Source organism: Chryseobacterium sp. UNC8MFCol, from assembly GCF_000482305.1.
GTDB lineage: Bacteria > Bacteroidota > Bacteroidia > Flavobacteriales > Weeksellaceae > Chryseobacterium > Chryseobacterium indologenes.
In genome coordinates this window covers 1-115,343 of sequence record NZ_AXUZ01000017.1, presented here as the reverse complement: position 1 = coordinate 115,343, position 115,343 = coordinate 1, and the positions used below count along the sequence as shown (strand labels likewise).

The window sequence follows — 115,343 nt, the reverse complement described above, 5'->3', positions numbered from 1 at the left end:
GGATCATCAGACTTATAGATGCCTCTTCCCACAATGATAAAGTCTGTATGCAGAGTCTTGAACACGTGTTCAGGAGTATTATATTGCTGCCCTTTACCGTCTCCCGAATCAGCAAGATTGACTCCCGGAGTAAATAATAAAAGGTCTTCGGGAATCTTGTTCTGAGATACTCCACCGATAACATTCGGGTGTGATATTGCTACTTTTAAGGCTTCCTCACGATAGTTTGCAGTAGTTAATGTGCCTTTTGAAGACATGCCCACAATAGCTACAACCCCTACATTTTTGAAACAATCCAGAGATTCAAAACCTCCGATCACCTGGGAAGTTACAAAATCTGCCCAATCTGTAATCTTAAAGACTCCGCTGGTAAACTGTAATTCCTGAGTATTTCCGATATCAGCAAACTTTCTGTCTTCCATTAATAAAAACTGATGTTTAGCAGCAATTTCTTTTAAAGGAACTATTGTTTTTTCATATTCAAAATCTGAAATAATATCGATATGAGTTTTTAAAGCAACAATATGCGGACCTACTTTCTCTGCCAAAGCCAATAGTTCTTGCGTCGTGGTAACGTCAGCGGAAGCAATCAGGTTAGATTTTTTAGCTAATGCCGCTTCCAGTAATTTTTTGGAAACTGAATGTTGGGCATTTTCAAGTTTTTGTTCATAAGAAGGTCTGATCTCTTCTTCAAACTGAATGTGATTGCCTTGTAAGAAATCCTGAATTCTTTTTACTTCCTCATCAGATAATTCTCCTGTTTCCTGAAGAATATCGCATACCTCCGAAATGTTGAAAAGGGTATATACTCTGTAGCCTTTGTTTTCCAATAGCTGTTTTCCTCCCTGTTCTCTGTCTAAAACGACTACGATATCAGAAACTTTTAGATCTTCCTGCTCAATTTCCGGAATGGTCTCTAATAAAGATTTCCCTGAAGTGATGACATCTTCTACCAAAAGACAGTTTTGTCCTTTCTGGTAAATTCCTTCAATCAGTTTCTTGGTTCCGTAGCTTTTTGCTTCTTTTCTTTTTATAATTAATGGAATGTAACTTTCCAGAGACATTGCTGTAGCCATAGGAAGGGCAGCATAAGGAACACCGCAGATCAGGTCAAAATTATCCAACGGAAGCATTTCCAGTAAATAATTCGCCAGTTTTTTTAAAATTTTCGGATCCGAGGCCAAAGGTCTTAAGTCTACATAAAAAGGACTTTCGATACCGCTTTTCAAAGTAAACCTTCCGAATTTGATGATGCCCAGTTTATAACACTCTAAGAAGAATTCTTTTTTACTTTCCATTATTTTTTATTAGATATTGCAAATTTAAGGATTTGAAACAAGGCTCAAAAATTTATCGTGTATTTGTAAATAAAAAACCACCCCGAATTTCCGGGATGGTTTGTATTTGATAATTATTATTTTATTATTTCAGCATCAATAACCTGGGTACCGCTATATTTTCGCTCAGCTTCCCAAAGTAAAAATTTGTCAACCTCTTTGATGAGTTTAGGAATCGTCAGCGATAAAACGGCTAAGTCGTCCATGACCCCAAGAACCGGAATGGCAAATTCGGGAAGAAGGTCAATAGGAGAGATGACATATAAAATTCCGAGTAACGGAAGAATAATGTCGATGGATCTCATAGGATAAATACCTTTTCTCCACATTTTAACCATTCGGAAAATATCAGGGATCTTTTTTATAAAGCCCTTGTGATTGATAGCTTCTTTTGCAAGATTTAATTTTGAATATTTCATTTTGTGTTCAGATTTAAATAAACTTTTCAACACTATAAATTTCACAAATCCTGTACCAACTAATTATAAATTTAGTTAAAAAAATTACTTGATGATATTGTCAATGAACTGATGCACAGTCTCTGAATCCCAATCTTTTGTAGCGTCCTCCTTGATAAGGATCCTTCCGGTCTTATCCAAAAGGAAAGTTGTAGGAAATACTTTCGGAAGAATTTTTTCAGAAATAGGACTTTGAGCAATATAAACCGGAACAGTATAATTGTTTTCTTTTAAAAACTTTCTCACATCCTCTTCTTTGTCATTCATCGCAATAAGCACAAAATCTACATTGCCTTTTCTGGAATCGTACAATTTTTGAATAGACGGCCATTCTTTTCTGCATGGCGGGCACCAGGTTCCCCAGAAATTCAGGAAAACAGGCTTGTCTTTAAAGGTTTTAAGATTGGTACTGGGAGCATTAATCCCTTTCAGATCAATGTCGTAATCTTCCTCACTTATATGTACGGCATTTTCAATTGTTGCAATCGGGAAGAACTGGTCTTTAAGAAAATTTCTTATTCCCGGTACCAATACAACGATGGCAATGACCGCAATTAATACAACATAAATGATATTCTTTTTCATATTCTGTTTTTTATAGAAGATCTAAAATTTCCTGAACAGCATCTTTTCCTCTGTTTTTGGCATAATATATCTGCAGATCATTATAGAACATATCTTTTGGATAGGCTTCGGGATCTGCCTTGTATTTCATAAGAAGTTCATAACCATATTTAGGGCGAGGACCCCAAGAATTTTTCACATTAAAATCTTTATCAAGGATAAGGACCTTGGGGATAGATTCTGTCCCATTGGTTAAAAACTGATTGATAAGACTTTTATCACTGTCACGAAGAAAAACTTTTACGTCGTTGTGTCCTTCAAAAAATTTGAAAAGGGCAGGTACGGTTGCACTGGCGTCTCCACACCATGCTTCGGAAATAATTAAAATTTTTCCGTCAAAGTTTTTTGCCTCTAATTCTTTTACCTGCTCTTCATCCGGGACATACTTTTTTATAGTTCTGTCCATCCTTTGAAGTCCGAGCTCATAATATTGTTTATAATCAGCTTCCTGCTGGTTGGCCGGATTTTCTAATCTTTTTTTTGCAATCTGAAGGTATTCTTCGAAAGAAATTCCTTTATCCCAGTAATTTTTCATTACGAAAAATATTTATGTTAAAAATTATTGATATTTCTTGTTTTATTAATTAAAAACAGGTCTGCTAAAACAAATGCAGCAAGACTTTCCACTACAGGAACCGCTCTTGGAACTACACAAGGATCATGACGTCCTTTTCCTTCCACTACTACAGGATTTCCTTCTTTGTCAATACTGTCCTGAGGTCTTAAAATCGTCGCTACAGGTTTGAAAGCTACGCGGAAATAAATATCCATTCCGTTAGAAATTCCTCCCTGGATACCTCCTGAAAGATTTGATTTTGTTGTGAAGTCTGTATTGAAAGCATCATTGTGTTCTTTCCCGGTCATTTTTGCACCGCAGAAACCACTGCCATATTCAAAGCCCTTACAAGCATTGATATTGAGCATTGCCTTTGCCAGCTCAGCCTGAAGCTTTGAAAATATAGGTTCACCGATTCCCACCGGAACATTTTTGATGACACAAGTAATTGTGCCGCCAATGGTATTACCTTCTTTTTTAATCTCTTTGATTCTGGAGATCATTTTTTCAGCTGTTTCTGTATCCGGACATCGGACATCATTGCTTTCCGTTTTGGAGAAATCAAGATCCTGATAAGGTTTTTCACAGAAAATATCGCCTACAGAAGAAACGTAAGCGTTAATTTCAATGTTGGGTAACAATTGCTTGGCAAGAGCTCCTGCCACAACCCAGTTCATGGTTTCTCTGGCTGAAGATTTTCCGCCCCCACGATAATCCCTCAGACCAAATTTCTGGTCATAGGTAAAATCAGCATGACTGGGACGATACGCCTGGGCAATATGGTCATAATCTTTTGATTTCTGATTCTCGTTTTCAATAATAAAACCAATAGGGGTACCTGTAGTTTTTCCGTCAAAGATTCCTGAAAGAAACTTTACTGTGTCGCTTTCTTTTCTTTGTGTAACTATAGCAGACTGCCCGGGTTTTCTTCGGTTCAGTTCATATTGAACTTTATTGAGATCTACCGTTAAACCTGCCGGAAAATTATTGATGATACCGCCATAAGCCACTCCGTGACTTTCTCCAAATGTTGTAAGACTAAGAAGATTACCTAATGTGTTGAACATATTACAAAATTACCTTTTTTTCTCCACATAATAAAGTTTCGGGATTTGTTCTATTTATCAGTGCTTTTGATATTATTAATGACCTTCTCAGCTTCCTTTTTTTCTTGCGGACTCAGTTTTCTGGAGATAAATCCTTTTTTAACATCAGTTTTGTCTATAAGTTGAGGGAAAATTCCCGCTTTAATATCTTCAGAAACGTAACTTTCAGATATTGCAGGAAGAGGAGTATCAAAGTTATACGGATAATTTTTTGAAACGTTAAACTTTAAGTTCCCGATTTGATATTCTTTATAATCGTGATATTGATAAGTTGAAGGTTTGTAAAGTTGATCTTTTTCGAATCCTGCCATATAATTTCCCAGTCTGAAACTTGGAATGTACTGCTGAATAAGAGCAGGGAAGGTGAGTACGGAAATAAGAATAGTACTTAACACCGAAAAAATAATAACAGACCTCTTTCTGTCAAAATATTCGTAGAACAGAATGAAAAAAATAACAAAAAAAACATCAATAAAAAAACGGTATTGAGCTGAAAAAGCCAGTATCATTATGGTTTTTATGCATAATGAAACCCAGATCAAAGTGATCAGCTTCTGTTTTTTTATCCAGGTGTATATTGTGAAAATAATAAGGCTTAAAAGGAGGAGAATATTGATTTTTGATTTGATTCCTTTCAGAAAAAGCCAGTTTCTAATAGATTCCCAGCCTGAAAATTTTTGAATTTCTTCGTAGGAATACTGCATGTCATATGTTTTTCTAATGGCGTATTGTGAAGAGGTTTTTAAAATGTCAATATCGGTTTTCCAGGATACTCCAAGGTCGCCTGCTGACACAGGAAATATCGGGTATCCAAAGGTCCATATATTTTTAATCACGAACAGAAAAAGGATTGCAATTCCCGGGATTAATTTTTTGAAACCTGACTGAGAAATAAAAATGTTATAAAGGAAAGCCAGGATGGGCAACCATATCATCGTTGGCTTTATGGTAAAAACAAATACCGAAAAAGCAAAAAGAAGTTTTGTGTTTTTACGTTTCTGAATTATTTCGTGTAGGATAATCAAAGAAAAAATAATAGCCGGGAGATCAGGGCTTGGAGACTGTGAGAACAGTAGTAAAACCGGAATAAAACACAACGATATCCAGCTCTTTTTCTCAATACTATATACAGTGTAAATGATCAGGAGTATAGCATTGATCCGCAGGTAGGGATCAGAGAAATTTGAAAATCCAGCCTGAAAAATATGCCATACCGACATTTGTCCCAAAGTTAAGTCCAGATTGGAAATCCCTTTGACTAATCCATATTCCTTAATCCATTGAATAGAAGGGATGTAATATCCGAAATGATCAAGGATGTAAGGATAGTAAGATCCTGCCATTACAATGATTGATGAAATAAAGGCTAGCAGGTAATAATCCTTCCTAGGAAACTGATACAAAGAAAGATAGAGGCGATCTTTAAAAAACAACAACAATCCGCCCAGGATAGTAAGTATTTCTATATATATATTGAGGGGATAGAAGAAGGAAATAAGAGTCCAGGCTAAGCTTATACCTAAAATTCCGGATAAGATATTTCCTGAAAACCCGGACCATACATTACCCCATAGATTTTCAAAAATTTTTCCCCAACCTGTTAAGACGGGAATAATAAAAATTGCAGAAAGGAGAAGTAATATCATAAAAAAAGATTGCTTAAAAATAAGCAATCTTTACATGTTATCTTGAAAATATTTATCTGCGAGGTTGTACTCTTCCGTCTTTTCTGTCCTGTGATCTACCGATAGTATATCCAGTAGCACCACCTACGACACCACCAATCACTGCACCAAGACCTCTGTTTTTCTTAGCGACAATGGCTCCGACTGCAGCACCACCGACGGTACCGATAATGGTTCCTTTAGCGGCTTTACTCATTCCTCTTTTTTGAGTAGTTCCTTGTGATGTACCACTTCCGTTATCTGCATAGCCTCCATTACTGCTTCCTCCTGAATTGGAGTTTGACCTTCTGTCTCTATATACAGTTCTCGTCTCTCTGATGATCTGTGGTTTTGAATTATTGGCAGCAGCAGCTTTCGCTTTTTTGCTTTCTGAAATACTGTCTACTTTTTTCTGTGCTTCATAGACCAGTTTTTCTTTTTCAATAGCCAGCTTTTGTTTTTCTATTTCAAGTTGTCTGGCCTGAAATTCGAGCTTTTGCTCTTCAAGTGACTTCTCAGCCACCCTGTCATCTTTCTTACAGGCAGTTATCAAAAAAACAGATAAAAAACCTGCTAACACTATCTTTTTCATAATTCAAATTTTATAAGCTTAAGCCAAAACGACTTTAGTTTTGTTTTTATTTTCAATTATGAAGCCAAATTTTAGTTAAAGAGTGTTAAAGTTGTCAGTGAAGAATAAAACAGAATCAAAACGCCTGTGTATAATTCTGATTTTCAGTGATTTGTATGTCGATCTGAACGTATGGAGTCAATAGTCTTTTACACTTAGAAATCAACTTTTCAGGTAAAATAAATCATAGGTTTCCTGTTTTTCCAAAGAAATTTTTACTTATTAATATTTGTAAATTTAAATTAATCCATAATTTTCATTGAATTCATATAAGTTCCGTATTTTTGAGATACCAAATTACTTTAATTATGAAAAAATCAATTTTTACAGTATCGGCTATTATTGGGCTATTGACTATTGCAACTTCATTTTCATCTACAGATATAATGAAAACCCAGTCTAAAGAACGATCAGAAGTATCTGATAAAGAGAAAAAAGAGCAGACGTATAAGATTCGTTATGGCCTTTTGGCACAGGACGGAACTAAGATTCTTTCTGGTAATTATGATGTGGGGAGCTTTATTGCTGAAAGTGCAAGCACCGGGGATATCTATGAAACTTATTACGGAGGTGGTTTTCAGACGGTTCCGCAATATTATGACGGGCTTCCTGAGGGTACCTATACCTTTTCAGCCATGCAGGGCCAGGGAGGTTGGGTAGGCTACGGATCGGTAGTGGCCACTGTTTCCGATGTTACTGTAGATGCTGATGGATATGTTACTGTGTATATTCCGATCATCTGGGAAGAATAACTTTGTGAAAGACAAAATATTTAACTACATTTACAAATCCTCGCTATGAGGATTTTTTAATCAATATATAGTTGGTACTAGTTTTTTCACATTATGTTTAATGATTTGTGTTAAATTTTAATTATAAAAAACTAAAAAAAACTGTATGATAATGGAAATTATTGATGATTCATTAATTTTGGAGTTGATTATTTTATTTGTACTATCAATGCTTATTGTTTCCGGATGCTATTGCGTTCTCAGGAAAATAAATGATAAATCCGGATTTTGGTGTTATACTTATGATTTTCCTTACTGGAAAAAGTATAACAGAAAAAAATACTGATAAGCGATTAACAATATTCTGTTTGGATTTTTCTAAATAGATTTTTTTCATCATTTGTGTTTTTTAGGCCTCTGAATGGAGGCCTTTTATTTTTTTGTGTGCGTTTCCCATTCCCGTTATGATTCTGATCATAAAATAGAAACCGGGGTACTCGTAGATTTGATTTGAAATGTTCCTAAAGTCAGAGCATTTTATTCCATATACTCGATGATTAAAAAACTCCTCTATTTTGAGGAGTTTTTATTTATAAATGCAAGCTGATTTTTATTTTGTTGATCAGGCGATGTACTTTATTGGTCTGATAGTCCAGAAGCTGGTAGATTTCCTGTGAATTGGTATAAGTTTCCGGAACTTCCTGATTATTAATTTTTTTGATACCTCTTCTTTTCATTGTATCATAAATTACTCTGGCAAAGGATTCTTTTGCGCTTTTTTTTGCGCTTTGCTGTGAGATACCGCGGGAATGGAGGCGGTACAGGTACAGGGGTTCTTTGAGGTACTGTACATCTCCAAATTCCAATATCTTTAGGTAGAGATCCTGATCTACAGCACTCTTCAGCTTTGGGTTGATCCCCGAAGTTTTTGAGTAGATTTCTTTTTTAAACGTAAAGAAATGGGCAAACTGAATAGGGCAGTTAAAGAAATACCGACTGTTGTAAATCTGTTTGGTGCTTGCAAAAATTTTATCAGGTATGAGGGTATCATTGCAGAGCATCATTTGGGAGTATACAGCTACAATGGCATCATTATCGACAAATTCTCCAACTGTTTTTTCAAGTGCTTCAGGATAAAGGGCATCATCCGGATCCAGATAGGCGCATATTTCTCCCACAGCATATTTCATACATTCCCGTTTGGTGAAACCGCAACCTCTATTGACTGAATTGTAGTACAACCGGAATCTGGGATCATCTTTAATCATTGATTGTATGACCTCAACAGAATCGTCTGTGGAGGCGTCATCTACAATAATAACTTCCCAGTTTTCATAACTTTGACTGATCAATGACTGATAACAGTCTTTAAAGTACTTTCCATTATTATAGTGGGCTATAAGTATAGAAAATTTTATCACAATTTTTTGAATTAAGCTTTTTGTAAAGCTATCAAATTATAAAAATTCAAAATATAACCTGGATCATGGTTTTTTAAGTGTTTTTTTATTATATTATAGGGTTATTGGTAGAAAACATATTGTAAATATTTTTTATGGATGTGAAATCTGTAAAATTAAATATTCATTTTATGTAACCCAATGCTTTATAGGTATATAGAATGTAGGATAAGACTGTATTTCAGTGAAAAGAATAGGATGGGCTTAAAAAAATAATATTTTAAGATAAAATTTTATGAGTGGAATCATAAAATAAAAAGAAAAGACAATGTAGTTTTGAAATAGGATTAAACGATTAATTTTTATTTCTGATATAAAATTTTTTTTCATCATTTGTGTTTTTTGAGGCCTCCGGTATTGGAGGCTTTTATTTTATATTGCAGAATGATACAGCTTAAGTATCAAAAATTATCCTCCCATCGAATGGATGATCCCAAACGATAAAAATAAAATCCTCAAATCTTCGTATGGGAGCCTGAATTATTTCATACTCTCCATTTTCATTTAATTTTTCCGTAATAATATTGGATCCTTCACCAATTTCTTCAGTTTTGAACTGAATCTGATATTCACCTTCTTTATTTTTGATAAAATCTTCCTTCTTAAAAAAAATATTTTTCATGATAGTTGAATTTATAGATTTCTTTAAAGTAAAGAATAAATTATGCCATTTATTGATTATTGTATTTTAATTGTTTAAATATGTTTTGTATAATCGTTTTTTTTATGAAAAAAAGATTATAGCTTTGTAGTTTTATTTGAATTGTTGAATATTCATTCATATTATTCATGTATTATTTTTATTTATAATCATTTTAATTAATAATGATAAATTTATAATATTGATAAAAAATAGGATTTAAATCGATAAAATCGCCAATTTGATGTATCAAAATATATTTTAAAATATATTTTTCAAAATTTCAATTTTGGCACGATTTTTCAATATACAAATGCAACTCATGTTTAATTTGAGTTTTCATGGTTATTAGTTTTTATCCTCGGAATTTCCGAGGATTTTTTTTTGTTCTGATGTGGGACCATATAGCTAGTGTTTTTTTGGGGCTGGAACTTCGATTTTTTAGTATATAAATGTTTATTCTTTAATGGTATTATTTGGTGAAGTCTCCTGCAGGTAAGAAAGCTGATTTTTGTGAGAAATTGTAGTAACGATAGAATAACAGTTTCTGTAGAAAAATAGAATACGAAATTTTTATAATAAGTATAAAAATAAAAAACCTCTAATAAAATTAGAGGTTTTGAAGAGGTACCTAGCGGATTCGAACCGCTGTAGATGGTGTTGCAGACCACTGCCTAGCCGCTCGGCCAAAGTACCATTTTTACCATTTTTGAGGTGTGCAAATATAGTAAAAATTCTTTATGAACAAAAGTTTTTAAGCAATTTCTTTCTTCCCAAGATCGTCGATTTCGCTTTTTGCCTGTCTTTCAGTATTATAATTTTTGATGTTGATTACCCTTGTTTCACTCCAGCTATCATGCCAGCCGTTTTCTCCGAGAAACGAAAGTACATCCAGCGGTACGAACCTGCAAATATTACGGATAAAATAATCCTTAAATGTTGGCTCGCTACCATCAATACAGATGACTTTGCTTCCTGTAATATATTTCCCGATAGATCTTCCTTTCGTAAGGTATTCGATAAGGAATATATAGATGAAATAAATTGAAGACGTTATCAGGATATCCGTAACCCTGTTTACTGAGGCCATTTTTTGTACAATATCCAGAAAAAAGTCTGAACCTGTTACTTGAAACAGAAGGGAAGACATTAATCCAAAGAGAATTAAAATAAGGTATATCATCATTCTGTCTATGATAAGATGCGTAAGTCTGATTAGTTTTGTAGACTTGTGCCTGTCTACAATTACTAAATATTTTCTCATGTCGGTTATTAGTTTGTTTATTGATTATGTATTGTTAAAATCCGTTGACAATTAATTTGAGTGCAGCGTTGGTATCAATGACCGCCGTAATTCCGGTATCGCTCAACAGAATTTTGCTGGGTTTGAGATTAAAAACTTTTCCACTCATCTTTAATCCTTTATAATATTCTTTATTAAAGGCCTCTTCAATACTTTTCTTTGATGTTTCTTCGAGTTCCTGTGTTGGAATTCCATATTCTTCTTCAATCATTTTCACAATTTTGCCTTGAAATAAGACGGAGGCTGTTTTTTGAAGAATATTGGTTGTTTTCAATTTGAATTTGCTGTCCGAAAGGACAATTTTTCTTTTTATTTCGTCATAAACCGGAATTCCTGAAATAATCGAAGTTCCTTTAATATAGCCATCTGTTTGTGCTTCGATCACAATTCTGTTATCAACACCATACACCCGGATATCTGTTACTTTTACCTTAGAATCCCGGATGTCAAATTCCTTATGTAAGAATGTTTTTCTGGCCATATTGCTTGCCTCAGTAAAAGGAATGTTGGCCGTAGTTTGTAAGATGAATTTATCTGCAACAGTAGGAGAGAAGTTGAAGTTGGAAACTGCAGTTACCGGCAATGATGCCGCCGGTTTATTTCCGGTAAAAGTTTCTGAAAAAATGTCAATTCCAAGAGTGGTGTTGATCTGATTACCATAAAACTTTAAGGGAGTAATATTGACCGCTGCAGGACTTACCTTCAGCCATGTATTGTATTCTTCCGAAATATTAAAGGGTTGCAGAAATGTATTCCAGGCCATTAAGGCATATTGCTGGAAGTTTAGCTGCGTAGCCATTTGCTGGTCAATTGTTTTACAGAATTTCAGTTGTTGCTCTCTCAGGTTTTTCTCCACAATAGGAGTGATAGGAATCTGAATTTTTCCATAATCAAGCACCGGTTTTGTAACCCATCTGAACCCATTGGGCTGGGTATTGGTAATGATCGTCCAGTTATTCTTAAATGTCACCGTTGTGTTAAAGGACATGATCGTCTCAAAGGTTGTATTCTGATAAGTGTACAGCCCTAAGGTACCTATTCCTTTTTCAGCCCATATTTTCAAAGGAACTTCGATCAGAAGATTCTGACTGGTTCCTCCTACAAGCCGGATGGGTCTGGTCTTCCAGACTTTTACTTTAAACTGGTCATTGTTGTTGTCCGTATATGAGTCGTCCTGATAAATTAATTCTTTTACAGATGCATTAATCATATTGCTAAGCTCTGAAAGCGGAATCGTGACCGGCATTGTAATACTGGACTTTATTTTTGGGAAATTATAAGTGGCTAACTGATTATCGACACCATTCTGCCCAAATGCATTGATGAATGCTACTAAAAATAATATTTTAACGAATTTCAATTGATATGTTTTTGATAAAACGAAAGTAAGGATTTAATTTTCAGGTTTAAAGCTTTTTTCCAGTTCAATGCTGGCACCTTTCATTTCGCCCTGCATTGGTGGTGCGGTTTTGGTTATTTTAAGCTTAATATAATCGATTTGGGAGAAGCGTTCGTGAATTTTTGAAATAATTCTTCCTGCGACATGCTCCAGCAATTTTGATTTTATTTTCATTTCCTGATGAATGATATCATTGATGTCTGCATAGCTTATGGTATCATTCAAATCATCGGATTCTGAGGCTTTCCAAAGGTCGGTATGAAGTTCTGCATTTAAAATATAATACGTTCCGATACTATTTTCTTCGGGCAGAACTCCATGGTAAGCATATATTTTTACGTCTTCAAGATATATTTTGCTCATTTCTTCTATTTTTTATGAAGCAAAAATCGTCTTAATTCTTCAAAATCTGAATTTATTTCTACAGTTTTTTTCTCCTTTTTCATCAAATCTTCCAGTACTTCCGGGATATCAATTTCCGTTTGTATCGCATTTTCTACTGCATCAGGGAATTTCACCGGGTGTGCTGTACCCAGAATAAACCCTTTCCGACCGGGATTTTCTTTTAAGTATTGTTCCATGGAGGCAAAAGCAACTGCAGCGTGCGGATCAAGGATATATTTATATTTTTCATAAACTTCCCTAATGGTATTCATCGTTTTCTGATCATCAATAGAATACCCTGATATTTTATGTTGTAAAGCATTGAATTGATGCCCGAAAAGCTCCAGAATTCTTACAAAATTACTTGGATCTCCTACATCCATCGCATTGGAAAGGGTTGCAATGGCTTTTTGTGGTATGAGATTATTTGTTTTAAGGTATTCAGGAACAATATCATTGGCATTGCAGGCCGCAATAAAGTGCCCGGCTGGCAAACCTCTGAAATGAGCCAGGAGCCCGGCACAAATATTCCCGAAATTCCCGCTGGGTACACAGATTACGGGAGCTTCACGTTCGTATACCTGCCATTGCTTCAATGCCAGTAGGTAATATATCTGCTGAGGAAGCCATCTTGCAATATTGATCGAATTGGCTGAAGTCAGAAATAATCGGTTGTTAATTTCCTCGTCAGAGAATGCCTGTTTTACAAGGCTTTGGCAATCATCAAAAGTTCCGTTAAGTTCTAAGGCATAAATATTTTTACCTAATGCCGTAAGCTGTTTCTCCTGAACAGGGCTTACTCTGTTTTTAGGATAAAGGATCACTACATCAATTCCTGGGAGGTCATAAAACCCGTGAGCAACGGCACCGCCGGTATCACCAGAAGTAGCTACCAATACGGTTACTTTTTTACCATTATCTTTTAAAAAATAAGACAGGCACCTGCTCATAAATCTTGCTCCGATATCTTTAAACGCAAGGGTGGGACCGTGGAAAAGTTCTACGACGGAAATTGAATCACTGATTTTTTTTAACGGAATATCAAAACTGACAGTTTCTGATACAATGTCATGTAGAACTTCAGCCGGGATTTCGTCTCCTACAAAATCTCTCATGCACCGATAGGCAATCTCCTGATCCGAATATTGCTGAAGGTTGCTGATAAAGTCTTTTTCAAACTGAGGAATATTTTCCGGGAAAAAGAGACCTTTATCTTTACCCTGGCCTTTAATCGTAGCCGTTTTAAAATCAACTTTTTCCTGATTGTCTTTTAAATTATAGTATTTCATTATCTTTTTTTTGGAGTTATTTTTTATGCTTCCGGAATGATTTCAATTCCTGCCGGATTAATTTTAGAAACATAGGTATAGCTTTCAATCTCAATTTCATCATATACCGTTTTCATAAGGTCTGCTATTTTTTCCGCCGTTTCTTTTTTTTCTGCAAGCATAAAAATAGAGGGACCTGAACCTGAAATACCTCCTCCCAGCGCTCCCAGCTGAAGGCTTTTCATTTTAATTTCATCAAATTTTGGAATTAAAATACTTCGGACAGGTTCAATAATGACATCTTTAAGACTTCTTCCAATGAGGGGGAGATCATTTTTTTGTATCCCGGCAACAAGTCCGGCAATGTTTCCCCACTGTTCTACTGCGCTTTTTAGTGTAATGCTTTTCTTTAGAATCTGTCTTGAATCTGATGTTTTTACTTCTACCTGCGGATGAACTGCGGCTACAAATAAATCCGGAGCATTGAGGGGAATAATATCAATAGGATCTGTAGTTTTTACCAGCGTTATTCCTCCATAAATACAGGGAGCAATATTGTCTGCATGGCGTACTCCGGATGCCAGTTCTTCTCCAAACATAGCAAAATGAATCAATTCTTCTTTGCATAAAATATCTCCTAATAAAGCGTTAGCTCCGAAGGCGGCTCCTGCGGCACTTGCCGCACTGGAGCCGAGCCCGCTGCCCGGTTTTATATGTTTGCGGATTATTACTTCAAATCCTTGAGAGAGTTTCAGGTGTTCCTGAATTTTTTGAAGAACCACTCCGGCCACATTTTTTGAAGGCTGTTCGGGCAGGCCGAAGGAATCTTCGTGTTTTATAATAATGTCAGGGCTGTCTAATAATTTGAGTTCCATTTCATCGTAAGGATCATGGATAGCCATTCCCAGAATATCAAATCCGCACACCAGATTGGCAACGGTGGCCGGAACTCTTAATTTTACTTTTTTCATATTTTTCTGTTTTTAAATGGAACGTATAATGTCTGCAAAAATACCGCTGGCAGTCACTTCAGCGCCGGCACCGGCACCCTTTACGACCAATGGTTGTTCTGAATATCTCAATGTTTTAAAAATGACAATATTATCTTTTCCGTACAGGTGGAAAAGATCGCTTTCCGGAGAAACATGCTGCAGACCGACCTTAGCTTTTCCTTCCTTGAATTCAGCAACATATTTTAGTATTTTCCCTTCCTTTTGTGCATCGGACCATAAATTTTTAAAATGATCTTCGTATTCTGTAAGTTTTTCATAGAAATTTTCTACACTTCCCTCCATACATGCTTCAGGAAGAAAGCCTATGTTTTCAATTTCTTCAAATTGAAGAGGATATCCTGATTCTCTGGCAAGGATTAAAATTTTACGGGCTACATCGGTACCAGATAAATCTAATCTGGGATCCGGTTCTGTATATCCTTCTTTTTGTGCCTGGGCTACAACCTCTGAAAATGTTCTGCTTCCATCATAATTGTTAAATACAAAATTTAAAGTTCCGCTGAGTACCGCTTCGATAGAAGTTATTTTGTCTCCGCTTTTGATCAGATCATTGATGGTACCTATGACAGGAAGTCCTGCCCCTACATTGGTTTCAAAATAAAACTTACAGTTGTGGGTTCTTGCCGTATCCTTCAAGTTTTTATATTCTTCAAAATCTGATGAGGCCGCGATTTTATTACAGGCTACGATATTGATACTTCTTTTTAACAGACTTTCATAAACTTTCGGAATTTCGGAACTTGCAGTAATATCGATGAAGACGGAATTTCTTAAGTTTCGAGAAATAATTTCTTCTGCAAAATCCTTTGCTGAGGCATCCTGTCCCTGTTCAATCCATCCTGCATATTCTTCTTCCTGTATTCCCTTGTCTGAAAAGAGCATCTTACGGCTGTTGGAAAGTCCGGCAATTCTTAAATTGATCAAGAGGTTCTCCTGCAGGTAACGGTTTTGATTATAGATCTGTTGGATCAGTTTGGATCCCACATTCCCGGTTCCACAGATATAAAGGTGTACCTGCTTAATTTCGGATTCAAAAAACTCCTCATGAAGTATATTGACGGCCTTCCGGGTATCTTTGTCAGAGATTACAACGCTGATATTTCTCTCTGAAGAACCTTGTGCAATAGTTCTGATATTGATTCCGTTATTTCCTAAACATCCGAACATTTTTGCACTTACCCCGCTTCTGCTTTTCATATTTTCGCCCACCAACGCCACTATAGATAAGCCCGTTTCAATTTTTACAGGAGAAATCCTTTTTAAATTGATATCGTCTGCAAAGGAAGTATTGATCGCATTTTCAGCTGAATATATATCTTTTTCATGAATGGCAACAGTAATGGAATGCTCTGAAGAACCTTGTGTAATGAGGATGACATTTATATTTCCATGATTTAATCCCTGGAACAGCTTTGCTGATATACCCGGAACGCCAACCATTCCGCTGCCTTCAATGGTAAGAAGGGCAATATGACTCATATTGGAAATCCCTACCGCAAGTTGCTTATTCTCATATTCTGAATTGTTAAGAGAATGGGAAACTAAGGTTCCAAGGGCATCAGGAACGAATGTATTTTTGATTTTCAGATTAATATTTTTGGTCATAACCGGCTGGATGGAAGGAGGGTAAAGAACTTTTGCCCCGAAATGGGAAAGTTCCATCGCTTCGTGATAGAATATTTCTGAAATAGGTTTAGCATTCGATGCCAGACGTGGGTCTGCAGTCATCATTCCGCTTACATCTGTCCATATCTGAAGCTCTTCTGCGTGAATTGCAGCAGCAATGATGGACGCTGTGTAATCTGACCCTCCTCTTCCTAAAGTGGTCATATTGTTATTTTCATCCTGAGCGATAAAACCAGGTCCGACGATAATCTGATTCTGGTGCTCATTCATGTATCTTTGAATGTTCTTTTCTGTAACTTCAGTATTTACTTTTGCATTGGTAAAATTGCTGTCAGTTCTGATCAATTCTGCAGAATTCATCCACAAGCAATCTGAGCCCTGGTAGTGAAGCCTTGCTGCGATGATATTTGAGGATAAAAATTCTCCGTATGAAGCAATTTTATCCTTGATTCTGTCTGTTAATTCACCTAAAACAAGGATTCCGTTGTAAATATCTTCAAGGTCATTAAAATGTTTTTTTACAAAGCTTAGCCATGAACTCTGCTCCAGAACGGGAATAAGTTCTCTCACCAGCTGCAGGTGCTTTTCTTCAAGATTTTTAATAGTTTGAGCATAAGAATCATCTTTAACAGTGGCTTGTTCGGCAGCTTTGATCAGATTGTCTGTAACACCATGCAGTGCCGATACAACTACAACAATTTTGTTTTGTGAAGATTCTTTTTTTATTATGTTTTCTACCAGAAGGATATTCTGTGCATTGGCGACAGATGTACCGCCGAATTTTAAAATTTTCATCAATTATTTATTTGAGGTTGAGTAAAAAGAAATGGTTACTCTTTAAAAAAAAGAGTACAGGTGCCCGAAATAATATGTGAAAATTTACCCCGTTATGGGGTAGTTGTTGTAGTTGTGAATGTAGAAACAGAAGATATGCCTGAAATAAGTGATTTCAGGGCAGAAATATCAGATATGTTTCTTAGAAAATTCATTGTTCGAGAACAAATGTACAAATTATTTTGAAATAGCAAAGTGTACAGAAGAAAAATTAATAACTCATTTTTTAGAGATATATTTATTGAAACCTTTGGCTTAATTATTTGAAATTCTTATATTTAAATTATTTTATTGATGGTTATTGTAGCGTTAAATTTTAAATAAATAAAAAGAAAATTAAGTAAAATCCATAACAGAGGAACATTTTAGCAGGTGTTCTTTATTTCTAATATTAAAAATTAAAACATTATGAAAACAATTAAAAAGTTATCAAGACAAGAGCAGAAATGTATCAGTGGAGGTATTACGCAAGACCAGATAGATGCCTGCGGTGGTGAGCAATTTGTATGTATGATGGGCGGTGGAAAATGGGGATGCTGGCTGAGACACGGAGGGAAATGCTACACACCAATGCTGTAGTAAATTATAGTTTTTTAACCGGAAAACAAGACTTCCGTACGGGTGAATAGGGATGCTGAAGCAAGCCGGCAGCCTGCTATGCACCTATGATTTAATAATAAAAAAAGGCTGTCTCCTGCATTTGACTTTGCCAATAAAGGAGACAGCTACTTTTATTTTATACTTTTTGAAAGATCAAGCATCGCCTCAATGGGTTTTAATGCTCTCAATCTTAATTCTTCGTCGATAAGAATTTCAGGAAGCTCATATTTCATGCATAAGTACAATTTTTCCATTGTATTACGTTTCATGTAGAAACATTCTGAACAGTTACAGCTTTCATCAAAAACAAGAGCAGGAATCAGTTCCTTGTGAGGAGCCCGTTTTCTCATCTCGTGAAGAATTCCTTCTTCAGTAGCGATGATGAATTTCTGACAATCGTCTTTTTCTACATAATTCAGGAGAGCAGAGGTAGAACCAATGAAATGGGCAAGCTTTAATACAGCTTCCTCACTTTCCGGGTGCGCGATTAATTTGGCATCCGGATTATCTGCCAGCTGTTTGGCAATTCTTTCCATAGAGAATGCTTCGTGTACAACACAGCTTCCGTCCCATAGAATCATATCACGGCCGGTTTTCTTAGATAAATATCTTCCCAGGTTCTTATCCGGAGCAAAAATGATAGGTCTGTCTTTTGGAAGAGCTTCAATAACTGTTTCAGCATTTGAACTCGTAACGATGATATCACTTTCCGCCTTAGTTTCTGCATTACAGTTGATGTATGTTGCTATTAAAGCATTCGGATGCTGCTCACGCATTTTTCTCAATCCTTCTCCTGAACATCCGTCTGCCAGAGAGCATCCGGCCATTGTATCGGGAAGAACTACTTTTTTAGTTGGGTTAAGAATTTTAGCAGCTTCTGCCATGAAATGTACTCCACAAAATACAATCATGTCGGCATTTGTTTCTTTAGCCTGTCTTGCCAGCTGTAAAGAATCTCCCAGGAAGTCAGCAATATCCTGGATTTCTCCCGGCTGGTAATAATGGGCAAGAATTACGGCATTTTTTTCCTCTTTAAGTTTAAGAATGGCTTTTACCAAATCTTCACCCTGAGGAATTGCGATATCCTTTATATCCAGAAAACCTTTTACAGGAATTGCAGATTTAGCTTTTTCTAATGTTTCGGTACTCATATCAACCTCAATTTTTTATTATCAGAAGTAGAGGTTAGAAATTAGAAGTCAGATCTGAGTATTGTGATTACCTACATCATTCTGCTTCTATCTTCCAGCTTTTAGTTACTGATAAAACTTTTTATTAAACTTTCTATTTCTTTTTTAGCTACATCCAGATCGGTATTGATCACGATCTTGTCAAACTCGCCGGCGTAAGACATTTCTTCTTCTGCCTTTTCTACACGGGTTTTAATGGTTTCCGCATCATCGGTATTTCTTGAAACCAATCTTCGTTCCAATTCTTCAATGGAAGGTGGTTCTATAAAAATTGATAAAGCTTTTTCACCAAAATATTTTTTTAGAGAAATACCTCCTTTCACATCTACATCAAAAATAACAACTTTTCCCTGATTCCAGATTTTTTCTACCTCAGATTTTAAAGTTCCGTAATATTTGTCAGTATACACTTCTTCATATTCTACAAAAGCACCTTCTGATATTTTTTGTCTGAATTCATCAGGTGATAAAAAATGATAATCCACGGCATGAACTTCACTTCCTCTTGGCTGTCTCGTAGTACATGAAATTGAAAATTTCAGTTCAGGAAATGTTTCCAAAGAATGTTTTACTAATGTAGTTTTTCCGCTCCCTGATGGTGCTGAAAATATAATTACTTTATCCATATTTTTTAGTTTCGGGCTTCGGGTTTCGAGCTTTGGTCCTCACTTTTAGAAATGAATGCCCTATGCATCTCGTACCTCGTAACTACAACACGTTTAAGGTTTGTTCTTTAATTTTTTCCAAGTCATCTTTCATCATCACTACCAGTTTCTGGATTTCTGCATGATTGGCTTTGGAACCTAATGTATTGATTTCTCTTCCGATTTCCTGAGAAATAAAACCGAGTTTTTTCCCATTGAAATCTTCATTATCCATCACTTCTTTATAATATTTAAGATGTTGGGTAAGTCTTACTTTTTCTTCTGAAATGTCAAGCTTTTCAGTGAAATAAGCCATTTCCTGATAGAAACGGGTTTCATCAACGTTTTCAAATTCTTTAAGGGTTTTCTGATAACGCTCTCTCACACTGACGATTCTTTCTTCTTCAAATGGAATCACCTCACCCAGATATTTATTGATATTCTGAATATTTCTGTTTAATTCCTCATGGAGAATGCTACCTTCAGTTGTTCTGAATTCTTCAAAACGGTCTACAGCAGCGTTGACAATTTTTGCCAGTGCTTCCCATTCACCTTCTGTCAGTTCATCAGGCCTGGAAGTGATAGCATCTGGAAGCCTCACTGCCATTTTAAGATATTCGAAGTCAGGTCCGTCGGAGGCAATATTTTTAAGTTCGTTGATATAGGAATCAATTAAACTCTTATTAATTTTTACATCATTAGATTCTTCAAGATTCTCTAGGTTGACGTAGCAATCTACTTTTCCACGGATAATTCTATCGTTAAGAATTTTTCTGATTTCAAATTCTTTTTCTTTATAACGTAAAGGAATTTTAATATTTAAATCAAAGCTTTTGCTATTCAACGATTTAATATCTATTGTTATTTTTTTTCCTTCAAAAACACCTTCGGCTCTACCGAAGCCGGTCATTGATAAAATCATAGTTTTTTATTGTTGTACAAAGATAAACATTTAAATTAGCAATGTGAAAAATTTGATTTCTGTAGTAGGACCCACCGGAATTGGTAAAACGAGATTGGCAATTGATTTGGCTCAGCATTTCAAAACAGAGATTGTTTCCTGTGATTCCAGACAGTTTTTTAAGGAAATGAAAATAGGAACAGCATCACCTTCCGAAGAAGAATTGGCAGCAGCACCTCATCATTTTATAGGCAATCTATCCGTTGAAGACTATTATTCTATAGGGCAATATGAAGAAGACGCCTTACAAAAACTCAATGAACTTTTCAAAAATCATGATACGGTCATTCTTGTTGGCGGAAGTATGATGTATGAAAAAGCCGTAATTGAAGGTTTGAATGATTTACCGGAAGCAAACCCTGAAAATCAGGAAAAACTTCAGATAATCATGGAGGAGGAAGGGGTTGAAAAGCTTCAGCAAATTTTACAGGAACTGGATCCGGAATATTTTGCAGTGGTAGATATTCATAATCATCGCCGACTTTTACGGGCAATTGATGTGATCTGGCAAACCAATAAAAAATACTCAGAACAAATTGCTGTTTCCCAGGACTCCAGAGATTTCAATGTGATCAGAATCGGGATAGAAGCTCCGCGGGAAGAGCTGTACGACAGAATCAACCGTCGTGTTGATATCATGATGGAAAACGGACTGCTTGATGAGGTAAAAAGTCTGGAAAAATTCAAAGGGCTCACTGCTTTAAATACGGTTGGCTATTCTGAATTATTCAAATATCTTGATGGAGAGTGGGACCTTGATTTTGCGGTTTCTGAAATTAAAAAAAACAGCCGCAGATATGCTAAACGTCAATTGACATGGTACAGGAAGGCTGCTGATATTCATTATTTGCAGTTGGGATATTCTCCGCAGGATTATAAGGAGCTGCTTCACTGGATTTCTGAACAGTTTCAATACTAATTTTACCACGAAAGCCCCAATACCTTTAAATAACGCAGAAAATCTATGTGCCTATGTGGTTGAAATCGCAATGTCGTAAAAAAGATCTATTATGATACGTTATAAGAGAATCTGTCAAAAAAAATGCGGCTCCTCAGAACCGCATTAAAACAATATAATTTATTACTACTTCCAACCGCCGCCCAGCGCTCTGTATAAATCTACAATGCTGCTTAATCTCTGTCTCTTAATGGAAGCAAGATTGAGCTCTGCCTGAAGAGAATTACCCTGTGCAGTAATTACTTCCAGATAATTAGCTGAACCTCCTCTGTAAAGAAGCTGTGCACTTTTAATTCCGTCTTTTAAAGTTGTAGTTTGCTCTGTTGCTTTTTGTTCCTGAACCTTTAAGCTTTCATTAGAAACCAAAGCATCAGAAACTTCTCCTACAGCATTCAATACAGACTGACGGAATGCCAGTACATTTTTCTCTCTCTGTATTTTAGCTACTTCCAGGTCTGTTTTCAATTGTTTCTTCTGGAAAATAGGTTGTGTGATTCCTCCCAATACCGAACCGAATAATGATGCCGGAATCTGAAACCAGTTATCAAATTTAAAAGAGTTAACTCCTCCGTTTGCAGTGATTTTCAATGCAGGATACATATTTGCCTGTGCTATTCCCACTAAGGCATTAGATTCCAGTAAAACAAGTTCCTGCTGACGAACATCCGGTCTGCGGCTTACCATAGCTGCAGGAAGTCCTGCCGTAATGTTCTGGGGAAGCGAAGTGTCAGACATTTCAATCGTTCGGTTTACTTTATTGGGTATTTCTCCTACCAGAATACTTAATGCATTTTCCTGAATAGCGATATTCTGTTCTAATTGAGTGATCAGAAGTTCTGTTGCCTGTTTCTGGGCATTTGCCTGTTGTACCCCTAAAGAAGTTGTGTCGCCACTTTCCCACATTTTCTGAGTAATCAGTAACGTATTATTGGTCAGTTCCAGATTAGATTTGGCAATATTCAATTGCTTATCAAGCATCAAAAGATTATAATAACCCTGGGCAATAGCGGCTACCACCTGGGTTTGAACTGCTTTTGAACCTTCATAAGTCTGAAGGTACTGCATCTTTGAAACTTCCTGCTGATTTTTGATTTTTCCCCAAATATCCGCTTCCCAGGAAAGGTTAAAAGCTGCATTGTAATCTTCTACATGATTTTGCCCTAAAAACACATTTAAACTTTGTCCGTTCATGCTGTTTTTAGAGGGTTTTGAAATCTGTCCGCTTACTCCAAATCCAACATCGGGATATTGCATGTATTTGGCTTGCTTCAGTTTTTCCTGTGAAGCTGCAACTTGTTTTAAAGCAATTTGTAAGTCATAATTATTTTTAATTCCTTTTTCAATCAATCCCTGCAAGATAGGATCATTGAAAAACTCTTTCCATTCCAGATTGGCAACGCTTGCGGTATCAGCTGTAGCTGTCAACCGGAATTTTTCAGGAAGCGGAAGATCCGGTTCTGCGAATGCCAGTTTTGACACACACGAAACTGAGCCTAATGCTATTGCGAATGTGAGAATGATATTTTTTAATCTTTTCATAGTTTTTGTTTAATAAACTTTAATGAAGTACAAAACCCTGAGGAATATTTTTATTTTCAAGATCACTTAAGTGGTGTTATAAAACCTTTGTGACTTTTGTAGATGTCATATTCCTCAAGAGTTTTCAAGTGATTTTATATTATTGAGGGCTTGATAAAAGCTCTGCTTCCAGTTGTTGTTTCTGCAGTCTTTTCTTTTTTCTGCTTGGCATTTTTTCGTGCAGATATTGGAAAACCACATACATTACCGGGATAATAAATATTCCGAATATTACTCCTGTAAGCATTCCTCCTACGGTACTGTATCCGATGGAATGGTTACCTTTTGCAGAAGCTCCCTGCGTCCATACCAACGGAAGCATTCCGACAATAAATGCGAAAGATGTCATCAGGATCGGTCTTAAACGTAATCTTGAAGCCTGGAGGGCCGATTCTATTAATGATTTTCCTGCTTTTCTTCTCTGTACGGCAAACTCTACAATCAGGATGGCATTTTTGGCCAGTAATCCTACAAGCATGATTAATCCTACCTGTACATAAATATTATTATCAATTCCGGCCATTCCGGTGAAAGCAAATACTCCGAATACTCCTGTCGGAATAGTAAGAATAATGGCAAACGGAAGAATATAACTTTCATATTGTGCAGCCAGCAGGAAGTAAACAAACAGAATACTTAAAAGGAAAATAAATACAGTCTGTCCTCCTGTTTTAATCTCTTCACGGGTAATCCCTGTCCACTCGTAGCCGTAGCCTCTTGGTAGTGATTGTTGTGCTACTTCTTCCACGGCTTTAATGGCATCGCCGGTACTGTATCCTGGTTTGGGAGTTCCGTTAATGGTTACTGCATTGAACAGGTTGTTTCTGGTTACAGTTTCAGGACCGAAAGTTCTCTTTAAAGTAACTAATGTTTTTGCCGGCACCATTTCGCCCATTTTATTTTTTACATAAATCCCTTCCAGAGAGTTGGCATCTGTACGGTACGGAATATCGGCCTGAGCCATCACACGGTAGTATTTTCCGAATCTGTTGAAATCTGATACGAAACTACTTCCGAAATAAATCTGCATGGTCTGCATCAATTCTGTCACAGAAACTCCCAGTTGATTTGCTTTATCAGTATCTACATCAATCGTGTACTGAGGGTTTCCTGCTGCATAAGTGGTAAAGGCAAACGCGATTTCAGGACGTTTCATCAATTCACCGATAAATTTCTGAGTGGTTGTCCCCAATTGTTCAAAAGAACTGTTTGTTTTATCCTGAAGCATAAATTCAAAACCGGAAACGTTACCAAAACCTTGTACAGTAGGGAAGTTAAAGAAAAATGCGTTGGCATCTTTCACCTGGCTTACCTTTCCTGTCAGCATTGCAGCGATCTGGTCCGGATCATTCATCTCTCCACGTTTGTCATAGTCTTTTAACTTTATAAAACCGGCAGAATAGGGAGAAGCATTGGCATTACTGATAAAGTTCATCCCATCGGCTACCCAAAGGTGGTTGGTTGCTTTTTCAGCATTGATGATTTTGTCAATCTGTTCAGTGGCTCTGTGGGTTCTTTCCAGTGAGCTTCCCGGAGGAGTGTTTACAGCATACAAGACAAATCCCTGGTCCTCTGTAGGGATAAATCCTGACGGAGCTTTTTTAATCAAAAACACACTTACTGCAGTAATAAGAACCAAACCTCCAATGGCAACCCATTTATTTTTGATTAAAAATTTAAGGCTGTAAATATACTTTCTGGTCATGCTGTTGAAGCTCGCATTGAAAGCATTGAAGAATCTCGCTCCAAAACCTGTTTTATGGCCATGTTCACCGTGTTCTCCCTGAGGGTCATTTAAGAACATAGCACACAATGCCGGACTTAACGTTAATGCATTGACTGCAGAAATAAGAATAGCAATCGCTAGTGTAAAGGCAAACTGTCTGTAAAAAACTCCTGCCGGTCCCTGCATGAAACCTACCGGAATAAACACCGCACACATCACGAGGGTAATAGAGATAATTGCTCCTGAAATTTCACTCATGGAATTCATTGTTGCCTGTTCTACAGGCATTCCTGTCTGCTCCATTTTGGAATGGACAGCTTCCACCACCACAATCGCATCATCCACCACAATACCGATGGCCAGAACCAGCGCAAACAAGGTAAGCATATTGATACTGAACCCAAACAACTGAAGGAAGAAGAAAGTACCAATGATGGCAACGGGAACCGCAATCGCAGGGATTAACGTAGATCTGAAATCCTGAAGGAAAATATAAACGACAATAAATACAAGGATGAATGCAATTACAAGCGTTTCTACCACCTGATGAATGGAAGCATCCAAAAAGTCCTTGGAATTATACATGATGATAGGTTTCACCCCTTTTGGTAAAGTGGTTTCCATTACTTTCACCTGCTTTTCGATTTCGGTAAGGATCTCATTTGCGTTGGAACCCGCAGTCTGAAGAATGGCAAATCCTGCCACAGGCTTACCGTCAACCCTGTTGGTGGCTGTATAAGTATAAGAACCGAATTCCACTCTTGCCACATCTTTTAAACGTAAGAAAGAACCGTCGCTATTGGCTTTGATGGCAATGCTTTCGTAATCTTCATTCTTATTCAGTTTTCCTTTATATTTAAGGATATACTCATACGTTTCCTTACTTCCCTGTCCAAGACGGCCGGGAGCTGCTTCAAGATTGTGATCTTTGATGGCTCCGAGAACTTCTTGCGGAGAAAGGTTATTAGCTGCCAGACGATCAGGTTTCAACCAGATTCTCATCGAATAATCTCTTGTTCCGAATACCTGCGCCTGAGCTACTCCCGGAATACGCTGTATCTGAGGAATGACATTGATCTTCAGGTAATTTTGAAGGAAAAGCTCATCGTATTGTTTGGCATCTTCACTGGTAAGACCCATAAACATGATCATACTGTTCTGAACCTTTTGTGTTGAGATCCCTGCTTGTACCACTTCCTGTGGAAGCTGGCTCATCGCTTTCGATACACGGTTTTGTACGTTTACGGCAGCATTATCAGGATCAGATCCCTGTTTGAAAAAAACGCTCAGGGTCATGGTACCGTCATTACTTGAGTTTGACGTCATATAGGTCATATTCTCAACTCCGTTTACCGCTTCTTCAATTGGAGTAGCGACAGAACGCGCTACAACCTCAGCATTCGCTCCCGGATAAAATGCCGTTACCTGAACGCTAGGTGGAGCGATATCCGGAAAGAGGGCAATGGGTAAATTAAAGAGAGATAAAGCTCCCAATAATAAGAGTATGATGGAGATGACCGTTGAAAGTACCGGTCTTTCTATAAATTGTTTTAACATAAGAAGTTTATTTTTTTAAGTCTTCTGTATCTGAAACTGACTATAAAGGTTTTGCTCTCAGCAAGCTGTCGGAAGAAATATTTTTCGGTCTGATAGATGCTCCGTCCTTTAAGTTTCCAATGCCGGTGTAAACGATTTTCTCACCCGGAGAAAGGCCTTCAGAAATAAAGTAATAGCTGTCTGTTTTTCCGGATATTTTGATAGGCTTTCCGGTTACTTTCTGATCTTTGCCCAATACATATACGTAGGTTTTGTCCTGAATTTCGAAAGTAGATTCCTGAGGGATAACGACTGCATTGGAGAGAAGTTGCGGCATACGTACTCTTCCGGTATTTCCTGTTCTCAAAGTTCCGCTGGCGTTAGGAAAAACGGCACGAACGCTGATGGCTCCGGTTGTTTTATCAAACTGTCCGTCTACAATGCTTAGTCTTCCTTTTTCGGGATAGGTACTGTTATCAGCAATTACCAATTCCACCATAGGCATATTCTTTAGTTTCTCTTCTAATGTTCCTCCCGGGTATTTATTCTGAAAAGCAATGAAGTCAAGCTCACTTAAAGAAAAGTAAGCATAAATCTCACTGATGTCTGATAATAAAGTCAATGGATTCGGGTCTGTTCTTGAGATCAGGCTTCCTTTTTTGTAAGGAATTCTTCCGATATATCCACTTACGGGAGCCGTAATCGTGGTGAATCCTACATTGATTCTTGCACTTCCTACAGATGCTTTGGCTTGTGAAGCGGCTGCTACGGCTGCTGCATAATTGGCTTTTGCGGTCTTCAGCTGAACGTCAGAAACTACTTTTGCGGCAACCAAGGGCTGAAGTCTGTCAACTTCTACTCTTGCTTTTTCGATATTGGCGTTAGCAGCCTGTAAATTGGCCTGAGCCATATTCATCTGTTCGCCGTAGCTTCTTGAATCTATTTTAAATAATGGTTGTCCGGCTCTTACATAAGCGCCTTCTTCTACATAAATTCTATCCAGATATCCATCTACCTGAGATCTGATCTCTACATTGTTTTTCCCTTCCAAAGCGGTAGGAAATTCCTGGTAGGTTGTGGCAGGAGACGATATAACGGTATAAACCGGAAGTTCAGGAGCTGGCGGCGCAGTGTTCGATCCCTCTGCAGCCTTCGTACAGCTTTGTAAAAGAATTATACTTGAAATAAGTACAATAAAGCTTGTTTTTCCAGGTATTTTCATTTTGGTTTAATTTTTTTAATGAAGTGTTGATTTAAGTAATGTTTTTGCTAATAAATGCTGTATTTTTTCCTAACGGTGTTAATATTTTGTTCAAAAAAAATGACAGATTATTTAATGCCCGATCAAGTCGATAATGTCCATAATTGAAAAATTGTTTAATGTTGATTGATATATAAAAAGATGAGGTGTATCTGTGTTATTTTTACTAACAGTGTTAATTATTAAGGTAAATGATTACCTTTGATTTTTGAATTGGTAAAAGTTTACATTGTACTTTCTGCTTTTAATTAATTTTAAATGAAATAGTTAACTTAATATGGTGTTAAATTTCCTAACGGTGTTAATTTTTAGTTCAAAAAAATTTTACAAAGACTTAATAAAAGATGAAACAGTTTCATCCAGAGCCGATTTGTTCATTGTAGAAGGAATGTCTGCATTACGCATCATCATAATAGAGATCATACCATGAACTGCCGAAAATAATGCATGTGACATATGGCAGGCATTATCCGGATTTGATCCGTTCTTTTTGATAATCTCATACGTACATTCATAAATCATTTCCTGAAATGATGAAAATTCTTTTTTCATCTGTCCTTTTCCACAACATTGCATGCCCAGCCCAAACATGAGCTGATAATATTCTTTATTTTTAAAAGCAAAGTTCCAGTAAGCATCAACGATAGCAACGAGCTGCTCTTCCGGAGTGTCATGTTTTTTCTGTGCTTTTAATAATTCAATGTGTAAATTATGGAAACCGTCCAGAGAGATTTCAAATAAAATAGCTTCCTTGTTTTCAAAATAATCGTAAACTACAGGTGCACTGTATTCAATAGCATCTGCAATTTTACGCATTGAAAGAGAAGCCCAGCCTTCATTTTTAGCCAAAGTGAAAGCCGCCTGCAAAATATTTGCACGGATGGATTCTTTTTCTCTTTGACGACGTTCATGTAGGCCCATGATATTTCTTTTCTAACAGTGTTAGCAAAACTACAAACTTTTTAAGATATCTTCCAAACCCTATTTTGATTTAATGATAAAAAGCAGGGAATATCATATGGTTTGAACTTAAAGAAATTAGTAACAGAAGCCGATACAAGACTATAATCTTCAGGTTATTGTAAAAATTAATACAGTAAATAGCCTAGGTCAATAAATATAATTGGGCATAAAACTTTTTTGCAGATTCTATGACTTTAACCTTTCATGTTGATCTTCCTTATCGTATAATCAAAGAAATCTTTATCTTTGTGAACTAAAGAAAAAGGATATGAATACTCCCTCAAATATGTTGGCATTAGGAACAAAAGCACCTTTTTTTGAGCTTCCGAACCCCTCAGAAACGAATGAAATTCAGTCTCTGGAAGAGCTGAAAGGAGAAAAAGGAACACTGGTTATCTTTATGTGTAACCATTGTCCGTTTGTGCTTCATGTGATCGATAAGATCAATGAACTCTATGAAGATTATAATGATAAAGGAATTGAATTCATTGCTATCAATGCAAATGATATCGAGAAATATCCAGCTGACTCTCCGGAGAAAATGATAGAATTCCAGATCGAAAGGAAATTTGATTTCCCTTACTTATTTGATGAAAGCCAGGCAGTAGCAAAAGCCTATGATGCAGCATGTACTCCTGATTTTTATTTCTTTGACGATAAACTGGATCTTGTATACAGAGGTCAGATGGATGATTCAAGACCCGGAAATAATAAAGATGTAACGGGCGAAGACTTAATCATCGCTTTTGAAAATCTATTGGCGGGAGAACCACAGGAAGAAATTCAGAGACCAAGCATGGGATGCAATATTAAGTGGAAATAATTTTGAATTGAAAATGGAGAATGGAAAGTTGAAAATGCTTTTTACATTTTTCGATGAATATAATATAAAGCTGTTCTATTACGAACAGCTTTTTTAATGTTTTGCTTTTTACTTACATTCAGGCAGTGATAGTAAATTATTTCTCGTTGTATTATCTGCCTCGGTTTTTAAATATTTGGTTCCATTATAAGTTTCAGCTGTGATAACTTTTACTTGGTTTCCATACCCATCGGCAACATAAGCTAATCCACTCTCATTTTTTATCCAGTTATATATTTCTAATCGAGTACTTTTTCCTGGTTTACCATCGTCTCCAATCCATCCTAAATGAGTGATTGCTAGGTTTGGATTTTCGTGATAACCGTTGTCCTTGTTGATGCATGTAATTCTAATTGCCATAATTTGTTATTTTAAATTCTTTTACGAAAGTAACTTATGCAAGTTGTTTGACCTTACGGTTTTCCATAAACAGATAATTATTAATAGAGACATTAAAAACTTACCTTAGCCTTAGCTTCTTTTTCAACCTTCAAATCTACATTCACGTTATTGTGAGAGTAATTCTTTATAAACTCAGAAGGTGTTTTGCCGGTATATTTTTTAAACATTCTATTGAAATACGTTACATTATTAAACCCGCACTGGTAGCTGCATTCTGAAATAGATCTATCCTGCGCCATCAGCAGACACGCTTTATTAATCCGGTACCGATTTACAAATTCTGTAAAAGTAATCTGAGTAGCTTTTTTAAAAAAGTTACAGAAAGCAGGTAAAGTAAGATTGGCCAGTTTAGCGACTTCCTCAATATTGATTTCTTTATCATAATGATGCTCTACATAGGTGAAGATATTTTCAAGGCGGGTCTTGTTCTTAGAAATGATGGTGTACGGCATAATTTCTTTGTTTAAAAGATCGTAGTCCTCACATGTAGACAGTTCAAAAAGGATTTCCAGCAATAATAAATACCTTTTATAGCCTCCTGACTCCAGCATGAGCCTCAGTTTGGGCAATAGGGCTTTTTTCACTTTTTGATGGAAGTGAATTCCATATTTTGAGAGTTCCAGTAAATTTTTAATAGATCTGGCTTCAGTTTCCTGCTGGGGAAACTGAAGAATTTCTTCCTTGAACTGAAGAACAATTTCTTCATGCGGGTCAATAGAGTTCAATCCAAATCCGGAATGAGGAATATTGGAGCCTATCAGAACAAGGTCCCCGTTGGTATAGTTGCTTTTATGATAACCCACATGTCGTGTTCCATTCCCTGAAATAACACATACCAGCTCAATTTCGGGATGGTAATGATATTCCCATTTGAATTCTGAAATAGGGGAGTTGTTGTGAATAGTACAGAATGAGCTTTTCTCATTGGGAATTACTCTTTCAAAAGTAACTTTCATTTAATTAATCATATTTATCCACTAAAAATACTAATTATATTAATATTGTTCAAATATTGGTTTACTGTGTTAAATTATTGTTAACCGAAATGCTTCTATCTTAGCCACCAAGAAATGATCCGGATGAAAAATTTCAACATTAAAGCTGTACTATTTTTAAATTATTTTGTTTTCGCAATTCTTCTGAATTCTGTGGGTACAGTTATTTTGCAGGTGCAGCAAAACTTTGGAATTTCAAAATCATCAGCCAGTGTTCTGGAAGGCTTTAAAGATCTTCCCATTGCCATCTGCTCATTCATTCTGGCTTCATTTCTTCCTAAAATAGGAATCAAAAATTCTATGCTGATCGCTTTATTTCTCGTGAGCTGCATGTGTTTTGTAATGCCTTTTGCCAATGCTTTTTGGTTTTTTAAAATATTATTTGCTATTGTCGGGGTATCTTTTGCCTTAATTAAAATATCAGTTTTTACTTCAATTGGCTTAGTAACCAATACAGATAAGGAGCATTCAAGCTTTATGGGATTTCTCGAAGGTTTTTTCATGATTGGAGTGTTGGCAGGAAATGTGTTGTTCAGTTTATATATCGATGACCATAATCCCCAATCTACCCGATGGCTAAACGTATATTGGGTATTGGGCATCCTTTCTGCCTTATCCTTTTTGTTCCTGTTCTTTTCAAAACTGAACGAAAGGGAAGCCAAAAGTGAGAAAACTGATTTACTTGGTGATTTGAGAAATAGTGCAAGCCTATTCAGCTATAAAAAAGTATTATGTTTTTTACTCTGTGCATTTCTTTTCGTATTGGTAGAGCAGAGTTTCCAGACCTGGACACCTACTTTTTATAAAGAGATTCTGAAAGTACCTACTTCTATGAGTATTCAGGCCGGAGCGGTTTTGGCCGGAGCTTTTGCATTGGGAAGATTTCTATCAGGATTCTTTTCCAAGAAATTCAGCTGGATCTATGTGGTTTCCTTTTGTGTGATTGGTTTTGGGGTCAGTTTGTTATTAGTCCTTCCTTTGACCCATGATATTCATATCGATACCAATACAAGTTGGCTCAATGCACCTCTTGTCGTATATCTTTTCCCTTTGATGGGTGGTTTATTGGCACCAATTTATCCGAGTATTAATTCTGTAATTCTGGCGTCAATACCGAAATATTTACACAGTGCAATGTCCGGACTGATTGTGGTTTTCTCTGCGATCGGAGGTACGATAGGCTCTATTATTACCGGGTTTGTGTTTCAGGAATTCAGCGGACAGCAGGCTTTTTATCTTTCCTTAATTCCGCTTTCGTTGTTGATCACGTCAGCTATTTTCATGAATAAATTAAAAATAAATCCAAACAAATAAAAATGAACAACCAGCTTTATATAAAAGAAATTCAGACCCTTTTCGATGATGTTCAGAGAACAAAAATCTTTGAAGATCAAAAAATGATGACCGATGCTGTTCCTTTATTTCCAATCGCGGAAATTAATGCAAAATATGCACAAGAAAAAAGTAATGCAGGTTTTGATCTGAAGGCTTTTGTGATGGCTCATTTTCATTTTTTGGGAGCAAAAGTTTCGATTCAGAGAGAAGATCATCTTCCTATTAAAGAACATATTGAAAAACTTTGGGATGAGCTGACCCGCACCGCCTACGAGGAAAAAGGAACACTTTTAAAATTACCCAAGCCTTATATTGTTCCGGGAGGACGTTTTAATGAATTTTTCTACTGGGACAGTTATTTTATCATGCTGGGATTACAGGTTTCCGGAAGAGTGGAAATGATGGAAAATATTGTGGAAAATTGTTCCTACCTTATCCAACACGTAGGATTTGTTCCGAATGCCAGCAGGACCCATTTTTTAAGCAGATCACAGCCTCCGTATTTTTCATTGATGCTGGATCTCCTTTTTGAAACCACAAAAGAAGAAAATATCTATATACAATATCATGCTACTTTAGAAAAAGAGTATGCTTTCTGGATGAATGGGGAAGAAGGGATGGAAGCAGGCTCTGAAGTCAAAAGAGTAGTCCGAACCACTGATGGTGATATTTTGAACCGTTACTATGATGAAGAAAATGCACCGCGTCCTGAAAGTTATCTGATCGATATTGAAGATCAAGAAAGTGCTTCAGGAGAAGAGTTTTACAGAAATATAAGAAGTGCCTGCGAATCCGGCTGGGATTTTTCCAGCAGATGGTTTGCAGACGGAGAACATATACAGACCATTGAAACATTGAATCTTGCCCAAGTTGACCTGAATTGCCTTTTATGGCATCTGGAAATGACTTTGGCAAAATCTTCATTGCTTCAGGGGCTGAGTGAGAAAGGGGATTATTTTACTGAAAGAGCAGCAAGACGCAGACAGATGATCAACAAATACTTCTGGGATGAAAAGACGAAGATTTACAAAGATTATCAGATTAAAAAAAACACAAAAACACCGTCTGAACATATTGCTGCTCTTTACCCTTTATTTCTGGGATTAGCAGATCAGGAGCAGGCTAAAGCGGTTGCTGATGCTCTCGTTGAAAAATTCTTATATCAGGGAGGTCTTGTCACCACAACAAAGAATTCCGGTCAGCAATGGGATCTGCCCAATGCCTGGGCTCCTTATCAATGGCTTGGTTATAAAGCCATGAGAGATTACGGGTTTAATGACGTGGCGGAAAAAATAAAAAATAACTGGTGTTCCAACGTAGAAAGAGTCTACAAAAACACAGGAAAACTCATGGAAAAATACAATGCACTGGATACAGAAACAATAGCAGGCGGCGGGGAATACCCCAATCAGGATGGATTCGGTTGGACGAATGGAGTGTATTTAAAATTACAACAAAACTGAAAAAAACAATAAAAAATAGGGCTATGAAAAAAACATCAATCTTTTTAGTCGCCGCTACAGCTACATTGTATTTCAATAATGCGTATGCTCAGGAAACTCCGCAGGACTCTGTGAAAGTTTCGTCTATCGACCAGGTTGTTATTACAGGAAATTCCAATCCAAAGAAAAAAATAGAATCCAGTACTGCGATTTCCACATTTAGTGCAAAGGAAATACAGAAGCAAAATCCTATCAGTGCTGCTGCTTTACTACAGAGGGTTCCCGGCTTTGCTGTTGAAACTTCAGGAGGTGAAGTGGGAAATAACCTGTTTGCAAGGGGAATTCCATCTGCAGGAGCTTATGAATTTGTGCAGGTACAGGAAGATGGTCTTCCGGTTTTTGAAGATGGTGCCCTTCAGTTTGCCAATGCGGATAATTTTTTCCGCGTCGACAATTCTGTCAGCAGGCTCGAAGCTTTAAGAGGAGGTTCAGGTTCCATTTTTGCAACGAATTCTCCCGGAGGTCTTATCAATTTTATCACGAAGGAAGGAACCAATGATTTTAAGGGAACCGCAAAAATTGAAACGGGAACCTATGGACTGATGCGTACAGATGTCAATCTTGGAGGTGCTTTGGTTAAAGATAAACTGTTTTTCAATATAGGTGGTTTCTACCGATCTGATGACGGAATCAGGAAAACCGGTTTTAAAGCGAATAACGGCGGACAGATCAGAATGAATCTGAAATATGTGTTCGACAAAGGGTACGTTAAAGTATATTATAAAAAATTAGATGACAGGAATACCTTCTTTCTGCCAATTCCTTTAATTCAAAATGGAAATAAGCTGAAAGGATTTGATGGCTTTGATCCGAATTATGGAACCTACAGCTACAGAGCGATCAGTCAGCTGAATATTCCACAGGCGGGAGGCGGCTTTTTCAGCAGAAACCTGGAAGATGGAATTCATCCGAAAGTGGATGTATTGGGAGCTGAATTCAAATATGACCTTGGGAATAACTTCAGTGTTCTCAATAAAACCCGATACACCAATATCAATATGAACTATACGGGAATTTTCCCGGCTGGAGCACCTCAAACCGGAGCTGAGTTTGCAAAGAATATGGGCATGACCAATTATCAGTATTCATTAGTAAGTAATGGCGCTATTGTAAATCCTGCTTACGTGCAAAAGTTAGGATTCTGGGCTATCGATAAAAAGATGGATAATTTTGTGAATGACTTACAGCTTAATTATAAATTTGACCAAGGAAATGTAACTGCCGGTTTTTATAAATCCAACTGGAAATCCCAGCAATACTGGAACTGGAGTAATATTCTGGCTACAGCCACAGACAGACCGGAGCTGTTAAATCTCGTAGATCCGTCGCTAAGCCCCAATGCAAACGGGTATTCTAAAACCTACAACGGGGTAACAGACATGACTTTTCTGCAGAGAAATACACAAACCCAGGGAAGCCTGAATGCTCTTTATGTAAACCTGGATTATAACGTTACCGATGCATTGAGTCTGAACGGAGGAATTCGTTACAGCCATGATTATTATAAAGGAAGTTTTGCCAATACAATGACAGCCAATTTAAACAATTCAGGGTTAACCACTGACGGGACCCATGGCTTTAATACCACAACGGCCGATGACAACATGAGTGTATTGGGAAATAAATTTACCTACTGGAATTATACTATTGATAAAGTTTCTTTCACGTTGGCGGCCAACTATAAAATTAACAGAGAAAATGCTGTATATGCACGTTTCTCCAATGGTTTCAGGTCTCCGAATGAAGAAGCATATTACAATTATTTTTCCAATCCGACCCCTGATAAACCTTTAAAATCAGTATCAACGAATCAGGTTGAAGTAGGATATAAATATTACTCCCGTACTTTTGACCTGGCTGTGATTCCGTTTTATTCATCCTTAAAAAATCTTTCATTTACAGATGTTTTCTCAGACGGAAGATCAGAAAATATATTTGCCAATACCAGGAATTTCGGGGTAGAAATAGAAGGATATGCCCGTTTATTTAATAATGTCCTGGAAGTAGCTTTCAACGGAACTGTTCAGAATCCTAAATATAAAAATCTGGAAGCGGGAAGTTTGCTCGAAGGAAATACTGTGAGAAGAATGCCGAAGTTCTATTTTAATATAGCTCCCGCTGTGAATATTACAAAATCATGGCGTGCTTATGTAAGTATGAACTATTACGGGAAACGTTTCCAGGATGAGCTGAATGTACAGACGCTGCCATCTTTCACAGAATTTGGAGCAGGAATGTCTTATCAGCTTGGAAAAATTCGTTTTGCAGTGGATGGAACCAATATCTTTAATACAATTGGTATTACGGAAGGAGATCCAAGAGCAGGATCACCGACCGGAGATGGTATCATCATGGCCAGACCTATCATGGGAGCTGCTGCCAGAGCTTCGGTTACTTTAGATTTCTAAACTCTATTTCTTTATAACACTGAAAAACCGTCAGAATTATTTTTCTGACGGTTTTGTTTTTTTATTGTTCAGGAAAATGCTTCCGTAAGCATCATAAGGTTAAGTATAAAGCCAATACTCTCAATCACTCTCTTCGAACTGAAATTCCGTCTACTTTAAAAACGGGTTATATTGTTTTTCAAAACCTATTGTCGTAGGATTTCCATGGCCTGAGAATACCTGAGTGGCATCATCCAGCACGAAAAGTTTTGTTTTTATTCCGTCGATCAGTTGTTCGTAGTTCCCTTTATACAAATCTGTACGGCCAATGCTGCCTTCAAAAAGTACATCACCGGAGATCATGAATTTTTGCTGGTCATTATGGTAAACCACGCTTCCCGGAGAATGCCCCGGTACATGGTATATTGTAAATTTCTCTCCGTCCAGTTCCAGTTCGTCCCCTTCTTTTACATAGTTAATATCTACTTTTACCGGATCGATTTTCATTCCGAATCTTATTCCGCTGGCTTGCAACATATTCAGTACCTCATGATCATCCTGATGGAGACTTACCGGAACTTTAAAAGTATCAAACGCCCATTGGAGACCAAGTACATGATCAATGTGGGCATGGGTAAGAAGAATTTTCTGGATGTTCAACCCGTTTTCCTTAATAAAATTGTCTATGGCCTGGGTTTCCTGTACATTCATATTTCCCGGGTCTATCAACCAGGCATTTTTATTTTCGTTGTAAAGGATGTAGGTGTTTTCGCTTGCAAAATTGAATACGAAACCTTGAATCTGAAGCATATCTGAATATTTTTATTTCAAAAATACGATATTATTAAGAAAATGGCTATTTTTCGTTATCTTCGTCATAATGAAAACTTTGCGCATACTTTTACTTTCTCTCGGAAGCCTGGTATATGGACAGAATATCCAGAGCATCCAGTTGTTTAATCCACAAACCAACGACGAAACTCCTGTTATTAAGTTTGGTGAGCAGTTGGTTCTGAGCTTTGATGATCTTACCAATGGAAGCCAGATTTACAGATATACCATCAGACACTATGACAGAAACTGGAACGAGGATAGCTTGTTTTATACAGAATTTGCCAACGGCAGCATGAATGATCTGATTGATCAGTTTCAGTATTCATTCAATACTCTGCAGGCTTATACTCATTATAAACTGACTTTTCCCAATGATAAAATTCAGCCTAAAGTTTCAGGGAATTTCGAGTTGATCGTCTATAAAGATTCTGTTGAAAACCCTCTTTTTAAAAGAAGATTTTACGTCGTGGAAAATGGAGCTTCTCTTGCTTTGAATGTTTCAAGAATTGCCGATGCCAAGAATCCTAATGTAAATCAGAGAATAGAAGTAAAAGCCGTTTCTGCAGGCGGTGATCTTTCTTCAAATGTCAATTCGATGAGCTTATATGTCATGCAGAATAACAATCCTAATATGGTTATTCCGAATTTGAAGCCAAGCAGTGTTTTGGGAAATCAATTGCTTTTCCAGCAAATGAATCTTGTTTTTCCGGGAGACAATGAATTTTATTATTTTGATAATAAAAATATGAATATGGCGGCAGATATGGTACGGGCAACAGAAATAAAAGATGATGTTAATCAAACCTATTTGTATCCTGTATGGGCATTTCCGTTAAATTACCAATATCAGCCTGATGTGAACGGAGCCTGGTATTATAGAAGAAATGATCTGGGGAGAGAAAGAGATGCCGGAAGGGAAGCAGATTATTCATGGGTGCATTTTTATCTTGAGTCCGATCCCGTAGATAGGGAAATTTATGTATTGGGAGGTTTTAATAATTTTTCCCCCGGTAAAGAAAATCAGATGCAATATGATGCAGCCAGCAAACAGTATGTTGCCCGGATATTCTTAAAACAAGGATTTTATAATTATGTTCTGGCTACAAAAGAAGCAAATGGGCCTTTAAACTTTGGAGAAGTGAACGGAAATTTCTGGCAGACAGAAAATCTCTACCAGGGATTTTTATATTATGCTCCTTTTGGAAGAAATTACGACGGGCTAATAGGATATGGAGAATTTAGAACGCCTGTAAGCAGTAAGAGGTAAGAAAATTTTTCATTTTTTAGCTTAATTATATTTATTTTATTTAGATAAATTGTAAAAATAAAAAGCTGTCTCTCTTGAGATAGCTTTTGTTTTTGATATTATAACTCCCATGGATACTAGTTTCGTATGTGTTTTTATGATTGTTAGGATATTAAAATATAATGCACGGCATGGTGAAAAATATTAATTCATAAAATATTGATTTTATGTTAATTTTTTTAATGTAAAATCAATATTGTGATAAAATTATCTTTATAATATTTTCTTTGTTTTAAAATCATTATTGTGTTTTATTTATTGATTTATAATATCAATTGAAAATTCCTCAATGATATATTAGTTTTTTATGAAAAGTTTATAAATTCGTTTTCACATTTAACAAATATTATTATGAGAACAAAGTTTATTCTAGTGGCAAGTGTTGCCGCCTGCTCCTTCGTCTTTGGACAAGACAAACCATCTAAAGTAATTCCTGGTAAAAATGGCTTACACTCCGAATTCATGAGATTTGATAAAAACGGTCCCGATTTCCAGGGAAGTCCCCTTTTATTTGATGAAACCTCTCAGCGACTAGCACCGGGACAAGCGCGTAAATTAGGAATGGAAAAAGATGCGTTAGGATTTGAAACGCACAGATTCCAGCAAACTGTTGATGGTATTCCTGTAGAATACGGAATGATGGCCGTACAGACCAAAAATGGAAAAATTGTAGGTGAATCGGGTAAATGGATACTTCAGATGCCTTCCAAAGGGATGGAGAAGAAAGCCAATATCTCCGAGAGCATCGCATTGCAAAATGCATTATCATTTGTAGGTGCAGATTCATACAAATGGCAAAATAAAGAAGAGGAAGATTTCATTAAAAAGGAAACCAATGATGCCAATGCAAGTTTTGCCCCTAAAGGTGAATTGGTGTATTATTCTGATCCTGCCGATGAAAAAATTCAAAATCTAACGTTAGCCTATAAATTTGATATTTACGCTGAGAAACCATTAAGCAGACAGTACGTCTTTGTAGATGCTAAGAGCGGAAAAGTGCTGGGAGTAGATGCAATCATTCATGAAGTCAATGCTCCGGGAACAGCAACAACGGCTTACAGCGGAAACAGAAACATTGTGGCCGACTCATATAACGGAAGCTACAGATTAAGAGAAACGGGAAGAAACGCAGGGACAGCCGTTGAAACCTATAATTTAAAGAAAGGAACCAGTTATTCTGCAGCTGTAGATTTTACAGATACGGATAACGTTTGGAATAACGTCAATGCCAATAAAGATCAGTATGCCACCGATGCCCACTGGGGAGCAGAAATGACGGTAGATTACTTATATTCCAAGTTTGGAAGAAAGAGTATTGATAACAATAATTTTGCTATTAAGTCATATGTTCACTATTCTACCAATTACTTTAATGCATTTTGGGATGGTTCCAGAATGACTTACGGAGATGGAAGTTCTACAACAAACGGAGGCAAGCCATTGACTGCTATTGACGTTTGCGGGCATGAAATTACCCACGGAATGACTTCTAAAACAGCCAACCTTGTGTACCAAAGAGAATCGGGAGCTTTGAATGAAGGTTTTTCAGATATCTTTGGAAATTCTATAGAGCGTTGGGCCAGACCTACTCAGGCAAGCTGGCAGTTAGGAGAAGACTTTAGCTATCCTATCAGGGATATGTCAAACCCTAACGCGTTTAGCCATCCGGATACTTATTTAGGGAAATACTGGAAAGTTGTGTCTTCATCTTGTACCCCTACTCAAGCAAATGATTATTGTGGAGTTCATACCAATTCAGGAGTGTTGAATTTCTGGTATTATTTATTAGTAACAGGAGGATCCGGAACGAATGATAACAGTTTTGCTTATAATGTTAGCGGAATCGGACTGGATAAAGCAGGAGCTATTGCTTACAGAACATTAACATCTTATCTTACTTCGTCTTCAAACTATTCCAATACCAGAACATCTTCTATCCAGGCGGCAACAGATCTATACGGAGCCGGCAGTAATGAAGTCAATCAGGTTATTAATGCCTGGAATGCTGTAGGTGTTGGTGGAGGTACTTCTCCGGCAGGATTGGTGGCAGCTACGCCCAATGCATCAGCTTACACTATTAGCCCAAATCCCGCTACAGATAAATTTGAGGTGGTGTTTGAAGGTAAAGAAGGAAAAGGAGCTGTGGAACTGATCAGTTTAACAGGAAAAAGAGAAGTCTCTGAAAAAGTTACCATTAAAGATGGAACAAACAGAGTAAATATTCAGTTGCCGTCCAATCTTCTTCCGGGAATATATGTAGTAACGGTGAACGGACAAAAAGCAGGAAACCTGATTAAAAAATAATTCGTAAATATGTCTTTCAAAAAAGGCCGCTGAAAATTTCAGCGGCCTTTTATTTTATATGATTACAATGATCTTATACCAGATAGAAATCATTGAGCTTTTCTTCGCAAAGCGTCTTTACTACATCGATCCAGCGGTCTTCATCATTCAGACACGGGATGTAATGGAAGCTTTCGCCTCCGCCGTGCATAAATTGTTCTTTTCCTTCCACCGAAATTTCTTCTAAGGTTTCAAGACAATCCGATACAAAGGCGGGACACACAATGGCCAGATTTTTTACTCCTTTTCCGGGAATCGTTTCCAAGGTTTCATCAGTGTAAGGCTCAATCCACTTATCATTTCCTAATCTTGACTGGAAAGAAACTATGGTTTTCTCCTTAGGCAGCCCCATTTTAGCGATCACGGCTTCTGTTGTTTTATAACACTGGTGTCTGTAGCAGAAAGCATTGTGAGTGTCTGATTGACTGTTGATACAGTTGGCATCATCAATTTTACATGTTTTTGACGGGTCTGTCTTATAAATGTGTCTTTCAGGAACACCATGATAAGAAAACTGGAGTGCATCAAAGTTTTCAGGCAATTTTTCTTTGATACTTTCTGCAAGACAGCTGATATAAATATCTCTGTTGTAGAAAGGTTGAATATAATTGATTTTTACCTTCGGAAATTTCTTTTTTCGTACTTCTTCAGCTTTTTCAATAACCGTCTCCGTCGTACTCATAGCATATTGCGGATATAAAGGAAAAAGAACAATTTCAGAAATTCCCTGATCTACAAGTTTCTGAATTCCGGTTTCAATACTGGGTTCAGCATATCTCATCCCGATTTCCACCGGAACATCGACCAGCTTCTGAAGTTTTTTCTGAATCTTTTCAGTAATGACCACTAATGGAGAGCCCTCATCCGTCCAAACGGTTTTGTAGGCTTCAGCAGATTTGGCGGGTCTTGTTTTTAAAATAATCCCACGAACAAGAAGAGCTCTGAAAATCCAACGGTAGTCGATCACTCTTTCGTCCATCAGAAATTCGTCAAGATATTCCTTTACATCATTTACTGCCGTAGACCTTGGTGATCCAAGATTAACCAGTAGAATTCCTTTTTTATTCAATATTTCTAATTTTAATTATGAAACGGATTCTGAAAAATCCGTTACCAATTCTGATACTTTAGCAAAGGTATTGTTTTCAACTGAGCCATCTGGCTCAAATTTTCCTTTAATCCCTTTTATGAGAAGCTGATGTTTATCATTTGTTCTGGCTCCCAGAGTTGTTAAAAGCAGTAATAATTCCTCATGACCCTTTTCTCCGTTGGCAGAACCTGTTATAAATGCAACGGGTTTATCAGAAAAAACATTGGTAGAAACACACCATTCCAGTAGGTTTTTCAGCCTGCTCGGAATACTGAAGATGTATTCGGGTGTAGAAAATATCACTCCCGCCGCACTTCTGATAGCTTCTCTGACTTTTATAACTTCTTCCGGTGTATCAACATCAGTCAGTGATGTGTCAAAATGTGGTAAGACAGAAAGATCATCGTACATCCGGTAATGGGGATTACCCGTTTTCTCAAATGCTTGTTCGATAAGTTTCTGATTGCTGGAGTTTTTTGTAGCACTGCCAATAATAACCAAAATTTTCTTGCCGGAAGTCATCGCAACTCTTATCCGTTTACCGCTTCTACTTTTTCAACTAAATCCGGAACGAATTGTTTTAAAATATTTTCAATTCCGTTTTTCAGAGTAGCAGTAGAACTTGGACATCCTGAGCAAGCTCCCTGTAGCAACATTTTTGCAGTTTTATTAGCCTGGTCATATTCCATTAATGAAATTTTTCCACCATCATTTTCTACTGCCGGTGCCACATATTCGTTCAGAATATCTGAAATTTTCTGCTCGTCTTCCGTGTAATCCCTGTTGATGATTTTTTCAACCGGATTCTCATGTTTCTGAGGTTCGATTTTTGAAATCTCACCACCATTTTGAAGATATTCAGCAATAAGGGCACGCACGGTCATCATTACCTGATGCCATTCCACAGAATTATCTCTGGTAACCGCTACAAAATTGTCCGAAATAAAAACTTCTGTGGCAAAATCAAACTCTTTAAAAATAGCCTCAGCCAAAGGAACTTCTGCAGCAGCCTCTTTTGATTTTACTTCTACAAAACCATCCATCAGTAATTTGCTTGAAACAAATTTCATTACATTAGGATTCGGAGTCATTTCTGCATAAATCTGATACATTTCTTTTTTCTTCTGAAGGTAAATTCTCGGGTTAGCCAGTAATTCATCTTCAACTACATTTTTCAGGCTTTCCACTACATGTTCCCATTCTACAGTATCCTGTTTTGCTACAGCTACAAAATTAGCCGTGATGAAAATTCTTTCTACAAACGGATAATTGAAAAGCTCCTGAGCCAAAGGAATTTCTGAAATATCTGAGTTTCTGTCCAACTCTAAAGATCCCGGAATCAAATTGTAATCAGTTACAAATTTCATCACTTTTGGGTTTTCAGTTGGTTCTATAAGTACGGTACGCATTTTTTCGTTAAATTTGAGATACAAAAATACGCATTACAAGTTAGAAGCTGCGAACTGAGAGTTAGATTTTTGCTATCGCTGTAATTTAGAAGTTAGATACCAGACTATAGGAATTAGCAAAATATACCTTTCAGGTGAGATAAATATTAAAATTTTCAAATTAAAACTATGGCACTTATAAAAGAACTTTTAGGGAAAATACCACAGGTAGGAGAGAACACCTTTTTAGCAGAAACAGCTACCATTATTGGTGATGTTACTATGGGTAGAGATTGCAGCGTTTGGTATAATGCAGTGATCAGAGGTGATGTACATTATATCAAAATGGGGGATAAAGTAAATGTACAGGATAATGCAATGTTACACTGTACATATCAGAAACATCCTCTGAATATCGGAAATAATGTTTCAATAGGACACAATGCAATTGTTCACGGCTGTACCATTAAAGATAATGTGCTGATCGGAATGGGAGCCATTGTCATGGATGACTGTCTGGTAGAAGAAAATTCAATTGTAGGTGCAGGTTCTGTAGTGACTCAGGGAACCCACATCAAGTCAGGAGAAGTCTGGGGTGGTGTACCGGCAAAAAAAATCAAGGATATCAATGCCCAGCTACTGGAAGGGGAAGTCAACAGGATTGCTGATAATTACGTGAAATATTCGTCATGGTACAAAGAGAACGTTAAAAATTACGAATTGTAAAGTTTCATACTTTCAGAGGGAAGAAGTGATTTCAGAATATTACTTTTTACTTTGAGAAAGACCTTACCCATGAAATGTAAACAGTTTTAAAAATCATTGGTTTATACACAAAGAAAGCTTCATCTTATGACGAAGCTTTTTTCGATTTGATATTGACCTTTGCTTTATTTTTAATTATTATCCGGGGTAATAAGCCGTATTTTTCCGTTTACACATTTGAGAGACGTAGGAGCGGGGATTACCATACAGTCGGACATAATATTATATTTTTCGTTAAAAATCCTTACTTTATCTGTATACTCATTGATTCTTGGGAGGACGGAGCTTTCCATTTTTTTAGGATATGCCAAGTATTGTTGAGGGCCGCCACAGGATTTTACACCCATTGGGGCAAATGTCCAGTCACTGGCATTTGTACATGTTTCTCCCGATACTTCAGATTCAATAGAGGCTTTAATCTTATCCAGCTGAGCCTGATCATATTTCTGGCTGTCTTCATCGGCAGGCCGGTCTGCAATATCGATCGGTTTATTGGGTGTTAATGTTCTTAGAGCTATTACAAGAAACTAAAGTAAATGCAGTGCATAATGCTAATAAAGGAATGTAAATATGAATTTTTTTCACAGTAACTTTTTTTCTGTTAAAGAATTTTCAAAACTTGTGCCAAGGTAAGAAATTCAAATTCATTTCCGTATTTTTGACGACGATGAACAATCATTTTTTTGACTTAATAGAATATACCAACAGAAGTGTTTTTTTGACCGGAAAAGCAGGAACAGGAAAAACCACTTTTTTGAACGACTTTGTAAGAAGAACGAAGAAAAAACATATTGTAATCGCTCCTACCGGAATTGCCGCGATCAATGCAGGAGGAGTTACCATTCACTCTATGTTTGGACTGCCGTTAAGAACTTTTCTGCCTACCACAGAAAGAATAGATACCAGTTTGGCGAATAATATTGCCGACCTGATGCCTCACTTCAAATATAGAAAAGATAAGCTCAAGCTGTTAAGAGAGGTGGAGATTATTATTATCGATGAGGTTTCCATGCTCAGGGCTGATGTGCTGGATATGATGGATTTTTCCCTTCGGTTTATCAGAAGAAATAATCAGCGGTTTGGCGGCGTCCAGATGTTGTTCATTGGAGATTTGTTTCAGCTCCCGCCTGTGGTGAGAGATGAGCATATTTTAAAAATGTACTACAATTCTCCGTTCTTTTTTGATAGCCATGCAATTAAAGAAATCCCTCTGGTTACTATCGAGCTTACAAAAGTATACCGTCAGTCTGATCAGGAATTTCTTGAAATTCTGAATGCAATCAGAGACGGTGATGTAGGAAATATAGACTTTGACCATCTGAATGCAAGGTACGATCCTGACTTCGATATGGGTAAGGAATCTTATGTATACCTGTGTTCTCACAATAAAATGGCAGATGAAATCAATCAGGAAAAACTGGCTGAAATAAAAGTCGATCCAAAAACCTATGAAGCAAAACTTACAGGTGATTTTAAAGAAAACCAGTTTCCCAATGATCAGTTCCTGGAATTGAAAATCGGGGCACAGATTATGTTCATCAGAAACGATATTTCCGGAGAAAAAAAATATTTTAATGGTAAACTTGGTGAAATTATTGGTCTGGATGAAGATGAAATCAAGGTTGCTTTAGAAGGAAGTGAACAGGAGATTACCGTTAAAAAAGAAACCTGGGAGCAGAAGAAATATTTTCTGGATACCGACAAAAATATTAAAGAAGAGGTTCTGGGAAGCTTTGAACAATTCCCTGTCAAATTGGCCTGGGCCGTTACGATTCATAAAAGTCAGGGACTTACATTTGATAAAGTCATCATCGATGCCGGAAAAAGTTTTACAGCGGGTCAGGTATATGTTGCATTATCACGTTGCCGCACACTGGAAGGCATTGTTCTCAAATCTAAAATTACCCCTGAAGTTATTTTTAAAGACAACAGAATTCTACATTTCCACAGCAATACTGTCGTTAATGATCAGGTGGAGTCTATCCTGAATCAGGAAAAATACGATTACAGCATCAGAAAAGTTCTTCGTACCTTAGATTGTATATGGATTTTGAAGGCGGTAGAAGATTGGAATAGGCTTTCGGTGGTAACTAAAAATATTGATCATGTAAAAACCAATCAGCTTTATCTTCAGCTGAAACATGAGTCGGTGAATCTGGGTAAAATCTTTGAAAAACTGGAACGTATCATTTTTCAGAAGGTGAATCATTTTATTGAACAAAAAGAAGAATGGTCCGAAATTGAAAATAAAACCAAAGGTGCTGTTAATTTCTTCTTTATCGAGATCAGAGATAAAATTTTCAATCCGTTAAAAGAATTTTATGCTGAAATAAAAGGGGCAAAGGGGTTGAAGCAATACAATGAAGAATTCCGGGACTGGTTAGAAGATATTGAAGAATACCTGAACAGCCTGAAAGAAATACATCTTCTTGACACCAGGCTTTTAGATGAGAAGAATGATAAAGAAATCAACCTTAAAATCGCAAAAGTTCCTTCCCAGGTATTGACTTTCCAGCTTTTTGAACAGGGAAAAACAATAGGTGAAATTGCACTGGAAAGAGGATTGGTAAAAGAAACTGTAATTGGACATCTTGCCAAGTTTGCAGAACAGGGATTACTGGATATTTCAAGAGTGATCACCACAGATAAGATCAAAGCTTTCGAAGCAGAGTTTTACAAAAAAGCCCACGAAACCCTTACAGAATGGAAAAATGTATTACCGAGCAATTTTGAGTTCAATGAAATAAGGATTCTTCTGAATCACTATAATTATAAAAAGGAAAAGAATTCGTAAAGAATTCTTTTCCTTTTTTGATAATGAAGATTGTGAAAACGATTATAAAAATTAATTAAGGGTACATGGTATTGATTGTATTAATATCTCCGGTTGTAAATCCTGTCCTGTTATAAGTAAAGCTTGTGTTGTTGGCCCTCTTAATCGTCGGCTGACCATTTTTAGAATACGAATTCGGCCAGTACATCATCACTGAATTGATGTTGAAAGGTCCGATATCTGTCCCGGAACTGTAAATGTCGAAGTTGTAAGCCTGTCCGTCCTGGATATTATTCCATAAGATCGTTACATACTGATCTCTGTCTTTGCGGGTATGTTCATGATAAAGTCCCACCGTATGTCCCATTTCATGAATCACAGATCCTACAGAAATATACTGATCCAGGGAAACAGTTTGCTTGCCTCCCCGATATCCGATATGAGCCCAGCCGTCCGATCCTGATGAACTTCCGAATATAAATTCAACATAATTTGTCTGATTGGTACGAGGGATCCATTGTGTGTTGGTTTTGCTGTTATACTCGTTAACCGCAGTAGTGATTTTATTGGCATTAATAGAGCCCATGTTGCTGGCAACAGTATAATAGATCTTGCCTCCGGGCCACCTTGAGAAACTTGCACCTCCTTTCTGCACCGATTGATCATTCAGCTGCTCATCAGTAAGCACAATATCTCCCTGGAAAAAATTCTTTCCGTCCTTTTTGATATAAGTGATAGGTTGCCCGTTCAACTGACCTTTTTGAACATTTCCGCTGGGTAAGCCATTGGTTTGAGCTTCAGAAGTAATTTCTTCATTGTTTTTACTACAGGATGTCAGCATAGTCGCAATCATTAAACCTGCAAAAATTGTCTTTCCCACAGGAATTTTCTGAAGGAATAACTCATTGATTTTTTTGTTCATATGTATATTTTTAAAGTGGTGTGAAAATTTGATTCAATTCTATTTTCAAATACTAATATAATAATTTATCTCTCTTATTAATGAATTATTTATGTTAAAATGTTTATATGGCAGAAAATTTAAAATTCGAATAATGATCATATAGGAAGAATGCTGGGAGTTGATCATTCAGAATAATTTTTTTTTCATAAAAATCATATGATTTTCTTTAATAACGATTGTTGTTTTCCCATAGTTTTTTCCTGAACTCATCAATCAATCCTATCAATTACAAAAAGTAACTAATGCAATTTATATGTTTTAAATTTGTTGCGTTGTAAAAGACCGAATTTAAAATTGTGAAATAAAAGAGAGATACCATGATCTCCTTTAGAAAAATGAAAATCCCGATATGAAAAATTTTGAAATCTCTGTTTTAGATCTTGCCCCCGTAAAGCAGGATAAAAGCATTCACGATACTTTTCAGGACAGCCTGTCTTTAGCCAATCATGCCGAAAATCTGAACTATAAAAGATTCTGGCTGGCCGAACACCATAATATGGAAAGTATTGCCAGCTCGGCAACCTCCGTCTTAATTGGTTTTATTGCCAACGCAACCAAAACAATCAGGGTTGGTTCAGGAGGAATTATGCTTCCCAATCACAGCTCTTTAATTATTGCTGAACAATTCGGAACCCTGGAATCTCTTTTCCCCGGAAGAATTGATCTGGGATTAGGAAGAGCACCGGGAACCGACGGATTGACTGCTCAGGCGCTGGGAAGAAATCCCGCCATTATCAACGAACAGTTTCCAAGACAGATTTTGGAACTGCAGAGATATTTTTCCAAAGAAAATTCCGATGCGATGGTACGTGCCATCCCCGGGGAAGGTCTGGATATTCCTTTGTATATTCTAGGGTCAAGTACAGATAGTGCTTGGCTGGCGGCTGAGCTCGGTTTACCGTATGCTTTTGCCGGACATTTTGCTCCGGAGCAGATGGAAATGGCGTTTAAGATTTACAGAGAACACTTTGAGCCTTCAGGATATCTTGATCAACCCTATATCATCGCCTGTGTGAACGGAGTGGCAGCAGAAACTTCCGGGGAAGCTCATAAAATTTCAACTACCTTATTCCAGGCTTTTATCAATATAGTAAGAAATGACAGAAAGCCTTTTGCTCCGCCGGTTGATGATATGGATGAAATATGGTCACCCATGGAAAAATCTATGGTCTTACAAAAGCTTAGATATACATTTATCGGAGACCAGGCAGAAATTGAGCAAAAACTTAAAGATTTCCAGGAAAGATTCAATGTAGACGAGCTGATGATCAATTCACATATTTACGATCATGAGAAAAGATTAAGATCATACGAAATTATAAGAGAAGCTGTCAACTCTTTATCCAAAGCCTAACAAACCATCCATAATTAATTGGCAAATGCTTATTTTTATAAGTATCTTTGCACAAATAAAAAGTAAAAATGTCTGATATTAAATTAAATACTATTCCGGAGGCCATTGAAGACCTTAGAAATGGTAAAATAATCATAGTAGTAGATGATGAAGACAGAGAGAATGAAGGAGATTTTCTTTGTGCTGCTGAACTGACCACCCCTGAAATTATCAACTTTATGGCACTTCACGGAAGAGGGCTGATCTGTATGCCGCTTCCTGAAAAAAGATGTGACGAGCTGGGGCTGGAAGTGATGGTAAGCAGAAGCAGCGATCCTAAAGAGACAGCTTTTACGGTGTCTGTTGACCTTTTGGGGAACGGAACTTCTACAGGTATTTCTGCAGGTGACAGAGCGAAAACTATTTTAGCTTTGATGGATGAAAAATCTAAACCTACTGATTTTATGAGACCTGGTCACATTTTCCCGCTTCGTGCAAGAAAAGGAGGTGTTTTAAAAAGAGCAGGCCATACAGAAGCTGCTATTGACCTTACGCACTTAGCAGGTTTAAAGGAAGGAGGGGTGATCTGTGAGATCATGAATGAGGATGGTACAATGTCTCGTTTACCTGACCTGCAGGCTTTTGCTCAAAAGCACGATATGAAGATCGTTTCTATTGAAGATCTCATTCATTATCAGCTTAAGAAGGGAAATCTTGTTGAAAGACTTGAAGAGAAAAAAGTAAAAACGCACTATGGTGAGTTTGATTTTTATGCTTTCAGAGAGACTTCCAATGACCAGATTCACTTTGCCCTTACAAAGGGAGCCTGGACTGTTGATGAACCTGTTTTGGTAAGAGTACAGTCTTCAGATTCCTATTTTGATGTTTTAACAAGATTGAATAACGGTGAAAAACCCCTGCTGGAAAAAGTTACCAATATGGTGAACGAAGCAGGAAAAGGAGCGATCATATTTATTAACAATGTGTCCAATTCTGAGAATACACTGAGAAAGCTTCAGCAGTTTATGAATTATCAGGACGGGCAGGAGCAACATCCTACATTAGCATATAACTACAGAGATTATGGTATCGGAACGCAGATTTTAAAGAATCTGGGAATTAATAAGTTTAAAGTAATCACTCAAAATCCTAATATCAAACCTCAGGTGGGAGGATATGATGTAGAAGTGACTGAGCTGGTACAACTATAACAAATATTAATCGACAGTTTTCGAACTGATTGATATAATAAAAAAGGTTTAGGATTTTTCTAAACCTTTTTTTATTTTTAAACCTATGACCGAGTCTTTAAAGAAACATATCAGAGAGTATATTGATATCTCAGACGAAAAGCTGGAGAAATATTGTAATGCCTTTACGCTACAGGAAGTAAAAAAGAAAGAATTTCTCTTAAAAGAAGGCAGTATTTGTACTTATGAGGGATTTGTAACGAAAGGTTGTTTTAAAGTTTTTCATACCGACCGCAATGCTGATGAACAGATATTATACTTCGGAATTGAAAACTGGTGGATTTCTGATATTGACAGTTTCATTAATAACATTCCTTCAAAGCTCAATATCCAGGCTCTTGAGGACAGCGAAATTCTTATTATTAAAAAAGCCGATAAAGAAAAACTCTATTCCGAAATGCCGGAAATAGAACGGTTGATGAGGCTCAAATTTCAAATGTCTATTATTGCATTACAGCGCAGGATCATTGATAACTTAAGTAAATCTTCCGAGGAACGTTATATCGAATTTTTACAGAAATACCCTAATACAGTGCATCGTCTTACCAATATTCAGATTGCGGCCTATCTGGGAGTAACTCCTGAATCTTTGAGCAGAGTTCGAAGGAAAATTGTGGGTAAAGACTCATAGGGTGATACAAAAAGTCACAGCAGTATAGAAAACTTCTGTGACTTTTTATGGAATATGAAAGTATTTTTAATCCTTCAATGAGATTTCGTCAAAATTACGAAAGCCGTTCAGGAAATCTTTTACTGTCATTCTTTTTTTACCTTCTAATTGAAGTTCCTGCGGGAAATAAGTTCCGTCTTCAGTGTAAATTTTAAATTCATTTTTAGAAATGCTTAATGTTCCGGCAGGTTGCCCATGCGGGGTCAGATCAAATGTACCTCCGAATATTTTCAGTCCTTTTTCCTCATCACCTATTTTTAAAGTGGTAAATGCTGCAGGGTAAGGAGACATTCCGAGAATAAACTGATGAACTGTTTTAGAGGAAGCATTCCAATTGATTCGGGTATCTTCTTTGAATATCTTATATGCATTTTTAGGATGTTCAACTTGTGGCTGAGGTTTTTCCTCAATAGCATCTTCTGCCAATCCATCCAGTGTTTTAACGACTAATTCAGCTCCTATTTCCATCAGTCTGTCATGAAGGCTTCCGGCATTTTCATTAGGTGAAATTTCAAGCTCTGCCTGTAGTAAAATATTTCCCTCATCAATTTTTTCATTGATAAAAAAGGTAGTTGCACCCGTTTTTTCTTCACCGTTGATCACTGCATAGTTGATGGGAGCAGCACCTCTGTAATCCGGTAATAAAGAAGCATGAAGATTGAAAGTTCCCATTTTAGGCATTTCAAAAAGGATTTTAGGCATCATTCTGAATGCGACCACTACAAAAACATCGGCATCCAGCTTTCGAAGTTGTTCCAGAAACTCGGGGTTTCTTAATTTCTCCGGCTGAAAAACAGGGATATTATTTTCCGCAGCGTATACTTTTACCGGTGATTGATTAATCTTTTGCCCACGTCCGCTTGCTTTGTCGGCAACGGTTACCACACCTACCACGTGATGGTGAGATTGATGAATAGCCTCCAGAGAGGTTTTTGCAAACTCAGGAGTACCTAAAAAAACGACTTTCAATGATTTCATAACACAAAGATAAGTTTTTACTTAAAAATGAGAAATGGGAAAGGGCTCCGTTACTATAGAGTTCTGAGTTTTTAGAGTATGTTGATGGGATTTTTTATACGACTAATTATACACAAAATCCTAATGATTCAGTGCATAGGTTCTGAAGTTTAGCATTTTCACCTTTCCTGAATCAAGCAAAAAGATAAGATTTTCTAAGATGTTTTCTTTGGAATGATAGCTTAATTGTATGGAAAGTTCTTCAATAGTAGAAGCTTTTTTAGCTAATAGGTTAATGATCTGCTGTGAAATATTTTTACCGAAGATGGACTGTTTATTTTTTTCACAAACAGAGCATTGACCACAATTTTTTGAATTCTTCTCACCAAAATAAGCAAGGATAAGTTTCATTTTGCAGTAATCATTATTTTCTACATAAAACTTCATCTCTTCCCATTTCTGGATTTTATTTTTCTGGATATGTTCAAAGAGTTTCCAGTACGCATTCTGAATGGCCCTCTCATCCCTTGGTTTTAAAAACTTTATACTAGACAGGGCTCCGTCAATATATTCAAGATAATTCTTCTGTTGAAGTTCTTTCAAACGTTCTTTAATCAATTGTGGGCTTACTCCGATTTTATTGCTGACCTGCTGCTCACTGAACATTACTTTATGAGTCGTAATTCCGGACACTGAACGGAGTAGAAGCTCGATAAAATAGGCATCTTTTTGAGGTAACTGATCAATCTCATCAGATTTAATGAAAAGTTCAAGAGAAGATAAACTCTTGTTGTCATTGTGATAGATAATCTCCTGATTGTGCAGGAAATTAAGGACATTATTAATTTTCGCTTTAGACAATCTGGTGAAGTTTTGTATTCCGGAGATATTCAGCTGGAATGTTTTCTCCGGCAGTTCAAATTCGGCAACCTGAAAAATAGAGTAGAGGTAACTGATGATCTTTAAAAATTCAGCTTTATTGGGAATTTGATTTTTTAAAATTTCATCAAAATTCAAAAGTTCCTGTTTGTTCCAGAGCATAAAAGCAAAGCTGTCTTTACCGTCTCTTCCGGCTCTCCCGATTTCCTGGTAATAATTTTCAATAGATGCGGCAGGAGAGTAGTGGAGTACAAAGCGTACATTGTCTTTATCGATTCCCATTCCAAAGGCATTCGTGGAAATCAAGACGTGATTATCACTTTTATTCCAGGTTGTTTGTCTTATATTTTTTTCTTTGGCTGTTAAGCCGGCATGAAAGTAATCTACGTTTTTTAGCTGATTTTTCTTTAAAAATTCATCCAGTAATTCTGCTTCCTTTCTGGTTCTTACATAAACAATCCCTGAGTCGTTATTGTATTTTAGAATATCCAGTACCCGTTGAAATTTGTCAGAAACCTCTTCGGTGAAGATTCTGATATTATCTCTTTTAAAACTTTTTTGAAAGACGGAAGGATTTCTGAGTTCCAGTTTATTTTTGATTTCATCCAACACTTTTGTGGTAGCTGTAGCGGTAAGGGCCAGGCATGGAATTTCAGGGTTATTGCTTCTAAAGCCTTTAATATTCTGATAACTCGGACGGAAATCCTGTCCCCATTCTGAGATACAGTGAGCTTCATCAACTGCAATAAAGGAAAGTTCAATTTCTTCAATGTTTTGCAAAAATTGAGTATTCGTCAGTCTTTCGGGGGATACATATAGTAATTTTGTAAGTCCTTCTTTACATCGGTCGTAAATAGTTTCCGCATCATATTCATCCAGTTCGGAAGATAAGTATTCTGCTTCTATGCCACGGAATTTAAGTTGGTTTACCTGATCTTTCATCAAAGCAAGCAAAGGTGAAATGACAAGGCAGGTTCCTTCTTTTAATAACGCAGGAAGCTGGTAGCATAATGATTTTCCGGCGCCCGTAGGGAGCAGAACCAGGGTATCTTTTTCATTAATAACGGAATTGATAATTTCTTCCTGAGAATCTCTGAAGCCGGTGTAGCCCCAAAAATACTTAAGAGTATCATATTTTAGCTTTTGAAAATCCTGCGGCGAAATCATGATGTAAAAGTAAGGAAAGTATTAAAACAAAAAAAGCCACGCGGTGCGTGACTTTGATATAATAAATAATAAGTTTACTATTTAGCTTCGAAGTATACTCTTCTGTTTGCTCTGTTTTTCCATTCAGGGCATTTTGTTGCTGGTTCACACTCAGGGTATTTAAGGTCTTTTTCACCTTTACCTACTGATTGTAATTTACCAGACTGAACACCATTTTTAATCAGGTAGTTCTTAACGTTGTTTGCTCTTCTTTCTGATAATTTCTGGTTGTAAGCATCAGTACCTCTTGTATCAGTAGCTCCGATTACTTTATAACCTCCGTTTGAAGAATTGATATAGTTTACAGCGTTATTCAGAATAGGAGTATTTGAAGGTAAAATTCTGTCAGAATTTAAATCAAATTCGATTCCTTCCAGTTTAGTTTCTGTTTCTATTACAGGTCCAGCGGTATTAGGGCAACCGTTGTTTTCAACAGGTCCCGGAACCGTTACGCACTTATCGTAAAGGTCAATAACACCGTCTAAGTCTGTGTCTAGAGCAACTCCGGCACCATCCACTCTTGCTCCGGCAGGAGTGTCGAGTTGTCTGTCCCAATCGTCGCATACTCCATCGTTATCAGCATCTCCTTTTTTACATACTTCGATATCCTGGTTTTTGTTAGCCAATACATCAAGTTTGTAATAGATTTCCTGAAGTGGATCATGCCACATTAAGTGAGATTCGTGTTTTCCTAATTTCAAAGAAAGACCTAAAGTAGCGTTGAAGAAGTTGTCTGATACCTGTGAAGAACGTCTGTTAACTTCGCTGTATGGATCTCCACCTCCGTCAAAGGTATCATCACCTGTTATTACATACATTAATCTACCTTCGATGTCGATTCTTCTGTTAACTTTGAACTTTAAACCGGCACCAGCCTGAGCAAAGAAAGATCCAAGCTTGAATGGTTTAACTTCCGTCATCAGCTGTTGTCCTTTGCTGTCTTTCTGGTATGCTCTGTAAGCGATAGTACCAACACCACCATACCCATGAAGTGCCCATCTGTAAGGAGAGTGGTTGTCAACTCTTCTCAATAAATTAGAGAAGTTGATATCTCCTAAGATAGAGATCGCATCATACTGAGTTCTACCGGCTACAGCTTTTGCATCAGGAGCAGCATCTTTAGTATTGAACCATCCTTGTCTGGTTTCACCTCTGTCGTATTGTAAATTGATACCAAAAGCATGGGTGATTGCTTTGTCAATACTTACATAAGCAGAATATCCAAAAAGGTTTTTACCGTTACCATTTTTGATTGATGTCAAATCAGCCGATTGCATTAGCGGAACACCAGCTCCTACTGAGATAGACCAGTCGTTAAATCTTTTTGCTTGGTTGTTAAATGGGGATACATTTGCAGAACCTGAAGAAAATGTATTAGGATATTTTCCGTCTGTGGCTGCAGTTGAGTCTTGTGCAAAACTGGCGACAGGGATTGCCAAAGCCAGTGAAGCAATTGCTAAACTTAATTTCATCGTGTATTATTATAATGATTTTTTTGAAAAGTACAAAGTGGCTAAAAGCCACTTTGTTATATTATTTAGTCGGACAACCGTTATTCTCAACAGGTCCCGGTACAGTAACGCACTTATCGTAAAGATCGATAACGCCATCAAGATCCATGTCTAATGCAACTCCGGCACCATCCACTCTTGCCCCGGCAGGAGTGTCAAGCTGTCTGTCCCAGTCGTCACATACACCGTCATTATCCTTATCTCCTTTTTCACAAACTACAAAGTCTGTAGAAGCATTTTCTAAGACATTTGTTCTGTAGTAAGCTTCCTGAAGAGGATCATGCCATGCCAGATGAGTTTCCTGCTTTCCTATTTTGAAAGAAGCACCTAAAGTAACTGTCCAGGCATTATAAGATCTCTTATTGTTAAGAATCGTGTATCTGTATCCTGATTCTACAGGAGCTGCAGGATCATAACTTGAATTGTTGTAACCGCTTCCGTCAAATGATTGTTCACCACTGATAAGATACATGGTTCTGGCTTCAATGTCAATAAGTTTAGACACGTTATATTTTAAACCTAAACCAAACTGATAGAATATAGATCCGAAATCAAGATCTTTTTTAACGAATGAAGGTACCCTTTTAGGATTGTCACTCCATCTGTTTCTGTCATTATCATGCAGAGACGTTCTATAACCCATAAGTCCCAGTCCTCCATAACCATGGAATGCCCATCGGTAAGGAGAATGATTATCTACTCTTCTTAGCAGATTGGAGAAGTTGATGTCCCCTAATAGGGAAACCTGATCAAACTGTGTTGTAGCAGTTGCTACACCTGCCATTTGTCCTGGAACACCTGGCAGCTGACCTGTTTGTTTGGTTTCTCCTCTTGTGTACATTATACTTGCACCAAATGTATGTGAGATTTGTTTGTCAATACTTACATACGCACTGTATCCCCAGTTGACTTTATCCTTGTTGATGGATGTTAAAGCAGAATGAACCATAAATGCTGCACCGCCTCCTACGGAAACGGACCAATCTCTAAAGCGTCTGGCTTTGTTGTCAAAAGGTTGTACATTAGCTGAACCCGAAGAAAAGGTATTAGGGTACTCAGTTGAAGAGTTTACTGTGGTACTGCTGTTTTGAGCTTGTGCATAAGCTGCGATAGGCAGTGTGGCCAATAATAATAAACCTAATTTCATACAATATGTTTTATGTTTTAAATAAAATCTTTTAATAATATTCTAGAAAACTCCCTTTCAAAAAGATGTTTTTTATGAGGGATTTCTAATCTTTCTGATTTAAAATTCAATTCATTATACGTAATGATGTCAATGTCTATTATTCTGTCAGCATAGCCTCCGGAAGCCTTTGAATCATTAATTCTTCCCATTTCAACTTCAATTCCCTTTAAACAGTCAAGCAGTTGAATTGGTGTATAATGCGTGAATATTATTGTTGCAATATTACAAAAAATATTGGAACTAGCAAATTCTACAGGATCTGATATTAAAAATTCGCTTATTTGTGAAATGTTATTTCCCGCCTCTTCTATTTTGCGTAATGCAAGCTCTATATTTTTTTTTTGATCTCCGAGATTACTTCCTAGTAACAAAACTACCTTTTGCTGCGACATATTAGAAAATTGATTGATTTTATGAGAAGTTTCTTTAAAAATGTTTTGGCAAATATAGTCGCAATTGTGATACTTTGCGCTTTATTTTTCATCTTTTTCATTATGCTGCTTGTGTTTAGTTCTATGGGAAGTGATAAGTCGGTAGTGGTGAAAAAGAATTCGGTTCTTACGATTAATTTAAAAACAAATATTATAGATAGTCCTACAGAAGAAGAAATGGGACTGTTTGGAATCGGAACTCAAAACAAGAGTGTTCTTTTATATGATGTGTTGGAAGCTATCAATAAAGCTAAAACTGATGATAATATTAAAGGGATAAGTATTGAGGCTGATGACTTAAATGCTGGATTGACGCAGATTGATGATATCAGAAACGCCATTGAAGATTTTAAAAAGAGCGGAAAATTTGTGTATGCCTACGGAAATGGAGTTTCGCAATCCGCTTATTATTTAGGATCGGTAGCTGATCAGTATTATCTTAATCCTGCAGGCGGGATAGAGCTTAAGGGGCTTTCTACTGAAGTTGCCTTCTTTAAAGATTTTGCGGATAAATATGGAATCGGTATTGAAGTTATCCGTCACGGGAAATTTAAAGCTGCCGTTGAACCCTTTTTAAGAAATGATATTTCTCCTGAAAACAAAGAACAGCTGAGTGTCCTTTTAAATGACCTTTGGAAAAATACATCCACTAAAATGGCTGCTTCGAGAAAGATGGACACCCTTCAGTTTAAAACAGTCGTTGATAGTTTATATGGGATGATTCCGGAACTTGGGCTGAAATATAAACTGGCAGATAAACTTATTCAGAAAACAGAATATGAAGATCTGATTAAGGCAAAATTAAATATCAAAGATAAAGAGAAACTGAGCAAGATATCATTGGCCAGCTATATCAATTCTTATGCGGATGAAGATAGTTCAGGCGAGAAAGTGGCAATATTATATGCTTCAGGATCTATTAATAACGGAGATAATTATAATGACATCCATTCTGAAAAATATGTAAAATATATTAAAAAGCTTCAGGAAGATGATAAAGTGAAAGCGGTCGTTTTCAGAATCAACTCTCCGGGAGGAAGTGCCAATGCTTCAGATGAAATTCTTTTTGAACTGCAACAGCTGAAAAAGAAAAAACCTTTGGTTGTATCTTTTGGTGATTACGCAGCATCAGGAGGTTATTATGTGGCGATGGCTGCAGATAAGATCTATTCAGAACCTAACACCCTTACGGGATCTATCGGAGTTTTCGGAGTAATGCCTTATTATAAAGATATTGCCAGTAAAAACGGAATCCGCGCGGATATTGTTGCTACAAATGCCAACTCTATGTACTATTCCGGTTTAAATGGGGTTACACCTTACGGAGTAAATATGATGACAAGAAGTGTTGAAGGTACGTATAAAAGGTTTGTACATTTTGTAACGCAAAACAGAAAGCAGACTTTTGAGCAAATCGATAATGTTGGCGGAGGGAGAGTATGGAGCGGAATTCGTGCCAAGCAGATCGGTTTGGTAGATGAATTAGGAACTTTAAATGATGCCGTAAAATTTGCTGCACAAAAAGCAGGGTTAAAATCGTATCATGTAGATTCTTTCCCTAAGAAAATGTCTCCTGTAGAACAGCTCTTCAAAGATCTTAATGAGGAAGATGTATCGGCAAGAATTATCAAGAGTAAAATAGGTAAATCCAATTATGAGATCTTACAGCAGATCACAGACAAAAAATTACAGTCTGACATTAAAATGGAAATGCCTTACCAGATTAGGGTTAACTAACTAAATTATATTGTACACAAAAATCCCGGATCTGAATTTCAGACCCGGGATTTTATTTTTTTATACGTATCAGCTTTTCTTTGTTGCCATTCCGTAGATCCAGAGGACAATGAGTGATCCTCCTACAGCTAGCAGCATGCTTCTGAAGTCGAAACTTTCAACTGTTCCCCAACCAAGAAAACTTCCTATAAATCCTCCAACAAACGCTCCTATAATTCCCAGGATAATTGTCATAAGCCATCCGCCTCCCTGAGTACCCGGCATGATTAATTTTGCAATGGCTCCAGCGATAAGACCAAATAAGATCCAAGTTAAAATTCCCATAGTTTCAAATTTTTTAATTGTTAATATTTAAATGATTTGTTTAGTAAAATAAGGGAAAGTATGATTTTCATCATCTTTTCTTGAAGAATGAGTCTACAAATTCCGTACCATTAAAAAGTTGAAGATCCTGCATTTTTTCGCCTACGCCAATGTATTTTACCGGAATCTGAAACTGATCAGAGATCCCGATAACAACTCCTCCTTTAGCAGTTCCGTCAAGTTTTGTTACCGCTAATGCATTCACTTCCGTGGCTGCAGTAAACTGTTTTGCCTGCTCGAAAGCATTTTGCCCGGTTGAACCGTCTAAAACCAATAAAATCTCATGAGGCGCATCAGGAATAACCTTTTGCATTACCCTTTTGATTTTAGAAAGTTCGTTCATCAGGTTGATTTTGTTATGAAGTCTTCCTGCAGTATCAATGATCACCACATCAGCATTCTGGGCAACGGCACTTTGTACGGTGTCAAACGCTACAGAAGCTGGATCAGAACCCATTTCCTGTTTTACAATAGGAACGCCAACTCTTTCACTCCAGATTACCAGCTGATCAACTGCTGCTGCTCTGAAAGTATCGGCAGCACCCAAAACAACCTTTTTGCCTTCTGATTTAAACTGGTGAGCCAGTTTTCCGATAGTAGTTGTTTTACCGACACCATTTACGCCCACGACCATAATGACGTAAGGCTTTTTAGAAGTGTCAATATTTCCTGTTCCCGCATGCGGGTTTTCAAGCAGTAATCCTGAAATTTCTTCCCTAAGAATATGATCCAGTTCGTTTACGCCAACATATTTATCTCTGGCGACACGTTCTTCAATTCGTTGAATGATTTTGATGGTCGTAGAGGCGCCTACGTCGGATGCAATCAGGACCTCTTCAAGATCATCAAGTACCTCATCATCCACCTTGCTTTTACCGACTACGGCTTTCGTCATTTTTTCAAAGAAACCCTGACTGGATTTTTCCAACCCTTTGTCAAGTGTTTCTTTTTCTTCCTTTTTGAAAATATTTTTAAACCAACTCATTGTTTTAGTTTATTCTTATTTATTTTTAATCACTGCTGTGGCTTCCACCTCGATAAGAACGTCATCTCTGAAAAGCCTGCTTACTTCTATAAGGCTGCTTACAGGAGGGTTTTCAAGATTAATATACAAATCTCTCACTTTTCTGAAATCAGGAGTTTTGGATATATCTCTGATGAAAATTCCGAGTTTTATAATGTCCTTACCTGTACCACCGTATTCTTTCAGGATGTTTTCAATATTCATAAAAACCTGACGGCTCTGTTCTTCTACGGTATTTCCCGCCAGGTTGCCTTCCGGATCCAAAGGAACCTGCCCGGATAATAAAATCATTTGGGAACTGCCACAATCAATGCTTACTGATTGCGATAATCCTTTAATGTTGAAAACTTTTGGCGAACTTTTATATTCTACAGGGTTCATCGTTTTCTGACTGAATGAAAATAGAAAAGTTGCTGTGCAGAACAGAGCAAGAATCTTTTTCATATTTTACTGATTAATAATCTGGTGAACAAAGATAACAAAAAAACTACCCAAAATATGAGTAGTTTTTTATATTGTAAACAAAGTACTGATTATTTTTTCAAATAACCGTCAACTTCGTCAGCATTCATTACTTTTTCTTCGAAAATGTAAGCTCCTGATTTAGAAGACTTAACCATTTTCACCACTTTAGTCATTTTCTTAGACCCAGTTTGTAGGGTTGCTACTACTTTCTTTGCCATTGTAAATTATATTTATAAATTACTTGATTTCTTTGTGAAGGGTAGATCTCTTAAGAACAGGATTGTATTTTTTCAATTCCAATCTCTCTGTAGTGTTCTTTTTATTTTTTGTAGAAATGTATCTAGACATTCCCGGCATACCACTTTCTTTGTGCTCTGTACATTCAAGGATTACTTGAACTCTGTTTCCTTTTTTTGCCATGATTTATTAATTCTTTTTAATCAATCCGTTTCTAGTAGCTCTTTCAATAGCTTCTTCGATTCCAATCTTGTTAATCACTCTCAATCCATGAGCTGATACTTTCAGTGTTACGTGCTTATCTTGCTCCGGAAGGTAAAACTTCTTCTCTAATAAGTTAATTTCAAAACGACGCTTCGTTTTGTTATTAGCGTGAGAAACGTTGTTACCAACCATTGCACGCTTTCCTGTTATTTGGCAAATTCTTGACATATCTCGATGTTCTTATTTGTATAATATTTGAGAGTGCAAAATAACGAAGAATTTTTTAGATAGACAAATCTTTTGGAAAATATTTGCAAATAAGTAACTGATTAATAATATTGAATTTTTAAAATATCCGAATTATCGGGATCTCGCAGAAAATCAGGGCTGATATATTTCATACTGCCACTTTTTAGTCCGGCGAACTTAATATCCTATCTTTGTTTTTAATTAATCTAAATAAAAATAATTATGAGGAGAATTTATATTCTATTGTCGATGCTTCCTATTGCTGTAACGGCACAAAACTTTACTGAAGTACAAACAGGAATGACGAATTTCTATTATTCAGCAGCAGATATTGCTGATATGAATAATGATGGTACACAGGACATTGTGTTTAACGGAGCAATAGATTCAGATGGAGACGGGAATGTAGATCAGACGTTTAATGAAGTATATGTAAATAATGGCGGAGTATTGTCTCCCTATGCTGGTTTGAGCGCAGTTACCCATCTTGGAGATATCAAATTTATCGATTATAATAATGACGGATTAATGGATATTATTTCTACCGGTCTGAGCTATATGGATGTTGTTAATTACAAACAATACCGCTTCAGAAATACAGGCTCAGCTTTTGTAAAAGAGGAAGAGCTTCCCGGAAAAATTTACGGATCTATGGAGGTTTTTGATTTCAATCATGATGGAAAACCGGATTATGCAGTCAATGGGACACAATATGCTCATGGCGGTGGCTTCAGAAATACTCTGGATTTTTATCAAAATACTGGAGCAGGCTTCAACATGACTGAAAACTGGGTGGACGGAACCCAGAGCGGAAGCTTTAAAGTGGTTGATTTGAATAATGACCATCTTCTTGATTTGGTCGTTATCGGATCAGATATCGAAGGTTTTCCGGTGTCTAAAGTATATATGAATCAGGGAGGAACATTGGTTCCGACACAAGATCTGGATCCTGTTTCTGTTGGTAAAATTGATTTCGCTGATTTCAATGCAGATGGTTTTCAGGATATTGTCGTGATAGGTAAAGATGAAAATGACAATGGCTATTTTGCTGTGCTGATGAATGACGGAACAGGTATTCTTACGGCTCAGCACATCAATATGCCCGAAGTTTCTGATGCTTCAGTAAGTGTGGGCGATTTGAATGACGACGGATATTATGATTTTATCGTATCCGGAAATGTAGATTATAATGCTTTTGTTAAAACGTATTTATATAATCCGTCTTCTCAACAATTTGCTGAAGAAACTGCTACCGGTTTGTATCATCTGGGAGGCCCTGGAGTATTGCAGTTGTTTGATTTTAATAATGATAACCATTTGGATGTTTTGTTGGGAGGATTTGATTGGACCCATTCGGATCTGCCGTCTTTGACAAAACTTTTTAAAAATACTTCTGCAAAGGTCAATATGAAACCAACCCCACCTACCAGCCTTAATCTTACAAAAACAGGCAACAGATTCAATTTTACATGGAGCGGAGCATCTGATGATAAGACACCCGTGAATGCACTGCGATATGAAATTAAAGTGGGATCTACCCAGGGAGGGCAGGATATTGCAAAATATGTGGTAACTACTCCTTCATGGTTCCTGGATCTTGATCCGGCTATTCAGAATGTTTTCTGGAGTGTACGATCAATTGATGCATCAAAAGCATATTCTGATCCTTCCGTGGCAGGTACATTGGGAACTGTTGAAGTTAAAACGATAAGAAATCAGGTGAGTATTTATCCTAATCCCACATCAGATAAAGTATTTATTAGGGGAGAAAAGGCATCGGAAGCTGAAATGTATGCAATGGACGGAAAGAAACTGAATATCATGTTAAAAGGAGATCAGTCTATCGACGTTTCTCACTTACCTAAAGGAGTATATCTATTAAAACTGAAGATAAAAAACGAAATAACCACGAGGAAACTTACGATTAAGTAATTGAATCAATTCTATCTTCTATCAATGAGAAAAGCCAGACGTCCAGCTGGCTTTTCTTTTTTTTATTTTCTTATTTGCTTAGGAATATGTCTAATAAATAAAAAACTCCGTCATCTGCTCAACCGCCGGGAGTCTATTTAATCTCCCTAAGATTTTGCAAATGACGCAGGTTATATTGGATGTATAAATATATTGTGATCTTACTATGCTTTCTTTGTCTTGGCCTGAAACCATTTAATTAAATAATAAAACAATAAAAACCCTAAAGCAAATATTGAAAATCGGGATAAAATATCTCCCGCTCTCGAGTAGAAAGTCAGGGTATCGTAAAGATTAACTTTTGCAAATAAGGCGGTCTGGTCACCATAGAAGGTATCGGCTTCCACTTCACCTTTTGCATTGATGTGTGCGGAAATTCCACTGTTGGCGGCACGGGCGATCTCTCTTCGTGTTTCAATGGCTCTTAATCTTGCATAGGATAAAAGTTGCTTGTGTCCTTCCGTTACGCCCCACCATGAATCATTGGTTACAATACCGAGAAAGTTGGCGCCTTTTTTTACATAATCCGTGACAAATTCGCCATAAATGCTTTCATAACAGATAATCGGAGCAATCTTTCCTTTATTGTAAGGATTGGAAAAAGCCACTCTTTCTTTGTCTGTACTTAAAGAAGCAACCGTACCGCCCAGATTTAGCATGGCATCACCTAGCAAAGGCTTTAAAACACTCATGTAAGGGAAGATCTCAACTCCGGGAACCAGTTTTCCTTTATGATAAACCTGTACCTTCTGATTCGGTGCCACCTGAATGGCCGTATTATAACTGGCTACCCAAACTCCCTGATTGATCTGGTAAGCTTCTTTAGGCATTGCTGAAGGATTAAAATATAAGTGATGTGATGAAATTCCCGTTGTAAATACAGATCCAGGATGTCTGGCTAGAAAATCTTTGAGATTGTTCAATAATAAGCTTTTTTCAAAAGCTGTTTCAGAGATAGAACCTCTTCCGGGAAGTGCTGTTTCGGGAGCAAGATAATAATCGATTTTACCGGTTGAATTCTTTTCAGCCAGTGCCAAAAGATCATTTTCAATAGTGAGACTGTCTTTGGAATATTTTTCAGCATAAGGATCAAGGTCAGGCTGTAACATCAGTACATTGACCTGCCCTGACGGTTTTTCGTCAAAATTATTGTATTTGATCACTGAAATAACCATAGGAATGGCAATTAAAGCAAGGACAATAGATGAATTTCTGATCAGGTCTTTTCTTTTTCTCCCGGCTTCAAAAGTTCTGACTGTATAAAATATTAAAACATTGATCAATAAAATCCAGAAACTTCCGCCGGTTGCGCCCAGAGTATCATACCATTGAATCAGCTTAGGGTATTCTGAAAACGCATTTCCTAAATTAAGCCATGGCCATGTCAGCTCCCATCCGAGGTGAAATTTTTCAAAACTCATCCAGATCGCTACGAAAAAAGCCAATCCCCAATAGGTTCCCTGTGCATTTTTATACCAATGATAACATTGGAAAACCAGAGAATATAAAAGAGAATTAACCAGTACCGGAAATACCACGGCCATCATAGAATGGCTGCCATCCGGATTTTTTGAGCCATACAACCAGCCTGTAGTTACGATATTCCAGATCACAAAGCACAAGTAAGAAAGTCCGAAAACCATCCAGCTTTTCCTTTTATAATCTGAAAATTTTGAGATTCCGTGTTCCATCATCAGAAGGGGAACAAGGGCAAAAAATATAAAAAACGGAACTCCATAAGTTGGCCATGAAACCGACAGCAGCATTGCTGAAATAAGTGTAAGTAATACGTATTTCATTAAATTATTTTAATATACAAATTTAATGTTTTTGAAATGAATATCTTAGCACCTGATGGGAAAGAAATTTTATAAAATTATCATTATCCCCTATACTTTATTTTTGCTGTATCTTATGTTTTTAGGAATGGGCAGATTCCGGTATGAAGATCATTTGATTACTATAGAGCCGGTTTTTTCAACCATAAAATTTATCCGGGGGACCAGTGATTGGAAAAACATGGTCACTATTGTTTTGGGAAATGTGGTGATGTTTATTCCTTTTGGGTTTCTGGGCTGGTTTTTCCCCCGATTGCAACAAGTAACACCACTGATTTTTACATTTATATCAGCAATTGTGATTGTGGAAGCGCTTCAGTATTTTACCCGAATGAGAATATTTGAAGTCGATGATATTATCCTGAATACTTTTGGTGCATACGCAGGATGGTTGCTTTACAGAAAAATTGAAAAAAGATTTAGTTATTGAGTTCCTTAGCGCGTTTTTCGGCGTTCAGAATCCCTTGTTGTAAAATCCCTTTAAAATTACTGTCTTCAAATGTTTTTAAGGCCGCTTCAGTAGTACCTCCTTTGGATGCTACATCTTTAATCAGTTCTTCAAGATTTTTTTCAGAATTGTTGATCAGGTGGTAAGCACCCAGCATGGTTTGCTTTACAAAAAGTTGAGACAGGTTTTCCTCAATGCCCATTTCAATTCCTGCTTTAATCATGGCATCAACGATATAGTAGAAGTAGGCCGGCCCGCTTCCTGACAGCGCAGTAACGCCATCCAGAAGTTCTTCATTTTCCAGATAAACAGACCTTCCTGTGCTATTCAGTAATCTCTCAATATTGATGAGCTGACTAAAGGAAATGCCTTCTGCAGCTGTGTATCCTGTGATTCCCATTCCAAGAAGAGTAGGAGAGTTGGGCATTGCTCTTACCACAAGAGGATGATTCAGTAATGTTTGAATTTTACCGATATTAATCCCTGCCATGATAGATAAAACCATCTGATTATCTTTTAAAGTAAACTGAATATTTTGGGCAACCGTTTGAAAATCCTGTGGCTTTACCGCAATAATGATCAGGTCGGCATCGATGTCTTTTACTTCTTCAAAAGTGGAAATTTTAGATTTGGGAAATTCTTCAGCTATTTTTGATTTTTTTTCCTCATTTCTGATAATCAGATGTAAATGTTCAGGTTTGATCAGTTCATATTTCAAAAATGATTTTGAAAAAGAAAGTCCCATATTTCCGGCTCCCAGGATCGCTATTTTCATATTGTGCTTCTATTTTCAGCTAAAATAAGAATTTATACAAATACTATAGTAATTAGAGAAGAATGGATTTGTTGTGGTTTGGCATAAAAAACATTTTATAAATTTTGTTCGAAGCCTGAAAATTTTGATAAGAGGTTCTATAGATTACCACTATTAAACGGATTATTTCATTCGTGCATTAGTGGTAATTCTAAAAAATAAAAGAGGCTGAGTCATTATTGATTCAGCCCTGTCTATTTAAATAATATTCACTTCCCGCTCAAGCTCTATTCCGAATTTCTCCTTCACAGAATTGATGATGTCGGTGGAGAAATCAAAAATTTCCTGTCCGGTTGCTTTTCCTGTCGCATTGACAATGACCAGGGATTGAAGTTTGTGAGAAGCAACGTTCCCAATTTGCTTACCTTTCCATCCACATTGCTCAATCAGCCATCCGGCCGGGACTTTTACCATATTTCCGTTTGGATAGCCCTGGATATTTTCAAATTTTTGTCGTAAGCTTTCAAATTGAGCCAGAGGAATCGTCGGGTTTTTAAAAAAACTTCCGGCATTTCCGATTTGTTTGGGATCCGGCAGTTTGCTCTGTCTGATATTGATGACAGCTCTGGAAACATCCTGAATAGTGGGGTTCTGAATATTTAAATGTTCCAGTTCGGATTTGATGGCCCCATATTCTGTTTTGATATGGTGATCTTTTTGAGTCAGTTTAAAAGAGACTTCCAGGATAACGTATTTCCCTCTTCCTTCCTGTTTGAAAATGGAATCTCTGTAGCCGAATTTACATTCTTCCAGGTTGAATGTTCTGATTTCAAGATTCTCTACATCCAAGACCTTACAGCTGACAAAAGTATCTTTAATCTCAGTCCCGTAAGCACCTATGTTCTGCATGGGTGAAGTACCTACATTTCCCGGTATCAAAGAAAGGTTTTCCAGTCCGCCAAAGTTTTTCTGCAAACAGTACATCACAAATTCATGCCAGTTTTCTCCCGCTTTTGCGGTCACGAGAACCTCATTTTCATTAATGATCTCTTCGGATATTCCTTTTAGGTTGATTTTAACAGCCAGGCCATTAAAATTTTTTGTCAAAAGGATATTACTTCCGCCGCCTAAAAACAAAATGGGTAAACATTGGTCTTTTGAAAACGTAAGTGCATCTTTTAGTTCTTCAATACTTTTTACTTCTGTAAAATATTGAGTGTTGGCATCAACACCAAAAGTATTATAAGATTGTAAGGAAAAATTTTCTTGCATGTTTATTGGTATTCTTTGGGAAGAATGTTGTCTAATTGTTCTTTAAACTGTTGAAGTTGTTTATAATGTTCAGTATCTGCAAAAGAATTAACGTAGATATGAGCTTTTTTAGGAGTACGGATCTGGAAGGTTTCATCAATTCCGTCTACCGACTGCTGACTTGGCGAACTTTTGATATCATCCAGATCTTTAACGTTAATGGACGATATAAGTCGCTTCCAGGTATCATTGCTGATAGCCGAAACCCATTGCTGGTGAGTATGATTGATGGTGGCTCCTTTTTCAGCAAAAACAGAATCTTTTGTGACTTTTATAATGGTGTATTCTCCTAAAGTTCCGCCAATATGAGATATACTGATCGAATGTATCTCATCCGAATTCTTGGAAGCGGCAGGTGGCCTCTGCGGTTTGGTGTCACAAGAAAACAATGCCGACAGCAAAAAGATCGAAAACAGGATTTTCAGATGGAGATTTTTTGTTGTCGGCATGCTGTATAATTTAAAGGCTAAATTCTTCTCTGTACTTTTTTAAAGCTTCTTTCAGAATTTCAGCACTTCTTTTTAAGTCTTCTTCTTTTAAAACGTAAGCAATTCTTACCTGTTTTTTTCCTAATTCAGGATCACTGTAGAATCCTCCTGCAGGAGCAACCATAATGGTTTCGTTATTCAACGAATATTTCTCAAGTAACCATTGTGCGAACTTTTCTGTGTCGTCAACCGGAAGCTCGGCAACGCAATAGAAAGCACCTCTCGGCTTAGGACAGATTACTCCCGGAATAGCATTCAGAAGATCTACCAATACATTTCTTCTGTGAGTATATTCTTCTCTTACAGCTCTGATGTACGGGCCATCATTCTGGTGAGCTGCTGTTGCTGCAATTTGTCCCAGAAGAACCGGACTTAGTCTTGCCTGAGCAAAAAGCATTGCTGCATTACGGATTTTGCTTGAACGGGTTACCATACATCCGATCCTTACACCACACATAGAATAACGCTTGGATTCAGAGTCGATAATGATACAGTTTTCTGCTAATTCAGGGAAGTCAAGCATAGATACCTGCTGTTTTCCGTCATATACATATTCTCTGTATACTTCGTCAGAAATGATGACGATATCATATTTTAAAGCAATTTCAGCAAGTTGCTGAAGTTCTTCACGGGTATACAGGTATCCTGTAGGGTTACCCGGATTACAGATGATGATTGCTCTTGTTTTTTCTGTAATTTTTTTCTCAAATTCTTCTACCGGCGGAAGGGCAAATCCTGTATCAATAGTAGAAGGTACTGCAACTACGTTCACATCGAATGTACTTGTGAAGCCATTATAGTTGGCATAATAAGGTTCAGGAATAATAACTTCATCCCCTTCGTCGCATAAGGTGGAAATAGCAAAATTAAGGGCTTCAGAACCTCCGTTCGTTACCATGAAGTTATCCGGTGTCAAATCTGAAAAACCTAGTGAATGGTAATATTCAGTAAGGGCCTTTCTATATTCGATATTGCCTTCAGAAAGTGCATATTCCAATACTTTTAAATCAATATTTTTTAAAGCGTTTAAAGCTGTTTCCGGAGTTTCAATATCAGGCTGCCCGATATTAAGGTGATATACTTTTATTCCTTTCTGTTTTGCTTGTAATGCAAAAGGAACCAGTTTTCTTACCGGCGATGGCGGCATGTGCAGTGCTCTGTTTGAAATATTCGGCATTGTTTAAAAATTTGTATGACAAAAATAGGATTTAATTTCTCAATAATAAAATTAAGAGCAGAAGAAGTGAATCTTATTTCCGGATTGCTTTTTACTCATTAAAAGTTGTTCTATTTTTTATAATTTATTATTAATATTTTTTCGTTAAATGTTGAATTTTTATTAATAATATTATTTTTATATTAATATTTTTATTAATTTTCAAAGCAAATATGAAAAATATGACAATAAATTTATTTTCTAGGGCATTGCCTGTGATTGGTTTCTTCTCTGCATCTTTTATGATGGCTCAAAATTTTCAAACGATGCCTGTACAGTCAGGGTATACGGAAGATGTAATTGCCAACGGAATAGGTGCTGCCAATGCATCTACGACCTTGGATGTTGACGGAGTTTCTTACAATTTTGTAGCAAGAGATTTTCAGCTTACTGCTACCAGTGTTCCTCTTACTTATGGTATTCCGACTGACGGTATTATTAATTCTGCTGTGGCTTCAACGCCCGGCTTAACCTTTCAGCTTGGAGATTTAAGTGGAAGCAATTCACTGCGAATCAGTAGTAGTAACACAGGTAGTAATACGGGTACCATTACTTTTACAAACCCTGTAGCAGCCTTTAAATTATATATGCTTTCAACGAGTGGAAGTGGGGCTTCTACAGTCAATATAACAGTAAACTTTACGGATAATACCTCTCAGGCTTTTACAGGGCAAAGTGTTCCGGATTGGTATGATGGCAATAATTACGCTATCCGTGGAATAGGAAGGATTCTCAGGAATACAAACAGCTTGGAGGCCAGTACAACGAATCCAAGATTATATCAAACAGTTTTAAATATTGATCCGGCTAATCAAAACAAACCTATTCAAAGTGTTACGATTACCAAAACAAACAGTAGCGGTGTTGCCAATATATTTGCATTTTCAGCGGATGCTTATAGTACTTGCGTTGCTCCGACATTAGCTTCGGTAGGAGCAATTACTGCCAATTCTGCTCTGATTTCGTGGACGGTTCCTGCGGGCACTCAGGCTGCGAGTCATGATATATATTATAGTACAAGTGCTACAACTCCACTAAGCAGTGCTGTGCCAAATTATCCCGGAGTTACCGGAACGTCATATACTATCGGAAATTTATCTCCAAGTACGAACTATTATTACTGGGTAAGAACAAACTGTAGTGGTGGAACAGGACAAAGCTCATGGTCATTTGTAGGGACATTTAAAACGTTGTGCGGAGCAATGATCCCGCCTTATACTAATGATTTTGCCAGCTTCCCGGGCTCATGCTGGGAGAATCTTACAGGAGGAACACCGGCTACGGGACCAACAGGAAATGGAAGCAGCTGGACTGCTGACGGGTTCCTCAACGTTGGTACTACCGGCTCAGCAAGAATAAATCTGTATTCAACCAATACGATAGGATGGCTAAAGACTGTTCCTTTTGATCTTTCTGCCGGCGGCTACAGAGCGAAATTTAATTTTGGAGTAACCACCTACTCCGGAACTGCGGCTTCAACAATGGGCTCTGATGATGTAATTCATTTCATGGTTTCCAATGATGGAGGTAGTACATGGGACATCCTGAAAACCTGGGGTACCAGCAATACGCCTTCCAATACTTCTAATGAATATACTTATGATTTAGTCAATAATATCGGGGCTAATACTGTATTTGCTTTTTACGGAACAGACGGAACGGTAGATGATACCCCGGATTATAACTTCTATGTTGATAATTTTATTGTCGAAAATGCACAGTTAAGTACTTCTGAAGTTAAAACAACGACACCTAAGATAAATATTCACCCAAATCCTTTTAAAGATATCTTATACCTTTCCGATACTAAGGATGTGAATAAAATAACTGTTGGAGACGCATTGGGTAGAGTAGTTAAAAGTATTGACGGTTTTACAAAGCAAATTGATTTAAACGAGCTTGGTACCGGATTATATTTTGTAACCCTTTACTTTAAAGATGGCTCCAAATCAACAGTAAAGGCCATTAAAAAATAGTATTGAAGATTAATAATTTCATAAGACAGCCAACTTAATGGCTGTCTTTTTTATAAAAATTAGAAAAGAATTGATTTAATACCTTATTTGATATTAAGTTGATGAAATTATTATACATTTGCGCCGAAAAAACAAAACCCATGAATAAATTAAAACTATTTTATTTAATTCCGTTATTGTGCTCATCATTTTCGCATGCACAGCGAATTGATAAGGAGACCATCAGTTTTCAATTGTTAAAAGAACCTGTTTTCGCTACAGATCTTGCCAACAGAAATTATACGATCACCGTAAAATCACCTTACAATATTACCAAGGATGATGTTATCAAACAATCCAAAGAAGATTACCAGAGACAGGTAGATAATTATCAGGCCAATGTGGAGTCTGCCAAGCTGGAGCATGCAGAAAGATTGAAGGATTATGATGCAGAAGTAAAAAAACTTCAGGAAAAATATAAACTGGAGTCTGCTGAATACAGTAAATTATCAGCGGTTGAAAAAATTGCAACAAACAATGGTGGTCCGGTATTGAGAATTCCCTCCAGACCTGTACTGAATATCCCGCCGGTGCCGGTTTACAGACAGCCTGATTTAAAAGAGGCATTGATCGTGGACAATAAAATCCTGGCTTCTCAAATGAATGTGATTGGTTTTTCAAAAGGAGGAAATTATCTGGACATTTCCATTGAAATGGAGAGAACAAATTTTCAGGATAACCAGGGGAAAACTTTTGCCAACCAGCCAACCAGAATTATCGGGAAACAAAATGGAGCTGTAAAGCTTGATAAAACTTATTTTTCCGATTTTACGGAAGTAGCGAGCGTGCCTACCAATGAGATCAACCTGAATGCTCAGGAAAAAAGTTTCTTACAGAGAACTATGGATCGTACACGGAATATTATTAATGATAATTTCGGATATCAGACCATTAATTCTATGGTGACATTGTCTACTGTAAAGAATAAAGGAGAATATGATGATCTGGAAAAAGCCTATATCTACGTTACAACCAACCTGAAAAAACTTCAGGCAAAACCTGATTATGCTCCCAATAAAGTGGCTATGGAAAATATGCAGAAAGGCATTGATATCTGGAAAAGTGCTTTGACAAAAGTAAATTACCAGGATAAAAAAGCGGCTTACAATCAAAAGATCGGTGAATACCTTTATTTTAATCTGATACGATTGAATATTGCCCTTGGAAATTATCAGGAAGCAGAAAAATATCTAAACGAATTACAGGAACATCTGGTTGATATCAAATTGTCCTACGATGCTAATCTTGAACTGAAGAGATTAGAAGAAAAAATTTACAATAACTAAGAATTTGAAAATAATATGATTAAACAAATTATTGCTTCCGCATTAATGACGGCTTCTGTATACTCATTTGCCCAGACCAAAGTAACTGAGGGTACAAAATTTACCGTAGATGCCAACCTTGAAACTGATGATAAACTAGTATTGGCCGATGATTACAGTTCTTATATGTTCAGTGCAATCAATATTGACGGGCTAATGAGAAATGTGTTTCCTCACAAGAAATTACTGATGAGAAAACTGGATCAGAACGGAAGTCTGGTTGACACTTACACTAAAGATTACGCTAACAAAACCAATGGAGTACTTCATAATTATTTAGGATCACAACAGATTGATGATGATAAGTTCGTAGCATTCACGGAAGAGTACTTTGGAAAAGAAAACAGAAAGGAAGTTTTCCAGCATGTTTTCAGTAAAAAAGACGGAACTTTTACGACAAAAAGTATCGCAAAGTACAGCATTGAATCTGCCAACAGATCCGGAACTACCTATGTTCTTTTCTCAGAAAATGGAAAATACGCGGCCATCTTTAATGACAGATTTGCAAATAAAAAAACAGAAAATATCAATGATGTTCTTGTCCTGGATCTCAGAACGCTTTCTCCCGTTTGGAACAAAGAAATTACCTTGAGTAGTGACTATGTGGAAAAATCTTTTGCACTGACCAATTCAGCAAAAATTGTCGTATTGCGTAAAGCTGCCGGCTGGAAAGAGTCTTATAAACTGGAATTACTTTCCAATACAGAAGATAAAGACCTTCCTTTTGATGATAAATACATTCCTGAAAAGCTATATGCGGTCAGTAAAAATGATAATGATTATCTGATCTCTTTCGGAAGAAAAAAAGCTGCAGTGACTATTGGTGCCAGCACATTTGGAACGGTGATGTTCTATGATATGAAGTCCGGGAAAGCAGTGATCAGCAATACCAATTTGGGAGGTGATAAAGATATGAACGATGTGAAAGTCATCAAAACCATCATCAAAGGAGAGGATATTCTAATGGCTGTTCAGCAGGAAACGGTAACGAGACCGATGCCTACAGCTATGAATCGTTTTCCGGATCCTGTATATAAACTGGAAGCGGGAATGCTGATGAAATTTAATAAAGAAGGTGATGTGACACAGTTTGTGGCAGCGGGAGCTTCTACGGGAAAAAGAATTCATGTGACAGAATCAGGAAATAACCTTTATATTTCTACATTTTATCCTAAAGGAGCATTTGGAAACACCGGCTTTTCTATGAAAGTTTTTGATTTTGCCACTTTGAAACCCCAGGAAGTAAATCTTACTTATAAAGGAGGAAATTTCTTTCAGAATTATGGGTTTGCAGACGGTAATATGATTCAGTATGTTCCTAACGTTAACAAAATGATGTTCTTACAAAAAAACGGTAAGGATGTTCAGATGTTTAGTGTATACAATTTTATAAAATAATTGTACTTTAGAAAAAAAAATCATGCAGATTCCAGCCGTATCCATAGAAGATTATATTTCAAAGATTCCTGAAGAAAGACAAGAGGCTTTTACAAAGCTTTTTAATACCATCAATCAGAATTTACCAAACGGTTTTGAAGAAAATCCCAGTTATGGAATGATAGGATGGGCGGTCCCGTTGAAAACCTATCCTGCCGGTTATCATTGTGCTGCCAATACCCCTTTGCCGTTTATCAATCTGGCTTCCCAGAAGAATTTTATTGCTTTATATCATATGGGGCTATATTCTACACCGGAGCTTCTGGACTGGTTTGTGGCTGAATATCCTAAACATTCAAAGAAAAAACTGGACATGGGGAAATCCTGTGTTCGTTTTAAAAAAGTGGAAGATATCCCTTTTGAATTAATCGGTGAATTGAGCAGAAAAATGACGGTAGAAGACTGGATCAGCATGTATGAATCTCAGTATAAAAAATAAAAAAATCCCTGGAATTTCTACAATTCCAGGGATTGTTATTTGCGGGAAGAGGGAAGTTGGAAACCTTTTTTGTATTATTGAGAAATACTAGCCTTTTGAGGAAAAATTTCGGGCTACACAAAGCAACAAATTAGGTCTTCATTTGATGCCCGGTTTTGAAAAAACTCCCTCGTCCTTCTCCGTTTTTTCCCACTACCTTAAAACTCGATATCCCAGATCCCTGCCCGGCGCTCAAGTTCTATTAATGCCGCAGCATTGTCTGCAAGAGCCTGGTAATAATCCTTTCTTACATCATTATAGGTACGTTGTGCATTCAGAACCTCCAGAATAGAGCTTTCTCCTCTTTTATAGCTGTAAATAATACCATCCAGGATACTTTTTGCTTCACTGAGCATTCCGTTGTGGAATTGTTTTACCTGCTTTTGAGTGGCCGTATATTGTTGGTAAGCCTGCATAACTTCAGCCCGTATTCCTTGTTCGATCTGTTGATATTCAACCTCAGCCTGCGAGTGAGCCATTTCAGCTATTTTCAATCCGGCATTTCTTCTGTTGGAAAATTTTAAAGGAATACTTACGCCTACTTTTACGGCATTTACTGTGGGAGAAGGAGCAATTTCGTTGGTGGCTTCCGTATGACGTTCTGCCCCGGCACTCAGTCCCAGGTCGATCACACGATTCGCTTTTTCAAGATTGATCTGGCTTTTGGCTACCTGTGTATTTTGTCTGGCCGCCAATAGATCTGCTCTTTCATTGAGTGCCTGAAGCATCAGGTCATCAATATTGAACTCTCTGTTGAAGGCGTTAAAATCTCCGTCTACATCTCTGCCTGTTGTTTTATGATCACTAATAAATACAGAAAGATTAGTTAATGCCTGTTGTTCAGCACTTTCAGCCTGATAGACGTCATTGAGCAGGGATGCCGCTTCTAATTTACTCTGCTTTGAAGTCACCAGCGATATAGTTCCTAATTGATAACGGATACTGTCGGATTTTGCCAACTGGAGCATATTTTTGTAAGAATCCTGCTGTACTTCAAGCAATGATTTTGATTTTAAAGCATCCACATATCCTAGGCTTGCATCGGCTCTCAGGTTTCTGAAAAAATCTTCTAATTGTATTTTACTAAGCTCTGATTGGTCTTTAGCAAGATTCACCCTTGCTTTCCTCTTACCACCCAGTTCCAGGGTCCATCCGACGGAAGTGCCATACACATACCCCATATTTTTATTCACCCCGTTGTTGGTTGTTTCCACTTCCAGCTGGGGATCCGGAAACATACCGGCCGTCCGGATGGCTGCTTCTGCCATGCTCACATTGTATTTCTGGGAGGCAAATCCGAGATTTTTCTTTCCAACCAGATTCAGGTATTCATCAAAACGCAAAAGCTCCTTTTCCTGTGCTTTTACCATTCCTGTAAGGCTCATTACCATGACAGTGGCGATGATAAAATGAATTTTACTCTTCATATATAATTGCTTCATGTGATTCCGGATTTTGTTTTTCATTGCGACGTTCTGCCATATAATAAATAGCCGGTAGCACGAAAAGGGTTAAAATAGTAGAGAACATCAGTCCGTAAACGATTACTGTAGCCAGAGGTCGTTGTACATCTGAACCGATTCCTGTTGCCAGAGATGCCGGGAATAGACCGATCACCGCAACAGTTGCCGTCATCAGTACCGGTCTGAAACGGTCATGAGCTCCTTTGATTACTGAATCTTTGAGGCCATAACCTTTCTTTCGCAGGTCATTGATATGGGAAATCATGATCACTCCATTCTGTATAGCAACCCCGAATAAAGCGATGAATCCTACTGCTGAAGATACATTCAGGGACATTCCACGGATATTGAGGGCAAGCATTCCCCCGAATAAAGCCAACGGAACAATCGACATCAGAACCAAAGCCTGCTTAAAGTCTCCGAATGCCCCGTACAATAACAGGAACATAACCGCCAATGCCAACGGAACAATAAATGCCAGCCTGGAATACGCTCTGTTCTGGTTTTCAAACTGACCACCCCATTTGATCTGATATTTTTCATGGTCGTAGGTAATATCCTTTTCAATCTGATCCTGAGCTTTTTTCAGGAAAGAAGAAAGGTCGGTACCGCGCAGGTTAAGCTTCACCGTGAGATGTCGTTTATTCATTTCACGGGTAATGGTGCTTTCCCCTGTGCTTAATTTTACTTCTGCCACCTGTGATAATGGAATTTTGGTTCCGGTAGCAGAGGTAAGCATCAGGTTTCCGATTTTATCGGGAGTATCACGGCTGTCTTCTGTGTATCGGCAGGAAATATCATAGACTTTATTTCCGATAAAAATTTGGGAAATAGCTTTTCCTCCGAGTGCCACTTCAATGAGATCGGCAACATCAGCTACGTTTAAGCCATACTGTGCGATTTTATCTCTGTCGGCAATGATCTGAAGTTGGGGCAGCGGAGGTTCCTGGTCAATAGCTAGATCGGCAGAACCCGGAATTTTATGCAATGTTGATAAAACATTTTCCGCAATTCTTCTGGTTTCTTTGAAATCATCGCCATATACCTTTACAACCAATTCACTATGCGCCCCTGAGATCTTATCCATTACCCCGTCGATCATCGGTTGTGAAAAACCTACAGTGAATCCAGGCATATCTTTATAGTCGGCAGCCAGCTCTTTGATCAGGTCTGCTTTTGTTTTTCCGGATGGCCATTGGTCGTAAGGTTTTATTCCTACGGAAACTTCAAAGTGGGAAGCGGTCCATGGGTCTGTTCCGTCATCATTACGTCCGGCCTGCACCATCATGTAGGTAATTTCCGAATGTTTTAAAGTTCTGGCCCGTAAGGTATCACTCATTTCTTTAGCTTTGGCAAGAGAAATTCCCGGTGGAAGCTGTACCTGCAGCCAGATAGAACCCTCATCCAGTTCGGGCAGGAAATCTTTTCCTACGGTGTAAGATAAAATTCCGGCAGATAATAGGACGATGCTTACAGGTAGAATGACTTTTCTGGGAGCCTTCATTATTTTTTCTACTCTTTTTCCATAGGCAGTACTTATTTTTTCCAGCCACTTATTATGATAGATCTTTTGTGGTTTTCGATAAATAACATACGCTATTCCCGGGATCAGGAGCAACGCCACGGCAAGGGCTCCGAATAAAGCATATCCTACAGTGAATGCCATGGGAGTAAATAATTTTTTCTCTACTCTTTCAAAAGCAAATAATGGAAGATACGCCGTGATGATGATAATGGTAGAAAAGAAAATAGGTTTGGCTACCTCAATCACTCTTTTGGTAATTGTTTTTTCTTCCAGAGCTTCTTCAGGGTTATCTTCTCTTTTTTTAAGGATGGTTTCCAGCATCACGATGGCACCGTCTACAATGATTCCAAAGTCGATCGCTCCAAGAGAAAGAAGGTTCGCGGGAATATTGGTAAAATGCATCAGGATAAATGCAAATAACAGCGACAAAGGAATGGTAATAGCCACTAGTAAAGCACCTCTCCAGCTTCCGAGGAAAACAATGAGGACAATAATAACCAGTACAATTCCTTCTGTCAGAGTATGAGAAACAGTGTGCAGGGTCGTATCCACAAGATCCGTTCTGTCCAGGAAAGGATGGATTTTTACTCCTGCCGGCAGGGTTTCATTATTCAATTCTTCGATTGCCTGATGAACACCTTCCAGTACCTGCGACGGGTTTTGGCCTCTCAGCAGGAGAACAATACCTTCCACGCTTTCGGAATAATTTCGTTTTCTGTCAGTATAGCCAAGAATTCCCTTTCTTTCAAGGTTCCCGTATTTTAAGGTTCCAACGTCATTCAGAAAGACAGGAACACCGTTTTCTGTTTTTATCACTATTTTCCCGAGATCGTTCAAATCTTTTACCAGACCTATTCCACGAATAACATACGCCAGATTTCCTCGGGGAAGCATACTTCCTCCGGCACTGACATTGTTTTTAGAAATCGTTTCGGTTACTTCAGATAATGAAAGCCCGTATTGTTCGAGTTTGTGAGGATCCAGTTCAACCTGAAACTGGGTGGTGATTCCTCCGAAGTTGGTGACATCTGCAATCCCTGACACCTGTTTGATGCGGGGAATAATAACGAATTTCTGCAAATCCGTCAGCTCGCGTAAACTGTGGTTGTTACTTTCAATAATATAACGATAGACTTCGCCGATAGGGGAGGTTAGCGGGTCAAGACCCGGTTGTGCACCATAAGGCAGTGTCACATCAGACAGCCTTTCCTGGATACGCTGCCTTGCCCAGTAGTCATCCACACCATCGTCGAAAACCATTGTAATAATAGAAAGCCCGAAAGTACTTTTACTTCGCATCACATGCATTCCCGGTAGCCCGTTTAATGAGCGTTCAAGCGGAATGGTGATTTGTTGTTCTACTTCTTCAGCCGCCAGTCCCGGAACCTGTGTTACAACCTGAGAGGTAACATCGGCAATGTCGGGATAGGCTTCCACTGATAATTTGGTCCAGGAATAATATCCGAAAAACCCCAGTAAGACGAAGAGGGCCAGCATCAGCCATCTCTTCTGTATAGAGATTGTAAGTAATTGCTTCATAATTCTTAATTTTTGTATAAAGTTTTAAAAGACGACATCTCTTACTGGCTTTATACCTTTAACTTCATTGACATTATTTTGCATCCAGCATATAAATTCCCCCTTCAGTCATGATGGTATCTCCCGGTTTCAATCCTGAGGTAATTCTTACTGTTTTCTGATCTGTTTCTCCGGTGGTGACGGAGCGTTTGGCAAATTGATTCTTACCGGTTTTTATCCATACATACTGTGAGCTGTCCTGCTGCATTAATGCGGTAACTGGAATCATGACCGTTCGGACGGGAGTTGTTGAAAAATTAACGGTAGCATACATTCCGGGTTTTAATTTTCTGTCCGGGTTATCGCACTCAATGAGGACTTTTATGCTTCGTGTATTCTCGTCTACGATTTCGTTGATATGATATACCTTCCCTGTAATGTTTCTGTCCGGATAGGCACTTACTTTTACCGATACATGGTCTCCTGTATTGACAAAGCGGATATCTTTTTCTTTAACATCCCCTGAAATCCATACTTTAGAAAGTTCAGCAATGATCATCACCGGATCAGCATCTCCTTTCAGATATTGACCGTTAACGATTTTGTTGGAAATAATCTCTCCATTGATCGGAGCCCTTACAATAAGAGGACTTCCGATGCCGCCTCCTTTGCTGTTGTAGACTTTTAAAGCGGAAGTAGCATTTGACAGGGAAGTTTTTTTATTTTTAAAATCCGTCTCCGCTTCATCCAGTTCTTTTTGTATTCCTACGCCGTGTTTGACAAGATCCTGCTGACGTTTATAATTTTTCTCTGCAAGCTGCACATCATTCAAAGCATCCGTGTAGTCTTTCTGGACCGCAAAATAATCGGAAGAAAGAATCTCAAATAGCGGACTGCCTGCAGATACATTTTGCCCCAACTGAATAAAAGATTTTGTAATTCTTCCTGAAAAAGGACTTGCAATCTCAGCATAATGATTGGGAATGGCCTGAATAGTTCCCGCAGAAACAACACCATCACTGTGTTCCTGCTCAGAAACGACTTCGGTTTTTATTTTTTTGAAAACAGGATTGTTTTCAGGAACGGTGACTTTATTCCCGTTCAGTTGCAAATCCCGATTCTGAGTGTCTTCACTTTTGGAATTTTTACAGGATGTAACAACTGCCAAAAGTATTACTGTTACTATTATTCTTCTCATATAAAATGTTTATAACAAGGAATTAAATTTTAGATTTTTATTTTCAAGCTTTTATTGTGTTTTTAGAATTTTTTAAACCCCTTTTATCGCCGCAAAGGTATTTTCAACGTTTCTGATAGTCCGTTAGAAAGTCTTTAGAAAGTTATTAGAAAACTATTAGAATCGCCTGTCAGAGCCATTGTCCAAATTTTTTAATGAACCATTGTTTCACAAACTGAGTGAGGATACAATAGCCTGTAAGAATTCCGATGAGGTAAGGAAAATAAGCTAAAGGCAACGGTTGCATTTTCAGATAGGAAGCTGCCGGGTAAAAGGAATCATTATTCCGATCAGCATAATCATACTGGTTAAAGCAACTACTGGAGCGGCAGCCCAACTTTGGATGAAAGGAATCTTTTTCGTTCTGATAATATGCACAATCAAGGTCTGAGATAATAATCCTTCCACAAACCAGCCCGTCTGAAATAAACTTTGGTTTTCGGGAGTGTTGGCTTTGAAAATAAAGAACATCACTGCAAAAGTCACGTAATCAAAAATGGAACTTAGCGGCCCGATGTACAGCATGAATTTTTTAATGCTACCGGCTTCCCATTTTTTTGGCTTTTCCAGAAAATCTTTATCCATCGTATCCCAAGGAATAGAAGATTGGGATACATCGTACAGTAAATTCTGGGTTAAAATCTGTAACGGCAGCATTGGTAAAAACGGCAGTAACGCACTGGCTCCAATCATGCTGAACATATTTCCGAAATTACTGCTGGCTGTCATTTTTATATATTTTACGATATTCCCAAAGGTTCTTCTGCCATAGATCACTCCGCTTCTTAGTACCATCAGATCTTTTTCCAACAGGATGATATCCGCACTTTCTTTCGCGATGTCTGCTCCGGTATCTACTGAGATACCTACATCGGCTTCTTTGATGGCTGCCGCGTCATTGATCCCATCACCCATAAACCCTACAGTATGTCCTTTTGAACGGAGGATTTTTACAATACGCTGCTTTTGTAAAGGGCTGACTTTGGCAAAAACGGAATAAAGCTCCATATCTTTACTTAATTCCTCATCACTGATGTTATCCAATTCATCTCCCAGCATAATGGTGTTGACAGGAATTCCTACATCATGGCATATTTTTTTGGCTACAATATCATTATCTCCGGTCACCACTTTTACTTCAACACCTAATTTATGTAACGCCTGTATACTTGGTGCCGCAGAAGGTTTAGCGGGGTCAAGGAAGCCTATGAAACCGGTTAACGTAAGGTTGTTTTCATCCGATACGGAATAATTCAGCGGATGATCTCCATCGAATTCACGGATGGCAACCAGTAAAACTCTTAATCCTTCTGCATTCAGTTTTTCAGACATTTTGATAATCTGTTGTTTCATCAGATCATCCAATGGAACAATATTATCATTCTCAATATGCAGACTATGGTCTTCTCCGGGGTCCAGAGCGTATTTACATAAAGAAAGCATTTCCTCCACAGCACCTTTGGAAATCATCAGATGTTTGCCTTTGGACGTATTCAAAATCACAGACATTCTTCTTCTTTCAAAATCAAAAGGAATTTCATCTACCTTCAGATAAAGTTCATCGGCTTTCAAAAGATGATGAACTTCTGCGTGATCAAGGACTGCCTGATCCAGCAGATTTCTGAGACCGGTTTGATGAAAACTGTTGAGGTAAGCCCATTTCAGAACTTCATCATCTTCAATACCGCGAACGTTGAGGTGAGTTTCCAAAACAATTTTATCCAAAGTCAGGGTTCCGGTTTTATCGGTACAAAGGATATCCATAGCCCCGATGTTCTGAATGGCATTTAACCGTTTAACGATCACTTTCTTTTTACTCATGTTGACCGCTCCTTTTGCTAAATTGGCAGTAACAATCATGGGAAGCATTTCCGGAGTAAGTCCTACAGCTACCGCAATAGCGAATAATAAAGCCTGCATCCAGTCACCCTTTACCAATCCGTTGATGAGAAAAATAACGGGCGTCATTACCAGCATAAAGCGGATCAGCAAAAAACTTACTTTATTAACTCCAATGTCAAAAGCAGTTTCTGGTCTTTTGGAAACCAGACTTCTGCTGATGCTCCCGAAGTACGTGAAAATACCGGTGTTGGCAACAACAACTGTTGCAGAGCCACTTACCACATTGGTTCCCATGAAGCAAATGTTTTGCAGGGTAAGAGGATTTTTGTCTTTAGCATCATGGACAGGAAATGCATTTTTTTCTACAGGAAGCGCTTCTCCGGTGAGAATAGATTCACTGATGAAAAGATCCTTGCTTTTCATAATTCTGCAATCGGCAGGAACCATATCACCGGCTGAAAGAACTACGATATCTCCAGGAACAATTTCCGTAATTTCAATTTCTTCGTTTTCTTTAAATTTTCTTTTGGTCAGACAGCTTGTTTTAACCATTTTCTTTAAAGCTTCAGCAGCCTTATTGCTTCGGAACTCCTGAATGAATCTCAAGATAGTACTGAACAATAGCATTACCGAAATGATAATACTGGTACTGAGATCCTTTTCTTCGGCCGGAGCCAGAATAACATCAATGAATAATGAAATCAAAGCAATGCAGGCCAGAATATAATTGAAAGGATTGAAGAATGAATGGGCAAATTGCTTTACCCATGAGGGAGCCTTTTGGGTGGCAATTTCATTTTTACCGTAAATTTTTAAACGGTCTTTTACCGTGTTTTCGCTGAGTCCTTCTTCTGAAGATTCCAGCATAGCATACACCATTTTCTCGTTCTCAGACGCAGCTTCTTTCAACTTTACCATTGCTGCTGAATTGAGATTTTTGTTTGAAGATTTTTTTAACATTGCTTCAGTTGTTGTTTATACGGAGTGATTTATTGTTTTTAAGGTCATACAGCATCGCGTCATCTTCATTTGTGTTTGCTAATCATGGCGATTTCAAATGCTATAAATCGTTTTCAGTACCTATAATTTCCCAGCTTACTTTGATGACCTTATCCTCGATCGTCAATCTGCTGGCTGTTTTTTCCATAAAACTGTCCTGTGGAGTGGAAGAGTGAACTTCCGCCGTAATGATGGCATTCTCTGGTAAGCCATTATCATCGCTGGTGAGAGATTTCAGCAATACCTTGTCATTTCCGCTTAAAGACTGCATCAGCTGTACTCTGATGTGATTTTCTACTTCACTTTTGCATTTAATAGTAAGAAGGTATTCAGTGTAATGGCTTCTGCTGTTGATATTATTACCAAGTCTTACACCTAGCGGGCGGAGAATAACATGGGTAAGGATGATAAAACCGGTGGTAATAGCTGCTTCAAAAGGATAGCCCATCGCACTGAGAGCACCGACGGATGCAGAACACCAGATGGTGGCGGCCGTATTGAGTCCCCGAACGGTCAGTCCGTCTTTCATGATCACTCCACCACCCAGAAAGCCGATACCACTTACGATATAAGAAGCTATTCTTCCGGTGGCATCACCTCCGATCCTGATGGATAAAAGAACAAATGCCGCAGAACCCAGACACACCAGAGTATTGGTGCGAAGACCCGCGCTTTTCTGACGCCATTGTCTTTCAAAACCAATACTGGCGCCAAGGGCAAATGCGGTAAAGAGACGAATTGTAAATTCCGGTGTAGTCATAATCTTTCTGTTTTTTTATAGCATTCAGCCGCTATACAGAAAGATATAGAGGAGAATACTTAATGGTTGTAATAATGGGATGAATCCGTATCCATAGGGGTTTTTATTTGCTGCAAAGGTATTGTGAGCTTTGGAGAAAGGCTGTTAGAAAGGTCTTAGAATGTTATTAGAAAATTATTAGAAAGTATATATTTGATAGTATCACATGATACTATCACTTGCCATTGTATAATGAAACCTTCTTACCAGATAAATCATAAAATTTTAATTCTGATTGTGTCTATATCAGAGAAGATAGGTGAAATTATTGGTGCGTTTTTATACAAACCTATCGTGATTTAAAACCAAGGTATCCTGATTAAATTTGGGGTACAGAGATTAACGGAATATCGGTTTTTGTAGAATAACCTTGAAAGTAAGACGTGCTAATAAGTTGAGATCTGTATCCAGGATAAAAAACAAAATTTCAATACATTTGTGGCAAACTAGTGTAGACTATAAACTTCAATTGTGATTTATAGCGGAAAAATTACTCAGGTCCGGAAAATTCTTTTCCAAAGATGGGTTATATTAAGATGAGATTTTAGAAATGAAGAATTCAAATATAGCGATACCCGCAACGCTTTTGGCCATTATTTGTGTCCAGGGAGGGGCTTCCATTGCGAAGCAGCTTTTTCCTTTGATAGGACCTATCGGAACGGTTACCTTGAGGATTGTGTTATCCGCTGTTTTGCTAACGTTGATTAACCGTCCGAAATTTTTACAGTTTACTGCCCAAAAATGGAAATATTGTGCCTTGTACGGAATAGGTCTGGCAGCAATGAATCTTATTTTTTATATGGCCATTCAAAGAATTCCGTTGGGACTGGCGGTTACCGTGGAGTTTGCAGGACCTTTGTTTCTTGCACTGGCACTTTCGCGTAAACTGTTGGATGTGGTCTGGGCATTGCTTGCCTGTGTCGGAATATTACTGATTGTTCCCTGGAAGAGTGATCATGTGGATTTAATCGGCCTCGGACTGGCATTTCTTGCCGGGATGTTTTGGGCGGTCTATATTGTTATGGGCGGAAAAGTAGCCAAAATTATGGATGGGAAAGACGCAGTCACTACCGGAATGATATTCGCCAGCCTGGTTATTATTCCCTTTACGATATGGGATGGAGCCGTTTTCAATCTTACACCTGTTATTTTTATGAAAGGATTAGGCGTGGCTATTTTATCAAGTGCATTGCCATTCTCGCTGGAAATTATGGCATTGAAAAGATTGCCGGCAAAAACATTCAGCATTCTGATGAGCCTTGAACCTGCATTTGCAGCGCTTTCAGGATTGATATTCCTTGCAGAAGACCTGAGTTTCCTGCAGTGGATTTCCATTATCTGTGTAATTGCAGCAAGTATAGGAACGACTGTTTTTAGTAAGAGAGCCAACAGCCATTAAAAAATATCATTAATGAATAAATATCTTTAAGTGAGATTTTTGTCGTTAAATATAGAAATCAGATGGTAAAAATTATGGTAAAAATAGTAGCCTTATTATCCGATGTTACCGTAATAACTGCATTGTGAAGATGAATGATTTTTTCCGTCAGGAAAAGCCCGATACCATGACCCTTTTCTTTTTTTGCATTTTCACTTCTGTAAAAAGGTTCAAAAATATGTTCTAAATCTTTGGGAGAAATAACAATTCCTGTATTGATAAAACGGATTTGAAGAGTACCTTCTGTTGCATTCACTTCAATAGAACACAAATGTTCCGGCGAATATTTACATGCATTATCGATGAGGTTATTAAAGGCAACCTTGAGAAGATATTCATTTCCCTGAATAACCAGCTGCTGTTCTTCAACTGTGTCAGCAATATTCAATAATGCCCGGTAACCCTCGTTTTCTTTGATAGTTTTAGAATAGGATTCCAGAAGAACTTCATCCAGACGTACTTCAGAAAAACTGATTTCGTTGGGATCATAGCTGGCTTTGGCAAGGTCCATCAGACTGTTGGAGAGCTTCACCATGTTACGGGCATCACCCAAGGCATACCGAATCGTTTGTTGGTATTCTTCTTTGGTTTGATCTTTTTCAGAAGCCAGTTCGAGCTCGGTAATAATTGCTGACAGAGGCGTTCTGAGCTCATGAGAAATGTTGGAAACGAAATATTTTTGAGCATCAAAAGAATTTTCAAGACGTTCGAGCATGCCGTTGAAATTTTGAGCCAACTCATTCAGTTCATCTTTTTTTTCAGCAGTAGTCTGGAGTCTTAGCTGTAATCTTCCTGCAGTAATTTTTTTAATCTGACTGACCATGTCACTGAGCGGACTTAATGCTTTTTTTGAAAGCAGTATTCCGGCAAGGTAAATCAGGATTAAAATGCTGATAAAGGCAATAATGCTGATGGTCAGTAAGTGGGTGAGAAATTCATACCCATATTTGTCGTAAGCAGCAGCTGTTACGGCATAAGATTTTCCGTTGTACTGGTAAACCATTCCAATCACCTGTAAATCATCCAGAAAGAAGCTGATTTTCTTTTTCAGGAATATTTCCGAGAGCATCGCCGGAGTTTCTTTCACATAATCTACTTTGGCATCGTCGTGATATATAAGTTCTTTATTGTTGTCATAAATGGCGACCTGAACTTCATTGAGGGTTCTGTTGTTATTTTTATAAAGTTGATGCATTTCCTGTTCCGGAAGTGAACTCTGGAAAAACAAATCGGCTTTGGCAATCGCTTCGTTTTGCAGCTCGCCGTAAAAAGATTTTTCTCTGGCTTCTTTGGATGAATAATAAATCGAAATGCTGTAAATACTTAGCAGCATTGCCGTGATTAAAGTAAAAAGCAGTGTAAGCCTGGTTCTTATTTTCATCTTTCTGGTTTTAGTTCATCTGGGTAGTGCCGGTTTCGTAGTCTTTTTTCAGGATAAAGCCCATCCCTGCCTTGGTATGGATTAGTTTGACATCAAAATCTTTATCAATCTTTTTTCTGAGATAATTAATGTAAACATCAATAAAGTTAGTTCCCGTATCAAAGTGGGTTTCCCATACTTTTTCAGCAATTTCACTACGGGAAAGAACACGCTCCGAATTTTCCATCATGAACTTAAGTAAATTAAATTCTTTTGGCGTTAATTTGATCGGTATATGATTTCTGCTGACTGTTTTTTGTTCCAGATTCATTTCAATTCCTTCATACTTTAGAACAAAAACCTGTTGCTGTTTCTGCTGAGAAAACCGTTTTAAAAGGACCTTAATTCTCGCAATCAGCTCCCTCATTTCAAAAGGTTTGGTCATGTAATCGTCAGCTCCGGCATCAAATCCTTCAAGTTTATCATCGGTTGTTCCTAGTGCGGTCAGCATAATTACCGGGAGGTTTGGTTTCAGTGCTTTTATTTCATGACAAAACTCAATACCGCTTTTGTGCGGAAGAACAATATCAGTTACCACAAGATCAAAATTGGTCTGCAAGGCAAGCTTCAGCCCCGTATTTCCGTCGTAAGCCATACTTACTTCAAATTCAGCTTCCTGAAGACCTTTTGTAATCAGTTTTGAAAGTCTGTCATCGTCTTCAACTAATAAAATATGTGGCATAAGAATGTTGGAATATTTGGATGGTATGAGGCCTGGTGAATACTTCACACAAATGTAATGAATTCTATTTTGTAATTTTGATCACGAAATACGATTTGAATGTCAGAAATTAAAATATCTTCTTATAAAAAGATTAAAAAAGCAGCCATTTGCGGAGTTTTATTCTTTATGATTCTGCTGTTGACAGGATGTAAAACCTCTCCGATATCACAGCTTAAAAACGGTGATTTGCTTTTTGTAACGGCAAAAGAGACAGGATTATCGGGAGCCATCAATAATGTCACCCAAAAAGAAAAGAAGGCCTCTTTTGATCACATCGGTATGCTAGAGAAAGACGGAAGTAAAGGATTCGTATTGCATGCAGCGCCCAAAGGTGGTTCCCAGAAACAGGCTTTTGAAGCATTTATGAAAGATCGCAGGAGTGAGGGGCAACGGGTAGTCGTTTATCGTCTGAAACCTGAATACCAAAAGGCGATTCCGGTTGCTATTGAAAAGGCAAACTCAATGTTGGGTAGACCTTATAACTTTACTTATATCCTTGATGAAAATTCTTACTACTGTTCAGATTTTGTGGAAAGAGTTTTCAGGGAAGACCATATTTTTAAACTTGAACCGATGACTTTTATCGACCCCAAAACCGGTAAAACCAATACATTTTGGGAAGAATTTTATAAAAGCAGGAATTTGAAAGTTCCTGAAGGAGAGCCGGGTTGCAATCCCAACGGGTTGGCAGGTTCGGATAAACTGGAAAGAATTACAGAACTCTAAAGACAAAAGAAGCTCAAAAGGCTTCTTTTTTTGTTAAAATTTAAAAAATATTAGTCTACTAATTTGGTGGACTAATATTTTTTTATATTTTTGTGACAGATTTAACGCAGAAAGTAATATGATCTGAATATGTTTAACCCAAAATGTTTAGCAATGATTACAACTAATCCTAGCCCGCAGGTTTTGCAAAATAAAATTAACCTGCCCAAAAAAGAATTGATCCTGGAAATAGAGTTGAATGGCAAAATGAAATTTGAACATTTAATGCATGCTATCTACAATCAATTCGGGATTTGTCACAGAGTCTTATCTGCTAACGTTGAATATGTAAACGGGTATAGCTTTGGAACCGTTCAATTATACATTAAAGTCAGTTCAGAAGATTATCAGCAACTTGATTTTTATCTGAATAAAAATAAACTTTTGAGTACAACAGTGGAATATACCTGCAGAACGTACTTATAAGGAGATTCATATAGTTTTAATTACGAAAGTGCCCGGTATTGCCGGGCACTTTTATTTTATAGTAAGAATGGTTTTATATTCCCGCGGATTACACAAATATTGCAAGGTGGAAAAAAGAACAGATACAAAAATAGATCTTCAGTAAATCCTTAATCCTGTACAAATCTAATTGATGTAACTAAAATTCCCCTCCTCTGGAGGGGTGGCAAAAATTCAAAGAATTTTTGACGGGGTGGTTTACAAAGCGATAAAAAATGAATTCCTACACGAAAGCTTCCATGCTCATACCATATAATCAGATTTACTTTTTTAATGGACGTACTCATAAAAAAGCGCTCAGATCACTCTGAACGCTCTATAGTAATAAAAATAAATTTCTAGATTCTTTCGATATCGGCTCCGATTGCTTTTAATCTTCCATCGATATTTTCATATCCTCTGTCGATCTGCTCGATATTGTGGATAATGGATTTTCCTTCTGCAGAAAGAGCTGCAATCAGAAGGGCGTTTCCGGCTCTGATATCCGGGGAAACCATGGTGGTCCCTCTCAACGGAGCTTCCTGATTTAAACCGATTACAGTAGCCCTGTGCGGATCACATAAAATAATCTGGGCACCCATATCGATCAATTTATCAACGAAAAATAATCTGGATTCAAACATTTTCTGGTGAACCAAAATACTACCTTTCGCCTGAGTAGCCACAACAAGGATAATGGATAATAAATCCGGAGTGAATCCCGGCCATGGGGCATCAGAAATAGTCAGGATCGATCCGTCAATAAATTTCTGAATTTTATAATGTTCCTGAGCAGGGATGTAAATGTCATCACCGCTTTGCTCAAGTTGAATTCCTAATTTCCTGAATGTATTCGGAATAACTCCTAACTGGTTCCAGTTTACATTTTTAATGGTAATTTCAGACTTTGTCATGGCCGCAAGACCAATCCAGGATCCGATTTCTACCATATCCGGAAGCATGGTATGCTCTGTACCCCTCAAATATTCTACTCCTTCAATGGTAAGAAGGTTGGAACCGATTCCTGAGATGTTGGCACCCATTCTGTTCAGCATTTTACACAATTGCTGAAGATAAGGTTCACAGGCAGCGTTGTAGATTCTTGTTTTTCCTTTTGCCAGGGCAGCCGCCATGACAATGTTTGCGGTTCCGGTTACAGAAGCTTCTTCCAGCAAAATGAATTTTCCTCTAAGTTCTTTTGCTTTTAAAGAATAGAAATACTCTTCTTCATCATAGTTGAATTCAGCACCAAGCTCCACCAGTCCCTGGAAGTGGGTGTCTAATCTTCTTCTTCCGATCTTATCACCTCCCGGTGTTGGCATATAAGCTTCTCCGTAACGTGCCAGCATTGGCCCCATCAGCATGATAGACCCACGTAATTTGGCTCCGTCTTTTTTGAATTCGTTGGATTTTATATAATCAAAATTTACCTGATCGGCTTTGAAGGTATAATCTCCGTGTCCGTTTTTAGTTACTTTTACTCCGAAATCTCCAAGAATTTCAATCAACCTGTTAACGTCATGGATGTCAGGAATATTTTTAATTCTTACCTCTTCGTCAGTTAGTAAAACTGCACACAAAATCTGTAGGGCCTCATTTTTGGCCCCTTGTGGAGTTATTTCACCCTGCAGTCTTTTTCCTCCTCTTATCTGAAATGTTCCACTCATTATTTTCTGTTTTTATGATTATTGTTATGCCTTTTCTTGTTAGGTTGATTTTTGTTATTATTGTTATTGTTCCGGTTGTTGTTATTGTTATTATTCCGGTTATTATTGCTGGTATAATAGATCTTACTTTTTTCAAGAGAATCAATTCCGGTAAGATCGAGTCTGTTTTCAGACAATTCCTTTAGATGGCGAAAAATAACATCATCCGTTACGTGCTCTTTATTATATACATTATATGATTTCTTCATATTATTGGCAATGACTTCGATAAGGGCTTCTTTTTCATCGCCCGTCTCCAGTTCAATTGCTTTTTCTATTAATTGAAGAATACTTTTTCCGTAAAATTTAAAATCACCTTGAAGTTTTGGGTATTCCATTCTTTTAGGTTTTTCTGCCAGCTGCTCCATCGTTGGAAACGGATAAGGAGAGTCTACGTCCAAATCATAGTCTGACAGAATAAAAAGATGATCCCAAATTTTATGTTTATAATTTTCTTCATCACGAAGTTGCGGGTTTCTCTGACCCATAAAATCGATGATTGCCATAGCCATTTCATTCCTTTCCTCTTTGGTAGGAAGTTCTTTACAGCGCTCAACCAACTGTTGTATAATTCTGCCATATTCCGGCATGTGAAGCTGAGTTTTTTGGGTGTTGTATTCCATAGAATGCAAATATATGCATTAAAAGAAAAATTGTTTCGAGAATCTTGAAAATTTATGATTTTTTAATGAAAATACTGATCGTTGTTTTAATATGATTTTCTGATGAAAATTATCATATTTCACTTTAAATGGAATTTGTTTTCAATTAAATCGTAACTTACTTAATAAAATGATAATTAAATAGTACAATGAAAAAAACATATTTTCTGCCTTCAATACTGGCTTTAGGACTCGTTGTTTCCTGTCAGAATAATGATGAGATTATTAATAAGTCTTCCCAACAGCAGGAAGTTCATGACAAAATAGTCAATGTTACCAGTCATGACGGAAGACCATTTGATACCGGAAAAGGCTCAGGAGCTCAGGGAAAATTTGTAGCAGGTCCCGGTGGCGGCGTTTTGATGCAGGGATTTTACTGGGATGTTCCTGAGGGAGGAAATTGGTGGAACACCGTTAAAGATAAACTGACAGCATGGTCTACTGCGGGTATCGGTGCAGTATGGCTGCCGCCGGCTTCAAAGGCTCAGAATGGTCCCTTGTCCATGGGATACGACCCTACAGATTATTATGATTTTGGAAATTTTAATCAAAACGGAACTGTAGAAACCCGTTTCGGATCAAGAACAGAGCTGGAAGCTTTAATTACAAAAGCCCATGCTGAAAATATGCAGGTATATGCTGATATCGTCATCAATCATAATAGTGGCGGGCAATCTGAAGCCAATCCTTTTACGGGAACCAATACGTGGACAGATTTCTCGGGAGTGGCCTCGGGAAAATTTCAAAGAAATTATAACGACTTTTATAAAAATGCATACGGAAACAACGATGAAGGTTCATTCGGAGGATTTCCCGATTTGTGCCATGCCAACCCGCATGTACAGGATTGGTTGTGGGGCAGGGATGATTCTGTAGCAAAATATTATAAAAATATAATGAAATTTGATGGATGGAGATTCGATTACGTTAAAGGATTCGGACCATGGGTAGTCAGTACATGGAATTCTAAAGTAGGAGGCTTTTCCGTTGGGGAACTATGGGATTCCAATGTCAATACTCTGGAATCGTGGGCCAATAATGCCAACAGCTCCGTTTTTGATTTTGCTGCCTATTATAAGATGGATGAAGCCTTTGATAATGGCAATTTAAATGTTTTGAATGATGATATGATGTGGAAAAGAAATCCCTACAAGGCCGTTACTTTTGTGGCCAATCATGATACCGATATCATCAACAATAAAATGCCGGCATATGCCTACATCTTAACCCATGAAGGTTATCCTACTATTTTTTACAGAGATTATGAAGAGTGGCTGAACAAAGAAAGAATGAATAATCTGATCTGGGTCCATAATAACAAAGCGACAGGAACTACTTCTATTTTATATACCGATAATGATGAATATATTGCGAGACGTAACGGGTACAACGGAAATCCGGGACTCGTTGTCTATATTAATACCTCTTCCAGCTGGCAGGAACGATGGATCGAGACAAACTGGAGCAGTCAGCAGATCAAAGATTTTACAGGAAATTCAGGCTGGTATCCGACGACGCAAGGGGATAAGTGGGTGAAAATCCAGTGCCCTCCGAATAGTTATTCGGTATGGTCGCTTAATTTATGAGTAAAGAGTGATGGATTCACTCTGCATTATGTATCAAATAATTATAATTCTCGCAGATTTTGCTGAAAATATAGATTTTGTGCAATTGTTTTACAAATGCTCTCTGGAAAATCTGTAAGATCTGCGGGAGATTATATTATTAAATCTGAATAAATTTTTTCTTCTGATGCTTATCTGGTAAGTAACATTTTTGGTTCGCCAGTTTCATCCTGTTTCTTGAAATAGCATCGTACACCTTATCGCTTAAAAAACGGGGAATAATTTTTCCAATCGCCGAAAGTTTATAGATTCCTCCCAGCAAATTGGCTATTTTAAGAACAGCTCTTGATTTAATCAGGTAATATTGTTTGGGCTTCCAAAGATACATAGTGTTGAATTCCTTTGTTTCCAATCCTCGCTCAGACAGAAATTGCTGTCCGAATTCAGATTGTAATGAAGCAAACATGAACTGATCTTTCGTATCCCGTTCAATAATCCATTGTACCCAGAAATTGCAGACTCCACAATCTCCGTCAAAAAATACAATATATTTATGTTCCCAGTTTTCCACAATTTCTATTTGTTAAACATAATTCCTCTCTCTGTTTCTTCTTTGGTCTTTTTAAAATAGCTGACAAGATCAGCGCGTTGGATGTCTGTCAGTTTTGCATTCTGATGTCCAATATAATAGGACTCAAGAGGCATTTCTTTCTTCTCAATCATTTCTATGCATTCTTCCAGTTTATGAAGTTGCCTCTTGGGTTCGTATACTGCAAAGGTAGAAAAATTCAGATTTTTTCTTCCTTCGTCAATATGATTTTTGACGTACCATGAGGCAGGTGAAATATTAGCATACCATGGATATTTCGTTTCGTTGGAATGACAGTCATAACACGAAGTACGAATGATTTTGGCAATGGGATCCGGCGTCTTTTTAATTCTGAGAAAATCCATTCCCGGAGTTGGAGCAGGATTGGTTTTATCGATAGGAAAAAACTGAATCATAATAAATGCCACAAGAATGATAACTAATATTTTTTTCATAAATGGTCATGTTTAGTGAAATATAAAGATAAGTAATTTTTTTGAAGAAGGGGGGTGAGGCGAGAAGCTGGAAAAATGACGTGGAAAGTATTGAAAACGGATTGGCCACGTTTTCAATTTTTATACTTATTACTTTTATGTACACAAAATTATTTTTCCGTCTGCTACAACTTCCAGTCTCCGGGTTTCCTGCTTCCAACTAAAACTCTTCCTTACATTGAGTTATTCTAAATTGGGTATAAGTAACTGATTGGATGTAAAAAATGACTAACTTAATACCACAATTCCACCTTGGAACACATCACGTTGGAAATATTATTTTATAGTTTTTAACTATCATTGAAATAATTATTAATAGATTGTATTTATTAAATGAACGTTGTAAGTTTGTCATGTTCTTACAACAGAGAAAATTGCTAATCAACATAAAAAATAAATAAACGACAATGGAAAAAGATTTGAATGACATCAGTAAATGCCCGTTTCACAACGGAACCATGAAAAAGAACGTAGCAGGTGGAGGAACCCAAAACCAGGATTGGTGGCCTGATCAGCTTAGAGTAGATCTTCTGCGTCAGCATTCATCTTTATCGAACCCTATGGATAAAGATTTTGATTATGCCGAAGCATTTAAAAATCTTGATCTTGAAGCTGTAAAAAGAGATCTTCATGCTTTAATGACTGATTCACAAGATTGGTGGCCGGCAGATTTCGGACATTATGGTCCTCTGTTTATCCGTATGGCATGGCACAGTGCAGGAACTTATCGTGTAGGAGATGGTAGAGGAGGAGCAGGAGCTGGGCAACAGCGTTTTGCCCCTTTGAATAGCTGGCCGGATAACGTAAGTCTGGATAAAGCAAGAAGATTATTATGGCCTATCAAACAAAAATATGGCAGAAATATTTCATGGGCTGACCTTTTAATTCTTACAGGAAATATTGCTCTGGAATCTATGGGATTCAAAACATTCGGATTTGCAGGTGGACGTGAGGATGTCTGGGAACCGGATGCAGATGTATATTGGGGATCAGAAAAAACGTGGCTGGGAGGTGACTTACGGTATGCCCATGGCTCGGAAGGTGTAGTAGAGGGACGTTCTGCAGTACTTCCTACAGATGATGACGCAGACGGAGATATTCACTCAAGAAATCTTGAAAAGCCACTGGCCGCGGTACAAATGGGATTAATCTATGTAAATCCTGAAGGTCCTGACGGAAATCCTGATCCGATCGCAGCCGCTAAGGATATACGTGATACTTTCGGGCGTATGGCGATGAATGATGAGGAAACCGTAGCTTTGATTGCAGGAGGACATACTTTTGGTAAGACTCACGGTGCCGGTCCTGCAGATCATGTGGGTAAAGAACCGGAAGGTGCAGGAATTGAGCAACAGGGTCTTGGCTGGGCAAGTACTTATAAATCCGGAAGCGGAAGAGATGCAATCTCGAGTGGACTGGAAGTAACCTGGACAGAAACTCCAACTCAATGGAGCAATTATTTCTTTAAAAACCTATTTGAAAATGAATGGGAACTGACAAAAAGCCCTGCCGGAGCTCACCAATGGGTAGCGAAAGACGGAGCAGAAATTATTCCTGATGCCTTCGATTCTTCTAAAAAACACAGACCTACTATGTTGACAACAGACCTTTCGCTGAGGCTGGATCCTGTGTATGAAAAAATCTCAAGACATTTTTATGAAAACCCCGATGCCTTTGCAGACGCATTCTCAAGAGCATGGTTTAAATTAACCCACAGAGATATGGGGCCTCGTGCGCGCTACCTTGGACCTGATGTTCCGCAGGAAGAACTGATCTGGCAGGATCCTATTCCGGAAGTAAACCATGAATTGGTTAATGATTCTGATGTTGAATTTCTTAAAGCTAAAGTACTGAATTCAGGATTGAGTATTTCTGAACTGGTCTCTACGGCATGGGCTTCAGCATCCACTTTCAGAGGAAGTGATAAGCGTGGCGGAGCAAACGGAGCCAGAATCAGGCTGGAGCCTCAAAAGAACTGGGAAGTCAATAATCCTGCCCAATTACAAAAGGTATTAGGAGTACTGGAAGGAATCCAAAACGAATTCAATGCTCAAAACGGAAGTAAGAAAATATCTTTAGCAGATGTAATTGTTTTAGCAGGAAATGCCGCCGTAGAATCTGCTGCAAAAAATGCGGGCCTTGAGATAAAAGTTCCTTTTGCTCCGGGAAGAATGGATGCTTCTCAGGAACAAACCGACATTGAATCTATGGGATACCTGGAGCCGGTTGCTGACGGATTCCGTAATTATCTGAAAAGAAAATTCACCGTGTCTACAGAATCTCTGTTGATTGATAAAGCCCAGTTATTAACCCTTACGGCTCCGGAACTAACGGTGTTGGTAGGAGGTATGCGTGCCCTGGATGCTAACTTTGATGGCTCGAAACATGGTGTATTTACCAACCGTCCCGGAGCTCTTACGAATGATTTCTTTGTAAATCTTCTGGATATGGGAACTCAATGGAAGGCAATGTCAGACGATAAAGAAGTGTATATTGGAACAGATCGTAAAACAGGTCAGCCAAAATGGACAGCAACCCGTGCCGATCTTGTTTTTGGATCCAATTCTGAATTAAGAGCTGTGGCTGAGGTTTACGGAAGTGCAGATGCACAAGGTAAATTTATTAATGATTTTGTGGCAGCCTGGACGAAAGTGATGAATCTGGACCGATTTGATCTTGTTTAATAATGTAATGTTTTTATATCAAAGGGACAGCAACAATGGGTTGCTGTCTTTTTTGTTGAATATTATCAACAGGCTTTTTATTTATAAGATAGGTTTTGGTAAAATATAAATTAGGAGGATTTATACAAAGTAGTTGTAATAAAAATGCCATGCGAAAGGATTCGCGCGACAGCGTGGGATTAAAAACTATACTTCTTATTCTTTAAAAAAGACTACTAATAATCATCTTTTATTTTTGATTCTTTATACTATATTATTTCATATTTTAAAATATCACACAAGTCCTTTAGTGTAATGTATGCCATATAGAACTTTGATCCATAGTCATCCTCATTACCTGAAAGTATAGATAAAAGTACAACTGCTATATCGTAAGTTATCAAAGGATAATATTATTTGTAGATGAAACATTGGAAAAAATATCTAAGGTTATAGAAGTTTCAGTGCCGGTAATTCATTTTTTAATACTTTCTGCTGATGATATTCCAGATGAAAAACCGTTATGTGAATTATTTAGTTTCCTCTATGAATAAACTCCTCAATGACATTTTGAAATATGAAATATGATTCCGTTTCTTGGAACGGAATCATATTTTATCCAAACAAGGTATAAATTATGAAAAAAATAACTTATTGACTATATATTAGAAAAACAAAAACCACCCTTAAAAAAGGATGGTTGGTAGACCCACAGGGAGTGTAATGATTTAATTAACTTAAATTTATATTATATGGCTTGTATTTTGCGATTATTTTAAATTATTGATAATAAGTTATTTATATTTAGTTTTGTTTCGCTATTAGTTAAATGAATTAAAATAGATTTAAAATAAAAAGCAATAAAATTGACTAGATATTGACTAAATGGTTAAATTTGTCTTATTCAAAATTCAACCATTCAATTATGGCCACTTTAAAATATATACTCCAGTCAAAGAAACCTAATTCCACATTACATGCTCGTTTTTCTATAGGGGCAAATAAAGTATATAAAAGAGCTACAAGAGAGACTATTAATCCAGAGGATTGGAATGCTAAAAAAGGAATGGTGATCCAAAGAACGGCATTAAGCAGGGAAGATCAATATCGACAAAATGAATTGGAAAGTGTTTTAGATAAGCTGAAAGCATTTATTTTAGAACAGTACAGAAAACGTTCAGAGAGTGAGATTATTAATGGAGAGTGGCTAGAAGAAATCATAGAAGCTTATTATTCAGGTGGGAGAAAAACAGAGCAGTTGGATTTTATAGAAAATTATTTAGTACATTATACACTTAATATTCTGCCATACCGGAAATATAAAGGTAAACCCATTTCAAAAAGAACTCAGCAAAAGCATCTGACTATAATAAATAAATTTCAGGATTTTTTGAAGACTGAAAAAAAGAAGTTGAAAGTATCGGACTATAATATTTCGATCGGTAATAGATTTGTTTCTTTTTTGAGAAAACAGAATTTAAATGATAACACGGTTGGAAAATATCTGAAGTATACCAAAACAATATTTAAAGATGCTAAAATTGATAATATAGAAGTGCATGATCAGCTTACAGAAATCAAAGGATTTACAACATTTACCCCAACCCCTTATTTAAAAATTGAAGAGTTAAAAAAGATACAGGACTTACTGCTTGTAGGAGAAAGGCTAGAACAAACTCGTGATTGGCTGATCATTGGATGTTATACTGGTCAGAGGGCTTCTGATCTTTTCAGAATGACCACTGAAAGAATTCTTATGATTAATGGTAAAGAATTTATTAACCTGAGTCAGAAGAAAACTAAGGCTCCTGTTTTGGTTCCTATTCATATTGAAGTAAGAAAGATACTGGATAAAAGAGTGGGCAAGTTTCCTGCTCGATTTTCAGAAAATATAGAAAGTGCGAAAACTATTTTTAATGAGAATCTAAAAAAGATTTGCAAACTGGCAGGTATTGATAGGATAGAGTATGGACGGGTATATGATTATGATAAAAAACATTTTGTATTTGGTGATTATCCTATGCATGAATTAGCTTCTTCCCATATTTGTAGAAGAACCTTTGCCACGATGTATTATACAAAAATTCCTACTGCTATCATTATGAGTGTTACAGGCCATAAAACAGAAAAGGAGTTTCTGGAATATATTGGAATAGATAACAGTACCCTTTCTGAACAGATGTTTTCTTATTGGGAGCAATTGGATAAGGAAACTAAAAAAGATGTTGATAAGGTTAGAAATAGTGTTTAAATGAAATTTAAAAGTGTTTTAATTAATATTAAAGAGAAATAAAATCCCAAAAACCCAGTAAAATAACCCAAATCAAAAAGTATGAAATGTTGTAGAGTAAATGTTAATGTTTGAAACCTACAAAACCAATATTAAAATACTTTAAATATAGAAAAACAAAGAACAGAAGATGATAAAAACTTGTCAAAACTTGACATCCAGAATTTGAAAATATCTGAAATTGCAAAACCAAAGTAACCCACTGGTTTTTATTTTGATCTTGTTTTTTGTCCTGTCAGCTTTTAAGTATTTATGCATAGCAGAAAATGACGTAAACCTAAACGTTGACAGAATCAGAAAATAAATGCTATACTTGAGTAAGATTCTTTGCATGTCATAACATAATCGGCAAAGCTCACTTTATGTACAGGAGCTTCGGTAATTATTAACAGGGCAACCGAGTATTCTTACTTGTAAAAAAGAGTTTAGTTATGAACAAAGACTAATATCTTCTATTATCAAAACTGAGACTTGAAAAAATATATTCTGAATTGTAAAGAATTATTGATATAGCCGTTTTTCTTACTCGATAAAAAATATCTCAGGCCAGATTTAATCACCTAATAGATTATAATATTAAAAGGTATTTTTTTTATTCAAAGTTTCTTGGTGATTTAGGTTATCACAAACCTTAAAACCAGTTTGGAATAAAACCATGAGCCGAGTTTATCCCTATCTCATTATGCGTGAAAATACAAGTAATACTTTCTTTGATTTCTATCCCACTATTCACCACGCATGTGAAAAAGAATAAAAAGATAGTCTAAAAATTTATTTTATAAAGAATTCCTAATAGCAGCAGACTTTATTCTCTATAAATTTAATTCTTTAGTAAACTTTCCATTAACTTATTTTGCATTGTCATAAGTTGAGTTATTTGTTCCTGTTGTACTGTTAGCTGTTTTTGGTTTTCAATTAAATTTTCTAAGACATTTTCAGAAATTGTATTATGTATTGTGACAGTACTATAAATATTGCCCACAGCAGAATTATGGTTATTATCGGTATTGTTTTGAACGATCTGGTCTTCCAAAAAATATTGCGGTTCTACCTTGAAAAAATCGGCTATCTTTTGCATAAAAAGGAAATCAATTTTTTCTATTACTCCGTTTTCTATTTTACTGAGATAACTTTGAGAAATGTCTAATTGATATGCCAAAGTTTCTTGAGAAATTTCTTTCTGTTCTCTCAATCTTTTTATTTTGAAACCTATGCCGTTATTCATATTACATAATTTTTATGTTTGTAAAGGTAATATTTTTATAGAAAAACTTTATTCCAAATGGAATTGTATTTTATTCATACTGGAATTGTTTTATAAAGCATTATTTGACATCTTTAAAAGCCATTTCATAAAATAGTGTTTAATACGTTTTTATCGAGATGCAACCGAAAATAATAATATGCGACATGCTTTGTCGCATTGGTGTGATAGCTTTGAAATACCATAATATAAATCAGATCTATGAAAATGCATTATCAATCGGGCTAAAAATAGTCTACCGTAAAAAACCCATGTGAAAATGGGATTTTCCCTATACTGGGAATTGTAATTAGTTTTTAAATTCACATCAAATTATTAAATAACAAAAATGAAAAAACTTTATTTCAGCGCATTTCTGATATGCACGGTCTTTGGTTATTTCGATGCTCAGGAAGTTCTTTGGCAACGAGACATTAAATCCTCAACACAGGATTTTGTAAGTCAGGTGACCGCCACTATTGATGGACAATATCTGCTCACAGGAAGCTCTATTCAGGGCAATAAATTACAGCAGGAAAGTAAACAAAACAACGGTTATGACTTTCATTTCATTAAACTTAATCAGCAAGGAGAACAGGTCTGGGAAAAGTATTTCTCAGGAACAAATCACGATTATTTATCGGCTACCGTAGCTACACAGGAGGGTGGCTTTCTGCTATCTGGTACGTCCTGGTCAGGAAAAGGATTAGACAAAAAAGACGATTCCAAAGGAGGAGCAGACATCTGGCTGATCAGAATCAATGAATTTGGAGATGAATTATGGCAGAAAACCTTGGGAAGTACTTCTGATGAAGAAGCCAGAGCCGTCATCCAAACGACGGATTTAGGATTCTTTGTGGCTGGAAATATTCAAAACTCATCCAAAGGTTATGGTTCAAAAGATGTCTGGATTACCAGATTGGACAAAGACGGGAAAGAACTTTCTCAGTTAATTCTAGGCGGAAAAGGTCTTGATGAGGTTGAAAAAATGATTCCTACGAAAGATGGCGGCGTATTATTGGGCATCTATTCCCGAAGCGCCGCTACTACGATAAGCAATGAGCAATCAGTAATGAATAATAAGTCCACTGATCAAGATACGGGCTCAGTAGCCATCAGCCAGATGCCAAAAGCCAGTGACAACTTTGGTGAAGGCGACTACTGGATCGTAAAGCTTGATAAAAACGGTAAAGTAGAATGGGAAAAAAACTTTGGTGGAAAAGGAGATGATCATATCAGAACGCTTGCTTTAACTTCTACAGGTTTTGTCATCGGTGGAGAATCAAGATCGGAAAGGTCAGGAAACAAAACTGTAGGGATTGAAGAAGGAACTGACCTTTGGTTAATTGCCTTAAATGAAAGAGGCGATGAACAATGGCAAAAATCCTACAATTTCAAAAACCGCGACATTTTAATGGGAATGAACGTCATCAACGGAGAATCTACAAAAGGCATTCTTTTAGGCGGTTACACCCAAGCCGAAGGACGCGTTGAAAAAGATGACGAAACCTTCTGGATGCTTTACCTGGACGGAAACGGGAACGAGCAGTGGCGAAAGCACGTAAGCGGAGAATCCCGACAAAAAGAGGAAAGACTGGCAGACCTGAAATTAAACCGAGACGGCTCCATCATCCTTGCAGGAACCAGTGCCAAGGAATTAGGAAAAGAAAACTGGAAGATTGTAAAGCTGGGCGACAAACAAGTAGATCAGCTGATTCCTAAATATGATATTAAAATCTATCCGAATCCTGTTTCAGACTACGCATACATAGAAATTGGCTTTGATTTCAAAGAAGCAGAGATTTTATTGTATGATATGAGCGGCAGACAGCTTCAGAACCTGAAAACAAAGAATAAAGTAACCAAAATCAATACCCAGGCTTTAGTACAGGGTGCTTATCTGGTGACGATTAAAACAGATACCAATAAAACAGCCAACGCTAAGCTGATCAAACAATAACCGATATGAAGAAGACTTATTTTTATGCCGCGGCTCTGGCCTTATGGTGCGGAACTGCAATGGGGCAAAATCATCAATTCCAGGGGGTTAATTTTGGAAATATGCCGAATCCGGTTCCTTCCCTGGCCCCTCTTGCCAGCTTTAATGATAACCCGCCTTCTCTAGCTTCGGGAATTCCCGAGATTTCAGTACCATTACTGAGCCTTCCGGGATATGGTTCCGGTGTGGGTTTACAGCTTAGCTATGACCGTGCAAATTCTGGTGAAACAGTAGGAGAAATGGGGGCAGGCTGGTTTATGCCTAAAGGAGGAGCGATTTCCAGAAAAATTAACGGTTTGCTGGATGAAATCCATCAGGATATTAACAGTCCGGATTATGAGAAAAATGTGTTTGATGACGAATACTATTATAATGTTCCGGGGCTTTCAGGGAAGTTTAAAATAGAAAGAAATATCCAGCAGAATAGTTTTAGCGTCATCGACCTTTCCCCGGTGAATCATGTTAAGATAGCCTATACGAGAAAAAATAATGTAGCCACCCTCATTGTGGATTCCTTTACGATTACTGATGATGAAGGGAATACTTATCACTTTAAGGACAGTTCTATTGCGGCGCTTTTAAGTAGCAATGATATTGGCGAAATCTCTTCTACAGAATTCAATTCTGCATTTTACCTGACTAACATCACCAATGCCAGCGGTGTAGAGGTAGCTGGTTTTACCTATAAAAAAGAAGCCAAATATCTTGACGATAAAACCACGCTTATTTATAAAACCTGCCAGCTGGAAAAAATAAATACAGCTTTCGGAAATATAGAATTCGTATATGACTACGATGAGGCATTGGAAAAAACAATGAATGAGCCTTACAGCATTAAAAAGATTATTTTAAATAACAAATACACCAAGACTGCAGAATATGCCTTTGAATATTCCTATCCGTTTCCTCCTGGTTCTGTAGAAAGTACTTCAAAAAGAAGACAGCTGGATAAGATCAAAAAAATGGATGGAACAACTGTTTTGGAGGAAACTTCATTTTTATATAATCCTTTAGGTTCAAACTCTTCAGGAGCCTTAAATTGTGGTGGTCCACAGATCATCAAACCTTATGGTACACTTAGTAAAATTATTTATCCGACAAAAGGAGCAACAGAATATGTATATGAAACTGGGGAGGTTTATAAGGATCGAAACTCAGCAGCTTATCTGGAATCAATAAGTGGCGACCTTATTGATATGTGTATTCAATATACTCAGCAATATCCATTGCAGGATTTTGATACTACTCAATCGCTAACTTACACGTTTACCATTCCGGGAGATCCTACCAAGAAAAAAACATTATGGTTTGACTTTGCTATTGAGTATAATCTTATACCCGGACCGATTGATCCCAATACAGGATTTCCTACGATACCGCCACCTATAAAGGAGAACCAGAAAATGTCCTATACTTTAAAGAGAGGGAATGAAACCATTTTTGCCAATACTAAGGTGTCGGGAAAGAAGTTTTATAACTATCCGGGGCAATATACTCTTACCATTACCATTCCTTATGTTCATGGGGGAAGCGGTAATTTTTCTTATACAGAATTGATGTACAAACCGGGTCCTTACAGGAACTCAGATTCTGCAGGGATGAGAATCAAATCCATCAACAGATATAATGATGCAAGTAGTACAATCCCTATCCACTCGATGTCTTACAGCTATAATAAATTGAATTCAACAGATACCAGTGGAGAGATGCAATCAGGTGAAGTGATGTACAGGAATGTAAAGGTAACCGAAGATTCGGGAAAGGGCTACAGTCAATATTATTTTAAACTTCCATCAGAATATCCTTCCTATTCTTATGTCTATAATGGAAACACTGTTCCTCTTCGTCCTTACTATAACCTGGTGAAGTCAGGAGTGTTAGAGAAAAAAGAAATCTATAGCGATAACAATCAGCTATTGGCTAAAGATGAGTATAATTATACCTTCACGGAAGTAGATAATAATGTCTATGAAATAGGAGACACGAAAACCTATTCCAAAGCAGCATTTACCAGCCAGACCAAAACGAGTTCTGTAGCTTATCCATCCGGTACGGCGTCTTCGTTTTTGCAAAGTTCGGGAGAAAGTAATGTAAGAGCAGATAATTTCAAACCTTCGAGTTCTAAGAGTACCGCTCCTGATGGAACGATAACGGAAACGTTCTACAAATATGCTCAGGATAAAAATCAAACCCGATTACTGGAAGCCAATATGACCGGGGTTTTACTTGAGTCAGAAGTAAAAGAAAACGGAAAAACAATCGGGAAGTCGGAAACCAAATTTGATAACGGTTCCCATTTGTATCCAAGCTCTGTTATAGTATACGACAGACAAACCCAGGCTCCGGTGACTACCTCAACCCTTGATGTTTACGATAGTAAAGGAAACCTAGTGCAGGCCACCGGAAAAAACGGTATTCCAAGTACGACCGTCTGGGGATATAATCAAAAGTTGCCTATTGCTGTTATTGCAGGAGCATCTTATGCTCAAGTTGCTTCTTTGTCCAGTGTTATCGCTGCCATTGCAGCTTCTGATGCAGATAATGATAACCCAGCTAATGAACCTGCATTGCTTCAGGCATTGGATACCTTAAGAAAAGATCCGGCGCTGAAAGACTACAGTATTACCACTTCAACGTATGATCCTTTGGTTGGAATAACCAATTCCATATCAGCGAACGGAATCAGAACCACCAATGTGTATGATACGGCGGGAAGATTAATTAAAGTAAAGGATTCAGAAGGAAAAACCCTGACGGAGAATCAATATAACTACAAACACTAATACCATGAAAAAAATTATAGTAGGATTCAATCTCTTGTTTGTAGCAGGAATTTCCTTTGCGCAAACCAACCTCAGCACTAATGAGAACTATGTCTACAGTAAAACCTGTATGGATGAAGACTGTACTAAAAAATCAGAATCCGTACAGTATTTTGATGGATTGGGAAGACCCATCCAGTCGATAGCCATTAAAGCGACCCCTTTGGGAAGAGATGTGGTACTGCCTGTGGAATACGATGCCTTGGGAAGACAGGCTAAAAGTTATTATCCTGTTCCTCAAAACGGAAGTCAGAACGGGGCACTTTACGCCAATCCATTAGCCAATGCTCCGGCTGCGGGCTATGGGAATGAAAAAATTTATACGGAAAAAAAATATGATAACCTGTTTGCAGGCCGTGTCAGCCAGGTCATTCCTGCCGGAAATACATGGTCTCAAAAGCCTGTAGGCCTGGGATACGGAACCAATATTGACGGCGAAGTCAGAAAATATAGCGTAACCACTACCTGGGTAGACGGCAGGACGGAAACCGCTATTTCCGGGCCTGTTTTTTACGCTGCCAATCAATTGGGAAAAAATACGGTAACCGATCCCGACGGAAATACCGGTACGGAATTTAAAAACGGAAAAGGAGAAACCATCCTCGTTAGAAAAAATGACGGGGCACAAAATGTAGATACCTACTATCTCCACAATGAATACGGACAACTGGTCTATGTCATTCCTCCGATGGCCGTAACGGGTACCGCTCCTGATCAGGCCACATTGGATAATCTCTGTTACCAGTATCGCTACGACGGACAGGGGAGGTTGGTAGAGAAAAAAGTCCCTGGAAGAGGCTGGGATTATATGATCTATGATGCTCAGGACAGACCGGTAGCCACTCAGGATGCCAACTTAAGAGAAAAAGGACAATGGTTGTACACTAAATATGATAAGTTCGGAAGAGTAACATTTACCGGGATAAATTCAGGTGGAGGAAGAAGTGCTGAACAGATTATAGCCACCGCGTATGGTAGCAATAATGTTAGTAGAACTTCATCTGTTTTCTTTAACCGGGAAGGAATGGATGTATATTATGATCCTAATAGTACTTATCCTGTGGCTGGTTGGGTAAAACTGCTATTAATCAACTATTATGATACCTATCCAGCCTACAGTTTTAATCCGCCTTTTCCATCTTCTGTGTTAGGAAAAACTGTTATTTCTGATACGGGAAATGCAGTGGTAAACACACAGGCAATGCCTACCCTCAGTTTTGTCAAAAATATTGAGGATGATAACTGGACAAAAAATTATGCGTATTACGATGCTGAAGGAAGATTGATAAGTACATACACTATCAATCACCTAGGTGGTTATAGCAGAATTGAAAATGAGCTGGATTTTGCAGGTGTAACAAAACAGACCAAAATATATCACAAAAGACTGAGTGGTGATAAAGAAATGGTCATTGCCCAAAGTTTTGATTATGACGGACAAAACAGAATGATCAGACATCGTCACCAGGTAGGAGGGCAAGCTGTGGAAATACTGGCTGAAAATGCCTATAATGAATTGTCACAGATCACCAACAAAAAAGTAGGAAATGGTCTGGAGAGTATCGATTATCAGTATGACATTCGTGGGGCTCTTACGAAAATCAATGATCCGGTAGCATTGGGCACTAAACTGTTCGGGTATGAACTGAAATACCAGAACCCGGCCTACACCAATATTGCTCCGGGAAAAAGCAATGGAAATATCTCTGAAATCGACTGGAAGTCTGCTTCAGACGGCGTATTGAAAAGATATTCTTACACCTATGATCCGTTAAACAGGTTAAAAGATGCCATATATACAGAACCCAATACGACCAATCCGTATAACAATTATTATAATGAATATGCGACTTATGACCTGAACGGAAACATCAAAACCCTGAAAAGGAATGCTTTTCCAATAACAGGAACTACAGCCACTCAGGTTGATGACCTGGTGTATAAGTATACCGGAAACCGTTTGGATAAAGTCATTGAAAACGCATTGAACGACACCGGATATGAAGGCGGAAATAATACGATTGACTATGACTTGAACGGAAATATGATCAATATGAAGGATAAGGGAATTCAGAAGATGGGTTATAATCTGTTAAGTCTTCAGAATCAGTTATCTATTTCATCAACCAATGGGGCAGGAAAAGTGTCTAACACAAATATTGATCACATCTATAGAGCAGACGGAGCAAAACTCCGAAAAATATCTGTTCAACAGGCTTATATGGGACTACCCAGAACGCAAACCACAGATTATCTGGATGGCTTTCAGTATACCAATATAGATAACGGACAAGGATGCCGTACCTGTAAAACTGAAAGTGCCTATGAAGAGCAGGCCTATACCAAAATTATTGGTCCTGTTTTCCCCGGTGGACCTTTATGGACATTGGATTTTATCCCTACCGCAGAAGGCTTTTATAGTTTCACGGAAAACCGTTATATTTACCAATACAAAGACCATTTAGGTAATGTAAGAGTAAGTTTCACAAGAAACAGCGCAGGCGCTCCTGAAATTACCGGAACCAACAACTACTATCCATTTGGGCTCAACCATATTGGAGGCAGTAACATGTCCCCATTCTCTAATTATCATTCTTACAAGTTTGGAGGTAAAGAACTCCAGGAAACAGGAATGTATGATTTTGAAGCAAGAATGTATATGCCTGATCTAGGAAGATGGGCCGTTATAGATCCTATGGCGGAAGCTATGAGAAGATATTCTCCTTATAATTATGCGTTTAATAACCCGATAAGCTTTATAGATCCGGATGGGATGCAACCTCGTCAGTTTTCGATGCCTACAGATACCAGACCTGATGCTCCCTCAACTTGGATCAATCCTAATTGGTTAGGAAGAGGAGGTGCTGAATTTGGATCTATAGACACAGGATACAGTGGTGGCGGAGGCGGTGCTTCAATGTCTGCTGAAGGATTGATTAATACCGCTTTTAATTTAGGATCTGGGACGTGGTTTAATACAAAATTTGGTTTAGAGAATGGAAATGGTATTTTATTAGGATATGATGGTGGTTACAAAAGTCTTAATTCCAACTATGAGGAAGGCGGTATTGGCGCGATTGTTACTACCATTGAAGTTAATATCACTGGAAAAGGAAAATCTTATAATTGGAATTTAGGAGATAACTATCTTCCGAATATCTTAGCAATGGGAATGGCATTTAATCAGTCCCTTGCAGGATTTAATTACCAGAATGGAGGCGGAAGACTTGATCCCATGATAGGGGTGAGAAATGATGGTCCAATCAGGTATATGGGAGGAGCAGGTGATCCTTGGGGAATTTATGAAGGAATAGGAATGGTTATTTCTGGTTCTGATAAGAGCAATATGAAGTATGCCGCATTGCCTTTCTTAATAATGACAAGAAATACAGATGATGCCTTAAAATTATTAGCTGTAGAAAAAAGTATTCTTAAAGAGGAAGCTAAAGCGATTTCAAAAAATGCAGTTGCTAAAAATGGAACATTAAATGCTGGACCTTTCGCAGGTGAAGGGCTAGTAGCAAAAAATGGGAAAAGTAGAAATTTTACTGTTGATGAAAGAAAAGTTATTAATGAACAGGGATATAGTTTGGGTTGCCACACATGTGGGCAAAAAAGTCCAGGAACTAAATCGGGTAATTTTATTTTAGATCATCAACCTGCAAATGCTTTAATCCCAAGTGGATGGCCTCAAACCTTTTACCCTCATTGTAGATTTTGCAGCTCAAGTCAAGGTGGGATTATTGGGGGAATGAAAAAACAAGGTGTTTTACCAAAGATAAGTAATTAATATAATTACAATTATGATAATATATAAAGAAATTGAAATAAGCATAAATGATAATATTTATGTTAAAACTAAAGGGTTAGCGTCTTACATAGGTAAGGAAATAAGAGTAATTAAGGGTGTTAATGATCAGGATGATTATGTAAGTATTATAAAATTTTTTATTGATTATATTGTTGAGAATAAACCAATAATTTCTGATAATGAGAATGTTGCATATTACTCCTGGCTATTGCAGTTTCGGTTAGAAGAAAATTTCTATGATATATATGAAATCAATTCTGATGGAAGTGAATTTAATAAAGGTTGTGATACCGCAATTTCGATTATTCGAAATCAGTCGGAAATATGTGCACATTATGGATTGCCAACTCAATTTCCTAATTTCAACCAGATGGTTGTTATTTCTAAAGGAGTTTATGAAGGTAAAGATATAGAGGCGATTAGGTATGAATCCCCTGAAAATATGTCAGGCTGGTGGCTAATTACTGATGATTATGATGATAATATCGAATCTTTAATGACGGTTCATTATCATCATATTGCATTTACACGTGCTGATATTTTGGGATATTTAGCAATACCTTTTGGATATAGATTCTTAATGGAAAATAAAAAAATTAGTGTTTCAAAGGATTAAACTATGATATTAAAGTGTTATAAAAGGAACTATATGAAACTTTTAGATTTACTAAAACATTTTAAAAATGATGGAGTTCATGAAAAATTTCGCTAAGCTCCTCTTTGCTAGGGCTGGCGTCTCGCTCATATCCTTGAATAAAAGTAAAAACCACTGCGACTGCGGTGGTTTTACTATATAAAAACCGATATATTACTAAAGTAATTGACATAAATATTGATTGGAACAGAGGACATTGAAAATGAATATAAAGTTATTCCAGGACGAGACAATCAATTATTGAAGAACATTATATTTTTTGAGTTCAGAAAATTCATAATTGGTCTTAATGTAGTTTTTACCAAGAACAAAATGCAAGATCATTCAATCCCAATAATTATCCTGTATTTAAAAATACTTTTTATAATATACGACATAATCTGTCGTATTATTCCATTATCTTAGTGATTCCAAATACTAAATTACATGGATTATCCTTTTTATTATACATTTCAAGATTTTAAAGATAATTATCAGAATGATTTTAAAAAATGGCTTAACGAAAACTCTACAGGAACAGAAGTAGAATATCTTGATAATTTATATTCTTGTGCAGGATATTACGTCGGATATAGAGAATTTGATCAAGAGGATCATAGATATGTACTTTCAGATATGTCATTCGGAGCTGTTGGGATTGCTTATGAATATGACATTACTAATTATGTTTCCATTTTTATAGGTGTGCTAGAAAGCAATTTTAAGGAGAAATTCAAATTGACCAATAATAAAAAAGTAGCTGAGTTTCTCTATAGTTTTGATGGTGATTTTACAGATTACGTCAGTCATGAAAGATTTATATTTAATAATGTTATTTACCTGTTAACCCCCTTTTTTTATATAAATAAAGTCATTGTCAAAGAAAGAGTAGTATATGATGACTATGATGAGCCAGTAAAAAATGAGAAAGGGGAAATTCTATTTGAAGAAGGAGAGTTTGGAGAGGCGCGTATTTTCTTTAATTTTGATCGATATTCTCTTTTTTTAGATGAGGTAAAACAAATAAATCAGTTTATTTTAGAGAAAATAAATCCTGAAAAAGAGCAGGAAAATAATACAAAAGCAGCAATAGATGAGAAAAGTATTTTTTCAATTCCTGAAAAAATCGTTTTATTGGAGAAATTGGGAGTTTTTGCTAAACTTATTAAAGATGGGGTTTCTCCAGAAAATGAATATAAAATTATCCAAAATCTGATTGGGGGAAGCTATAGTAATGTAAAAAAGTATTGCTTGAACAGAAAAACAAAAAATAAATCCTCAAAAGATTATCAGATTACAGAAAAACATAAAAATAAAATTAGAAATTTCTATAATTCAAAGACTTTTTAAAGACTTTTTTAAGTGATTTTCTACCACAAAACTACCACAACGCTACCCCAAGAGAATAAAATAGGGTAAAGATAATTTCAAACTTTGTATTGTGAAACAAATAAAACTCATAATACAATGGAATCTATAAATTTTATTGGGGTAGAACCAGATAACCTCATCAGCGAAATTGTAAGTAAAGTAAAAGAGTCTTTACTTACTGACTTAGAAAAAGCATTCAAAGAAAACGAACCAAAACGTTACCTATCAGCAGATGACATCTGCGAGCGTTTTGGTGTGACCAAACCTACGATACATGAATGGCGTAAACGTGGCATTCTAAAATCCTATAAACTCGGTTCCCGGGTATATTATAGACTTGACGAAATAGAAAATGCAATGATTATTAACGAATAAATTTTCTATTATGTCAGTTTACAATAATTACCAGACTATTCTTTATCAATTAGATGAGGTAAGAAAAACTTTTAGGCAGTACAAAAACGGGGAAGTAACTAAATCTGTCAAGACAATTACTTTACCAGAAGTGATTCGTATTGAGAAAAACAATGGATATAATACTTTTACTGGGTTTAATAATATTTTGCGGCTTCGTGATGCTTCAAATTGGTCTTTATGTACAAAATTTGGATTAAAGCCTGTAGGAATAAGCCATTTCTACGTTGTGGATTTATTTGTAGAAAATAAAAAGGTTTTATGTCTTATATATTATCCTAAAGAAGCTCAGATAATTGAATTGATTATTGTTCGTGAGTTCTATCCGTGTAAGAAATCAGAACTTGCTGAAAAGGTAAAAGATGCAGTTCAAAGTATAGTGATAACAAGCAAGTGTCAGCCATATTCTTTTAAGTAATATACTTTATAAAGATGTGATCACTGGACTTTTCAAAATTGAGACTATGCCGGTTGACTTTGTGAAATTTCATTATACGGACAACGATTACAAGCTTCCCACCAATAAAACTGATTTTATCATTTCTGTGAATGATGAAACGGGTGAAACAGATAATAAGAAGGTAGGCGATTATTTTGGAATAGAAATTACGAAATACCCTTCCAACAGAACCTTGATTAAGGGAAGCATTCATAAATTTTTTAATCGTACAGATTTTAATGGAAATGATTTTGATGTACAAAATATTTCCACAGTATTAAACGACCTAGAAAAAGAACTTGGATTAAAACCTGAATGTTGTAAGCTAGAAAATATTGAAATTGGTGTAAATATCCAATTGCCATTTGATCCTAATAAAATACTTCAAAACTTACTTTTCCACCGGTCGGTAGAGTTTAATAAAACTATTTCTGGTTCTTTTTATTATCAGTCTGCTAAAACAGAATACATTATTAAAATTTATAATAAATCAGCTCAGTACGAAAAGAAATTAAAAAGATTAGGGAAGGGGCCAAATATTGAAAATGAGAAAGAGCAGGGGCAACTTCAATGTTTGAAGACTACGATAGAAAAACAATTGCAGGCGAATACATTACGGTTCGAAATAAAGTTTTTAAAAATGAGTACACTGAATGATTTAGGAATTGTTTATTTATCAGATATTATTAAACCTAAAATGCTTATCTCATTCAAAGATCTCCTATTAAAGGAATTTAAGGAAATATATTTCTATGATTATACAACAGATGAAACCAAAATGAGACGATCAGAAATCAATAAACTGAAAGACTATCGCAATCCGAACTATTGGATTAACCTTAACAAAAAAGATAAATATTATCATAAGAAACAATTTCACGAAATAACTTTAAAATATTCTCAAAATCTTAAAGTAAAAGTTTTGGAGTTGATTAATCAGAAAATAGAAAGCTTAACGGAAAAAAAAATTAGACATTTTTACCGATAATTTATGTGAGTTGAAAAACAAATGTTTAGACTTTTTTACCATTCAGATATAGAGTAAAAAAGTCTAAATTCAGCACTTCAAATATTATAATTATGAAAAAGCAAATTACAACAGAAAAAAAGGCTAATAATGCCGATGAAAAAAATGATGATTTGTCCAATAATATGCAGCAAAATGTAAAGGAAAGTAAGGAACCTGATAAAAAAACAAAACAGAATTTGGAAGAATTGGAATGGAACGCGTTAGAAACAGAGTTTGATGCTTCAGTATTAGATGTTGAAATAGATGTTCCTGAAATAAATGTGAACATGCCGGAGATCAATACAGATTCTCCTGAAATAGAACTCCCGGAAATGAATATAGAACTCCCAAATTTAATCGAAAGTGCAGATTTTAAATTGCCTGATATTGATGTGTTTATTGAGGAGTAATGGCGATTGCAGAGAAGATAAATTGCTTTTAAATATTTTAAAGTTTCTGTATATACCATAAATAAATGTTTTTCGCATGAAAAAGATATAAGATATGCGGGAACTTCCTTAGTAATTTAGGTTATTTATTTAGATTAAAATCAAATATTAAATATTAAAACATATTAAGCTTATATGGGACGTTTAAGCAATTATCCGGAAGAAATAGAAAGATTGAAATGTATAAGTATTTCAGACTTACGAAAGTTAGGCTATTTGGAACCTAATGCATTTCTAAATAAAAGCATCTACTGGACAAACCAGAATGGGGATAGAACCAGTTCAATTGCTGTTATTATTGATACTAATGAGACAAAAGGAAGTATAACCTTTGACTATACTTACAACCAATCTCAAAAGATTAACTACACTGTGCAGCTTATAACAAGACCGTCTAATCTGGGAAATGGTCTACTTTGGTTTTTTGTTTGTCCCAGTACTTTTAAGGTTTGTAGAAAGTTACATTTAAATAGTGGATACTTTTTACACCGTACTGCTTTTTCTGATGTGTATTATGAGAAACAACTCCAGAGCAAAAGATGGAGGGAATGGGATAAAGCTTTTGGTGCCTATTTGGATGATGGTGTATATGAGGAACTACATAAAAAGTATTTCAAGAAATTCTATAAGGGTAAGCCTACCAAGAGATATTTAAAGTTGATGAAAAAGCTAAACAGTAGAAAATCTATTGCCTTTGGAGATATAGAAAAATTTTTGTTGTGATGGATTTTAATTTTACATTTAAATACCTATAAAAATCTTCACTTTTTAATGAGAAATGGTATTATAATTTTATATTTTCTAATCTAGCATGAGAATGCTTATAGGATAGCATAATCCCATGTTCATGATTAAAATATTCTTCATAGGCTAACGCCGTAAATACGCAGCATTTTTCGGAAATAGGATAAAAAGTTTTTTTGTCACAAGTTAAAATTACATCTACATTAGAATTTTTACCATTTTCAATAATCATCATGTCTTTTGTTATCCACTCTCTTGCCATCATGAAGTCTCCTGTTTTAAATCCCATTGAAGCTGCAAATTCATTTAGTTTTGCTTTTGGTAGATATTCATACAAATCATGATTGAGTAATAAAGATGTGTCAAGATCAAAATCAATGAATTCGACATTATTACTATCAAGTGATTTTATAATTTTTTTTACTTTCTCAGAATTGTTTTCTTTAGAAAGAATTTCAGATACAGTTATAGATGTAATGAGAAACCTTCTATCTTTTGAAGAACTGGTTTTGGATGTAGATAAATACTTAACTAGGGTATGTACAAAATTAAATCTTACATCAGTAGAGTTACCCTCTACGAAAGCAAACAAAGCACATAAAATACTTGTATCAATTAAGATGTTTTCCCAGTCACTAATTCTTTTTTCAATTACCATAAATAGAATTTAAAAGATCATCCATTGTACTAATACCCTTTAAGAAGTTATATCCTGATGGACCTGCTTCCTTTAAATTATCTAATAGGGAATTCTTACCAATTACCCGAAAACTTATCAACTCAGCTGAAAACTCATTCCCTGTGTGAATGGAAACTTTAGTTCTAATTTTAATCGCTAATTTGTCTGTTCTATAATGGTTTTTTAATTGGAGATCTAAGTCGTTATTAATTTTTATTTTTTTATTATAACCATCTACAATAATATGTTTCACATCAGAATTTACAGTTTTTCCACCTTGTTCTGAAATGATTCCATATATTGTTTTTTGTTTGTAAAAATGTTCTGGAGTATTATCAATGATAAGATGGCTTAATTTGGCAATTCTTTCATCTTCACTATAAGCATTAATATAAAATCCTTTTTTGAAAATTATATTTAAAGAATTTGCATATTTTTGCTCTTCTTGAGTAAGTTCGTCCGTATTTAATTCTTCCATTCTCCGATGTAAAGAAATAAAATTTTCATTTTGAACAGCATTTTCCGTTGTGAAATCTAATGCATAGCAATTTCCTCTAATGTTGCTTAATGTACATTTTGCTTTAGTACCATCATCTATAGCATTATAAAGTGTTTTTAATAAGTCTGAAATAATATCAATAGAAATACCATCCTCAGCATTTAAGCTGTGGTTCTGATCATCAATTTTTAAAGAAAATTTGAACATGTTCTATTGCTATTAAAATACGGATTAAATAGTTAACTGCTATTTATACTGCAATATACAAATAAATTGTAATTCAATTTACGGTTTCCCGTATTGTAATTTCATGTTAAATATTAGCTATTTATGAGAAGAAGACATAAATATAATCTAGGATATATTTAATTAGTCATTCCTTAAAAAGCTAATTTTTCATTTTGAAAATTATACTTGCCTAAGAAGATTTTGAGAACAACTTCGAGCCAAAAAAGAATTTGTTGTTTGATTTGGTTCAATCTCATCTTCAAATTGTATCCAATCCCTGCTAATAGAGCGTTATGAATATCTCCAGCCACTCCTTTAAGGAAGTTTAATCCTAAGGAGTGGTTTCTTTTTAAATGTGAAATACAGGGTTCTATTGCTGCTCTTGCACGGAATCTTAATCTTGCAACTTGCTGCCCATATCTTGTTTTTTCTTTTTTTGTGGGAAGCAGAATTAAGGTGCCTTCTACTTCTTTGAT

Annotated in this window: 97 protein-coding genes, 1 tRNA gene and 1 pseudogene (1 of these 99 running past the window's edge); 37 read left to right on the top strand and 62 right to left on the bottom strand. The window is 36.9% G+C overall.

The features are described 5' to 3' along the window. From pyrF to M030_RS0112040, 7 genes are all read right to left on the bottom strand, one after another. Window positions 1-1,298 carry the 5' portion of an orotidine-5'-phosphate decarboxylase gene (gene pyrF / locus M030_RS0112070; RefSeq protein WP_027373732.1) on the bottom strand. The gene continues 82 nt to the left of window position 1, outside the view, so the window shows 1,298 of its 1,380 coding nt (coding positions 1-1,298); its start codon is at window positions 1,296-1,298; its stop codon lies off the left edge, out of view. A 116-nt stretch (window positions 1,299-1,414) separates the two neighbouring features. Beyond that, window positions 1,415-1,756: a YkvA family protein gene (locus M030_RS0112065; RefSeq protein ID WP_027373731.1), complete on the bottom strand. Its 342-nt coding sequence runs from the start codon at window positions 1,754-1,756 to the stop codon at window positions 1,415-1,417. A gap of 84 nt (window positions 1,757-1,840) precedes the next feature. Continuing rightward, window positions 1,841-2,380: a TlpA family protein disulfide reductase gene (locus tag M030_RS0112060; protein ID WP_027373730.1), complete on the bottom strand. Its 540-nt coding sequence runs from the start codon at window positions 2,378-2,380 to the stop codon at window positions 1,841-1,843. 10 nt (window positions 2,381-2,390) lie between these two features. Beyond that, window positions 2,391-2,954, bottom strand: coding sequence for a thioredoxin family protein (locus M030_RS0112055; RefSeq protein ID WP_027373729.1), 564 nt, complete (start codon window positions 2,952-2,954; stop codon window positions 2,391-2,393). Window positions 2,955-2,971: 17 nt separating this feature from the next. Further along, window positions 2,972-4,042 (bottom strand): chorismate synthase, encoded by a 1,071-nt coding sequence (aroC, locus tag M030_RS0112050; RefSeq protein ID WP_027373728.1) that lies wholly within the window; start codon window positions 4,040-4,042, stop codon window positions 2,972-2,974. Window positions 4,043-4,092: 50 nt separating this feature from the next. Beyond that, complete coding sequence (locus M030_RS0112045) at window positions 4,093-5,727, bottom strand: LIC_10190 family membrane protein (protein WP_027373727.1); 1,635 nt, start codon at window positions 5,725-5,727, stop codon at window positions 4,093-4,095. Between the two features lie 52 nt (window positions 5,728-5,779). After that, on the bottom strand, window positions 5,780-6,337 hold the full coding sequence (locus M030_RS0112040) for a glycine zipper family protein (protein WP_027373726.1): 558 nt from the start codon (window positions 6,335-6,337) through the stop codon (window positions 5,780-5,782). A gap of 347 nt (window positions 6,338-6,684) precedes the next feature. Between M030_RS0112040 and M030_RS0112035 the strand changes: the two genes are divergently transcribed. Further along, the gene (locus M030_RS0112035) at window positions 6,685-7,128 is read left to right on the top strand and encodes a hypothetical protein (RefSeq protein ID WP_027373725.1); all 444 of its coding nucleotides are present in this window, start codon (window positions 6,685-6,687) and stop codon (window positions 7,126-7,128) included. 569 nt (window positions 7,129-7,697) lie between these two features. On the opposite strand, the gene M030_RS0112025 is transcribed toward M030_RS0112035, so the two are convergent. The 9 genes from M030_RS0112025 to thrA form a co-directional block, all read right to left on the bottom strand. Then, window positions 7,698-8,528, bottom strand: coding sequence for a glycosyltransferase family 2 protein (locus M030_RS0112025; RefSeq protein WP_227533307.1), 831 nt, complete (start codon window positions 8,526-8,528; stop codon window positions 7,698-7,700). A gap of 433 nt (window positions 8,529-8,961) precedes the next feature. Next, the gene (locus M030_RS0112020; protein WP_027373723.1) at window positions 8,962-9,189 is read right to left on the bottom strand and encodes a hypothetical protein; all 228 of its coding nucleotides are present in this window, start codon (window positions 9,187-9,189) and stop codon (window positions 8,962-8,964) included. Between the two features lie 643 nt (window positions 9,190-9,832). After that, window positions 9,833-9,903, bottom strand: a tRNA-Cys gene (locus M030_RS0112015). 58 nt (window positions 9,904-9,961) lie between these two features. Beyond that, window positions 9,962-10,471: an RDD family protein gene (locus M030_RS24060; RefSeq protein ID WP_081806334.1), complete on the bottom strand. Its 510-nt coding sequence runs from the start codon at window positions 10,469-10,471 to the stop codon at window positions 9,962-9,964. A 34-nt stretch (window positions 10,472-10,505) separates the two neighbouring features. Further along, a complete protein-coding gene (locus M030_RS0112005) occupies window positions 10,506-11,870 on the bottom strand; it encodes a DUF4403 family protein (protein WP_027373722.1) in 1,365 nt (454 codons plus the stop codon). A 33-nt stretch (window positions 11,871-11,903) separates the two neighbouring features. Further along, the gene (folB, locus tag M030_RS0112000; RefSeq protein WP_027373721.1) at window positions 11,904-12,272 is read right to left on the bottom strand and encodes a dihydroneopterin aldolase; all 369 of its coding nucleotides are present in this window, start codon (window positions 12,270-12,272) and stop codon (window positions 11,904-11,906) included. Window positions 12,273-12,277: 5 nt separating this feature from the next. Then, entirely contained in the window at window positions 12,278-13,582 is a 1,305-nt protein-coding gene (gene thrC, locus M030_RS0111995; protein WP_027373720.1) for a threonine synthase, read from the bottom strand. A 23-nt stretch (window positions 13,583-13,605) separates the two neighbouring features. Next, on the bottom strand, window positions 13,606-14,532 hold the full coding sequence (locus M030_RS0111990) for a homoserine kinase (RefSeq protein ID WP_027373719.1): 927 nt from the start codon (window positions 14,530-14,532) through the stop codon (window positions 13,606-13,608). Window positions 14,533-14,544: 12 nt separating this feature from the next. Continuing rightward, window positions 14,545-16,995: a bifunctional aspartate kinase/homoserine dehydrogenase I gene (thrA, locus tag M030_RS0111985; RefSeq protein WP_027373718.1), complete on the bottom strand. Its 2,451-nt coding sequence runs from the start codon at window positions 16,993-16,995 to the stop codon at window positions 14,545-14,547. Between the two features lie 447 nt (window positions 16,996-17,442). Between thrA and M030_RS25540 the strand changes: the two genes are divergently transcribed. After that, window positions 17,443-17,613, top strand: coding sequence for a hypothetical protein (locus tag M030_RS25540; RefSeq protein WP_155857897.1), 171 nt, complete (start codon window positions 17,443-17,445; stop codon window positions 17,611-17,613). A gap of 152 nt (window positions 17,614-17,765) precedes the next feature. Here M030_RS25540 and nadA read toward each other — a convergent pair whose 3' ends face one another. The 3 genes from nadA to M030_RS0111965 form a co-directional block, all read right to left on the bottom strand. Beyond that, window positions 17,766-18,785: a quinolinate synthase NadA gene (gene nadA / locus M030_RS0111975; RefSeq protein WP_027373717.1), complete on the bottom strand. Its 1,020-nt coding sequence runs from the start codon at window positions 18,783-18,785 to the stop codon at window positions 17,766-17,768. A gap of 101 nt (window positions 18,786-18,886) precedes the next feature. Further along, entirely contained in the window at window positions 18,887-19,450 is a 564-nt protein-coding gene (gmk, locus tag M030_RS0111970) for a guanylate kinase (protein WP_027373716.1), read from the bottom strand. Window positions 19,451-19,532: 82 nt separating this feature from the next. After that, window positions 19,533-20,390 (bottom strand): YicC family protein, encoded by an 858-nt coding sequence (locus M030_RS0111965; RefSeq protein WP_074941984.1) that lies wholly within the window; start codon window positions 20,388-20,390, stop codon window positions 19,533-19,535. Window positions 20,391-20,433: 43 nt separating this feature from the next. Here M030_RS0111965 and miaA point away from each other — a divergent pair, with 43 nt between their 5' ends. Then, entirely contained in the window at window positions 20,434-21,348 is a 915-nt protein-coding gene (gene miaA, locus M030_RS0111960) for a tRNA (adenosine(37)-N6)-dimethylallyltransferase MiaA (RefSeq protein ID WP_027373714.1), read from the top strand. A 165-nt stretch (window positions 21,349-21,513) separates the two neighbouring features. Here the strand turns inward: miaA and M030_RS0111955 are convergent, their stop codons facing one another. The 4 genes from M030_RS0111955 to M030_RS0111940 all read right to left on the bottom strand — a co-directional run bounded on the left by M030_RS0111955 (window position 21,514) and on the right by M030_RS0111940 (window position 28,409). Beyond that, window positions 21,514-22,926 (bottom strand): efflux transporter outer membrane subunit, encoded by a 1,413-nt coding sequence (locus M030_RS0111955; RefSeq protein ID WP_027373713.1) that lies wholly within the window; start codon window positions 22,924-22,926, stop codon window positions 21,514-21,516. A gap of 139 nt (window positions 22,927-23,065) precedes the next feature. Next, complete coding sequence (locus M030_RS0111950; protein ID WP_027373712.1) at window positions 23,066-26,248, bottom strand: efflux RND transporter permease subunit; 3,183 nt, start codon at window positions 26,246-26,248, stop codon at window positions 23,066-23,068. 40 nt (window positions 26,249-26,288) lie between these two features. Next, entirely contained in the window at window positions 26,289-27,449 is a 1,161-nt protein-coding gene (locus M030_RS0111945; protein WP_027373711.1) for an efflux RND transporter periplasmic adaptor subunit, read from the bottom strand. Between the two features lie 363 nt (window positions 27,450-27,812). Then, window positions 27,813-28,409 carry a TetR/AcrR family transcriptional regulator gene (locus M030_RS0111940; protein ID WP_027373710.1) on the bottom strand — a complete coding sequence of 199 codons (597 nt, stop codon included), beginning with the start codon at window positions 28,407-28,409 and terminating at the stop codon, window positions 27,813-27,815. A gap of 310 nt (window positions 28,410-28,719) precedes the next feature. Here M030_RS0111940 and M030_RS0111935 point away from each other — a divergent pair, with 310 nt between their 5' ends. Continuing rightward, window positions 28,720-29,274 (top strand): thioredoxin family protein, encoded by a 555-nt coding sequence (locus M030_RS0111935; RefSeq protein WP_027373709.1) that lies wholly within the window; start codon window positions 28,720-28,722, stop codon window positions 29,272-29,274. 108 nt (window positions 29,275-29,382) lie between these two features. Here the strand turns inward: M030_RS0111935 and M030_RS0111930 are convergent, their stop codons facing one another. Beyond that, the gene (locus tag M030_RS0111930) at window positions 29,383-29,673 is read right to left on the bottom strand and encodes a DUF3892 domain-containing protein (protein ID WP_027373708.1); all 291 of its coding nucleotides are present in this window, start codon (window positions 29,671-29,673) and stop codon (window positions 29,383-29,385) included. Between the two features lie 92 nt (window positions 29,674-29,765). Continuing rightward, a complete protein-coding gene (locus tag M030_RS0111925) occupies window positions 29,766-30,671 on the bottom strand; it encodes an AraC family transcriptional regulator (RefSeq protein ID WP_027373707.1) in 906 nt (301 codons plus the stop codon). Between the two features lie 123 nt (window positions 30,672-30,794). Here M030_RS0111925 and M030_RS0111920 point away from each other — a divergent pair, with 123 nt between their 5' ends. Genes M030_RS0111920 through M030_RS0111910 form a run of 3 tightly spaced genes read left to right on the top strand, consistent with a single transcriptional unit; the run spans window position 30,795 to window position 35,955 of the window. Further along, a complete protein-coding gene (locus tag M030_RS0111920; RefSeq protein ID WP_027373706.1) occupies window positions 30,795-32,024 on the top strand; it encodes an MFS transporter in 1,230 nt (409 codons plus the stop codon). A gap of 2 nt (window positions 32,025-32,026) precedes the next feature. Then, window positions 32,027-33,508 carry a trehalase family glycosidase gene (locus tag M030_RS0111915; protein WP_027373705.1) on the top strand — a complete coding sequence of 494 codons (1,482 nt, stop codon included), beginning with the start codon at window positions 32,027-32,029 and terminating at the stop codon, window positions 33,506-33,508. Between the two features lie 23 nt (window positions 33,509-33,531). Further along, a complete protein-coding gene (locus tag M030_RS0111910; protein ID WP_027373704.1) occupies window positions 33,532-35,955 on the top strand; it encodes a TonB-dependent receptor in 2,424 nt (807 codons plus the stop codon). Between the two features lie 150 nt (window positions 35,956-36,105). Here the strand turns inward: M030_RS0111910 and M030_RS0111905 are convergent, their stop codons facing one another. After that, entirely contained in the window at window positions 36,106-36,744 is a 639-nt protein-coding gene (locus tag M030_RS0111905) for an MBL fold metallo-hydrolase (protein WP_027373703.1), read from the bottom strand. Between the two features lie 70 nt (window positions 36,745-36,814). Here M030_RS0111905 and M030_RS0111900 point away from each other — a divergent pair, with 70 nt between their 5' ends. Both M030_RS0111900 and M030_RS24055 read left to right on the top strand, forming a co-directional pair. After that, window positions 36,815-38,035, top strand: a complete 1,221-nt coding sequence (locus M030_RS0111900; protein ID WP_027373702.1) for a DUF5103 domain-containing protein — start codon at window positions 36,815-36,817, stop codon at window positions 38,033-38,035. Window positions 38,036-38,425: 390 nt separating this feature from the next. Continuing rightward, window positions 38,426-40,378, top strand: a complete 1,953-nt coding sequence (locus M030_RS24055) for a M4 family metallopeptidase (RefSeq protein ID WP_051585036.1) — start codon at window positions 38,426-38,428, stop codon at window positions 40,376-40,378. Between the two features lie 73 nt (window positions 40,379-40,451). On the opposite strand, the gene hemH is transcribed toward M030_RS24055, so the two are convergent. From hemH to M030_RS0111880, 3 genes are read right to left on the bottom strand one after another with little or no spacing between them, the layout of a single operon-like run. Further along, window positions 40,452-41,486: a ferrochelatase gene (hemH, locus tag M030_RS0111890; protein WP_027373701.1), complete on the bottom strand. Its 1,035-nt coding sequence runs from the start codon at window positions 41,484-41,486 to the stop codon at window positions 40,452-40,454. Window positions 41,487-41,501: 15 nt separating this feature from the next. Then, complete coding sequence (locus M030_RS0111885; RefSeq protein WP_027373700.1) at window positions 41,502-42,029, bottom strand: NADPH-dependent FMN reductase; 528 nt, start codon at window positions 42,027-42,029, stop codon at window positions 41,502-41,504. A gap of 8 nt (window positions 42,030-42,037) precedes the next feature. Beyond that, the gene (locus tag M030_RS0111880; protein WP_027373699.1) at window positions 42,038-42,916 is read right to left on the bottom strand and encodes an iron-sulfur cluster biogenesis protein NfuA; all 879 of its coding nucleotides are present in this window, start codon (window positions 42,914-42,916) and stop codon (window positions 42,038-42,040) included. Window positions 42,917-43,084: 168 nt separating this feature from the next. Between M030_RS0111880 and M030_RS0111875 the strand changes: the two genes are divergently transcribed. Continuing rightward, on the top strand, window positions 43,085-43,621 hold the full coding sequence (locus tag M030_RS0111875; protein WP_027373698.1) for a gamma carbonic anhydrase family protein: 537 nt from the start codon (window positions 43,085-43,087) through the stop codon (window positions 43,619-43,621). A gap of 170 nt (window positions 43,622-43,791) precedes the next feature. Here the strand turns inward: M030_RS0111875 and M030_RS25895 are convergent, their stop codons facing one another. Continuing rightward, window positions 43,792-43,953, bottom strand: a complete 162-nt coding sequence (locus M030_RS25895) for a hypothetical protein (protein ID WP_228375227.1) — start codon at window positions 43,951-43,953, stop codon at window positions 43,792-43,794. Between the two features lie 374 nt (window positions 43,954-44,327). Between M030_RS25895 and M030_RS0111865 the strand changes: the two genes are divergently transcribed. After that, window positions 44,328-46,454: a helix-turn-helix domain-containing protein gene (locus tag M030_RS0111865; RefSeq protein WP_027373697.1), complete on the top strand. Its 2,127-nt coding sequence runs from the start codon at window positions 44,328-44,330 to the stop codon at window positions 46,452-46,454. Window positions 46,455-46,509: 55 nt separating this feature from the next. Here M030_RS0111865 and M030_RS0111860 read toward each other — a convergent pair whose 3' ends face one another. Then, window positions 46,510-47,355 (bottom strand): M12 family metallopeptidase, encoded by an 846-nt coding sequence (locus M030_RS0111860; RefSeq protein WP_027373696.1) that lies wholly within the window; start codon window positions 47,353-47,355, stop codon window positions 46,510-46,512. Window positions 47,356-47,746: 391 nt separating this feature from the next. Here M030_RS0111860 and M030_RS0111850 point away from each other — a divergent pair, with 391 nt between their 5' ends. The 3 genes from M030_RS0111850 (at window position 47,747) to M030_RS0111840 (ending at window position 50,611) form a co-directional block, all read left to right on the top strand. Beyond that, on the top strand, window positions 47,747-48,751 hold the full coding sequence (locus M030_RS0111850) for an LLM class flavin-dependent oxidoreductase (protein WP_027373695.1): 1,005 nt from the start codon (window positions 47,747-47,749) through the stop codon (window positions 48,749-48,751). Window positions 48,752-48,819: 68 nt separating this feature from the next. Continuing rightward, complete coding sequence (gene ribB, locus M030_RS0111845) at window positions 48,820-49,941, top strand: 3,4-dihydroxy-2-butanone-4-phosphate synthase (RefSeq protein ID WP_027373694.1); 1,122 nt, start codon at window positions 48,820-48,822, stop codon at window positions 49,939-49,941. Between the two features lie 85 nt (window positions 49,942-50,026). Beyond that, on the top strand, window positions 50,027-50,611 hold the full coding sequence (locus tag M030_RS0111840; RefSeq protein ID WP_027373693.1) for a Crp/Fnr family transcriptional regulator: 585 nt from the start codon (window positions 50,027-50,029) through the stop codon (window positions 50,609-50,611). A 66-nt stretch (window positions 50,612-50,677) separates the two neighbouring features. On the opposite strand, the gene fmt is transcribed toward M030_RS0111840, so the two are convergent. The 5 genes from fmt to folK form a co-directional block, all read right to left on the bottom strand. Further along, entirely contained in the window at window positions 50,678-51,628 is a 951-nt protein-coding gene (gene fmt, locus M030_RS0111835; RefSeq protein ID WP_027373692.1) for a methionyl-tRNA formyltransferase, read from the bottom strand. Window positions 51,629-51,748: 120 nt separating this feature from the next. Continuing rightward, on the bottom strand, window positions 51,749-53,653 hold the full coding sequence (locus M030_RS0111830) for an ATP-dependent DNA helicase RecQ (protein WP_027373691.1): 1,905 nt from the start codon (window positions 53,651-53,653) through the stop codon (window positions 51,749-51,751). A gap of 77 nt (window positions 53,654-53,730) precedes the next feature. Beyond that, window positions 53,731-55,164 carry an OmpA family protein gene (locus tag M030_RS0111825; protein ID WP_027373690.1) on the bottom strand — a complete coding sequence of 478 codons (1,434 nt, stop codon included), beginning with the start codon at window positions 55,162-55,164 and terminating at the stop codon, window positions 53,731-53,733. A gap of 61 nt (window positions 55,165-55,225) precedes the next feature. Further along, complete coding sequence (locus M030_RS0111820) at window positions 55,226-56,350, bottom strand: hypothetical protein (protein WP_027373689.1); 1,125 nt, start codon at window positions 56,348-56,350, stop codon at window positions 55,226-55,228. Window positions 56,351-56,367: 17 nt separating this feature from the next. Continuing rightward, complete coding sequence (gene folK / locus M030_RS0111815) at window positions 56,368-56,784, bottom strand: 2-amino-4-hydroxy-6-hydroxymethyldihydropteridine diphosphokinase (RefSeq protein ID WP_027373688.1); 417 nt, start codon at window positions 56,782-56,784, stop codon at window positions 56,368-56,370. A gap of 21 nt (window positions 56,785-56,805) precedes the next feature. Between folK and sppA the strand changes: the two genes are divergently transcribed. Continuing rightward, window positions 56,806-58,560, top strand: a complete 1,755-nt coding sequence (gene sppA / locus M030_RS0111810; RefSeq protein ID WP_027373687.1) for a signal peptide peptidase SppA — start codon at window positions 56,806-56,808, stop codon at window positions 58,558-58,560. 69 nt (window positions 58,561-58,629) lie between these two features. Here sppA and M030_RS0111805 read toward each other — a convergent pair whose 3' ends face one another. From M030_RS0111805 to rpmB, 6 genes are all read right to left on the bottom strand, one after another. Next, complete coding sequence (locus tag M030_RS0111805) at window positions 58,630-58,884, bottom strand: GlsB/YeaQ/YmgE family stress response membrane protein (protein ID WP_027373686.1); 255 nt, start codon at window positions 58,882-58,884, stop codon at window positions 58,630-58,632. A 70-nt stretch (window positions 58,885-58,954) separates the two neighbouring features. Further along, entirely contained in the window at window positions 58,955-59,908 is a 954-nt protein-coding gene (gene ftsY / locus M030_RS0111800) for a signal recognition particle-docking protein FtsY (RefSeq protein WP_027373685.1), read from the bottom strand. Between the two features lie 15 nt (window positions 59,909-59,923). Further along, window positions 59,924-60,391 (bottom strand): RidA family protein, encoded by a 468-nt coding sequence (locus M030_RS0111795; protein WP_027373684.1) that lies wholly within the window; start codon window positions 60,389-60,391, stop codon window positions 59,924-59,926. Between the two features lie 89 nt (window positions 60,392-60,480). Further along, window positions 60,481-60,630, bottom strand: coding sequence for a DUF4295 family protein (locus M030_RS25285; protein ID WP_072885541.1), 150 nt, complete (start codon window positions 60,628-60,630; stop codon window positions 60,481-60,483). A gap of 19 nt (window positions 60,631-60,649) precedes the next feature. Next, window positions 60,650-60,832 (bottom strand): 50S ribosomal protein L33, encoded by a 183-nt coding sequence (gene rpmG, locus M030_RS0111785; RefSeq protein ID WP_027373683.1) that lies wholly within the window; start codon window positions 60,830-60,832, stop codon window positions 60,650-60,652. A 6-nt stretch (window positions 60,833-60,838) separates the two neighbouring features. Next, window positions 60,839-61,081 (bottom strand): 50S ribosomal protein L28, encoded by a 243-nt coding sequence (gene rpmB / locus M030_RS0111780; protein ID WP_002976757.1) that lies wholly within the window; start codon window positions 61,079-61,081, stop codon window positions 60,839-60,841. 243 nt (window positions 61,082-61,324) lie between these two features. On the opposite strand from rpmB, the gene M030_RS0111775 reads away from it, so the two are divergent. Beyond that, a complete protein-coding gene (locus tag M030_RS0111775) occupies window positions 61,325-63,034 on the top strand; it encodes a T9SS type A sorting domain-containing protein (RefSeq protein ID WP_027373682.1) in 1,710 nt (569 codons plus the stop codon). A 203-nt stretch (window positions 63,035-63,237) separates the two neighbouring features. Here the strand turns inward: M030_RS0111775 and lnt are convergent, their stop codons facing one another. Beyond that, window positions 63,238-64,872: an apolipoprotein N-acyltransferase gene (gene lnt / locus M030_RS0111770; protein ID WP_027373681.1), complete on the bottom strand. Its 1,635-nt coding sequence runs from the start codon at window positions 64,870-64,872 to the stop codon at window positions 63,238-63,240. Between the two features lie 55 nt (window positions 64,873-64,927). Here lnt and M030_RS0111765 point away from each other — a divergent pair, with 55 nt between their 5' ends. Continuing rightward, window positions 64,928-65,341: a VanZ family protein gene (locus M030_RS0111765; protein WP_027373680.1), complete on the top strand. Its 414-nt coding sequence runs from the start codon at window positions 64,928-64,930 to the stop codon at window positions 65,339-65,341. On the opposite strand, the gene proC is transcribed toward M030_RS0111765, so the two are convergent. The 4 genes from proC to M030_RS0111745 form a co-directional block, all read right to left on the bottom strand. Continuing rightward, entirely contained in the window at window positions 65,331-66,134 is an 804-nt protein-coding gene (proC, locus tag M030_RS0111760; protein ID WP_027373679.1) for a pyrroline-5-carboxylate reductase, read from the bottom strand. The genes M030_RS0111765 and proC overlap by 11 nt on opposite strands. Window positions 66,135-66,371: 237 nt before the next feature. After that, window positions 66,372-67,385, bottom strand: coding sequence for a UDP-N-acetylmuramate dehydrogenase (gene murB, locus M030_RS0111755; protein WP_194295701.1), 1,014 nt, complete (start codon window positions 67,383-67,385; stop codon window positions 66,372-66,374). Window positions 67,386-67,387: 2 nt separating this feature from the next. Further along, window positions 67,388-67,873 (bottom strand): hypothetical protein, encoded by a 486-nt coding sequence (locus M030_RS0111750; RefSeq protein WP_027373677.1) that lies wholly within the window; start codon window positions 67,871-67,873, stop codon window positions 67,388-67,390. 10 nt (window positions 67,874-67,883) lie between these two features. After that, window positions 67,884-69,089: a pyridoxal phosphate-dependent aminotransferase gene (locus M030_RS0111745; RefSeq protein WP_027373676.1), complete on the bottom strand. Its 1,206-nt coding sequence runs from the start codon at window positions 69,087-69,089 to the stop codon at window positions 67,884-67,886. A 221-nt stretch (window positions 69,090-69,310) separates the two neighbouring features. Here M030_RS0111745 and M030_RS0111740 point away from each other — a divergent pair, with 221 nt between their 5' ends. The 4 genes from M030_RS0111740 (at window position 69,311) to M030_RS0111725 (ending at window position 74,344) form a co-directional block, all read left to right on the top strand. After that, window positions 69,311-71,104 carry a T9SS type A sorting domain-containing protein gene (locus M030_RS0111740; protein ID WP_165446392.1) on the top strand — a complete coding sequence of 598 codons (1,794 nt, stop codon included), beginning with the start codon at window positions 69,311-69,313 and terminating at the stop codon, window positions 71,102-71,104. A gap of 140 nt (window positions 71,105-71,244) precedes the next feature. After that, window positions 71,245-72,429: a hypothetical protein gene (locus tag M030_RS0111735; protein ID WP_027373674.1), complete on the top strand. Its 1,185-nt coding sequence runs from the start codon at window positions 71,245-71,247 to the stop codon at window positions 72,427-72,429. Between the two features lie 15 nt (window positions 72,430-72,444). Then, on the top strand, window positions 72,445-73,866 hold the full coding sequence (locus tag M030_RS0111730) for a hypothetical protein (protein WP_027373673.1): 1,422 nt from the start codon (window positions 72,445-72,447) through the stop codon (window positions 73,864-73,866). Between the two features lie 22 nt (window positions 73,867-73,888). Beyond that, window positions 73,889-74,344, top strand: a complete 456-nt coding sequence (locus tag M030_RS0111725; RefSeq protein ID WP_027373672.1) for a DUF1801 domain-containing protein — start codon at window positions 73,889-73,891, stop codon at window positions 74,342-74,344. A gap of 197 nt (window positions 74,345-74,541) precedes the next feature. Here the strand turns inward: M030_RS0111725 and M030_RS0111720 are convergent, their stop codons facing one another. The 5 genes from M030_RS0111720 to M030_RS0111700 form a co-directional block, all read right to left on the bottom strand. After that, entirely contained in the window at window positions 74,542-75,825 is a 1,284-nt protein-coding gene (locus M030_RS0111720) for a TolC family protein (protein ID WP_228375225.1), read from the bottom strand. After that, on the bottom strand, window positions 75,800-78,910 hold the full coding sequence (locus M030_RS0111715) for an efflux RND transporter permease subunit (protein WP_185097392.1): 3,111 nt from the start codon (window positions 78,908-78,910) through the stop codon (window positions 75,800-75,802). Before M030_RS0111715 ends, M030_RS0111720 begins: the two co-directional genes overlap by 26 nt. Window positions 78,911-78,983: 73 nt before the next feature. Next, window positions 78,984-80,087, bottom strand: a complete 1,104-nt coding sequence (locus M030_RS0111710) for an efflux RND transporter periplasmic adaptor subunit (protein ID WP_027373669.1) — start codon at window positions 80,085-80,087, stop codon at window positions 78,984-78,986. A 288-nt stretch (window positions 80,088-80,375) separates the two neighbouring features. Further along, the gene (mgtA, locus tag M030_RS24045) at window positions 80,376-82,928 is read right to left on the bottom strand and encodes a magnesium-translocating P-type ATPase (RefSeq protein ID WP_228375224.1); all 2,553 of its coding nucleotides are present in this window, start codon (window positions 82,926-82,928) and stop codon (window positions 80,376-80,378) included. Between the two features lie 100 nt (window positions 82,929-83,028). After that, window positions 83,029-83,727: an MgtC/SapB family protein gene (locus tag M030_RS0111700; RefSeq protein ID WP_027373668.1), complete on the bottom strand. Its 699-nt coding sequence runs from the start codon at window positions 83,725-83,727 to the stop codon at window positions 83,029-83,031. Between the two features lie 589 nt (window positions 83,728-84,316). On the opposite strand from M030_RS0111700, the gene M030_RS0111695 reads away from it, so the two are divergent. Beyond that, window positions 84,317-85,165: an EamA family transporter gene (locus M030_RS0111695; RefSeq protein WP_027373667.1), complete on the top strand. Its 849-nt coding sequence runs from the start codon at window positions 84,317-84,319 to the stop codon at window positions 85,163-85,165. A 58-nt stretch (window positions 85,166-85,223) separates the two neighbouring features. On the opposite strand, the gene M030_RS0111690 is transcribed toward M030_RS0111695, so the two are convergent. Continuing rightward, the gene (locus M030_RS0111690; RefSeq protein ID WP_027373666.1) at window positions 85,224-86,585 is read right to left on the bottom strand and encodes an ATP-binding protein; all 1,362 of its coding nucleotides are present in this window, start codon (window positions 86,583-86,585) and stop codon (window positions 85,224-85,226) included. Between the two features lie 10 nt (window positions 86,586-86,595). Next, entirely contained in the window at window positions 86,596-87,306 is a 711-nt protein-coding gene (locus M030_RS0111685; RefSeq protein ID WP_027373665.1) for a response regulator transcription factor, read from the bottom strand. A gap of 99 nt (window positions 87,307-87,405) precedes the next feature. Here M030_RS0111685 and M030_RS0111680 point away from each other — a divergent pair, with 99 nt between their 5' ends. Both M030_RS0111680 and M030_RS0111675 read left to right on the top strand, forming a co-directional pair. Beyond that, window positions 87,406-88,074 carry a YiiX/YebB-like N1pC/P60 family cysteine hydrolase gene (locus M030_RS0111680; protein WP_081806331.1) on the top strand — a complete coding sequence of 223 codons (669 nt, stop codon included), beginning with the start codon at window positions 87,406-87,408 and terminating at the stop codon, window positions 88,072-88,074. 153 nt (window positions 88,075-88,227) lie between these two features. Continuing rightward, complete coding sequence (locus M030_RS0111675) at window positions 88,228-88,539, top strand: cysteine methyltransferase (RefSeq protein ID WP_027373663.1); 312 nt, start codon at window positions 88,228-88,230, stop codon at window positions 88,537-88,539. A gap of 377 nt (window positions 88,540-88,916) precedes the next feature. Here the strand turns inward: M030_RS0111675 and murA are convergent, their stop codons facing one another. Further along, entirely contained in the window at window positions 88,917-90,224 is a 1,308-nt protein-coding gene (murA, locus tag M030_RS0111670; protein ID WP_027373662.1) for a UDP-N-acetylglucosamine 1-carboxyvinyltransferase, read from the bottom strand. Next, on the bottom strand, window positions 90,224-90,886 hold the full coding sequence (locus M030_RS0111665; protein ID WP_027373661.1) for a DUF4290 domain-containing protein: 663 nt from the start codon (window positions 90,884-90,886) through the stop codon (window positions 90,224-90,226). Before M030_RS0111665 ends, murA begins: the two co-directional genes overlap by 1 nt. A gap of 188 nt (window positions 90,887-91,074) precedes the next feature. On the opposite strand from M030_RS0111665, the gene M030_RS0111660 reads away from it, so the two are divergent. Further along, window positions 91,075-92,511 carry an alpha-amylase gene (locus M030_RS0111660; protein WP_027373660.1) on the top strand — a complete coding sequence of 479 codons (1,437 nt, stop codon included), beginning with the start codon at window positions 91,075-91,077 and terminating at the stop codon, window positions 92,509-92,511. 139 nt (window positions 92,512-92,650) lie between these two features. Here the strand turns inward: M030_RS0111660 and M030_RS0111655 are convergent, their stop codons facing one another. Together M030_RS0111655 and M030_RS0111650 are read right to left on the bottom strand one after the other, a co-directional pair. After that, window positions 92,651-93,061 (bottom strand): thiol-disulfide oxidoreductase DCC family protein, encoded by a 411-nt coding sequence (locus tag M030_RS0111655; RefSeq protein ID WP_027373659.1) that lies wholly within the window; start codon window positions 93,059-93,061, stop codon window positions 92,651-92,653. A 5-nt stretch (window positions 93,062-93,066) separates the two neighbouring features. Then, window positions 93,067-93,534 (bottom strand): heme-binding domain-containing protein, encoded by a 468-nt coding sequence (locus M030_RS0111650; RefSeq protein ID WP_027373658.1) that lies wholly within the window; start codon window positions 93,532-93,534, stop codon window positions 93,067-93,069. Window positions 93,535-93,980: 446 nt separating this feature from the next. On the opposite strand from M030_RS0111650, the gene katG reads away from it, so the two are divergent. Further along, window positions 93,981-96,257 (top strand): catalase/peroxidase HPI, encoded by a 2,277-nt coding sequence (katG, locus tag M030_RS0111645; protein WP_027373657.1) that lies wholly within the window; start codon window positions 93,981-93,983, stop codon window positions 96,255-96,257. Window positions 96,258-97,161: 904 nt separating this feature from the next. Next, window positions 97,162-98,487 carry a phage integrase SAM-like domain-containing protein gene (locus M030_RS0111640; RefSeq protein ID WP_027373656.1) on the top strand — a complete coding sequence of 442 codons (1,326 nt, stop codon included), beginning with the start codon at window positions 97,162-97,164 and terminating at the stop codon, window positions 98,485-98,487. 859 nt (window positions 98,488-99,346) lie between these two features. Here the strand turns inward: M030_RS0111640 and M030_RS24935 are convergent. Next, a complete protein-coding gene (locus tag M030_RS24935; protein ID WP_051585032.1) occupies window positions 99,347-99,751 on the bottom strand; it encodes a helix-turn-helix domain-containing protein in 405 nt (134 codons plus the stop codon). Between the two features lie 367 nt (window positions 99,752-100,118). Here M030_RS24935 and M030_RS0111630 point away from each other — a divergent pair, with 367 nt between their 5' ends. The 10 genes from M030_RS0111630 (at window position 100,119) to M030_RS0111585 (ending at window position 113,440) form a co-directional block, all read left to right on the top strand. Further along, entirely contained in the window at window positions 100,119-101,729 is a 1,611-nt protein-coding gene (locus M030_RS0111630; protein ID WP_027373655.1) for a T9SS type A sorting domain-containing protein, read from the top strand. Between the two features lie 5 nt (window positions 101,730-101,734). Beyond that, window positions 101,735-104,551 carry a hypothetical protein gene (locus M030_RS0111625; protein WP_151457996.1) on the top strand — a complete coding sequence of 939 codons (2,817 nt, stop codon included), beginning with the start codon at window positions 101,735-101,737 and terminating at the stop codon, window positions 104,549-104,551. A 4-nt stretch (window positions 104,552-104,555) separates the two neighbouring features. Then, window positions 104,556-108,380 (top strand): DUF6443 domain-containing protein, encoded by a 3,825-nt coding sequence (locus M030_RS24035; protein WP_051585029.1) that lies wholly within the window; start codon window positions 104,556-104,558, stop codon window positions 108,378-108,380. A gap of 13 nt (window positions 108,381-108,393) precedes the next feature. Next, window positions 108,394-109,017, top strand: coding sequence for a hypothetical protein (locus tag M030_RS24930; protein ID WP_051585026.1), 624 nt, complete (start codon window positions 108,394-108,396; stop codon window positions 109,015-109,017). A gap of 465 nt (window positions 109,018-109,482) precedes the next feature. Further along, window positions 109,483-110,385: a hypothetical protein gene (locus tag M030_RS0111610; RefSeq protein WP_027373652.1), complete on the top strand. Its 903-nt coding sequence runs from the start codon at window positions 109,483-109,485 to the stop codon at window positions 110,383-110,385. Window positions 110,386-110,502: 117 nt separating this feature from the next. Continuing rightward, window positions 110,503-110,781: a helix-turn-helix transcriptional regulator gene (locus tag M030_RS0111605; RefSeq protein WP_027373651.1), complete on the top strand. Its 279-nt coding sequence runs from the start codon at window positions 110,503-110,505 to the stop codon at window positions 110,779-110,781. 10 nt (window positions 110,782-110,791) lie between these two features. Next, entirely contained in the window at window positions 110,792-111,238 is a 447-nt protein-coding gene (locus tag M030_RS0111600) for a hypothetical protein (RefSeq protein ID WP_027373650.1), read from the top strand. A gap of 127 nt (window positions 111,239-111,365) precedes the next feature. Continuing rightward, entirely contained in the window at window positions 111,366-112,247 is an 882-nt protein-coding gene (locus M030_RS24030) for a hypothetical protein (protein WP_123861724.1), read from the top strand. A gap of 92 nt (window positions 112,248-112,339) precedes the next feature. Beyond that, window positions 112,340-112,678 (top strand): hypothetical protein, encoded by a 339-nt coding sequence (locus M030_RS0111590; RefSeq protein WP_027373649.1) that lies wholly within the window; start codon window positions 112,340-112,342, stop codon window positions 112,676-112,678. Between the two features lie 174 nt (window positions 112,679-112,852). Further along, window positions 112,853-113,440: a hypothetical protein gene (locus M030_RS0111585; RefSeq protein WP_027373648.1), complete on the top strand. Its 588-nt coding sequence runs from the start codon at window positions 112,853-112,855 to the stop codon at window positions 113,438-113,440. A 61-nt stretch (window positions 113,441-113,501) separates the two neighbouring features. Here M030_RS0111585 and M030_RS0111580 read toward each other — a convergent pair whose 3' ends face one another. From M030_RS0111580 to M030_RS25760, 3 genes and pseudogenes are all read right to left on the bottom strand, one after another. Beyond that, a complete protein-coding gene (locus tag M030_RS0111580; RefSeq protein ID WP_027373647.1) occupies window positions 113,502-114,119 on the bottom strand; it encodes a hypothetical protein in 618 nt (205 codons plus the stop codon). Next, window positions 114,109-114,846 (bottom strand): hypothetical protein, encoded by a 738-nt coding sequence (locus M030_RS0111575; RefSeq protein WP_027373646.1) that lies wholly within the window; start codon window positions 114,844-114,846, stop codon window positions 114,109-114,111. The genes M030_RS0111580 and M030_RS0111575 overlap by 11 nt, the downstream gene beginning before the upstream one ends. 173 nt (window positions 114,847-115,019) lie before the next feature. Beyond that, window positions 115,020-115,343: pseudogene (locus M030_RS25760) on the bottom strand (IS5/IS1182 family transposase); the annotation flags it as partial.

Coding starts and splice junctions, on each gene's coding strand:
- M030_RS25540 (WP_155857897.1), top strand. CDS start 17,443: ATGAAAACAATTAAAAAGTTATCAAGACAAGAGCAGAAATGTATCAGT.
- M030_RS0111680 (WP_081806331.1), top strand. CDS start 87,406: ATGTCAGAAATTAAAATATCTTCTTATAAAAAGATTAAAAAAGCAGCC.
- M030_RS0111850 (WP_027373695.1), top strand. CDS start 47,747: ATGAAAAATTTTGAAATCTCTGTTTTAGATCTTGCCCCCGTAAAGCAG.
- M030_RS0111675 (WP_027373663.1), top strand. CDS start 88,228: ATGATTACAACTAATCCTAGCCCGCAGGTTTTGCAAAATAAAATTAAC.
- thrC (WP_027373720.1), bottom strand. CDS start 13,582: ATGAAATACTATAATTTAAAAGACAATCAGGAAAAAGTTGATTTTAAA.
- folB (WP_027373721.1), bottom strand. CDS start 12,272: ATGAGCAAAATATATCTTGAAGACGTAAAAATATATGCTTACCATGGA.
- M030_RS0111725 (WP_027373672.1), top strand. CDS start 73,889: ATGCAGATTCCAGCCGTATCCATAGAAGATTATATTTCAAAGATTCCT.
- M030_RS0111910 (WP_027373704.1), top strand. CDS start 33,532: ATGAAAAAAACATCAATCTTTTTAGTCGCCGCTACAGCTACATTGTAT.
- M030_RS24060 (WP_081806334.1), bottom strand. CDS start 10,471: ATGAGAAAATATTTAGTAATTGTAGACAGGCACAAGTCTACAAAACTA.
- M030_RS0111630 (WP_027373655.1), top strand. CDS start 100,119: ATGAAAAAACTTTATTTCAGCGCATTTCTGATATGCACGGTCTTTGGT.
- murA (WP_027373662.1), bottom strand. CDS start 90,224: ATGAGTGGAACATTTCAGATAAGAGGAGGAAAAAGACTGCAGGGTGAA.
- M030_RS0111700 (WP_027373668.1), bottom strand. CDS start 83,727: ATGACTACACCGGAATTTACAATTCGTCTCTTTACCGCATTTGCCCTT.
- M030_RS0111990 (WP_027373719.1), bottom strand. CDS start 14,532: ATGAAAAAAGTAAAATTAAGAGTTCCGGCCACCGTTGCCAATCTGGTG.
- M030_RS0111900 (WP_027373702.1), top strand. CDS start 36,815: ATGAAAACTTTGCGCATACTTTTACTTTCTCTCGGAAGCCTGGTATAT.
- proC (WP_027373679.1), bottom strand. CDS start 66,134: ATGAAAATAGCGATCCTGGGAGCCGGAAATATGGGACTTTCTTTTTCA.
- M030_RS0111745 (WP_027373676.1), bottom strand. CDS start 69,089: ATGCCGAATATTTCAAACAGAGCACTGCACATGCCGCCATCGCCGGTA.
- M030_RS0112065 (WP_027373731.1), bottom strand. CDS start 1,756: ATGAAATATTCAAAATTAAATCTTGCAAAAGAAGCTATCAATCACAAG.
- M030_RS0112055 (WP_027373729.1), bottom strand. CDS start 2,954: ATGAAAAATTACTGGGATAAAGGAATTTCTTTCGAAGAATACCTTCAG.
- M030_RS0111740 (WP_165446392.1), top strand. CDS start 69,311: ATGACAATAAATTTATTTTCTAGGGCATTGCCTGTGATTGGTTTCTTC.
- M030_RS0111765 (WP_027373680.1), top strand. CDS start 64,928: ATGGGAAAGAAATTTTATAAAATTATCATTATCCCCTATACTTTATTT.
- M030_RS0111730 (WP_027373673.1), top strand. CDS start 72,445: ATGATTAAACAAATTATTGCTTCCGCATTAATGACGGCTTCTGTATAC.
- lnt (WP_027373681.1), bottom strand. CDS start 64,872: ATGAAATACGTATTACTTACACTTATTTCAGCAATGCTGCTGTCGGTT.
- M030_RS0111690 (WP_027373666.1), bottom strand. CDS start 86,585: ATGAAAATAAGAACCAGGCTTACACTGCTTTTTACTTTAATCACGGCA.
- M030_RS0111720 (WP_228375225.1), bottom strand. CDS start 75,825: ATGAAGCAATTATATATGAAGAGTAAAATTCATTTTATCATCGCCACT.
- M030_RS0111710 (WP_027373669.1), bottom strand. CDS start 80,087: ATGAGAAGAATAATAGTAACAGTAATACTTTTGGCAGTTGTTACATCC.
- M030_RS0111805 (WP_027373686.1), bottom strand. CDS start 58,884: ATGGGAATTTTAACTTGGATCTTATTTGGTCTTATCGCTGGAGCCATT.
- M030_RS0111915 (WP_027373705.1), top strand. CDS start 32,027: ATGAACAACCAGCTTTATATAAAAGAAATTCAGACCCTTTTCGATGAT.
- ftsY (WP_027373685.1), bottom strand. CDS start 59,908: ATGAGTTGGTTTAAAAATATTTTCAAAAAGGAAGAAAAAGAAACACTT.
- M030_RS0112060 (WP_027373730.1), bottom strand. CDS start 2,380: ATGAAAAAGAATATCATTTATGTTGTATTAATTGCGGTCATTGCCATC.
- M030_RS0111950 (WP_027373712.1), bottom strand. CDS start 26,248: ATGTTAAAACAATTTATAGAAAGACCGGTACTTTCAACGGTCATCTCC.
- sppA (WP_027373687.1), top strand. CDS start 56,806: ATGAGAAGTTTCTTTAAAAATGTTTTGGCAAATATAGTCGCAATTGTG.
- M030_RS0111585 (WP_027373648.1), top strand. CDS start 112,853: ATGGGACGTTTAAGCAATTATCCGGAAGAAATAGAAAGATTGAAATGT.
- M030_RS0111880 (WP_027373699.1), bottom strand. CDS start 42,916: ATGCGTACCGTACTTATAGAACCAACTGAAAACCCAAAAGTGATGAAA.
- murB (WP_194295701.1), bottom strand. CDS start 67,385: ATGCAAGAAAATTTTTCCTTACAATCTTATAATACTTTTGGTGTTGAT.
- M030_RS0111695 (WP_027373667.1), top strand. CDS start 84,317: ATGAAGAATTCAAATATAGCGATACCCGCAACGCTTTTGGCCATTATT.
- M030_RS24930 (WP_051585026.1), top strand. CDS start 108,394: ATGATAATATATAAAGAAATTGAAATAAGCATAAATGATAATATTTAT.
- M030_RS0111840 (WP_027373693.1), top strand. CDS start 50,027: ATGACCGAGTCTTTAAAGAAACATATCAGAGAGTATATTGATATCTCA.
- M030_RS0112045 (WP_027373727.1), bottom strand. CDS start 5,727: ATGATATTACTTCTCCTTTCTGCAATTTTTATTATTCCCGTCTTAACA.
- mgtA (WP_228375224.1), bottom strand. CDS start 82,928: ATGTTAAAAAAATCTTCAAACAAAAATCTCAATTCAGCAGCAATGGTA.
- thrA (WP_027373718.1), bottom strand. CDS start 16,995: ATGAAAATTTTAAAATTCGGCGGTACATCTGTCGCCAATGCACAGAAT.
- M030_RS0111610 (WP_027373652.1), top strand. CDS start 109,483: ATGGATTATCCTTTTTATTATACATTTCAAGATTTTAAAGATAATTAT.
- M030_RS0111885 (WP_027373700.1), bottom strand. CDS start 42,029: ATGACTTCCGGCAAGAAAATTTTGGTTATTATTGGCAGTGCTACAAAA.
- M030_RS0111660 (WP_027373660.1), top strand. CDS start 91,075: ATGAAAAAAACATATTTTCTGCCTTCAATACTGGCTTTAGGACTCGTT.
- M030_RS0112035 (WP_027373725.1), top strand. CDS start 6,685: ATGAAAAAATCAATTTTTACAGTATCGGCTATTATTGGGCTATTGACT.
- gmk (WP_027373716.1), bottom strand. CDS start 19,450: ATGGATAAAGTAATTATATTTTCAGCACCATCAGGGAGCGGAAAAACT.
- M030_RS24935 (WP_051585032.1), bottom strand. CDS start 99,751: ATGAATAACGGCATAGGTTTCAAAATAAAAAGATTGAGAGAACAGAAA.
- folK (WP_027373688.1), bottom strand. CDS start 56,784: ATGTCGCAGCAAAAGGTAGTTTTGTTACTAGGAAGTAATCTCGGAGAT.
- M030_RS0111945 (WP_027373711.1), bottom strand. CDS start 27,449: ATGAAAATACCTGGAAAAACAAGCTTTATTGTACTTATTTCAAGTATA.
- M030_RS0111665 (WP_027373661.1), bottom strand. CDS start 90,886: ATGGAATACAACACCCAAAAAACTCAGCTTCACATGCCGGAATATGGC.
- M030_RS0111750 (WP_027373677.1), bottom strand. CDS start 67,873: ATGCCGACAACAAAAAATCTCCATCTGAAAATCCTGTTTTCGATCTTT.
- katG (WP_027373657.1), top strand. CDS start 93,981: ATGGAAAAAGATTTGAATGACATCAGTAAATGCCCGTTTCACAACGGA.
- aroC (WP_027373728.1), bottom strand. CDS start 4,042: ATGTTCAACACATTAGGTAATCTTCTTAGTCTTACAACATTTGGAGAA.
- ribB (WP_027373694.1), top strand. CDS start 48,820: ATGTCTGATATTAAATTAAATACTATTCCGGAGGCCATTGAAGACCTT.
- M030_RS25285 (WP_072885541.1), bottom strand. CDS start 60,630: ATGGCAAAGAAAGTAGTAGCAACCCTACAAACTGGGTCTAAGAAAATG.
- M030_RS0111575 (WP_027373646.1), bottom strand. CDS start 114,846: ATGTTCAAATTTTCTTTAAAAATTGATGATCAGAACCACAGCTTAAAT.
- M030_RS0111685 (WP_027373665.1), bottom strand. CDS start 87,306: ATGCCACATATTTTATTAGTTGAAGACGATGACAGACTTTCAAAACTG.
- M030_RS0111715 (WP_185097392.1), bottom strand. CDS start 78,910: ATGAAGCAATTACTTACAATCTCTATACAGAAGAGATGGCTGATGCTG.
- M030_RS0111775 (WP_027373682.1), top strand. CDS start 61,325: ATGAGGAGAATTTATATTCTATTGTCGATGCTTCCTATTGCTGTAACG.
- M030_RS0111905 (WP_027373703.1), bottom strand. CDS start 36,744: ATGCTTCAGATTCAAGGTTTCGTATTCAATTTTGCAAGCGAAAACACC.
- nadA (WP_027373717.1), bottom strand. CDS start 18,785: ATGAGTACCGAAACATTAGAAAAAGCTAAATCTGCAATTCCTGTAAAA.
- M030_RS0112020 (WP_027373723.1), bottom strand. CDS start 9,189: ATGAAAAATATTTTTTTTAAGAAGGAAGATTTTATCAAAAATAAAGAA.
- M030_RS0111860 (WP_027373696.1), bottom strand. CDS start 47,355: ATGAACAAAAAAATCAATGAGTTATTCCTTCAGAAAATTCCTGTGGGA.
- M030_RS24055 (WP_051585036.1), top strand. CDS start 38,426: ATGAGAACAAAGTTTATTCTAGTGGCAAGTGTTGCCGCCTGCTCCTTC.
- M030_RS0111795 (WP_027373684.1), bottom strand. CDS start 60,391: ATGAAAAAGATTCTTGCTCTGTTCTGCACAGCAACTTTTCTATTTTCA.
- M030_RS0111825 (WP_027373690.1), bottom strand. CDS start 55,164: ATGAAATTAAGTTTAGCAATTGCTTCACTGGCTTTGGCAATCCCTGTC.
- M030_RS0111965 (WP_074941984.1), bottom strand. CDS start 20,390: ATGATTTTATCAATGACCGGCTTCGGTAGAGCCGAAGGTGTTTTTGAA.
- M030_RS0111940 (WP_027373710.1), bottom strand. CDS start 28,409: ATGGGCCTACATGAACGTCGTCAAAGAGAAAAAGAATCCATCCGTGCA.
- M030_RS0111830 (WP_027373691.1), bottom strand. CDS start 53,653: ATGATTTCGCCGCAGGATTTTCAAAAGCTAAAATATGATACTCTTAAG.
- M030_RS25895 (WP_228375227.1), bottom strand. CDS start 43,953: ATGGAAAGCTCCGTCCTCCCAAGAATCAATGAGTATACAGATAAAGTA.
- M030_RS0111875 (WP_027373698.1), top strand. CDS start 43,085: ATGGCACTTATAAAAGAACTTTTAGGGAAAATACCACAGGTAGGAGAG.
- M030_RS0111640 (WP_027373656.1), top strand. CDS start 97,162: ATGGCCACTTTAAAATATATACTCCAGTCAAAGAAACCTAATTCCACA.
- M030_RS0111930 (WP_027373708.1), bottom strand. CDS start 29,673: ATGGCAATTAGAATTACATGCATCAACAAGGACAACGGTTATCACGAA.
- M030_RS0111925 (WP_027373707.1), bottom strand. CDS start 30,671: ATGAAAGTTACTTTTGAAAGAGTAATTCCCAATGAGAAAAGCTCATTC.
- rpmG (WP_027373683.1), bottom strand. CDS start 60,832: ATGGCAAAAAAAGGAAACAGAGTTCAAGTAATCCTTGAATGTACAGAG.
- rpmB (WP_002976757.1), bottom strand. CDS start 61,081: ATGTCAAGAATTTGCCAAATAACAGGAAAGCGTGCAATGGTTGGTAAC.
- M030_RS0111590 (WP_027373649.1), top strand. CDS start 112,340: ATGAAAAAGCAAATTACAACAGAAAAAAAGGCTAATAATGCCGATGAA.
- M030_RS0112040 (WP_027373726.1), bottom strand. CDS start 6,337: ATGAAAAAGATAGTGTTAGCAGGTTTTTTATCTGTTTTTTTGATAACT.
- M030_RS0111580 (WP_027373647.1), bottom strand. CDS start 114,119: ATGGTAATTGAAAAAAGAATTAGTGACTGGGAAAACATCTTAATTGAT.
- M030_RS24035 (WP_051585029.1), top strand. CDS start 104,556: ATGAAAAAAATTATAGTAGGATTCAATCTCTTGTTTGTAGCAGGAATT.
- M030_RS0111820 (WP_027373689.1), bottom strand. CDS start 56,350: ATGAAATTAGGTTTATTATTATTGGCCACACTGCCTATCGCAGCTTAT.
- M030_RS0111865 (WP_027373697.1), top strand. CDS start 44,328: ATGAACAATCATTTTTTTGACTTAATAGAATATACCAACAGAAGTGTT.
- M030_RS0111955 (WP_027373713.1), bottom strand. CDS start 22,926: ATGAAAAGATTAAAAAATATCATTCTCACATTCGCAATAGCATTAGGC.
- fmt (WP_027373692.1), bottom strand. CDS start 51,628: ATGAAATCATTGAAAGTCGTTTTTTTAGGTACTCCTGAGTTTGCAAAA.
- M030_RS0111600 (WP_027373650.1), top strand. CDS start 110,792: ATGTCAGTTTACAATAATTACCAGACTATTCTTTATCAATTAGATGAG.
- M030_RS0111605 (WP_027373651.1), top strand. CDS start 110,503: ATGGAATCTATAAATTTTATTGGGGTAGAACCAGATAACCTCATCAGC.
- M030_RS0111650 (WP_027373658.1), bottom strand. CDS start 93,534: ATGAAAAAAATATTAGTTATCATTCTTGTGGCATTTATTATGATTCAG.
- M030_RS0111935 (WP_027373709.1), top strand. CDS start 28,720: ATGAATACTCCCTCAAATATGTTGGCATTAGGAACAAAAGCACCTTTT.
- M030_RS0111920 (WP_027373706.1), top strand. CDS start 30,795: ATGAAAAATTTCAACATTAAAGCTGTACTATTTTTAAATTATTTTGTT.
- M030_RS0111625 (WP_151457996.1), top strand. CDS start 101,735: ATGAAGAAGACTTATTTTTATGCCGCGGCTCTGGCCTTATGGTGCGGA.
- M030_RS0111735 (WP_027373674.1), top strand. CDS start 71,245: ATGAATAAATTAAAACTATTTTATTTAATTCCGTTATTGTGCTCATCA.